Source organism: Allorhodopirellula solitaria (assembly GCF_007859855.1).
Classification (GTDB): Bacteria; Planctomycetota; Planctomycetia; order Pirellulales; family Pirellulaceae; genus Rhodopirellula; species Rhodopirellula solitaria.
In genome coordinates this window covers 57672-173014 of record NZ_SJPK01000001.1, presented here as the reverse complement: position 1 = coordinate 173014, position 115343 = coordinate 57672, and the positions used below count along the sequence as shown (strand labels likewise).

General features: G+C 57.9%; 106 protein-coding genes and 1 tRNA gene (2 of these 107 cut by a window edge). 48 read left to right on the top strand and 59 right to left on the bottom strand.

Going from position 1 to position 115343, the window contains the following annotated elements:
- The 4 genes from CA85_RS00730 to CA85_RS00715 form a co-directional block, all read left to right on the top strand.
- Window positions 1-989: the 3' portion of a hypothetical protein gene (locus CA85_RS00730; RefSeq protein ID WP_186774668.1), read on the top strand. 70 nt of this gene lie to the left of the window's left edge; only the last 989 of its 1059 coding nucleotides appear in the window; the start codon falls outside the window, past its left edge; the stop codon is at window positions 987-989.
- 146 nt (window positions 990-1135) lie between these two features.
- Window positions 1136-2038, top strand: a complete 903-nt coding sequence (locus CA85_RS00725) for a hypothetical protein (RefSeq protein WP_146389255.1) — start codon at window positions 1136-1138, stop codon at window positions 2036-2038.
- 61 nt (window positions 2039-2099) lie between these two features.
- On the top strand, window positions 2100-3173 hold the full coding sequence (locus tag CA85_RS00720; RefSeq protein WP_146389253.1) for a hypothetical protein: 1074 nt from the start codon (window positions 2100-2102) through the stop codon (window positions 3171-3173).
- A 55-nt stretch (window positions 3174-3228) separates the two neighbouring features.
- On the top strand, window positions 3229-3441 hold the full coding sequence (locus CA85_RS00715; RefSeq protein ID WP_146389251.1) for a hypothetical protein: 213 nt from the start codon (window positions 3229-3231) through the stop codon (window positions 3439-3441).
- A 1006-nt stretch (window positions 3442-4447) separates the two neighbouring features.
- Here the strand turns inward: CA85_RS00715 and CA85_RS00705 are convergent.
- From CA85_RS00705 to CA85_RS00660, 10 genes are read right to left on the bottom strand one after another with little or no spacing between them, the layout of a single operon-like run.
- The gene (locus CA85_RS00705; RefSeq protein WP_146389247.1) at window positions 4448-4921 is read right to left on the bottom strand and encodes a hypothetical protein; all 474 of its coding nucleotides are present in this window, start codon (window positions 4919-4921) and stop codon (window positions 4448-4450) included.
- Window positions 4921-5730: a radical SAM protein gene (locus CA85_RS00700; RefSeq protein ID WP_146389245.1), complete on the bottom strand. Its 810-nt coding sequence runs from the start codon at window positions 5728-5730 to the stop codon at window positions 4921-4923. The genes CA85_RS00705 and CA85_RS00700 overlap by 1 nt, the downstream gene beginning before the upstream one ends.
- Window positions 5702-6730 carry a hypothetical protein gene (locus CA85_RS00695; RefSeq protein WP_246112373.1) on the bottom strand — a complete coding sequence of 343 codons (1029 nt, stop codon included), beginning with the start codon at window positions 6728-6730 and terminating at the stop codon, window positions 5702-5704. Before CA85_RS00695 ends, CA85_RS00700 begins: the two co-directional genes overlap by 29 nt.
- On the bottom strand, window positions 6727-7440 hold the full coding sequence (locus tag CA85_RS00690; RefSeq protein WP_146389241.1) for a glycosyltransferase family 2 protein: 714 nt from the start codon (window positions 7438-7440) through the stop codon (window positions 6727-6729). The genes CA85_RS00695 and CA85_RS00690 overlap by 4 nt, the downstream gene beginning before the upstream one ends.
- Window positions 7433-8185, bottom strand: a complete 753-nt coding sequence (locus tag CA85_RS00685; protein WP_246112372.1) for a glycosyltransferase family 2 protein — start codon at window positions 8183-8185, stop codon at window positions 7433-7435. Before CA85_RS00685 ends, CA85_RS00690 begins: the two co-directional genes overlap by 8 nt.
- The gene (locus CA85_RS00680) at window positions 8182-8628 is read right to left on the bottom strand and encodes a hypothetical protein (RefSeq protein WP_146389237.1); all 447 of its coding nucleotides are present in this window, start codon (window positions 8626-8628) and stop codon (window positions 8182-8184) included. Before CA85_RS00680 ends, CA85_RS00685 begins: the two co-directional genes overlap by 4 nt.
- Complete coding sequence (locus tag CA85_RS00675; RefSeq protein WP_146389235.1) at window positions 8625-8945, bottom strand: hypothetical protein; 321 nt, start codon at window positions 8943-8945, stop codon at window positions 8625-8627. Before CA85_RS00675 ends, CA85_RS00680 begins: the two co-directional genes overlap by 4 nt.
- Window positions 8942-9334, bottom strand: a complete 393-nt coding sequence (locus tag CA85_RS00670; protein WP_146389233.1) for a hypothetical protein — start codon at window positions 9332-9334, stop codon at window positions 8942-8944. The genes CA85_RS00675 and CA85_RS00670 overlap by 4 nt, the downstream gene beginning before the upstream one ends.
- A complete protein-coding gene (locus CA85_RS00665; protein ID WP_246112371.1) occupies window positions 9327-10703 on the bottom strand; it encodes a glycosyltransferase family 25 protein in 1377 nt (458 codons plus the stop codon). The genes CA85_RS00670 and CA85_RS00665 overlap by 8 nt, the downstream gene beginning before the upstream one ends.
- Window positions 10687-11250: a hypothetical protein gene (locus tag CA85_RS00660; protein WP_146389231.1), complete on the bottom strand. Its 564-nt coding sequence runs from the start codon at window positions 11248-11250 to the stop codon at window positions 10687-10689. The genes CA85_RS00665 and CA85_RS00660 overlap by 17 nt, the downstream gene beginning before the upstream one ends.
- 540 nt (window positions 11251-11790) lie before the next feature.
- On the opposite strand from CA85_RS00660, the gene CA85_RS00650 reads away from it, so the two are divergent.
- The 6 genes from CA85_RS00650 (at window position 11791) to CA85_RS00630 (ending at window position 13688) form a co-directional block, all read left to right on the top strand.
- On the top strand, window positions 11791-12135 hold the full coding sequence (locus CA85_RS00650) for a hypothetical protein (protein WP_146389227.1): 345 nt from the start codon (window positions 11791-11793) through the stop codon (window positions 12133-12135).
- 3 nt (window positions 12136-12138) lie between these two features.
- Window positions 12139-12369 carry a hypothetical protein gene (locus tag CA85_RS00645; RefSeq protein ID WP_146389225.1) on the top strand — a complete coding sequence of 77 codons (231 nt, stop codon included), beginning with the start codon at window positions 12139-12141 and terminating at the stop codon, window positions 12367-12369.
- 42 nt (window positions 12370-12411) lie between these two features.
- A complete protein-coding gene (locus CA85_RS00640) occupies window positions 12412-12729 on the top strand; it encodes a hypothetical protein (protein WP_146389224.1) in 318 nt (105 codons plus the stop codon).
- A 4-nt stretch (window positions 12730-12733) separates the two neighbouring features.
- Window positions 12734-12892, top strand: coding sequence for a hypothetical protein (locus CA85_RS24660; protein WP_186774667.1), 159 nt, complete (start codon window positions 12734-12736; stop codon window positions 12890-12892).
- A 217-nt stretch (window positions 12893-13109) separates the two neighbouring features.
- Complete coding sequence (locus CA85_RS00635; protein WP_146389222.1) at window positions 13110-13307, top strand: hypothetical protein; 198 nt, start codon at window positions 13110-13112, stop codon at window positions 13305-13307.
- 177 nt (window positions 13308-13484) lie between these two features.
- Window positions 13485-13688, top strand: a complete 204-nt coding sequence (locus CA85_RS00630) for a hypothetical protein (protein ID WP_146389220.1) — start codon at window positions 13485-13487, stop codon at window positions 13686-13688.
- Window positions 13689-13892: 204 nt separating this feature from the next.
- Here the strand turns inward: CA85_RS00630 and CA85_RS00625 are convergent, their stop codons facing one another.
- Both CA85_RS00625 and CA85_RS00620 read right to left on the bottom strand, forming a co-directional pair.
- Entirely contained in the window at window positions 13893-14687 is a 795-nt protein-coding gene (locus tag CA85_RS00625) for a hypothetical protein (protein ID WP_146389218.1), read from the bottom strand.
- The gene (locus CA85_RS00620; protein ID WP_146389216.1) at window positions 14687-18652 is read right to left on the bottom strand and encodes a phage tail tape measure protein; all 3966 of its coding nucleotides are present in this window, start codon (window positions 18650-18652) and stop codon (window positions 14687-14689) included. Before CA85_RS00620 ends, CA85_RS00625 begins: the two co-directional genes overlap by 1 nt.
- Before the next feature lie 32 nt (window positions 18653-18684).
- Here CA85_RS00620 and CA85_RS00615 point away from each other — a divergent pair, with 32 nt between their 5' ends.
- Complete coding sequence (locus CA85_RS00615; protein ID WP_146389214.1) at window positions 18685-18906, top strand: hypothetical protein; 222 nt, start codon at window positions 18685-18687, stop codon at window positions 18904-18906.
- Here the strand turns inward: CA85_RS00615 and CA85_RS00610 are convergent.
- Window positions 18903-19403, bottom strand: coding sequence for a hypothetical protein (locus tag CA85_RS00610; protein WP_146389212.1), 501 nt, complete (start codon window positions 19401-19403; stop codon window positions 18903-18905). The two genes, CA85_RS00615 and CA85_RS00610, sit on opposite strands and share 4 nt — an antisense overlap.
- Window positions 19404-19502: 99 nt before the next feature.
- Between CA85_RS00610 and CA85_RS00605 the strand changes: the two genes are divergently transcribed.
- A complete protein-coding gene (locus CA85_RS00605; protein ID WP_146389210.1) occupies window positions 19503-19886 on the top strand; it encodes a nuclear transport factor 2 family protein in 384 nt (127 codons plus the stop codon).
- 9 nt (window positions 19887-19895) lie between these two features.
- Here CA85_RS00605 and CA85_RS00600 read toward each other — a convergent pair whose 3' ends face one another.
- The 12 genes from CA85_RS00600 to CA85_RS00545 all read right to left on the bottom strand — a co-directional run bounded on the left by CA85_RS00600 (window position 19896) and on the right by CA85_RS00545 (window position 28712).
- Window positions 19896-20309: a hypothetical protein gene (locus CA85_RS00600; RefSeq protein WP_146389209.1), complete on the bottom strand. Its 414-nt coding sequence runs from the start codon at window positions 20307-20309 to the stop codon at window positions 19896-19898.
- A 30-nt stretch (window positions 20310-20339) separates the two neighbouring features.
- Window positions 20340-20897, bottom strand: coding sequence for a hypothetical protein (locus tag CA85_RS00595; RefSeq protein WP_146389207.1), 558 nt, complete (start codon window positions 20895-20897; stop codon window positions 20340-20342).
- Entirely contained in the window at window positions 20894-21343 is a 450-nt protein-coding gene (locus tag CA85_RS00590) for a hypothetical protein (RefSeq protein WP_146389205.1), read from the bottom strand. Before CA85_RS00590 ends, CA85_RS00595 begins: the two co-directional genes overlap by 4 nt.
- Entirely contained in the window at window positions 21340-21720 is a 381-nt protein-coding gene (locus CA85_RS00585; protein WP_186774666.1) for a hypothetical protein, read from the bottom strand. The genes CA85_RS00590 and CA85_RS00585 overlap by 4 nt, the downstream gene beginning before the upstream one ends.
- A complete protein-coding gene (locus tag CA85_RS00580; protein ID WP_146389201.1) occupies window positions 21717-23297 on the bottom strand; it encodes a trypsin-like serine peptidase in 1581 nt (526 codons plus the stop codon). Before CA85_RS00580 ends, CA85_RS00585 begins: the two co-directional genes overlap by 4 nt.
- Window positions 23298-23308: 11 nt before the next feature.
- Window positions 23309-23659: a DUF2190 family protein gene (locus CA85_RS00575; protein ID WP_146389199.1), complete on the bottom strand. Its 351-nt coding sequence runs from the start codon at window positions 23657-23659 to the stop codon at window positions 23309-23311.
- A gap of 9 nt (window positions 23660-23668) precedes the next feature.
- On the bottom strand, window positions 23669-23998 hold the full coding sequence (locus tag CA85_RS00570) for a DUF2190 family protein (RefSeq protein WP_146389197.1): 330 nt from the start codon (window positions 23996-23998) through the stop codon (window positions 23669-23671).
- A 57-nt stretch (window positions 23999-24055) separates the two neighbouring features.
- Window positions 24056-26077 carry a phage major capsid protein gene (locus tag CA85_RS00565; protein WP_146389196.1) on the bottom strand — a complete coding sequence of 674 codons (2022 nt, stop codon included), beginning with the start codon at window positions 26075-26077 and terminating at the stop codon, window positions 24056-24058.
- Window positions 26046-27542: a phage portal protein gene (locus CA85_RS00560; protein WP_146389194.1), complete on the bottom strand. Its 1497-nt coding sequence runs from the start codon at window positions 27540-27542 to the stop codon at window positions 26046-26048. Before CA85_RS00560 ends, CA85_RS00565 begins: the two co-directional genes overlap by 32 nt.
- A gap of 57 nt (window positions 27543-27599) precedes the next feature.
- Complete coding sequence (locus tag CA85_RS00555; RefSeq protein WP_146389192.1) at window positions 27600-27797, bottom strand: hypothetical protein; 198 nt, start codon at window positions 27795-27797, stop codon at window positions 27600-27602.
- Between the two features lie 107 nt (window positions 27798-27904).
- On the bottom strand, window positions 27905-28228 hold the full coding sequence (locus tag CA85_RS00550) for an FKBP-type peptidyl-prolyl cis-trans isomerase (RefSeq protein WP_146389190.1): 324 nt from the start codon (window positions 28226-28228) through the stop codon (window positions 27905-27907).
- Entirely contained in the window at window positions 28206-28712 is a 507-nt protein-coding gene (locus tag CA85_RS00545) for a magnesium-dependent phosphatase-1 (protein ID WP_146389189.1), read from the bottom strand. The genes CA85_RS00550 and CA85_RS00545 overlap by 23 nt, the downstream gene beginning before the upstream one ends.
- A 115-nt stretch (window positions 28713-28827) precedes the next feature.
- On the opposite strand from CA85_RS00545, the gene CA85_RS00540 reads away from it, so the two are divergent.
- The 10 genes from CA85_RS00540 to CA85_RS00495 all read left to right on the top strand — a co-directional run bounded on the left by CA85_RS00540 (window position 28828) and on the right by CA85_RS00495 (window position 39745).
- Window positions 28828-29127, top strand: a complete 300-nt coding sequence (locus CA85_RS00540) for an MTH1187 family thiamine-binding protein (protein ID WP_146389187.1) — start codon at window positions 28828-28830, stop codon at window positions 29125-29127.
- A gap of 569 nt (window positions 29128-29696) precedes the next feature.
- Window positions 29697-30005 (top strand): hypothetical protein, encoded by a 309-nt coding sequence (locus CA85_RS00535; RefSeq protein WP_146389185.1) that lies wholly within the window; start codon window positions 29697-29699, stop codon window positions 30003-30005.
- 152 nt (window positions 30006-30157) lie between these two features.
- Window positions 30158-31435, top strand: coding sequence for a type I-G CRISPR-associated RAMP protein Csb1/Cas7g (gene cas7g, locus CA85_RS00530; RefSeq protein WP_146389183.1), 1278 nt, complete (start codon window positions 30158-30160; stop codon window positions 31433-31435).
- A 2-nt stretch (window positions 31436-31437) separates the two neighbouring features.
- Window positions 31438-33036 (top strand): type I-G CRISPR-associated protein Csb2, encoded by a 1599-nt coding sequence (gene csb2, locus CA85_RS00525; protein WP_146389181.1) that lies wholly within the window; start codon window positions 31438-31440, stop codon window positions 33034-33036.
- Window positions 33026-36202, top strand: coding sequence for a type I-G CRISPR-associated helicase/endonuclease Cas3g (gene cas3g, locus CA85_RS00520; RefSeq protein WP_146389180.1), 3177 nt, complete (start codon window positions 33026-33028; stop codon window positions 36200-36202). Before csb2 ends, cas3g begins: the two co-directional genes overlap by 11 nt.
- Window positions 36199-37224: a type I-G CRISPR-associated protein, Cas3-extension family gene (locus CA85_RS00515; protein ID WP_146389178.1), complete on the top strand. Its 1026-nt coding sequence runs from the start codon at window positions 36199-36201 to the stop codon at window positions 37222-37224. The genes cas3g and CA85_RS00515 overlap by 4 nt, the downstream gene beginning before the upstream one ends.
- Window positions 37217-37510, top strand: coding sequence for a hypothetical protein (locus CA85_RS00510; protein WP_146389176.1), 294 nt, complete (start codon window positions 37217-37219; stop codon window positions 37508-37510). The genes CA85_RS00515 and CA85_RS00510 overlap by 8 nt, the downstream gene beginning before the upstream one ends.
- A gap of 195 nt (window positions 37511-37705) precedes the next feature.
- The gene (locus CA85_RS00505; RefSeq protein ID WP_146389174.1) at window positions 37706-38830 is read left to right on the top strand and encodes a hypothetical protein; all 1125 of its coding nucleotides are present in this window, start codon (window positions 37706-37708) and stop codon (window positions 38828-38830) included.
- A 218-nt stretch (window positions 38831-39048) separates the two neighbouring features.
- Complete coding sequence (locus tag CA85_RS24655; protein WP_186774665.1) at window positions 39049-39396, top strand: hypothetical protein; 348 nt, start codon at window positions 39049-39051, stop codon at window positions 39394-39396.
- Window position 39397: 1 nt separating this feature from the next.
- Window positions 39398-39745, top strand: coding sequence for a hypothetical protein (locus CA85_RS00495; RefSeq protein ID WP_146389170.1), 348 nt, complete (start codon window positions 39398-39400; stop codon window positions 39743-39745).
- Here the strand turns inward: CA85_RS00495 and CA85_RS00490 are convergent.
- On the bottom strand, window positions 39719-39928 hold the full coding sequence (locus CA85_RS00490; RefSeq protein WP_146389168.1) for a hypothetical protein: 210 nt from the start codon (window positions 39926-39928) through the stop codon (window positions 39719-39721). The genes CA85_RS00495 and CA85_RS00490 overlap by 27 nt on opposite strands.
- 78 nt (window positions 39929-40006) lie before the next feature.
- Complete coding sequence (locus tag CA85_RS00485) at window positions 40007-40303, bottom strand: DEAD/DEAH box helicase (protein WP_146389166.1); 297 nt, start codon at window positions 40301-40303, stop codon at window positions 40007-40009.
- A 48-nt stretch (window positions 40304-40351) separates the two neighbouring features.
- On the opposite strand from CA85_RS00485, the gene CA85_RS00480 reads away from it, so the two are divergent.
- Entirely contained in the window at window positions 40352-40570 is a 219-nt protein-coding gene (locus tag CA85_RS00480) for an addiction module protein (protein WP_146389164.1), read from the top strand.
- A 135-nt stretch (window positions 40571-40705) separates the two neighbouring features.
- Here CA85_RS00480 and CA85_RS00475 read toward each other — a convergent pair whose 3' ends face one another.
- From CA85_RS00475 to CA85_RS00450, 6 genes are all read right to left on the bottom strand, one after another.
- Window positions 40706-41227: a RusA family crossover junction endodeoxyribonuclease gene (locus CA85_RS00475; protein WP_186774664.1), complete on the bottom strand. Its 522-nt coding sequence runs from the start codon at window positions 41225-41227 to the stop codon at window positions 40706-40708.
- A 90-nt stretch (window positions 41228-41317) separates the two neighbouring features.
- The gene (locus CA85_RS00470; RefSeq protein ID WP_146389162.1) at window positions 41318-41812 is read right to left on the bottom strand and encodes a DUF669 domain-containing protein; all 495 of its coding nucleotides are present in this window, start codon (window positions 41810-41812) and stop codon (window positions 41318-41320) included.
- 52 nt (window positions 41813-41864) lie between these two features.
- On the bottom strand, window positions 41865-42623 hold the full coding sequence (locus CA85_RS00465; protein WP_146389160.1) for an ATP-binding protein: 759 nt from the start codon (window positions 42621-42623) through the stop codon (window positions 41865-41867).
- 44 nt (window positions 42624-42667) lie between these two features.
- Window positions 42668-42901 carry a hypothetical protein gene (locus CA85_RS00460; RefSeq protein ID WP_146389158.1) on the bottom strand — a complete coding sequence of 78 codons (234 nt, stop codon included), beginning with the start codon at window positions 42899-42901 and terminating at the stop codon, window positions 42668-42670.
- 96 nt (window positions 42902-42997) lie between these two features.
- Window positions 42998-43588, bottom strand: a complete 591-nt coding sequence (locus CA85_RS00455) for a sigma-70 family RNA polymerase sigma factor (protein ID WP_146389156.1) — start codon at window positions 43586-43588, stop codon at window positions 42998-43000.
- Between the two features lie 193 nt (window positions 43589-43781).
- Window positions 43782-44408, bottom strand: coding sequence for a hypothetical protein (locus CA85_RS00450; protein WP_146389154.1), 627 nt, complete (start codon window positions 44406-44408; stop codon window positions 43782-43784).
- Between the two features lie 60 nt (window positions 44409-44468).
- Here CA85_RS00450 and CA85_RS00445 point away from each other — a divergent pair, with 60 nt between their 5' ends.
- A complete protein-coding gene (locus CA85_RS00445; RefSeq protein WP_146389152.1) occupies window positions 44469-44978 on the top strand; it encodes a hypothetical protein in 510 nt (169 codons plus the stop codon).
- Here CA85_RS00445 and CA85_RS00440 read toward each other — a convergent pair.
- The 7 genes from CA85_RS00440 to CA85_RS00415 all read right to left on the bottom strand — a co-directional run bounded on the left by CA85_RS00440 (window position 44950) and on the right by CA85_RS00415 (window position 49843).
- Window positions 44950-46152: a hypothetical protein gene (locus CA85_RS00440; protein WP_146389150.1), complete on the bottom strand. Its 1203-nt coding sequence runs from the start codon at window positions 46150-46152 to the stop codon at window positions 44950-44952. The genes CA85_RS00445 and CA85_RS00440 overlap by 29 nt on opposite strands.
- 265 nt (window positions 46153-46417) lie before the next feature.
- The gene (locus CA85_RS00435) at window positions 46418-46852 is read right to left on the bottom strand and encodes a hypothetical protein (RefSeq protein WP_146389148.1); all 435 of its coding nucleotides are present in this window, start codon (window positions 46850-46852) and stop codon (window positions 46418-46420) included.
- The gene (locus CA85_RS00430) at window positions 46849-48417 is read right to left on the bottom strand and encodes a recombinase family protein (protein ID WP_146389146.1); all 1569 of its coding nucleotides are present in this window, start codon (window positions 48415-48417) and stop codon (window positions 46849-46851) included. Before CA85_RS00430 ends, CA85_RS00435 begins: the two co-directional genes overlap by 4 nt.
- Window positions 48414-48896, bottom strand: a complete 483-nt coding sequence (locus CA85_RS00425) for a DUF2924 domain-containing protein (protein ID WP_146389144.1) — start codon at window positions 48894-48896, stop codon at window positions 48414-48416. Before CA85_RS00425 ends, CA85_RS00430 begins: the two co-directional genes overlap by 4 nt.
- Window positions 48893-49066 (bottom strand): hypothetical protein, encoded by a 174-nt coding sequence (locus tag CA85_RS24650; RefSeq protein WP_186774663.1) that lies wholly within the window; start codon window positions 49064-49066, stop codon window positions 48893-48895. Before CA85_RS24650 ends, CA85_RS00425 begins: the two co-directional genes overlap by 4 nt.
- Window positions 49056-49349 carry a hypothetical protein gene (locus tag CA85_RS00420; RefSeq protein ID WP_146389142.1) on the bottom strand — a complete coding sequence of 98 codons (294 nt, stop codon included), beginning with the start codon at window positions 49347-49349 and terminating at the stop codon, window positions 49056-49058. Before CA85_RS00420 ends, CA85_RS24650 begins: the two co-directional genes overlap by 11 nt.
- Before the next feature lie 420 nt (window positions 49350-49769).
- Window positions 49770-49843, bottom strand: a tRNA-Met gene (locus tag CA85_RS00415).
- A 326-nt stretch (window positions 49844-50169) separates the two neighbouring features.
- Here CA85_RS00415 and CA85_RS00410 point away from each other — a divergent pair.
- Window positions 50170-52188, top strand: coding sequence for a prenyltransferase/squalene oxidase repeat-containing protein (locus tag CA85_RS00410; RefSeq protein ID WP_246112370.1), 2019 nt, complete (start codon window positions 50170-50172; stop codon window positions 52186-52188).
- Window positions 52189-52201: 13 nt separating this feature from the next.
- On the opposite strand, the gene CA85_RS00405 is transcribed toward CA85_RS00410, so the two are convergent.
- From CA85_RS00405 to CA85_RS00385, 5 genes are all read right to left on the bottom strand, one after another.
- On the bottom strand, window positions 52202-53191 hold the full coding sequence (locus CA85_RS00405) for an alpha/beta hydrolase (RefSeq protein ID WP_146389140.1): 990 nt from the start codon (window positions 53189-53191) through the stop codon (window positions 52202-52204).
- Window positions 53192-53510: 319 nt separating this feature from the next.
- Complete coding sequence (locus CA85_RS00400; RefSeq protein WP_146389138.1) at window positions 53511-54440, bottom strand: dihydroorotate dehydrogenase; 930 nt, start codon at window positions 54438-54440, stop codon at window positions 53511-53513.
- Window positions 54431-55057 (bottom strand): phosphopantothenoylcysteine decarboxylase domain-containing protein, encoded by a 627-nt coding sequence (locus tag CA85_RS00395; protein WP_146389870.1) that lies wholly within the window; start codon window positions 55055-55057, stop codon window positions 54431-54433. The genes CA85_RS00400 and CA85_RS00395 overlap by 10 nt, the downstream gene beginning before the upstream one ends.
- A 29-nt stretch (window positions 55058-55086) precedes the next feature.
- Entirely contained in the window at window positions 55087-55482 is a 396-nt protein-coding gene (locus CA85_RS00390; RefSeq protein WP_146389136.1) for a tellurite resistance TerB family protein, read from the bottom strand.
- A gap of 644 nt (window positions 55483-56126) precedes the next feature.
- Window positions 56127-56954: a purine-nucleoside phosphorylase gene (locus CA85_RS00385; protein ID WP_146389134.1), complete on the bottom strand. Its 828-nt coding sequence runs from the start codon at window positions 56952-56954 to the stop codon at window positions 56127-56129.
- Window positions 56955-57087: 133 nt separating this feature from the next.
- Here CA85_RS00385 and CA85_RS00380 point away from each other — a divergent pair, with 133 nt between their 5' ends.
- Window positions 57088-59523, top strand: a complete 2436-nt coding sequence (locus tag CA85_RS00380; RefSeq protein WP_146389132.1) for an ATP-binding protein — start codon at window positions 57088-57090, stop codon at window positions 59521-59523.
- A gap of 372 nt (window positions 59524-59895) precedes the next feature.
- Here CA85_RS00380 and CA85_RS00375 read toward each other — a convergent pair whose 3' ends face one another.
- Complete coding sequence (locus CA85_RS00375; protein WP_186774662.1) at window positions 59896-60753, bottom strand: DUF1559 family PulG-like putative transporter; 858 nt, start codon at window positions 60751-60753, stop codon at window positions 59896-59898.
- Between the two features lie 147 nt (window positions 60754-60900).
- Between CA85_RS00375 and CA85_RS00370 the strand changes: the two genes are divergently transcribed.
- A complete protein-coding gene (locus tag CA85_RS00370; RefSeq protein WP_246112368.1) occupies window positions 60901-61914 on the top strand; it encodes an endonuclease/exonuclease/phosphatase family protein in 1014 nt (337 codons plus the stop codon).
- Window positions 61911-62123, top strand: a complete 213-nt coding sequence (locus CA85_RS00365; RefSeq protein ID WP_186774661.1) for an RNA-binding S4 domain-containing protein — start codon at window positions 61911-61913, stop codon at window positions 62121-62123. Before CA85_RS00370 ends, CA85_RS00365 begins: the two co-directional genes overlap by 4 nt.
- Here CA85_RS00365 and folP read toward each other — a convergent pair.
- Window positions 62107-62994 (bottom strand): dihydropteroate synthase, encoded by an 888-nt coding sequence (gene folP, locus CA85_RS00360; protein WP_246112367.1) that lies wholly within the window; start codon window positions 62992-62994, stop codon window positions 62107-62109. The two genes, CA85_RS00365 and folP, sit on opposite strands and share 17 nt — an antisense overlap.
- Window positions 62995-63586: 592 nt before the next feature.
- A complete protein-coding gene (locus tag CA85_RS00355; protein ID WP_146389866.1) occupies window positions 63587-66049 on the bottom strand; it encodes a TolC family protein in 2463 nt (820 codons plus the stop codon).
- Window positions 66050-66304: 255 nt separating this feature from the next.
- Here CA85_RS00355 and CA85_RS00350 point away from each other — a divergent pair, with 255 nt between their 5' ends.
- The 5 genes from CA85_RS00350 to CA85_RS00330 all read left to right on the top strand — a co-directional run bounded on the left by CA85_RS00350 (window position 66305) and on the right by CA85_RS00330 (window position 72730).
- Window positions 66305-68104 carry an AI-2E family transporter gene (locus CA85_RS00350; protein WP_246112366.1) on the top strand — a complete coding sequence of 600 codons (1800 nt, stop codon included), beginning with the start codon at window positions 66305-66307 and terminating at the stop codon, window positions 68102-68104.
- 398 nt (window positions 68105-68502) lie between these two features.
- Window positions 68503-69930: an adenylosuccinate lyase gene (gene purB, locus CA85_RS00345; protein WP_146389127.1), complete on the top strand. Its 1428-nt coding sequence runs from the start codon at window positions 68503-68505 to the stop codon at window positions 69928-69930.
- A 106-nt stretch (window positions 69931-70036) separates the two neighbouring features.
- The gene (locus CA85_RS00340; protein ID WP_146389125.1) at window positions 70037-71251 is read left to right on the top strand and encodes a RimK family alpha-L-glutamate ligase; all 1215 of its coding nucleotides are present in this window, start codon (window positions 70037-70039) and stop codon (window positions 71249-71251) included.
- A 358-nt stretch (window positions 71252-71609) separates the two neighbouring features.
- Window positions 71610-72032 carry a TraR/DksA family transcriptional regulator gene (locus CA85_RS00335; protein WP_146389123.1) on the top strand — a complete coding sequence of 141 codons (423 nt, stop codon included), beginning with the start codon at window positions 71610-71612 and terminating at the stop codon, window positions 72030-72032.
- Between the two features lie 122 nt (window positions 72033-72154).
- A complete protein-coding gene (locus tag CA85_RS00330) occupies window positions 72155-72730 on the top strand; it encodes an adenine phosphoribosyltransferase (RefSeq protein ID WP_146389121.1) in 576 nt (191 codons plus the stop codon).
- A 159-nt stretch (window positions 72731-72889) separates the two neighbouring features.
- On the opposite strand, the gene CA85_RS00325 is transcribed toward CA85_RS00330, so the two are convergent.
- Complete coding sequence (locus tag CA85_RS00325) at window positions 72890-73522, bottom strand: hypothetical protein (RefSeq protein ID WP_246112365.1); 633 nt, start codon at window positions 73520-73522, stop codon at window positions 72890-72892.
- 169 nt (window positions 73523-73691) lie between these two features.
- Here CA85_RS00325 and CA85_RS00320 point away from each other — a divergent pair, with 169 nt between their 5' ends.
- The 3 genes from CA85_RS00320 to CA85_RS00310 all read left to right on the top strand — a co-directional run bounded on the left by CA85_RS00320 (window position 73692) and on the right by CA85_RS00310 (window position 77110).
- Entirely contained in the window at window positions 73692-74330 is a 639-nt protein-coding gene (locus CA85_RS00320) for a DNA-3-methyladenine glycosylase (RefSeq protein ID WP_146389119.1), read from the top strand.
- 193 nt (window positions 74331-74523) lie between these two features.
- Window positions 74524-75750 (top strand): sialate O-acetylesterase, encoded by a 1227-nt coding sequence (locus tag CA85_RS00315; RefSeq protein WP_146389117.1) that lies wholly within the window; start codon window positions 74524-74526, stop codon window positions 75748-75750.
- A 130-nt stretch (window positions 75751-75880) separates the two neighbouring features.
- Window positions 75881-77110 carry a M14 family zinc carboxypeptidase gene (locus CA85_RS00310; RefSeq protein ID WP_146389115.1) on the top strand — a complete coding sequence of 410 codons (1230 nt, stop codon included), beginning with the start codon at window positions 75881-75883 and terminating at the stop codon, window positions 77108-77110.
- 20 nt (window positions 77111-77130) lie between these two features.
- Here the strand turns inward: CA85_RS00310 and CA85_RS00305 are convergent, their stop codons facing one another.
- The 4 genes from CA85_RS00305 to CA85_RS00290 form a co-directional block, all read right to left on the bottom strand.
- On the bottom strand, window positions 77131-78291 hold the full coding sequence (locus CA85_RS00305) for a glycoside hydrolase 5 family protein (RefSeq protein WP_146389113.1): 1161 nt from the start codon (window positions 78289-78291) through the stop codon (window positions 77131-77133).
- A gap of 255 nt (window positions 78292-78546) precedes the next feature.
- Window positions 78547-80172, bottom strand: coding sequence for a glucose-6-phosphate isomerase (pgi, locus tag CA85_RS00300; protein WP_146389111.1), 1626 nt, complete (start codon window positions 80170-80172; stop codon window positions 78547-78549).
- Window positions 80173-80235: 63 nt separating this feature from the next.
- Window positions 80236-82728: an O-antigen ligase family protein gene (locus CA85_RS00295; RefSeq protein WP_146389109.1), complete on the bottom strand. Its 2493-nt coding sequence runs from the start codon at window positions 82726-82728 to the stop codon at window positions 80236-80238.
- Window positions 82725-83897, bottom strand: a complete 1173-nt coding sequence (locus tag CA85_RS00290; protein ID WP_146389107.1) for an MraY family glycosyltransferase — start codon at window positions 83895-83897, stop codon at window positions 82725-82727. The genes CA85_RS00295 and CA85_RS00290 overlap by 4 nt, the downstream gene beginning before the upstream one ends.
- A gap of 508 nt (window positions 83898-84405) precedes the next feature.
- On the opposite strand from CA85_RS00290, the gene CA85_RS00285 reads away from it, so the two are divergent.
- From CA85_RS00285 to CA85_RS00275, 3 genes are all read left to right on the top strand, one after another.
- Window positions 84406-85644: a DUF1559 domain-containing protein gene (locus CA85_RS00285; RefSeq protein ID WP_146389105.1), complete on the top strand. Its 1239-nt coding sequence runs from the start codon at window positions 84406-84408 to the stop codon at window positions 85642-85644.
- 201 nt (window positions 85645-85845) lie between these two features.
- Window positions 85846-86076, top strand: coding sequence for a hypothetical protein (locus CA85_RS00280; protein WP_146389103.1), 231 nt, complete (start codon window positions 85846-85848; stop codon window positions 86074-86076).
- A gap of 323 nt (window positions 86077-86399) precedes the next feature.
- Complete coding sequence (locus tag CA85_RS00275) at window positions 86400-87107, top strand: hypothetical protein (protein ID WP_146389101.1); 708 nt, start codon at window positions 86400-86402, stop codon at window positions 87105-87107.
- Window positions 87108-87147: 40 nt separating this feature from the next.
- Here the strand turns inward: CA85_RS00275 and CA85_RS00270 are convergent, their stop codons facing one another.
- The 6 genes from CA85_RS00270 to CA85_RS00245 all read right to left on the bottom strand — a co-directional run bounded on the left by CA85_RS00270 (window position 87148) and on the right by CA85_RS00245 (window position 97943).
- Window positions 87148-89115 carry a glucuronate isomerase gene (locus CA85_RS00270; protein WP_246112364.1) on the bottom strand — a complete coding sequence of 656 codons (1968 nt, stop codon included), beginning with the start codon at window positions 89113-89115 and terminating at the stop codon, window positions 87148-87150.
- A 47-nt stretch (window positions 89116-89162) separates the two neighbouring features.
- Window positions 89163-90179, bottom strand: coding sequence for a putative 2-dehydropantoate 2-reductase (locus CA85_RS00265; RefSeq protein WP_146389099.1), 1017 nt, complete (start codon window positions 90177-90179; stop codon window positions 89163-89165).
- 437 nt (window positions 90180-90616) lie between these two features.
- A complete protein-coding gene (gene zwf, locus CA85_RS00260; RefSeq protein ID WP_146389097.1) occupies window positions 90617-92071 on the bottom strand; it encodes a glucose-6-phosphate dehydrogenase in 1455 nt (484 codons plus the stop codon).
- Between the two features lie 859 nt (window positions 92072-92930).
- Window positions 92931-94364, bottom strand: a complete 1434-nt coding sequence (locus tag CA85_RS00255; protein ID WP_246112363.1) for a DUF1552 domain-containing protein — start codon at window positions 94362-94364, stop codon at window positions 92931-92933.
- A gap of 17 nt (window positions 94365-94381) precedes the next feature.
- Window positions 94382-96874, bottom strand: a complete 2493-nt coding sequence (locus CA85_RS00250; protein ID WP_146389093.1) for a DUF1592 domain-containing protein — start codon at window positions 96872-96874, stop codon at window positions 94382-94384.
- Window positions 96875-97145: 271 nt separating this feature from the next.
- The gene (locus CA85_RS00245; RefSeq protein WP_146389091.1) at window positions 97146-97943 is read right to left on the bottom strand and encodes a methylamine utilization protein; all 798 of its coding nucleotides are present in this window, start codon (window positions 97941-97943) and stop codon (window positions 97146-97148) included.
- A 489-nt stretch (window positions 97944-98432) separates the two neighbouring features.
- On the opposite strand from CA85_RS00245, the gene CA85_RS00240 reads away from it, so the two are divergent.
- The 9 genes from CA85_RS00240 to CA85_RS00205 all read left to right on the top strand — a co-directional run.
- Window positions 98433-99683, top strand: a complete 1251-nt coding sequence (locus CA85_RS00240) for a hypothetical protein (protein ID WP_146389090.1) — start codon at window positions 98433-98435, stop codon at window positions 99681-99683.
- A 190-nt stretch (window positions 99684-99873) separates the two neighbouring features.
- Window positions 99874-102471, top strand: coding sequence for an ATP-dependent Clp protease ATP-binding subunit (locus CA85_RS00235; RefSeq protein ID WP_146389088.1), 2598 nt, complete (start codon window positions 99874-99876; stop codon window positions 102469-102471).
- Between the two features lie 175 nt (window positions 102472-102646).
- The gene (locus tag CA85_RS00230; RefSeq protein WP_146389086.1) at window positions 102647-104239 is read left to right on the top strand and encodes a methyltransferase regulatory domain-containing protein; all 1593 of its coding nucleotides are present in this window, start codon (window positions 102647-102649) and stop codon (window positions 104237-104239) included.
- 138 nt (window positions 104240-104377) lie between these two features.
- Window positions 104378-107191 carry a c-type cytochrome gene (locus tag CA85_RS00225; RefSeq protein WP_186774660.1) on the top strand — a complete coding sequence of 938 codons (2814 nt, stop codon included), beginning with the start codon at window positions 104378-104380 and terminating at the stop codon, window positions 107189-107191.
- A 98-nt stretch (window positions 107192-107289) separates the two neighbouring features.
- Complete coding sequence (locus CA85_RS00220) at window positions 107290-108798, top strand: hypothetical protein (protein ID WP_246112362.1); 1509 nt, start codon at window positions 107290-107292, stop codon at window positions 108796-108798.
- Between the two features lie 525 nt (window positions 108799-109323).
- Window positions 109324-109464, top strand: a complete 141-nt coding sequence (locus CA85_RS24645; protein WP_186774659.1) for a hypothetical protein — start codon at window positions 109324-109326, stop codon at window positions 109462-109464.
- Between the two features lie 625 nt (window positions 109465-110089).
- Window positions 110090-110629 carry a hypothetical protein gene (locus CA85_RS00215; protein WP_146389082.1) on the top strand — a complete coding sequence of 180 codons (540 nt, stop codon included), beginning with the start codon at window positions 110090-110092 and terminating at the stop codon, window positions 110627-110629.
- 380 nt (window positions 110630-111009) lie between these two features.
- A complete protein-coding gene (locus tag CA85_RS00210) occupies window positions 111010-111258 on the top strand; it encodes a hypothetical protein (protein ID WP_146389080.1) in 249 nt (82 codons plus the stop codon).
- Between the two features lie 62 nt (window positions 111259-111320).
- Window positions 111321-115343, top strand: partial view of a WD40 repeat domain-containing protein gene (locus tag CA85_RS00205; RefSeq protein WP_146389079.1) — the 5' portion only. It continues 525 nt past the right edge of the window; the window shows 4023 of its 4548 coding nt (coding positions 1-4023); it begins with the start codon at window positions 111321-111323; the stop codon falls past the right edge of the window.

Below are 115343 nucleotides of genomic sequence, written 5' to 3'. Positions count from 1 at the left end.
CAAAACGATGGGATGCCGAATTGATCTGGTTCACTCACTGCGAGACGGGGGGGCACTGCTTTTGGAAGAAGATGCAAGCGTTTAGCGCGGTGTTGGATCAACGCAGCGACGCGCATGTGCTACAGCTCGACAACGACATGTTGATTCGCGAAGACTGTCCAAGTCCGTTTGATCTCGCGAAACCCAACGAGTTCGCGATGGTCGCCGGTAGACAAAGACCCGATCGGCGAGTCGATGAAACGAGCTGGGGTGCCAAGGCGCACAACATTTGGGCAGGCCGGCTGAAGTCTGCGTCTTCGCCGCCGGCGCTCCATCCTAACGGTGGCCTTTATCTCTACGGGCTACCACACTTCACTTCGGTTTGGCATCGCATTGATCTCGCAGCCAAGCGGTGGCGAAACTATGGAGACATGGGGGCGGATGAAAGTATCATTAGCAATATACTTTGGACGTGGCATCGGGAGGCAATTCGATTTCTTCCACAAGAATTTAACACGATTCTGTGTCAAAACGCTGGGTTGCTCCGCGACAAATTCTCGCCAACCTACATCACTCACTACGCCATGGGGGCAAAGAACAAACTTGCTGGCGCTCGGTGGCAAACAACTGATTGGCCGTGGGCCAAGGACGATCCCATTCGTCGACTCAGTGACCAACTTCGCTGCCGGAAACACAACGTCGGGTGCGTTGAATCGCCCGACTCGGAAACGATTTGTAAGTTGCTGATTCTCTTTCCTGAAATGCGTCTGTACGGGCTGCATGCTCATAAGTCCATAGTTTGGCCCGACGACCTTGGATCGTTGTCTTCACAACTGAGCGCGTCGCACACCGACTATCTATTGCTGCGACAAGTGCTCGCAGATCTTGGCCCGCTGTCGCATCGATATCATTCGCTGCCATGCACGTTGGCCGAGGCCACTCGATGGATTGGTTCGTTTGATTTTGTTCTTGATGGCGACCAATTGCGAGATGCGAACAAGTTCGCGTGATCACGGTCTCTTCACCCGTGACTTTCGATTCTCGTAAGAATTCCCCCCTCGTTCAATCTCCTCCGAGCATAGAGGAGATGAGAGACACTCACGCGGCCACGCCAATGGTTCGGCCGCTCGCATTCTTGTGCCCCGAGGTTTGGCAGATGCAAAAGCTTAAAGACTTATTTCAGTCGCGACGTTTTTGGCTCGCGTTATCCGGTGTTCTGTTCGTCGCCACCGATCACTTCGGACTACCAGTTTCCGAAGATCAAGTCCAATCGGTCATCATGTTGGTGGCCGCATGGATCATCGGAGATTCACTTCGTGCAACGCAGGGCGTTAAAATCGGTCTCTTCGTTGGCATGGTCGCTTGCTCCTGCGTGGCTCCAGCAATTGCTCAACAAATTGACACGCCGAGCGAAATCGATGCTTATCGCTTAGTCCGCAGTGAAGCGGATTGCGAGCGGTCCGGCGGGTACGCCTGGATCGTACGCCGTTTGCCGGATGGGTTCCGGCCTGACTTGGTCCGGGTCGACGATGGCAAAGCGGCTATTTGGACTGGTCCGCCAGGCGTTTACGAAATCGATCTCATTTGTCAGGTCGATGGTGCACTGGCCCAAGCACACGCACGGGTCACGATCCGGGGCAACGGCCCGGATCCGACGCCACCGCCTGAACCGGATCCGCCGCCAGGGCCTGGCCCGCAACCCGTCCCCGACACGGTTCCCGACGACGAGTTCGACAACCTCGGCAAGCAAGTCTTCGCGTTGCTGCAATCGAACGCCGGTGATGGGTTCCCAACTGCGGAGTTGTCGCTGCTGTACTTCACGACGTCGAAACGGCTTGCGGGATCGCAAACACCAATCATTCCGACAGTTGCTACTGCAAGCGAGGTTCTGACCGAAGGACACGACAAAATCCTGCAAGGTGAAAACTCCGCTGTCTGGATGACATGCCGCGGTGAAATCGACCGAGTGTGGAAGAAGTTTGAATCAGACATGGATCGCTTCAAAGCGGCTCGCTTCATTACCGCCGTTGGAAATGGCTTGGCTGGATTCGGTAACTGACCAACACAGCCACACCATTCACCGAACTTCGCGAAACACCCTCCAATTTCAAAGTGCATCCATGCCATCACTTACCAAAATCGAACGCCAATACTCTCAACATGCCAATGAACTGGGTTGGGGCGATCCAACCGACTGGGCAAATCACCGCCTGATCAAAGAACGACGCCAACGGGTTGAAATGGAGGATCAACAATTTTTCTCAAATCTCGACGACCGACTGATGTTGGCCGACGCCGATACGGAGTCTCCCATGGAACAACTTTGCCGGTCGATGTTTCAGTTTGATCAAGGCTGGTCGTTCCATGCGAGCGAACAATTGCTGTACGGCGAACCGTTGGTTCACTCACAAGGCAGCGTTGGCAGTTGTGTTGGGGCTGGCGGTGGCCTGGCGATTGCCGCCAAGGCGAGCCAAGAAATCCTGAACGAAGGTGACTTGGAAGATCCGGTCGGATGGTCCCCGCAGGACGGAAACAATCTGCGAGATCATGCAATGCCGTTCACGGGATACCACTATGGCGCGGGTCGATGCAAAAACCTATGGGATGGAGAACGATTCGTCGGTTCTATCTCCCGAGGCGATGGGTCCTACTGCTCGGTTCAAATCTGGGCTTACAAGACGGTCGGCATCCTCCCTTGTGACCGCGTAAAAGACCGGTTTCGCGGCCCGTTTCCTCAATCGTCGGATGTTCGTAGTTGGGGCAACAACCGACGCGACGAGCTCAACGAGCATCTCGATATCGCAAGTGAATTCCGCATGTCGGAATCGGTCGTTGTGCGATCGGGTCAAGATTTGATGAATGTGATAACCGTTTTGAAACAACCTTGTCACATCTGTAGCGGATGGGGATTCGTTTCCGCAGGATTCGACCCGCGGTACGAGATGACGATCTATCGTCGATCTGGGACTTGGTACCACAACATGACCATCTATGGAGTCTTCGAGGTCAAAGGGACGTGGTTTGTCATTGTGAAGAATTCATGGGGTGCCGAAGCGCACCGTGAAATCGGTCGCGGATTCCCAGCGGGATGCTTTGTCATTCCATTGAGTCTCTTTGATTCCTGGATTCCTCAAGCTGAGTGCATGTCCATTGGTGAATTGACGCTACCAAAACCCTCGCCACTGTTCGGCTAGCGGTGAAATCGCGTCAAGAGTTCCCCCCCCCCCTTAAACTGGATTGGATACTGAAATGAATTTCCGAATCATCATCGAAATGTTGGTCAAATACTTGCCCGACTTGATTGAGTGCCTTTCGCGAATGCCGAACGAACGACGGACGAGACTGCTGTCGATGCTGGAGGACGATCGTGCGCGATCGTTGTTGCTTCGTCTTCTGGAGCGTGAAGCAAACTCCGAGGAACTGCAAAGTCTACTGGCCGAGCTGGCGAAGTCGGCGAAATGAATTACCCCTTCGCACGCGCCCAATCCCATCCACAGAGCGATCCAATGAAAAGTGCAATCTCCATCGTTGTGTTGACGACAATCTCGGTCATGATCAGCCCAACCGCAAACGCGACTTGGCCAGATGACTTAAAATCGATCTGGCCGGCAAGTGTTTGCAAGGCTGACGGCAACTGCAATCAGCCGCAGTCATCCTCGACGCAACCGCCACCTGCCATCATCGACCGCACGGACGTTGCCAGCGTCCATCGCGTTCGCTACGAATCGTCGGTGCATCAGCAAAGCTATGCGGTTCCATCGACGGAACTGCGACACGACGGCTACCCTGGAACATCTATGTCGGGACACACGCAAGTCATCGGGCGACCAGTCTCGATGGCATTCGTCCAGCCACTGGGGCAACCAATGCAAGTGCGCACCGCCTACTTTGTGCGTCAGCACGCATTGCCGGTGACGGAAAATCGCGTCCGTGTTTATCAGACGACGTCCGAGGCTTGCCTATCATCTGCGTCGTGGCTGGCGAGCAGCAGCATGGCCCACGGGCCGGTACAATTGCACGTACGCCAAGTGAGGTTGGTTCGACGAGCCATTCCGCTCCTTGGAATCCGGTCATGCGGAGGCGTCCGCTCACGTTGACGCACCGATTCTGGTGATGCTCATTCGGCGTTAATAGAAAACGCCTGCGACAACTACCTTCGCGGGCGTTCTGGCTCTGACGAACGTGGATTGGAGCTTGTTTTGTGGGGGAGGACTAGTATTGCAACGACTCGTTCTTATTCCCTCGATACTCGGTTTTTGGATATTGTGTATTAGTGACCAACAAAACGCACCGCGACTGCGGTTCCTATGCTTCGAGAGGTATTCGCGAAGGAATCATTCAGTCATTTTTCGATTGCGTTTGTTTCTAGACAAACGCAAAGAAGCCCACACCGGTCGTTCCGGTGCGGGCTTCTTTTGAGTTTGATGTGCGATTGGACCTCAGTCACCCCGTCTTTGTAGCTCGGCGGTCAGTCGTCCAGGATGCCGGGATAGCTGGGCCAGTCGTCGCCCCAATCGCCAGGATGCACGACAGGGTAGTCGGGCATTCCGGGGTAGGCTTCGCCGGGGTGACCGGGCGGTAGGTTGTCTGGGTACGAATTTCCGGGCGGTAAGTGGTATGGATGGTCGGGTGGCAAACGCGGCCAGATGTGCGGTGGCAATGGATTCTGGATCACCACCGGTTCTTCAGGCGGCGGCGGCCACGGGAAGTCCTCGGGATACCATGGCGGGCGCGGGCCTGGCTCGGGATAGCCGGGCGGATAGTCGTCGGGCCAGACCGGTGGCGGTGGTTCGGGCGGTGGCGTCAAGATGATCGGGCCGTCGTTGTCGTCTTCTTCCGGTTCATCATCATCCTCGGGTTCGTAAGGTGGTTCGCTGCCGGGAGGATCGAACGGGGGCACGAACGGATACGGTGGCATCTCGGGGTGGTATGGGTTCGGCATTATTCGGCAGTCCTTTGCAGCGGGTTGGGATGAACGAACTTGGTGCGATTGCTGGGGCACAGACCGCACTGCGGGATGGCTTTGGTTTCGATGAACGTGCGAAGTTCAACGTCGGTCGCGTCGAACGAGCAAGCTTTGTAGTCGCGGAAGAGTTGCCACTCGGGGATGGTTTGCAACTTCAACTTGGCTTCGAGTTTTGCGAAATACGCGAGGGCCGGGCATTTCCAAAGTCGAATCTGAAATAACTGAGTGCATGTTTTCTGCATGCAAACTTTGAACGCGGCGGTGGGCTTGGAATCGAACGGCATCGGTTTGCCGCTCTCGACGTTGTACTGCCGCATCCAACCTTGGTGCGATTGGCGGACGTTGATTTGTACACCGTGAAAATCTTGTCGCCACTTCCAAACGAGTTCGCGGACTCTGCGAAATCGCTTGGCGTAGGATTCGTGCGTTCCGTGTTCACTGACTTCGAGACGGCATCGGGTTTCGCGAAGCACGATCGGAAGATTCGGGAACCGATTCAGGAAGAAGCCGTTGGTCACGAGCATCAATTCGCTGTCGGGCCAGTGTTGCCGCGCAAGCTGAATGTGTTGCTCGATCGCGGGGTTGAGCAGCGGTTCACCACCCAGCAACGCGAACCGCTTCGGTTTTAGCCGATGCGACCACTTCGAGTACTCGGTGTCGGCCTCTTCAACGGTGGGCAGTTTTCCCGCGAGGTGATGGTTTGAGTAGTGACTGCACTGCTGACACGACAAATTGCATCCGTGCGCGATGTGGTACTCAAGTGCCGGCAGGTTGTGTCGTTGCATCGGCTTCCTCCGTAGCGCGAAGGTGGAAGCGGCGAGCGTTGATACCAAGCCGCAAAAGGAAACGGGTGAGCATCAGGTGCGACGAAAACGTGTCGTCCGATTCCGAGAGCTGCGACGCTCGAAGATCGGGATTGTTTGACCACGTCCCGGTGACGATTAGGTCAGGATAGGCAGCCAGCAAATTGGCGACGGGCTGGACGCGGAGGATTGGGCCGATGTCGTAGGTCGCCGGTGGCGTGCTCCCCCACTGGCTGATCAAGTCTCGCGATCGCTTGTTGCCGGGGAACGGAAGTTCAATCAGATCGTTTCTTTGCCAGCGGCAATCCGGCAGGTAATGTTTGCTGGATTGAATGAAGTGGTAGATCCAAGTTTGCATCACCGGGTTGGCGGCCCACTCGAGCATCTGCACCATGCTGGTGTTGAAATCAGGTGGCAGGAACTCGATGGCGGCGGGATGGTCTTTCCACAACTGGTTGATGATGAGCGATTCGTCGGTCGCTTGATCGTTCGCCCCGTGCGTGACGATCAGATATTGAGCGATTCGCTCAAACATTCGTGCGAACTTCTGCGTGCCGTACAGATACAAACCACCGTTGGGATGCATCCAAGTCGGCGCGGGCTTCATGTGACAACGTTTCGCCCAGATCTCATGAGCACGCTTTTGCCAACCACCGTTGTCAAGTCGATTGTGGGCACACTGGCGATCGGACACCATCGCGAATCGGTCAGGCGAAACAAGCTCAAACGGCGACGGGCAATCCGACCGAATCACCATGTCGTTGTCGAGTTGCAACACATGCGACGGTCCGAACAGTTTTCGCACATGACCGCAGACAAACATCTTCTGCCAGAACGGATGGCACGGTTGCAAGTCGCCGCGAATCCAATGCAGCTCCGCGTCCCAGCGGACGGCCGCAGCCTCGTAACTCTCGCGAACGTTCTTTGGTGCTCGCCGCGGCGGCAGGTCCAGCACTGCGATCACTCGTTGTGGTTTCGTCATTTCCATATCACTCGCTCCAATCCATGTTTGCGAAGGCTGGCTTTCAAGAATTCAGGTCGGCGACGAACGTAGCCCGGCGGATCGACGTGTTCGTGTTTGAACGAATGGTCGATGTCGCAGGCCACGTTGACACGAGCAATCTTGCATCGCCAAAAAAAATCCCAATGCTCTTCGACTTTCAACGATTCGTCCCAACGAATTGCTTGCAGGATGTCGCGGTAGGCCACAAAGCAGTTCCCGACGTAGTGACACCAACGAAGCGAACCATGCTTCTTGAAATGCCCACCGGGAATCCGCAGCGTCTTGCCCTCGACCTTGAGCAACTTGGGACGTTCTTGCTGGTTCGACAACGCGGCGAGCAAGTCGATGTCGTGATGTCGGTTCAGTTTGCGAACCAGTTCTGCCAACCGCGTCTGTGCCGTAACGAGGTGGTCGTCGTCGGTGAACACCACAGTCGGCGTGTCGCCGGCATCGAGCAATTGATTGCGGCCGGCGGATAACCCGATGTCGTATTCGGTCTCGATGATTTGGTCGACCATCGCGGCTTCGTCGGGACAGATCGTCGAGAAGCGAAGTTCCGGCTGGCCATCGTCGAGAACATGGATTGTCGGTCGGTCATCGCCGTAGTGTCGGTGAATACTGCGAACGAGTGCGGCGCAACACTGCGGCCGATGGATCGTCTTGATGCAGAAGGTGACTTGATCACGCACGAACAACACCTCCGCCGGGGTAACGCATTGAGTGAAAGCCGTGCTTCTGGAGTCCCATCGAGCGGTACGTCGATCGCTTTCGCAGAACGCGGTAGTCGGACGATTCGACGTGGGCGTGTTTGATGAAGCAATCGCCGGCGACCGCGACTTTCAGTTCGGCCAGCTTGGCTCGGTAGAAAAACTCCCAGTGCTCGAAAGTTTTGAGTTCCTCGTCCCAGCGGAGGTTGCGAATCGTTTCAGTGCGAGCGAGGAAAGCGTTGGAAGACATATCACACCACGCGACATAACCGTTGCGGTGTGTCTCACCACGGTGAATCCAGATTCGTTGTCCGTTCATCAGCTTGGACAGCATCGTCGGGCGACCGCCGCTGCCTTGGCGGACACCGAGGATGTCGACGTCTTCAGTTGTGAATCGTTTACAGAGTCGATCGAGGTTCAGGTTGGGCGTGACGACGTGATCGTCGTCGAGCAGGAACATGAACTCGGTTTGGACCGCATCAACAGCGAGGTTGCGGCCGATGCCCACGCCCACGTCGGGTGTCTCGGTGTGGATGACCTGGCAGCGTGCAGCGGACTCCGGGTATTTTTCAGCGAATCGTCGATCGGGCTGGCCGTCGTCCACCACGATGATGGTTGGGTTGTCGATGTGTTTGAGTAGCGATTCGACCAAGCGATGGCATGACCACGGTCGGTGAATCGTCTTGATGCAAAACGTAATGTCAGACAGGTTGACCAAGTGCTTCACCAGATATTGAGAATTTGCCGACCGACTCGCATGACGTGCCGATAGTCTTTCGGTCGGCCAGCGTGAAGCTTGCTGCGGAGCAAAACCCTTACCGGTGGGACGAGACCGTAGCGTGATCGCATCGAGATGTCGTAGAGCGGATCGAAGTCAGCGTCGGTGTGACCGCTCGGCCGGCTGATGATGTCCATGTGCGGCGTGCAATGAATACGTGCCGATTGGCAAGGTGGGACCGCGTCGGGATGATCGCGGAACAGAATCTCATGCGGACCAGCGATCTCGCGGACCGCGTCTTTCCAGCCTTCCATGCCAAGACTCGGATCGAGCCACAAGTCGGTGTCGGGTTTACCGAAACTGAATCCGTGAACCTGCAACGCGAAGGTGCCAAACAGCAAATAGCGTGACTTGATTCGACGCAGCACGTCATTAACATCGCGGTTGATCATTTGACAACCTCTCCCGTATTACGGGCGATTCCTGTCTCCCACCAATCTTTCAGCAACGCGTCCGGCACCGATCCGTTGGGTTGGACCAGTCGCAAAACGTGACGGTGGTGTGTGATGCGGATGGTGGAGTAGTGACGGACTTGGCTGCGATCGCGGCAGTTCCACTCGGCCGGCAAGATGAATGATGGCACTGCATGGAGGAGTAATGCCTTGGTCAACAAGACCTCGTCGTTGCCGCCGTGGTAGATGCGTCGCCAATGAGCGAGTGCGTCGAGAACACGCTGGCATTTCTTGAGCATCAGGACGCCGGAGTTCATCGACGGCACACCGCAGATGCGGACTTTGTCGCAGCGTCGTGAACGTAGATCGCCTCGTAGCCAAAGTCATCGTTGAGCAAACCGGTGGGCGTGATTGCGGTGGGACTCAGCACAACCGTGTCTGCATCGAGGTAGACCGTTCGATCGAACGGCAGCCATGGGATGAAGCGTGGTTTGACGTGGTAGCCGCCCGTCGCCGAGACCTCGAAGCGGTACTCGACCGACGGGCACGCTTCGGCCGGTTGGTTGGTGAACAACGCAACCGGTACGTCCGGGCAATGGAAACGCAGGGACGCGATCGACCGGCGAAGTTGCCACAGCGATTTACCACCGATGGCGATGTACATTACGCCGAGGTCTTCGGTTGGCTTGGGGAGTTTTTCAGCCATGCTTTCGCAGGTCAGGGTTCACATGGTCGATCGCGGATGAGATCTCCTCATCGGTGGGTTCGATGCCAAGGAACTCGATCAGGTTCTTGATGACTTCTTCGGGGTACGTCACCAGTTCGGCGAACTCGATGCGGAAGACCGGGACGTCGGGATGAGCCTTGATGAACGCGTCGCGGTGTTCGAGCAGGCTCTGCTGTAGCGTTTCGCATTGCTCGTCGGTGCCGGCGAACCATTGGCCTCGGTGCTTTTCGCTGCGCGATTGCAGCGATCGGATCGACGCTTCGATGTCCCGTTCGACGCTGATGATCCGTAACGAGTCGCCGAGACCCGCATGGAGATGTTCGACGAAGCGACACAGGTGCGGGTACTTGGCTCCAGCGACAGTCTTGTCGCGGTTCGCTTCGGCTTTGCGGGTGACGATCCAAGACTTCAGTTGCTGGGTGAGTTGGGTGTCGGACATCGTGGGATCGACGGCGGGGAATCGCATTGCCTTTTCACAAAGTTGTGCGAGTCCGACCGCTTCGCCTCCGCCGGTGGTTTCGTACCCGCCGAGTTGGTTGCCCATGTGGACACCGAGGTGGTGCATGACCATCGCGACGCAGGATGTGCCGGCACGGTGTGGACCGAGGACGGCGTAGAACGGGGCGTCAGAGTGGTCTGCGTTCTTGGCGTCGTTGAAAAACCGCGTTTGACTCCACTTGCGACCGCAGATATTGGACTTGGTCGGCAATTGGCCGACGAGCCAGCGGTCGGGCGTGTAGACGGCGATGGATTCTTTATCGACGTTCTTGCCTTGCACCAACGCTTGATACCGACGCTGGGCCAGGCGACCGAGGTGGTGGTCGATGTGGTGTTTGGTGTGCCAATCGTTCCAATGAAGGTGACGATACAGGGCCTTCATGTTGTCTCGTCCGCGAACCATGAACGCATGCGTGCGATTCACGTTGTACGGTCGGTAGACCCGTTCGGTGACCTTGTGTGGCGGATGCTTGCCGGCATAGAGGTGTTGGCCACCCAGATACGCCAGTCCCCAATCGGCCGGCAGTTCGCTGACGTATTCGACCAACCGTTCTTGGAAATCCTCGCCAAAGCCGGCGTCGTCTTCAAAGACAACGTACGAGTCGATGCCTTCGAGCAAGCACTTTTCGAGGATCAGGCAATGCGATCGGTAACAGCCCCACGCTCCGTTGCCGGCCCGCCATTGCGGAGGCGTTGCGATGTGACGACCATCGACGGCGGCGAACCGCTCGGGTTGCGGGAATGGCCATGGTTGCGGCAATTGCTTCATCCAATCACGCAAACGATCGCCACGGCGGTCGAGGTTCATCAAGAAGCATCGTTCGACGATCTTGTTATCGGTGGCGATCATCGTTGTCATCCGGCTCGGGTGCTCCGTCGGGGAACTTGCGTTGGAACTTTCGGATCGCTGTGTTGACGAGCGATTTCGCGATGACGCGGGTGAACCGTCCATGGGGCATGCCTCTCAGTTGGGCTTCTTCGAGTAACCATTCGGTGATTGTGTCGACGTTGCGAAGACACCCTTCGACGCCCCAATCGTTCATCGTGTCGACGCGAGTTTCGCAGTTGCACGTTTCGCTCGGCTTGGCAAACCAAGCCAGCATCTTTTTGAGTTCATTGCCGGGACCAGGCCGGTAATCCGCGATCTTCAGAGTTGCAGGTAACTCATCGCGGTCGGGCATGTAGTTCGCCAGCATCGCGGACAGTTCACCGACGTCACGTTTCCGCCGGCGTTTGTTGACCAACGCCATCCCGATCGTGACTACATTGATCGCTCTTGGGTTGGACTCGTTTTGGCAGGCGTTGCACGCGGCCGGCGAAGTGCGGACTTTGCAACCCGCCATGCCGGCGGCGACTTCGCACTGGTTGTCAGGCGTGAGGTGAGGGCAGTGGATCATGCGGACACCGTTACCACTTCGCCGTCATACGAACCGCTGCTCGACGGTGGGTCGCCGGCGTCCTCACAGTCGCTGCCTTGCAGTTCCCAGCCGCACGACCAGATCCAGGTGGATTCGCAAGCGTCGGATGAACCTTCGCTGGACTCGCCATCTTCGGATGGTTCGTCTTCGCTGCCGTCGGTCGATGGTTCGTCTTCCGATTCGTCAACTGATTCTTCGCTTTGCTCGGATGCGGAATCGCCGGAATTGTCGCTGGCGTCGGAGCCTGATCCGTCACTAACGCCGGATGATCCGCCGCCACCTGAATCGTTTTCGGATGTTTCGTCGGATCCGGAGTCGTTGTTCGATTCCGATTGGTCTCGTGAGTCTGAACCATCGGAGTTGGAAAGGTCAGAGTCGGATGCATCGGATGTTGAATCGTCCGAAACCGATTGATCGGATGTTGAATCGTTGGACGGCGACCCATCCGAGGTCGAATCGTGTGATGATCCTGAGCCGTCCCAGACCGAGTAGCTTGGGTCTTCGACAGAGCCACTTGGGTTGTCTGAAGTGCTTTGGTCCGATTCGTCGCTTTCGGACTCGCTTGCCGACGGCGTTGAATCGGATTGGGATGCCGATTCGGAAGGAGTTGATTCGCTCGATGGAGATCCGTCAGAAACTGAACTGTCACTGACGTCGGATGATTGGTGGCTGGATGAAGACCATGAGTCGTCAACCGTTGAGTATGATTCACTTTTGGATTCGGACGGCGTTGATTCGGAAGCGGAATCGGATTGTGAGTCGGACTCAGATTGTGATTCGCTGGATGGCGAACCGTCGGAGACTGAACTGTCGCTGCTATCCGACGGACTGCCAGAGGACGGCGTGCTGCTGGACGAACTGTAGTCCGTGACCGTTGAATACGAGCCCGAACTCTCGGGCATTGATGCTGAACTATCGGATGGCTCGCTCGCTGATGATTCCGAAACACTCGATGGGCTGTCAGACGATGGTTGCGATGAATCGGACGATGCCGATGAATCGCTGGATGATGAATCAACGACCGAGGACGAACTCGGACTATCCGATGATGATTCGTTGGATGAACTGCTGCTCGATGAATCTGTGACCGTTGAGTAGGAGCTTGAACTTGGTGGCGTCGACGATGATGAATCGGAAGGTGTGCTGCTGGACGAGTCCGAGACGCTGGATGATTCGCTCGACGAAGAATCCGAGACGCTCGATGACGAGGAGTCGCTTACTGAAGAAGAGCTTGGCGACGATGACTGGTTGCTAGAAGATGACGAGGGCGATGAAGACGAGTTGCTCGACGATGACGGGATCGACGATGAGCTTGAATGCGAACTGCTCGACGGCGATGATGAACTTGGTGATGACGAACTCGGTGACGATGAACTTGGGGAAGATGACGAGCTTGATGGCGAGCTACTCGAACTCGACGACATGCTGCTTGAGCTCGAACTGCTCATCGAAGAATGACTCGATGAACTGCTGCTCGGTGATGAACTACTGCTGCTCGATGGGCTGCTTGATTTGGACGAGCTACTCGACGATGACGATGAAACGCTGGATGATGAGCTACCGGATGAAGACGATGAGCTTGACGAACTGCTTCCGTCACAGCATCGGCAACCGATCGTGACGTAGCTGCCGGTGTCTTCGTGAAAGTGCCCGATGATTTGTTGGCTGGGCAACAACGCGTAGTCGCACACGTTGTAGACCGAGACTTTGACGCCGATGGGTTTCCACGCGTTGCCATCGAACCGTAGCTCGCGAGCCATTCCCCACGACTTGGCTTTCAGTCGCTTGGTTGGTTTGCAGAGCAGCGTTTGCTTGGGCGGGTCGACGACCCACGATCGGTGGCCATCAAAATTGACGACGAGGTACTGGTCTTCGCCGCTGCCTTCGATGGGGCCGCGAATGCGTTGGGCGGAGTGATTGCGAGCGGTGATGCGGACGGAATCGCCGGCTGGATCTTTGACCGCTTCGATCTCGCCTTCTTTGTCGAGCTCAAACAGATCGCAGTCTGCTGCGCCGGTTCGCATTCCCTTTCGTGATGCGATGCCGCCTTGGGGTACTTTGACGAGGTAGACCGGATCGGCAGGCCGGCCGACTCGCACGACCGCCCATTGCCGGCCAGTTTGATTGGGATCTTTTCGCCATAGGATCTGGGCCGATCCGTCTGGCTTGGATTGCAGTGTGTCGCCACCAGACTCGGCCACGTCGGCGAAACGGTGCCACGTTTTGGTGACATCGACTTGGGCCGCGACCACGCCATCGAAGACGACTCGGCCGACTTCGTTGTCACGGATGGGTTCAATCGCGACACCGACGCGGCCAGTGTGATCGTCTTCGGTCGGTTTGGCCGTTTCGATCGTAGCGTCGCGAACGAAGCGAGCCAGTTCGACTGGGCCGGCGTTGGGGTCGGTGAGTGGTGACTCGAAACCGACGATACCGCCGATCGGAACGACTGCACCGGATTTGTTGTGGACACGAACCGTGGAAGCGTTGCGTGAGTGTGTTCGCGGGCCAGCACCGCCGGGCAGTCCATTGCGATGAGACGCATCGGCCGCCGACAGCAGTCGGTTGTATTCGACCGCCGTGATGTTGAGACTGTCACCGGGTCGAACGCGTCTTGCCAACTATGAGATTCCAAGTGCGTTGAAGTTGCCTTCGGGATAAACCTGTTCGACGTAAGCTGCCGCGGGCGTTTGCAGCACACGGTCGCCGACGACTTCTTCGTCGTGTTTCACCCACAAGTAATCCCAACCACGCTTCGACACTGTGCCGATGTCGCCGAGTTGCAGAGCGGGCTGGTTGGGTCGAGCGGCGAAGTGGTAAGTGATGTCGACCCAGTTGTTGTCGTCCTCGCCGCCCTCGCCACCGAGGAACAACGCTTCGCCGGGGCCGAAGATCGACCACGGTGTGCCGTTGGTCATGCCGGTCATCGCGACGACGGCCAGAAGATATGAGGTCGAAACGAACTCGAACTTCTTGCGGACCGAGAACTCGAATGCCGGCACCGTCACGTCGACGCCGGCCACGCCTGAATCGCTGACGCCGATGGCACTGCGGTAGTTCGGTGCGATCTTGCCGGGAGCGGCGTAGATGCCACGCGTGCCGAGCGATTGATTCAGGTGCGTTGTCGCGCCCATTGTATTAAACGAAACCGGATCGAGTTTGGTTTCGGTCAAGTTCGCGGTGACGATCGCGTATTTTTCATTGATGTGTTCCGCGTCGATTCGCAGGAACGGGATCAACTCGGGCTGCGTTGTGCGGAAGTGTTGTAACAACGCACTGGCCGCCGCTGCAGGATCGACACCGCCACCTCCGGAACTGGCCACGTACGAAGTCGTGTCTGACGTTTGGGTGCCGCGGGTTGCCTTGGGCGACAACGCGGCGACTTCAAAGGTGTATCCGCCGGCGGAAATGCTCATCAGCTAAACACCAATCCGCCGCCGTTGGACCGTTCGGCCAACTTGCGAGTGTTCTGAGCGGTTTCCACGATGGCGCGTTGGACGTCCTCGCTTAAACCCAGGCCCGAGCGTTCGCCGGTTTGGTCGAGGTTCCCGCTTCCGGCCGCGAGTAAGACGTTCGACTTCATGAGGTGTTGTCCGATGGCGATGAGTCGTTCGTTGATTTGCTGCAAACCCGAGTCTTGGTTAATCGCCGATTCGGCTTGAATGACTGGTTCGGCTTCAGCATCCGGTTCTTCGGTTGCCAACTTGGGATCAGCGTCCGCGGCCGGTTCGTCGAGTAGCAGCATCGGTGCGGCGATGACTTCGGGTTCGACCGGATCGTCGATCGGATTCAGCTTTTCGGCCGGTTGCAACGCGATCGGTTCGAGCTTGCGGGCACCGCTGCCGAAGTTCAGTCCCTTGGCGTCGAACTTGCCGGTGACGGATTCGTTCGATGATTTGTCGCCGACGTCGGTTCCTGAAAAGTTGTCGATCGAGGCTTGGGCGTCGCGGTCGAGTTCCAGGGCGACCGCATCGTCTTCGAGCCTTGCCGGCGGGAGTTTGACTTTGCCGGCTTCGTTGCTTTGATTGGTGATGGCAGCGGCTTTGGCTTCCATCGCGGCGATGCCGGCTTTCAGCTTTTCGATCCGTTCGTCACCGGCAGCCTCTTCACCAGTCATACCGGCGTCGGCTTGGGCGGCCTCGAGAGACGCTTTGGCTTCGGCGATCGCGGCAGCCAAGTCATCGTTGATTCGTGGCGGATTGGTGTTGGTGTCAGCTGGTTGACCGTCTTCGGACGGTTTGAGTGCGTTTGCTTTGTCGATCGCGGCTTGGAAGTCAGCTTCGGCTTTGGCGACTTCGTTTTGACGGTCGGCTTCGGCTTGTGAACGCTCGGCTCGTTTGGCTGCGGCGTCGGCTTTGGCTTGCTCCCGCATTTGGTCGAGTGAATCACGCACGCCGGCGGTGAATTCTTCGGTGTCGGCGACGCGTTGGTCGTTCGTCTTCGCGTTGGCATCGAACTGGCGATCACGTTCGGCATCGACGGCGGCGTTCTGCTGGTCGGTTTCGGCGTCGATGGCAGCGAAATCGGCGTCGAGGTCTTGGCCTTCGCGAGACTTCTTTCTCTGATCGAGTTGGCGTTGCAGGTCTTCTTGCATCGCTTTGCGGTTCGCTTCGATCTCCGCTTTGCGTTTGCGTCGTTTCTCGGCGCGGCCGGCGATTGCCGTTTGGCGTTTGCGTTGCTCTTCGAGGTTGTTGGCGTTGGTTTCGTTGTCGATTTTGCGGACTTCGGCTTCGACGTTGATGTCGTCGTCGAACAGTGATTTCAGTTTCACCCATGCTTTGCGGAGGAAACCGACCGTGCTGTTCCACATCTTGCGGACTTCGCCCACGAACACCGACCATGAATCAGCCAAATAGTCGATCGTTTCCACCCAGGCACCCTCGACGCCGGCGAGAGCGTTGACGAGCACACCGCCGATTTGGATTGCTACGTCACCGGCAATGTCGACCAGTTCGTGGAGTTTCAGGAATCCCTTCTTGAGGAACCCGACTGTGTTGTTCCAACCTTTTTGAACGGCAGACGTGAGGATCGTCCAACCGTCGGCGAGGTAACTGACCGTGCTGTTCCAGATTGCTCGCAAGCCGCCGAAACCTTGAGCAAGTTGGTCGGCCAGTTTGTAGATCGCGTCTCCCCAGGCGTCAGACAGGTATGCGGTGAAACGTGACCACATGCCAGACAACCAGGTCGTGCCCTTGGTCCATTGCAATTTGATGTACGACCACAGAACGTCGACGGCCGCGTTGATGTCACCGGCGCGGAGAGCGTTGGCGATCGCACCAAACGCGGCCAGCGTGTTGGCTTTGAGAGTTTGGAAGGCTCCTTTGAGGAACTCGATCGAGCTGCCGATGACTCCCGATGTGTAGAGGAAATAAGCACCGAGCGCGACGACGCCGGCAACGACCAAACCGAGCGGTGAAAACAACAACGCCATCGCACCGGCCGCAGCACTGATTGCCCCGGTGAGTAGCCCAAACGCACCCGACAATCCCGCGGTGACCGCGGCATAGACTCCGGCGAGTGCGATGTTGATCTTCTTCACGGCGGCCAGTCCGATGAAGACGGCTTTGATGCCGGTCCCAACCGCTTTCAACACTGCCCACGTCGCTGCGAGTGTTTTCGATGCAACGGCGAGACCGAGCGTGATGCCTTTGAGGGCGATCATCGCGGCACCGACTCCGTAAGCGGCGACTTTGATTGCAGCGAACCCAGCAACGGCGGTTAGGATTGCCGCCCGGTTTTCGTTCGCCCACGCAAGCGTGCTGCGAAGGAGACTGCCCACAGCGGACAGCAATCCGCCGGCGAAACCATCGAGGCTGGCCGACAATTGATCCCATGCATCGGACAAGGCCGTGACGCCTTGTTTCCAGAGGCCTCGCAAGTAAGCCCACATGACCTTGGCCGCGCCGGTGATGTCACCTGACGCGAGTGATGCGGCGATAGCTTTGAAGGCGGCCTGTGAATCGACGGCAATTTGAGCGAACGCGGTTTTGAAGAACGCGGACACTCGGGCGAGCAGTCTAGAGGTTTTGGCGAGATAGACGCCCAGTCCCGCGACGCCGGCGACGACTAAGCCGATGGGTGACAGGAGTGCAGCGACGGCTGCGCCCGCCATCCCGACAACACCGCCGATCGCGGAGAAGATACCCAGTAAGCCGCCGACGGCAACGGATGCTGCGGCGGCGGCTGATCCGATTGCGAGCAACGCGGCACCGGCGGCGACGACACCAGCAGCAACCAACGCGGCGATTTGTACGGCACGTTTGTTTTCGCCGATCCAATCGGTGATGGCGGATGCGGCGAACGAGAGGTTTTCAGTTAGTCGTTGGATCGGCTTTTCGAGAGCTTCACCGATAGCGATGCGGACCGCCTCGAATGAACTGGCCAGAACACGGAACGCTCCGCCGAGTCCGGATTCCATCTTGTCGGCGGTTCGTTTTGCGATACCTCCGGCACCTTCGAGTTCGCCGAGCAACTCACGTGTGTCGGTGACTGTCTTACCGATCGCGGATGCGGCGGTGATGCCCAGCATCCCGAAGACTTCGTTGAACTTGGCTGCTCGGTCGGACGAGCCGAGGTCTTTGGTGGCTTCGGCGACTTCACCCAACACATCGACCAGCGGTCGAGCGTTGCCGGCTGCGTCTTTGGTGGCAACCCCGAACACCTTCTGAAATTTCTCGGACTCCGCAGCGGACAGGGTTAACAGACGCTTCAGTGCGTTACCGGCGGATGAACCCTGAATGCCGACGTTGCCAAGCGTTCCCAGGATCGCGAGCGTTTCTTCGAGGCTCATGTTCGCATCGGCCGCGACGGGGCCGGCGTATTTCAGTGCTTCGCCGAGCGACTCGACACTGTTGAACGATTTGTTGGCGGCGGCGGTGAGTGCGTCGGCGACTCGCGGGGCTTGGCCGGCTTCCATGTTGAATTGGCGAATCGCGGCGGCGAAGATTCCCGACGCGAGCGTGGCGTCGGTGCCGGTCGCTCGGGCGAGGTTCATGACGCTGCCGGTCATGTCTTCAATTTGCCGCGGATCGAACCCGGCACGGCCGAGTTCCGTCATCAGGCTCGCGACTTCAACGGCCGAGAAACTGGTGGTCGCTCCGAGTTGTTTCGCCTTGGCGTTCAAACGATCGAACGCTGCGCCAGTGGCTCCCGTGATCGCGGCGACTTGTCGGATCGCGTCGTCGTACTCGGCAAACTTTTGGATTCCGGCACCCAGCGGCGCGGCCATCGCGAGACCAAGGCCCGTCATCTTTGCACCCAGCAACGAGGTTGATGAGGCAAACGAGGACAATTGTTTCTGTGCAGAACGCAATCCTTTCACCAAAGCTGAGTTCTTCAGCGTCAGTTCGACGAAAGCGGCTCCGGCACGGACTTGGGACATGGGTCGGAAGTTTGAGGAGTGACGGGTGAAGGGTGAAAGGTCGCACCGAGCAACGACGCGACTTGTTCAACCGATGCCTTCGCTGGTCCGGGCCGCGTGGTGACGCACGGATTGAAATCGTCTGGTTTGAAGGGCTTGCGACGACGTTTGCGATCGCGATTGACTTCGGCGGTGATCCACACGAGCGTGCTGGCGAGTTGCCAATCGTGTTGACGGCGGGCGTCGGCCATCCAGCACATTTGCCGCAGCGTTAGCGGTCCGGGGTCGACGCAGAGGATGCCGGCGAGGCGGAAGATTTCGCGTTCAAGCCGGGTACCTCCAGGTTCGATTCCAGCTCCGCGACCATCCGGTCCGCCAACGTCGGGTCGTCCAGCTTCCGATGCAGCATTTCCATCCCGCGTGCCGTCACCTCGCGTTGATGCGACACCGCTTTGGTCAGCAGACGGCGTTGGTCCTCCGGGAGGAAGTCCAACAACGCTTCGACGAGGGCGTTGCGTGCTTCGGTCAGGCAATCGCCTGAGAGGCCAGACTCAAACGCTTCTTGGTCGACGGAGTCTTTGTCCGCTTGCGGTTTACAGACCGCGAACAGAACTTCACCAAGCAAGAGAAAGTCTTGCGTCATTTGCGGGATGAGGTCGCCATCGACCGCATCGAGCAATCGAACGCCGGCCAATGTTTTGACGCGGCGAAGCGTGGTGTTGTCAATGTCGACGATCCAAACGCGACCTTGGCGGTCAACGAACTTTTGCATGGGATTCCGTTCTGTGGTGGGATAGCGATAATTGCATATCGGTTGCATCGCGAATTGTTCGTGGTTGCCGTTCAATCAACCCCCAACAAGCGGCATGCGATGAGTCAGCATCAAGAACTTCTTCAAAACCTTTACGACGCGTTCAACGAACGCGAGATTGAGACCATCATTTCGACGATGCAGCCGGACGTGAAATGGGCCAATGGTCTTGACGGTGGCTTCGTTCATGGTCGCGATGAAGTGCGTCAGTACTGGACGAGCCAGTTCGAGAACATTCGATGCGAACTTGAAACGTTGAGTTTCGAGACGGATTCAGAGAATCGCGACGTCGTCACGGTTCACCAAGTCATCAAAGATTTGCAAGGCAATGTCTTGGTGGACACAACGATCCAGCAAATCTTTACGGTCAAAGAGGGTTTGATCAGCCTCTATGAAATTGGTGATACCGAAACGATCAAAGAGAAAATTGAAAAGGCGAAGTAAAAGGTTTGATCAGGGACCGCCGCTACCAACGTTCATTCCGCCACCAGACGACGATTGGGTCGGTTTCAGAGTCACGTCGGCCGATACCACTTCCTCCAGATTTTGGTTGACGTTGAAGTTCATCACTTCGCACGTCAGCGTCAGCGATCCGCCAGCGTCGGAAACCCCAACATCGGTTGGCGTGCCGGATGACCACAGACCTTGCAGCATGCCGAAGGCGGTGTCTCCGTTCTTGTTGAGCACGGTGAACTCGATCGACGCGTCTTTAAGCGTGCCAACGGTGGCTCGCCAGCCGTTGTTGTCGCGGGTGGATGCGTCGGCTTCGGCTTTTTCGAGACTGACCGTCAGGTCTTTGACGTTTTTGATCTCGGCACCGTCGATGGTCAGGACGGCGTCGAGACCGAGTTTTACTTCAGCGGACATAGGGTTTCGTTTCCATCCGTGGACAGGGATTTACTTGACGGAGTCCCGCCAGAACTTGGGGAGTTGAGATCGGTGCGTGTCGAGGGCCGGCTTCATGAATGGGCGTTTGGGGTATCGCCTTGGTTTGCTTGCCCCACGTCGCTGGTTCTCTTCGTCGATCAATCGGCGGGCTCGGTTGGCTTGGGCGGCGGTTCGCAGTTCGATGCGAGCAAACTTGCCGGGCCGGATCAGTCGTATTGGGCCGTGTTGGCCGACTCGGAAGCGATGCCGTTTGAGTTTGCGACGTTTCTTGGCAACGCCGCCGAACTCGTGGAGATTCCAGAGTTGGCCGGCGATCTCGTTGACTGGGCCGATGACAACGCCCGGAGTGCTTCGATCGATTTCGTAGCGGAACGATCGTCGCAACCGGCCGGTGGGCGAACTGGGGGCGGTTCCGGGCCGCGACGGGTTCTTGCGTTTGCGGATCGAGCGGTACGCAGTCTTGCGAATCGCACCGCCGGCATGACCGAGCGAATTGAACGACGCTTGGTCGGCCCTCTTCTTGACGCGGTTGGCGTTGAAGCGAACTCGCGTCCGAATGTGGATCACTTGGCGAGTTCAAACGTGAGCGTCAGCAGACTCGTGAACTGATTGAACTGCGTCCAATGCTCGGATGAGTATAGAACCGCGTTCTCGACCTTGATGCAGCGAGCAGCGACGTAGGAGTTGAGTCGCTTGAGACGGAAGTAGTCGGCCAGTTCTTCGACGAAGAAGATCAGCGGGTCGATCTCTTTGGCTTCGCCCTTGCTGAACTTCTTCTGGATGGCGACGTCGATCGTGGCGTGGAACTTGTTTGTGGCTCGATCGAGCGGGAGGTATTCGACCTCGCGAGGCACCACGGTGACTCGCAGTTCCTTCATGTCTTCGAGATCGAAGTCGGGAACGTAGAGTCGTTGTGCCGACAGGTTCTTCTTGGAGAAGTCGCCGGCGTTGATTTCGGAGACGACGCATTCAGCGATTTGAATGACGGTGGCGGGAGTGGCGGCGGCTGTCATGGGATGGTGTCGACCAATTTGGTGTGAATGCGAAGTTTGACGCGGAAGGGGTCGCTGTATCGCCACGGAGGCTCGTTGCCGATCGACATCAGTTCGTAAACGAACGTGGTGTCGCCGTCGGTTTCGAGGATGCGATCGCCTCGGCGGGGCCAGGTTCCGATGACGCTGCCGAGCAGGTCTTGGGTGTTGATCAGAAAGTCGCGGACTTGGGCGCGGGTGATGACGCCTTCGCCGTCGTCCTGTTCGTATTCGGACTTACCGATCGTGGCGGGCAGTTCGACGGAGAGTTCATCGCGTTGGTAGATGACGCGGCGCGACACGAACCGGGTCAGCTTGGCAGAGAGCCAAGACTGACCCTTGTGAAGCATGTCGCTCATTTGGCGGCGGTGCGTTTACGGGTTCGCGTTGCGGCTGGTTTCGCTCGTGATTTCGGAGCCGGTGGTTCAGGCTCATCCTCGACTTCGGTGTTTGCGAGGTTCGTTGCCAAGTCGCCGATGAAGCGTTTGACTCGGGCCTTGAAGAACTGACCGATGAAGTAGAAGACGAAGAAGCCGATGATGGACCAGGTCACGATGTCTTTCACGGAAGGGAACGGCCAAAGTTCTCGCAAGCGTTCGCCGGGACGACGGAGCAGATGGTTTTCAAGTTCACCTTGCTCACGGTTTCGTGGCAAGCTCGGGAACAGTCCACCGCCGCCACGGTCTTGGCCGTATTGCTGAGGTTGTTGTTGGCGTTGCGGCAACGGGCATTGACCGTTGGGGCAGTTGCCGGCGGTTGTGAGGTAGCAACCGCAGTTTTGGCAGCAGCTTCCTTGGTAGGCGAGTGCTGGTGGGCTGGATTGCGGGCCTTCGGTCACCGAGTCCTGGTAAAGCAACATGATGTCGCGATCGGATCCAGTGGCGGGGATGCCGCTTGGCAAGCGTTGGGCTCGGATGGATTCAACGTCGCGTTCGATCGCAAACGGATCGGAGTATTTGAGGATGACTTCGTCCGATTCCCCTTGGTTCTCTTCGCCGTCGGGAACTTCCGGCTTGGTTTCGACCTTGGCGTCGGGTTCGACTTCCGTTGCAAGAGGAACAGCGTTCGGTGGTGGCACCAGCAGCACGGACGATGTGGTTTGCTTGCCACTCAAGCCCGCCCAAACTTCTTGATGTGTCATCGCGATGCCATAACCGTGCGTTTCGCCTCGGCCATCGAGGCCGTGACCACCCGAGTCGGTGCTTCGCCACGCGATCAAGCCGATGATTTGGGCTTCGCCTCCGTTGACGTCGAAAATCGCACTGCCCGATCGTCCGCCCGCTGGCATCGGCACGAAGTGAATCGTGTCACCTCCGTTGGCTTGTCGGCGAAGGGCGAAACCTTCAAAGGCAGTCGGCCATCGCCCGCTTGGGCAACCGACCGAGAAGATGTTCTGGTAGTTGAACGAGTCCTGCGAGTCGGCGAGCGGGATCACCGGCGGGCGGTAGTTCCCCAGAGCCCGTCGGTCGACGCGAACGACCGCGATGTCTCGGTAAGCTCGTGGGATGTAAGCGACGGCGACCGTTTCAGCTTCGATCGGCCGCGACTGGTGACCTTCTTTCCAGAACTCGACTTGGACTCGATTGCCCAGCCCCGTGCCGGCAACGTGAGCGTTGGTGAGAACGTAGAGATGTTCTTCGCTTTCGCGGAACAACGTCCCGCTGCCCATCGAGTTGCCGTTGCGGATTCGCACGGTGGCTTCGCGGCAAGTGTCGTGCAAGTCGCCGGCGATCGCGAAACCGGGTGCAGCGATGGCAAGCGTCAACGCGAGCAAGATTGCCTTCGTCGATCGGATCGAATCACCGATGATCCAGGCGGCAAGGAGAAGTGTGACCAAAAGTTTGACCTCGAACGGCAGCAGAAACACGAGAACAACACCGCCGGCTGCCACCCAGAAGCGTCGCGATTGAAAGAGCGATTGCAGTTTGTCATCCATGGGATGCGTCCTTATTGTTTGAGTCGCACCAACACTCGCAGCGTGCTCGGCGGTGCATCTTCGACGGCGATGCCGATCATCGAATGTTGGTAAGCGTTCTTGATGACGTGGTGACTGATCTTGGACCAGTAAAGAATCGTGCCGGCGGGGATGTTGGTCGTCGGGTCTTTGACAAGGTTGAAGACGCCGGCGAGCGTGATGCTGCCGCGTGAGTTTTCGCAGATGCCGTACTTGGCGACGCCGACGAGTTTTTCAAGCACGACGACGTTGCCGGCTGGGATCTCAACGTCGGTGATGATCGGGACCGTCACGCCTTCGTGGACGTACGCCGCCCCGATGGGTGCGATGATTGAGTTGCTCACGTTGGCTCATCACTGGCTCAGGCGAACGCGGATAACGTTGTCGGTTGGTGCGGCGTCGGAGATAACTTTGCCGAGCAGCACCGAACCATCGGGCACGGCCGTGACGATGCCGTCAGTGGTCGCGTAGATCAGTTGGCCAGCGGTGTAGGTTTCGGCATCAGCGGAGTCTTTGGGCATGTCAAACACGCCTTCGACCGCGATCGAACCGAGCGTGTCGGCTTTCAGGTCGCGTTTGGTGATGCCGACCAAGTCACCTTGGATGACGAGCGAACCAACGGGTACGTCGACGTCGGGCGTGAAGTCGATCTGTTTGCCGTCGTGGATGTATTGAGCTTGCATGGGAGACCAGATGGGGAGTGGGGAGTGGGGGAGTCAGGGAGCGATTCGGCAAAGCGATCACTCGCCGGCGACTTTCACGGCGGCTCGGTGATCTTGCGAGTTCACACCGAAGTCGATGTAGGAACGGAAGCCCATGCCAAGCGTGTTCGGTGGCATTTCGACGCGTTCGATGATCGGCGTGCGACGACCGTTGAGGAACACGATCTCGAACGCCGGCAACACTTGCGGGTTGGCGAACAGGTACCACGCTGCCGCACTCGCACCGGGGTAGTAGCTGTCCGACAGGTGCGGAGTGCTGATGATCCGGTACTTGTTGCGGTGCGGGTTATCGACTGGGATCTTCGTGGGTGATCCCTGGGCGTCGATCATCAACTGGGATGAACCCATCAACAGTTCAGCTTCGGTTTCCAACTCGACTGGAACGACCAAGAACTCGGGCCGGATGTTGATCGGCTTTTGGTCCTTGGGTTTGCCGCCGGGTCCGGCTTTCTGCTTACGGAACGTGGTCTTGGCAACCGTCAGTGCGTCGGGACCAAACTTGGTGTCGGCACCTTGCAGCAAGTTGGCGTTGGACGACGAGAAGAAGCCGGCGTTCTTGAGCAATAACGTGAAGAACAAGTCGTCGATGGACTCGGCACCCGAGCGTCCCATTTGGCGCGGGATGTCCATGAAGGCTGACAGGTCATCGTTGATGATGTCGTGACGGGTCAGCGTCAGGATTTGACCGTAGGTGTCGGCTTTGTTGCTGTATTTCTGTTCCGACAGCTTTCCGTGTTTCAATTCGCCGTCGGGTGCGACTTGTTCAAAGCCGCCGGTTCCCAACAATCGGTATCGGGCCACTTCTTTAAAGTCGGTCACTGTACCGACGCTGCACAGATCGAAGGCGGCGATCGGCGTGTTTTGGTAGGCCGCCAGCAACGTCTTGTTCATTACGTTTTCCATGATGCTGGGCAGGCTCATGGAACTGAAACCGGCGCGGATGGTCGCCGTACCGTCGCCGAAGACCCGCGGAACGTCGATGCCTTCGCTGCGGGCGCACTCGGCGACGAGTTCTCGCAGTCCGATGTGACGCAACGGGTCGGCGGCGTTAAGTGTTTTCTCGCCGTAGCCGGCCAGCAACACCTTTTCTTCGATGCCGACTGAGAGACACGCGGCGGCTTCGAGGATTTCGCGGTTGTAACGCGGTGAGTTTTGCGTTTGATCCGGTGCCTTGGGGCGTTCGCTTCGCAGCACGGCGAGTTCCGTTTTGGTGATGGACCAGCCTTGCTCGATCGCGTCGGCTTCGATGTCGGGATGTTTTTCAGCACACAACTTGCGAATGCCAGAGATGCGTCGGGATTCCGCGGCGGCTTCGGCACGCATGTCGTCGACCGGAGATGTTTGTTTGGACGGCTTCGTTTCGGTCTTTGGCTTTGTGCTCATGTTCAAACTTGCGTTGACGGGTTCGAGGTCGTCCGTGGATTCGGTGTCCGGTTCTTCGGGTTCATCCGTTTCGGCCAGTCCGGCAGCGACGCGGGCTTCGGTGTTGTCGTCGGCACCGAGTGCGACGAAGGAGACTTCGCCGAGCGTTGACTTGCGGGCGATGTAGACCGGGCCTTTGTGATCGCGTCCGTTTGCTTTGGCTTCCTTGCCTTCGGGGATGAAGACGACCTTGTCGGCGCTGGCACCGAGCGAGGCTTGCCAGGGGAAACCGTTCTCGCTGGTTGCGATAACTTCTTGCGCGGTCGCTCCCACGCCACTAATGACGCCGGCAACAACGAGTGATTTGTCGTGGATCGCGATGTCGTCGGTGTGGCCAACGATGCTCCCGCGATCATGATCTTTGAGGATCGGACGCGACTTGCGGGTCACTCGCATGCCTGCGAGATCGACAACGACCGGGTAAGGCCAACCACCCAGCCGCATCGCTCCGCCGGTGTAAGCGGTCATCGAGAACTTGCGGAGTGCTGCCTTGCCTTCTTCGGGTACTTCGGCGGCGGCCAACGTGATCGTTGCTGCGTCATCGCAGACAATGCGAAGTGAACTCGGGACCGATTCGGCTTCGGCTTCAATTGGTTTGTTGTTGAGACTTTTCGGCATTGTCTTCCGTGACCTTGGTTTCGGGTGGTGAATCAGATTCGTCGGACTCGATCGTCAGACCGAGGTCACGCATCAGTGCGAGTTCTTTCGCACGTTGTTTAAGTTCCGTCTCCCAGTCACGCCCCTGCCGCGCGAATTCGATCGCCAGAGTTGTCGTGTGACTGGCGAGACGGATCTTTTGGGCGTTGGCCTCTTTGGCTGGATCGACATGTTCATGCCCATCCCAAAACCATTGATGCTCGAACGTCGAATCGAGCGTGCGAAGCGAGTTGGGCAGATAGCCCTCAATGAGAATGGCTTCGCGGAGCCAAGCGTTCAGAATGCGATCCAGTACAACGCGAGCAAGTTGGGTTTGCTCGACGCGGATCGACTTGAAGTAGGTTTGGTGGTCTAAACGGCCGCTCGCATAGTTGTAGCCCGAGGAGTTCCCGGCGGCGACGTTGAACGGCATGTTCAAACAACGAGCGATCTCGTTGAGGATTTCCTTCTTGAACTCGGCGTAGGTTGTCGAAGGTTGTTCCGACTTCATCTGAGACATTTTCCAGCCGCCCGGCATCGTGAGCAGCATTCGCTTCTCAAGTTCGATGGGCTCGAACGGTTCGGCCGAGTCGGCTTCGCCGTTGGCCGGTGCATCGGTGTAGAGAATTCCGGCGAAGTCTGCGGCGGTCTCGGCGGCAGCCAGCACGGCAAGCGTGAACCGCCGTAGTTGAGCGAACAACGGTAGCGCCGGCGTGATGTCGGGAACGCCGCGGATTTGTCCGGGCCGATCGCAGCAGAAGTAGTGCAGGACCGCGGCGGATGGGATCGTGTTGTACTCTTCCTCGTATGAGAAGAAGTCATCGCCAGGGTGATGACGGAGCACGTCGTAGCTGATTGGGTTCCCATCCGCGTCGAACCGGATGCCGTCGATGTATCGAGACGTGTCATTCACAAGGGTCGGCGATGCAACTTGATCGGCTTCGATCAATCGCAGGTCCAGTTTGCCCCTCGCGTCGACGCGTTCGTTGCTGGTCAGCAAACCAAACGATTTACCGTCCGAAACTCGAGCAAGCCGCATCGTTCGCAGCTTCTCCGCCAGACCAATCGCTTCGGCCCAAGCGAAGAACTCAGCCTCGACAAAACGATTCGCGGCATCGTCCGGCGTGAGCATTTGCAATCGCGGACCGGTGCCAACCACATCGTTGGCAAGTGTAAGCGTGATTCCTCGTGCGTAGCTGTTGTTGGCGACTTCGTATCGGGACCGATTGCGAAGCGTGCGACGAACTTCGGGACTGTTCGCGGACGCGGACGACAACCCGTCGGTCCGCGACCAGTGCTTCATATTGTCGAGCGTCGTGTTTGCCGCGTCGTACTTCGCTCGCAACCGTGAAAAGAAGGGCTGCCGGGGCGAGCGTCCAGAGGCGTCGGGGCGACGATCGCTCCCGCCGCGCAATTGCTCGATAAACCCTGACAAACGTTTCAGCATCCGTGCCGTTCCTATTGCCGTCCCCGGCAGCCCTTGTGCGTATGTATCTAAGAAAGATCAGCCAGCTGAAGGCGGCACGATCTTGTTGAAGCGAAGTCCGCGGTGAGGTTTCGCAACGGCTTTCTTGCCAGCGAGATGTTTGTCGGCCACGATCTGGTCGGTCAGCTTGTGCTGTTCGACGCTGCCGGCATCGCCCGATGCCTTCGCTGGCCCCGATGCGTTCTCGCGAATTTCATCTTCGAGGTTGTCTGGCAAAATTTGCAATCCTGGTGTGAAAGCGTTGTCTCTCTCAGGGTTACTTATGCAAACGGCTCGATCAAAATTGTGGAATCCGAAGAATTAGTTGAAAATAAGTTCGCAGATTAAATGCGTTCGCACTTCAACAAGCGGATGTCCAGGCAAAGAACTGCGTCGGCAGGAATCACGCCGGGGACTCCGTCGGAGCGATAGCAGAGATGCGGACCGGCGCGAAAGTTTCGGTGCCCGCCGACCCTCATTCCTTCGACACCGTATTCAACCGCTGCGATGACGTCACGTTTTCCAAGGACAAACGAATAGTCATCGAGAGATTGGACCAGCTCGCCGCGATTCAATCGAATCTCGAGACGAACGGTCACTCGATCGCCTTGCTCTGCGGTCGCTCCATCACCGACGGTCTCCTGATCAACCTTCAGCCCGGCTCGCATCGGAGCTCCCGGAATGTTGGGACAGACCTTTGCGGAAAAGCTCCATCGACATGCCCTCCTCGACAAGGACGCTTGTCACACCCAGTCGCGAGACTTCGGTGATGTTCCGCATTTCGTCGTCGAAAAAGAGCATCGACTCGTGTTCAAGTCCCGTGGCGTCCCGAAGAGCTGAGAAATGTTTCACCTTCGATGAGGGATAGATTTCTGCGAAAGCAAAGCGGTGAGTGGCCGCCAACAAATCGAGCAATTCTCTGGCCCACGCCGGTTGTTCGGTTCGCGAGGCCAATGCGATGGGCATACTTTGCGCGTCACAGAAATCTAGGACCGAAAGCACATCAGGATAAAACGTCACGTGCTGGTTTCGACGATCGAGAACGCGACCTCCGCTGGAACGAAACGGCGACGTCAGACAATCACACCAGGTTCCGCCACAATCCCAAAGTGTGAAGTCGAGGTCAAAGACGATCAGTTTGGGAGCGGCCACGGGTTCGTTATTGGATGGTAATTCGATTGAGCGAAGCCGCTGCACTTTCGGTCACAAAGCATTACGCTTTGGTGCAGCAAACTATCCCCGCCGAAAAGAGAGGAAAACAGCCCCGATGAAAGTCATTGTAGATTTGTGTGTCGTCCCGATGGGAGTGGGTGTCTCGGTGGGCAAGTACGTCGCCGAGTGTCAGAAAGTGTTAGACGAAGCTGGACTCAACCACCAAATTCACGCGTACGGCACGAACATCGAGGGCGAATGGGACGACGTGTTTGCCGCGGTCAAGCGATGCCACGAGCGTGTTCACGAAATGGGAGCGCCGCGAATCACGACCAGCATCAAAGTCGGAACCCGCACGGATCGCGGGCAGTCGATGCAGGACAAGATTGACAGCGTGGGTCGGAAGTGCGTTTGAGCCACCGACGTAGCACCGGGTTGCCATTGCTAATCGCGTTTTCTCCGCTGCATTTCTTTGAAACTGATTCTTTGCTGCTTCGGCGTCGCCTCCATGTCCGTGCCGAAGAGCAACGCACCCAACATCGGAACACCAACGGCGCAACCGACCAAGCAATCGAGCCGGTAGTCGGAGCGCAGGAGCACCGTGGCCGAAGGTGGAGACCACCTCGGAAAGTCTTGTCGGTTCCGTGACCCCGTCGTCCAGCAGCCGGCTTCAACGAAGCCGCGTTCGATCAAACGCGGAAAGTGTTTAGTCGGTTACGGCTGCTGGAAGCAGGCGTAACCCTTTGTTGGGGAAATAGTGCGACTAGCTTGAACGTGCGGGAGGGAACGGATATACTCGCTCGATGAGCTCGCAAATGTGCGGGCGTTAAACGACGCAAGCACGCACAGTAACAACCTTGCAGGGGAGTGTCTGGGCGCGCTTGCGGGTGGCGGAGTGGAGCCATAATCGGCCTCACCCCTAGGCTTATTATGGCTCCGCCGCCCCTTTTTTTCAAGCCGTAAAGGGGAAGAGGAGAGAGTCTCATGGCTCTTGAAATTTCAGGTTTCTCGTTCGAGGGGCCGTTCGCTTCGACCGACGACCTGATGGATCGCTCGGGCGTTTATGTCATCGTTGGCTCCACAGCGTCCGGCTATTCGCCGGTCGATTGTGGTGAATCAGCAGCGGTTAAGTCGCGGGTTTCGGCTCATGAACGCGCGACTTGCTGGCAGCGCCGGCATTCCGGCACGCTGATGGTTGCGGTGCTTTACACACCGGGCCAGCAGAAAGCGGCACGCGTGGCGATCGAGGCTCGGATTCGCCGCGACTTCGGCTTCCCTTGTGGGAAAATTTAACGAACGGCTGATCCGCTAGCGTGAACGTTTGGTCAATCGGCAAGAAAAATTCTCGCTTGATTGACCAAACGTGTCACGACACTCCGATACGCTCGGCCTGATTCAATCACTCGCGTAGCTTCTCCGGCAACTCAATTTAGGAATTCCAACAAATGAAAACGCTCACTCTTACTGATCTGCAAAACGCCGTCGCCGGTGGTGTCGCCGCTTTTCGCGCCAACATTCGTCTGCAACCGGCCGGTGGCGAAGGCACGAAGGTCTTTCCGCCAACTTATAGCGGTGGCGTGTACGCTACCGAACGACGGCGCATCAATGGCATTGAACTTAATTCGGTTCTGTTGAATTCGGTTCAAGCCGAAGCGAATCAGCTCGAAGCCTGCTTGCGAGAAGCATGGGACGGCGGGGTGCTGAAACTGCCGATTGTCTATTCAAATTTTAGTGGCGTTGAGTTCGAGGGTGCCAGCGAACATGTATTGGCAAGCGTTAGGGAACTTGATCGGCTGACGACACTGGATGCACCGCACCGGATTGCCGATGCGATCTTTCGTGATAGCAATACGAAGGACGGTACTGGATTTCGTGAGGCATACGCACGCGCGTTTGAGGCGAACATCAAGAACGCGACGGCGTTGTTTGAACTTTGTCCGACGGCGTTGTTGTTCGGAACGTGGGACTCGACAGGCAGTCGCGGAGGGCTAGGAAACAAGTTCGCTCGCGCACTGGTTTGCGAAGTTGTCGGCATCGGTGCAACAACCGGCGTGCGCACGAGCAGCCGACTAGATCCGCTGGCGATCAGTAGTAAAGTTCCGATTTACGCTCGAACGGGCGGAGGTTGGACTGCGTTGGAATCAGAAGCAGAGCATAACGAGGACGGAGAACTGAAGAAGTTTGAATCAAAGAATGGAAAGGGGAATCCATCGGCAGTGAACCACAGCAATGTGACACCCGACATTGTGACGGCGGAGCGGTCGAGCGAGCCGATCTCGGGTGGAGTCACGGTGGACTTTGCTCTTCGTAGTGCCGTCCTTTCATTGCCCGCACTTCGGCGGCTTAAATTTCCCGTGGATGGGCAATCGTCGGCAGAAAGTAATCGAGCCGCTCAGACGGTATTGGCAGCGTTGGGATTGTTTGCGATCACTCGCCAATTTGAGCAAGGTACGTTCTTGCGATCACGCTGTGATTTGGTTCCCGAGTCGACGATTTTGACGATCGAACGAGTGCGTTCCGCTACCGTTGCCGACGACGACAAGCTGACGCTCACCTCCGAACAGGCACTCGCGATTTACGACGACGCTGTCACCGCCGCCAAGGCGACCGGTTTGCCATGGCAGGAGCAGCCCATTGAGCTAACGCCCAGCGAAGACCTCATCGGATTGGTTGTCGAGAGCCGACGATTCGAGTTTCAAGAACTCCGCGTCGGGGAGGCTTGAGAATGCTGATTATCGAAGTGGATTATCTCACGGGGCGTGCGGTTGCCAGTGATCGGCAGTCTCGTACCCAAGCGGAATGGCCGCCGCATCCCCAGCGGTTGTTTTCAGCAATGGTTGCAGCGATGTATGAATGTGATCTGGGCGACGAGGCTCGCGATGCATTGCTGTGGTTGGAACAATTGCAGCCGCCGGAGTTATTGCTCTCGGAATACGCAGAACGTGCCTGTTTAGAAACCTATGTTCCCGTCAACGATAACAACTCACAAATTGTTCTGAATCGAAAAAAACGCACGTTGAAGTTCATGTCTTCAATTGATTCTGGAATCGCTCTGGGGCGTGATCGAAAGGAACGTTTTTTTCCGACCATCATCCCGTTCGATCCGATCGTTCAGTTTGTTTGGAAAGATGTTGCGGAAGCTGACTTAGAGCAACACCAAGAGGCATTGCAAACATTGTGTGAGTCGGTTGCGTATTTGGGGCACTCGTCGTCCCTAGTGCGTGTGTCGCTCGCAGATAAGAAGGCTGCATTGCCACAATGGAGGCTTCGGAGAAAATCGGATCCAAAGGGAATGGCTGGTGCGACTTTGCGTGGGGTGGCGACAGGTCGGCTTCAACAACTGGACGCTGCATTCCAATTGAGCGAGAAAACCGTACGGCGTCGCGAAGCTTCCGACGCGCCATGGCATCGCTATGTGAAGACATGTGAGGGTTTGCCAACGACGGAAAAACGAATCAACGCATTTGGCGATCAACGCAACTGGTTTGTTTTCAAACGAACTTCTGGAAAGCCGCTTCCCCTGCAAGCATGCTTGGCGTTGACGCAAAGTGTTCGCAAGGCAGTCTGCAGCCTTGGTGACGATGATGCACCAGCAATACTGATCGGACATGAGTCGGATAGTTCGCCATTGCAACGGAATCATGTCGCGTTCTTGCCGCTTGCCAACACAGGCTATCAGCACTCACGCGGCGAGATTCACGGTTTCGCAATCGTTCTTCCAGCAGCGACGTCGCCGCAAGAACGCCAGCAAATCGCGATCAGACTGGGGGATCTGCTGAAGGTATGGATGAATCACAACGGAGAGCGAACCGAAGCTGATCTTAGTTTTGATTGGTCCGTCAGCATCGCGTCACCAGCGGATTCGCTGCAATCGCTGAGACCTTCACGTTACACGGGCACGTCGAAGTTCTGGGCAACCACGACTCCGATGGTTTTTGGTCACTTCTTGCGCAAGCTGGACGAGCCTCGAACTGCGAAGATTGTCGGTAGAGCTTGTCAGGCGATTGGGCTTCCTTTGCCGAAGTACGTTCATGTGTCGCCGGTCTCCATGGTTCAAGGCGTGCCGCCGAGTTTTCGCTTTCCTTCGCTTTCATCGGAAGGGAAGCCGGTTTGGGTTCGCTATCGCAACGGGAAATTTACTTTGCCAAAGCGGCTACCCGGCGGCCAAGCGGTCAGGATGCGGTATCACGTTGCGGTCGAGTTTGAAGAACCGGTGGAAGGTCCGGTCATCCTGGGAGCCGGACGTCATTACGGAATGGGACTGTGTGTTCCTATGCGTGGGCTCAAGGTGACGAAGCCGAAGGAGAAGCAGCATGACGTTTGAGGCGTTTTTCAAAGCGATCCACGACTATGATCCGTTTCCCTGGCAATCACGCTTGGCGAAGCAGGTCAATGGTGAAGGATGGCCCGACGTGCTGGACTTGCCGACCGGCGTTGGCAAGACGAACGCATTGGATATTGCTGTCTACCATTTGATCGAGCAAGTACGGCTGATTCAGGTGGGAAAACTCGAGCGTCGTGATGCGGCACTGCGGATTTTTTTCATCGTTGATCGTCGAATCGTTGTCGATGGAGCTTACCAACACGCGAGAAGTCTGGCGAAAAAGTTGCGAGAAAGTAACGAGCCGGTTTTGGTGGATGCACGCGAATTATTGCGACAGCACTTCCAGGTCGATAGCGAAGATGAGCCAATCGAACCGCTAACCGTGTCACTGATGCGGGGCGGAATGTATCGCGACGATGGTTGGTCGCTCAGCCCAGCCACACCGACCATTTGCGTGTCGACCGTCGATCAGGTTGGCTCTCGGCTGTTGTTTCGTGGCTACGGTGTTTCGCCGTCCATACGCCCTGTTCATGCGGGCTTAGTTGGCAACGACAGTTTGCTTTTGCTTGATGAAGCACACTTGTCGAACCCGTTTGTCGAGACTTTGAAGTCCGTTCAGCTCTATATGAACCCTCGATTCAGTGAGCAGCCAGTCGGGCGTCCGCCAAGAGTGGTGCAGATGTCGGCGACTGTTGATTCGCAGTCGTCGATGAGTCCGCCGTTTCAACTTGAAGTTGACGATCGAGAGCATGATGTTATCAACGAGCGCTTGTCTGCAAACAAAGTCGCTCGGCTGGAGAAGGTGCCGGTTAACAAAGACGATCCACTTGAAGCTGACAATGAGTTTGCAGCGACAGCAGTTGCCCGAGCGGTCTCGCTGTCGACGATTGCCAAGGCTGACGATGCCCGCAAGAAACGAAAGTCCAAAGCGGATTCGCAAGAGGCGAGCAAGGGCAGCGTAATCGGGATCGTGGTGAACCGCGTGCGAACGGCTCGCCGGATTTTCGAGTTATTGTGCCAGCGAGCCGACATTCGTGACCCAGCAAAGGAAGTCGACCTGGCTCTTGAAACAACGAAGGCTGATGTCGTTCTACTGACGGGGCGGATTCGTCCTGCGGATCGTGACGAACTACTATTCCGAAAAGAGATTCGCGGAAAACAAGGTTGGATGGGATGGATCGAAGCGGGTCGCGACGAGGAACCGAATCGCCCCGTATTCGTTGTCGCAACGCAAACGATCGAGGTGGGTGCTGATCTCGATTTTGATGCAATCGTCACCGAAGCCGCTCCGCTGGATTGCCTCCGGCAACGTTTTGGCAGGCTTGATCGACGCGGTAAGCGAAAGCTAACGGCAGCGTTTGTGTTAGGTCGCAGCACAGATGTTGCCAAGACAGCGAAGGATCGAGTGTATGGCGATCGTTTGACGAAGACGTGGGACTGGCTGCAGAAGAACGCGAGCGGCAAAGGCAAGAACAAGACGATTGACTTTGGCGTTGATTCGCTTGAAACACTACTGGCGTCTGCAAATGTCGATTCACTTTGTGCCGAGAAAACCCGCGCGCCGGTACTGCTTCCGACATACTTGAATCTCTGGGCACGGACCAACCCCGCTCCTGTTGCTGATCCCGACGTAAGCCTGTTCTTGCACGGTCCTCAGTCTCGACCAGCGGATGTGCAAGTTGTCTGGCGTGCGGACCTCTGGGATATCGAGGATGACATTCGGGAACCTGAAAGCCAAAAGCAAGCTATCAACACGCTCGCCTTGTTGCCTCCGACGAGCGTGGAAGCGTGCTCGATTCCGATTTACGAGGTGCAGCGATGGCTTGGCGTTGATCGCGAGTCCAAGAAGCAAGAGCGTTTTATCGGAGACGTTTCGGACGTCGAAGGGGATGCTTCGCCCAATGCTTCATCCAGACGCCAACAGAAGAGTGGGAAGCTGATCTTACGTTGGAAGGGTGAAGACGAATCGCGAATCGACGCCGCCAGCGAGATTTGCCCCGGCGACACGATTGTGGTTCCAAGTTCCTACGGCGGGCATGACGATTTCGGCTGGAATCCCGATTCGCGTTCAGTGACAGACATAGGTGAATGTGGATCACGCTGGGGAAGAGCCAAACCTGTCGTTCGTTTTCATCCAAGCCTACTAGCGATTGGTCAGTGGGGCGTTGCCAGCCCGGAAGCCATTCGTCGGTTTGACGATCTCGACGAAGATGCATACCTACTCATGCGTGAGTTTTTAATGGAGCTATGCGACGAGCCTTTACTGCCCGAAGCTGTACGACTTTCTTGTCTGTCGTTGCTCGTGGAATCAGGTCGAATCCGATTTACTAAGTATGTCGAGTCCGGCGACTTGAGACACGGATGGATCGCAACTGCTCGCAAACGTCTTCCAACACAGCAGGTGCTGAACGAATCAAGTGGGCAATGGGAGCCCGATTCTGAAAACACGCTTCCTGATGCCAGCGATCAATCGTCATTCTTGGAGGACTCCGAGCCTGTCACGCTGATCGACCATTCGTTGGGAGTCCAACGGCATGCCGTACGATTCGCTCAACTTGCCCATTTGCAAAAAGAACTGATTAACGACATTGGGTTAATTGCTCAGTGGCACGATGTCGGAAAGCTAGAAGAATCGTTTCAGACGCTGTTGCATGACGGTAATGCTGCGCAGGCGGCAATTGCCGTGGCTGGCGGGAATGCCCTTGCCAAATCAGGTCAAGGCTACCGGCATCCGACGATCCGCAGGCAAGCGAGGAAGCAAGCGGGAGTTCCAGATGGCTTTCGACATGAAGGGTTGTCTGTCATCTTGCTTCGCGAAACCGATCTCCGCGAAGTTCTCGCCGAAGCGCACGATACCGAATTGGTGCAATACGTTATCGGAACGCATCACGGTGATGGTCGCGCATCGCATCGCGTTGTCGACGATTCGCCGCTCCCCCTAAACGCAAACTGGCAACGATTTGAAATCTCTCTCGACGTTGACGCCCATCGCTCCGCAGCACTCTATCGACTGGCGAACGATTGGGAGTGTTTGTTCGCGCGGATGAACGAGCGTTACGGCATTTGGGGTCTGGCATGGATCGAAGCGATGTTCCGTCTCGCCGATCACCGCCAGTCCGAAAAGGAATCTCGCGCGACGAAGACAAAAATGGAGGTAACGAAATGAAGACGCTGCGTTTGAATGGCTTGTCCGGCAGTCATCCGCTCGGCGCGATGGCGGCATTCGGGCTGCTAAGAATTTTATCGCTTGAGAAACCGTTTGGAATCGCGAAGCTCGCTTGGGTGTTCGATGGTGACTGGCGAGCCGAGCTGCACTGTGCGAACGAGTTCGGTGAGCAACAACTGGTTGCATACCTTATCCAGCGTCAACCGCGTCGAGTCACAGCACCTTGGCTAGATTGGCACGACGACATAAAATCAAGTGTTCCCATGTTTCGTGGCGAGTGGCTGAAAGTGGTCGCGGGATATGGTGAACAGATCACCGACCACGATGAAAACACATTGTTTGAATTGAACGAACACGCAGCGTTTCTAACGGGGTTCGGATCGGAAGTTGTTTTGGCGAAGTCGAAGCCTGAAGTGAAGCCTACGGGTTTCCACATGACCGCTGGACAGCAGCGTTTCTTGAAGAATGTAAAAGAGCTTGCCAGTTCGCTCGATCCGAATCAACGATCAAGCAAGCGTCAGAAGGAGTCTGAACGACTTGAAGAGCTCCAGGATGCGTATCTAACCGCAATTCGTGGGCCGTGGACATACAAAGATTCGTTTCATTCACTCGGTTGGGATCCAGCAACAGAGGGACTGTATGCGCTCAGTGATCGTTCTCCTTCAGATGCGGGACCAACCAGCGTACGTGCAGCAGTTTGGCTGGCGTTCGAGTCGCTACCTCTATTCCCAGCCATTCCGGTTTCCAACGTGTTGCACACTACCGGGTTCGATCGCAGTGGACAGCATCTACGTTGGCCAATTTGGGATGACGCCATCAGTGTTGAGACGTTGCGATGTCTGCTCAGCCATCCAGAGCTTCACCAACAACCGCCCGAATCGAACCAACTCGGAAATCGCGGGGTTCGCGTTGTGATGACCTGTCCTTGTGTCCGTGATGCCAACGGGCGAGGAACGCTGCGGAATGCCATCGGCGTTTCGTGTGAAGAAAATACTCTTGAAAAGGAAAACCGTAATGGCTGAACCAAAGAAACTGACGTTGGGCGTCCACTGCAAATCGCCGGGCATGCGTGAGGAGGAAACCCGCGTCGCCGTTTTGGAAGCGACGATCGAGCATTACCTTCCTGGCTTCGTAAAGGCAGTTAAAAAGTTGAAGCCTGCTGCGCGAGACAAGGAAGGTGACATCCTCTGGATTGAGCTGGCTACTCGCCAGAATCATCTTTGGCTGATGAACGGTTGGAAGAGAAGGGCCGCGAAGATTTGGCGGAGATGCGACAAGACCTGGATGAGCGACATCGCGACGCAGTGAAGATTGCTCGCGCTGGTCCGCCGCCGTGGGTCGTAAGCGCCTGTCAAAGCGTTTACGGAAAATGGCCTCATGGATGGCCACCGGAAACGTACGAGTGAACCAAACCTGACAGCACCGAGAGTCCTTGTCGGGAGATTGGAATCGGAGAGAATCCCGCGTCCAGTATCCTGACGCAAACTGAGGGAGTGCAACGGCATGAGTGAGTTCCAAACCATCCACTTTGCGGCGATCGACAAGCCGCTTGATGGCAAGCAGCTTGCCTACATGGAACAGCAGTCTTCGCGGGCTGATGTGTCGCGATGGCAGTATGATGTCGAGTATCACTACAGCGACTTTCGCGGTAACGCTGTCGAGATGATGCGGCGTGGCTATGACGTGCATTTGCATTACGCGAATTTTGGCATTCGCAAATTAATGTTTCGTTTGCCGCTGGGACTGCCGGTCGATGCGAAAACGTTGAAACGATATTCGTTGGAGTATTGTCTGGAATGGAAGAAGAATCCGCGAGGCAAAGGCGGCGTGTTGTCGATTCAGCCGGAGTCCGACGGGGGAAGCTACTGCGAAGACTATTTTGAGTTCGACCGAATGAGGGCGATGCTGCCGAAAATCCGTGATACGTTGATCGGTGGTGACACTCGGTTGCTTTATCTCGGCTGGCTCGTCTGCAATTGGGATGAAGAAGTGATCGAGCCGCCGGTGCCAGCGGGGCTGAAGAAGCTGACGCCAGAATTGCAGGAGTTTGTTCTCTTTCATGAACTCGATGTGGATTTGCTTGCCGCAGCAGCATCCGCATCGCCGGCCATATCAAAGCAAGCTGATCCGTCGACGGATTTCGATGGCTGGCTGAAAAAGCAAACCGCTGCAACGCTTCGCGGGCTGATGCGACGTGTGCTTGATGGCGATGCAGCCGCAGTGCGTGCCGAATCACTCGCCGGTATTCGCGAAATGTTTGGGGCGTCGACATGGCCGGTTGTCGAGGGGACGCGAACGCTTGCGGAGCTGCGAGAATTAGCCACCGGCAAAGCCAACACTCGGCAACAACGAGAGGCGACCGCCGAGCAAAATCGACTTGAGAAGCGTCTTGCGAAACTTCGTAGCGATCCGGAGTCAGCGATCAAAGAAGCGGAGAAGATGGTTGAAACCCGATCGACTGCCAATTACGTCGAGGCCGCAAAACTGCTCGCCGAATTACGCGATGCATTGCCGGGAGAAAACGGGACACGGCTTGCCGATCGAGCCGCCATGCGTCTTGCAAAGAAGTACCCAACATTAAGCTACCTGAAGCGAGCTTTCAAAACCGAAGGGCTGAATTACAAATGAAACGGCAGGCATCCAGATCGAGCAAACGCCCGAGTCAACACAAAATCTCACCCGGTGAGCTGATACGAACCGCCCTGACCAAATGCAAAAAGGCGGAACTGATCGACTTGCTTGTGGAGTATGCCGATGAGCACATCGACATCGGGCGTGACCTTGAAAGCCGGTTTGAGATCGAGAAGCCGACAAATTTTGTTTTGACGGACGTTGAAATCGCGATCATGCAGGCGACGCAGGTTGATGAACGACGCCTGAACCACAATTTCGACTACGACTACGGCGCGTACGAGGCCGCTCAAGCCGGACTGAAACGGCTTGTCGAAACCGGAGAACACGAAGAAGCCAAACGGCTATCAATTGAACTGATGAAGAGGGGAAGTTATCAGGTCGCTCGTAGCGACGAAGGATTGATGACCGAGGAAATCGAAGACTGCTTGAAGCCGGTGATCAAGGCAATTGCCAAAACAGGAGGCGTGGAGGCGAAAGAATGGGCCACCGCGATGATTGCTGCCGATGAAGTTGGTTTCATCTGTGAAGCTGAACTGAAGAAAATTACCAAAGGCAAGTGACATGAAGGTCATTCGACCCACATGGTTAACCCGTTGCGACTCGGCTGAGATCGAGGGAGCTTTCCTAGAATCCATTGTCGATCGTTACGGCGATGACGAGCAGGCATCTGCGCTGATCGACATGACGATTCAGGAACTCGTGTTTCCGTTTCCGGCCAAGGTGTTGGGAGAGAAAGTCGATGTCGTGGACGCAAGTCCTTCCAAATACCAAGCTTTCGGACTCGATTTCATCGTGCAACACAAAAACAAGCGATTTGCTGTCTCTGGCTCCTCGGTCGAGCTTTGCGAGCCTGTTCCCGAAGGCCACCTCTATCTCGCCGCTTTATTCGATTGGCACTCGAGATTCTGACCGTCTGTCGGTTAGATGCTCGCCGGGGATCCAAATATCGCCGGGCTGCGTGATTGCATCGTCAGGCGGTTCGGGGACTTCGTCGGGATCGGTCAACCCTTGGTCAACGCCTGGGTTGAGCAGTTTGGCGAGTTCGTCGCTGTCGAAACCAAGCAGTTCACAATCGAAACCGCTGTCCTGCAACGCTCCGATTTCCAGCGGCAGTAAGTCGTAGTCCCACTCCGCGTTCTCGCCGGTGCGGTTGTCGGCGATCCGATAGGCCTACACCGCTTCGGGTTCCATGTCGATGGCGACGTGAACCGGTACCTCGGCAAGGTTCAAGACCTTGTCGGGACACAAACGACGAACCTTATCAGCGTTCTGTTCAAGAAGCTCTTTGACATGAGCCAAGATCAGCACGCGACCATTCCATTGCCCCACGGCATCAGATGCGATCTTCGCGAGCACGAGACTTTTGCCGGCACCGGTGGGTAAGACAGCAACGGGATTGTCGTCGCGATTGCGAAGGTGATCGTAGACCGCGTCAACGGCGGCTTGTTGGTAATTGCGAAGCTTCACGAGACCGTGGCGATTGAGTATGATGTAGAAAACACATAGGAGGGACCAATGACCAATCAAGAACTGCTGGCGACAATCGAATCGCTTCCCAAAGACGTGCAATTCGCGCTGGCGAACTCAGTGCTTGATCGTTTGGCGAGCGAAGGGCCGCCACCAATCTCTGAAGAGCTGAAAGCGATCTTCATGCAGCGTGAAGAAGCTTTCTTTGCTGAACCCAATCGCGGCGAATCATGGGACGACGTCAGAGCTGAGTTGTTCGGACGATGACTTCCGTACGAGTCGGCAATTCCCGTATGTCATTGGATACATCTTTCACGCCAACACCATTCATATCACTGGCGTAAGGCATGGTGGCTTGGGGTGGGACGCTTTTGAATTGCGTCAGTTCTGAACGAAGGCGTTTCACAGCAGCGGCTCTCCGTTGCGAAACTTTCGCCCACGCTCTTCTGGTGTCACTGCTGGCAGGCTGTTGTTAACCAACGTGCAGGTCGGACAGATTCGATTGCCAGGGCCGCCGGATTCAAACGCAGCGTCACAGCGCAGACAGACGCGAAATCCAGGTTTGCCAATCGACGCTGGCACATGCTGGACAACCACGTCGGCACGCGGCGAGTCCGGGTCGGCAGCTACCTTTTCGACAGTCAAACGAACAATTTGGCTGTCGTCGTGATAGACGCCGCCGAATTGCATCGAGTCGAGAAGTGCTTTAAGTGAATTGTCGACGTCGCGTCGTCGTCGGTCCGGTGGTGTTAATCGAATGTCGACGATCAAGTCGCCTTCAAGCGTTTTGATTTGCTTGCGGTGAAGCAGTGAAGAAACGTCGGCGCGGTATTGCCGACCTTTCTTGCTGACCAACACCCGCGGGCCAACGTGACGCCAGTAATGATTGACCGACGGTGGGAAGGGAAGTTTGAGGCGAATCATGATGTCGAATTCCGAAAAAAGAAAACGCCCGGCCGGCAATCCATTGCCAGCCGAGCGTCAGTCCGTGGAAACAGAGTCAGAGGGCAAGCCTCAACGTTTCCACGGAGGGGATCCCGCTGCCGGCGCGTCCTTCCCCGACTTTGCGATACCAGACGGCGTGTCGCTCGCCGCGGTGTGCGCGGTCTTGGCCTCGCATGCGGAATACCCTTTGACTTCGTTTTGAAGTTCGCCGGTGTCGTTGCGACGCTTCAACTTCACCGCGAGGACACACGGCAAGTTGTGCAGGTCCGATGAGTCGGTGGGCACCAAGACGCCGACCGACCGACAGATCGCAGACAACTCCCGCCGGGCGATGTCCACCGCGGTCGCATTGGGGTTGTCGAGGTTGAGTCGCACCCAGAGAAGACGGTTTGCGTACTCTCCCTCCACGATCTGAAAAACAAGCTGCAAGTAGTTTCCGGCACCCGATTTGGTCGGCTTCATTTCGCTGTCGGTGATAACCGCGACGTAGCTGCCGTCGGGGATCGGTTCCATGTTGTTGGATGGTTCGACGGTGTTGGCATCAAAGCCTTGGAGGTTGGCCATGGTTGGTTCCTTGGTTGGATGAAAAGAGAAGGTTCAGTGATTCGTTGAAAGGTCAGTTGGCGGTCATCGCACCGACGAAGGCGGACCAGGACAGCGGCAATTCTTCGGCGATGCCGTAGCGGTTCTTCGCCACGCACGTCGGCGAACCGTAAGCACGAATGACACGCTCGCCTCCCTCTTTGCCAATGGCGTGAGCGACCGTGCGTTTGCGATTGAACCCTCCGTCTTCCGTGGCCGTTCTCATTTTCCGGGTGGCAAACAAAACGGCGTCGCACCACTCTTTCACGAGCGCCGCGGCGTGTTTGTGAAGCCGTGGCGAATAACGGTCGTAAGGCGAAGACTCGGGATCTTCAAAGCGTTCGACCTTGGAATGTGCGATCATCACGATCACCATCCCGCGGGAACGCAACGCCCCGAGCAGATCGAGCACGTCACGCCACAAAGAGAGGGCGTGCATGTAACCGCGAGCGTACCCGCCGTCGACCTTTTCGATCGACTCGACGGCATACTGCTGACAGAGCTTGTCCCAGACGAGACGCTCCAGCCAATCGAGCGAGTCGATCACGACGGACTCGTAATCGTGCTTCTCATTGACGAGCGTCTTCAACGCCCCGACAACGTCATCAAACGTCGTCGCGAGCGGAAAGCGGTCACAGTCGATCTCATCGAGACCGTCTTCGGTTTGAATGAAGATCGGCTTCGGTGCTTCGCTGCCAAAGGTCGACTTGCCGATGCCTTCGACCCCGTAGAGCAAGACACGGGGCGGCTTCGACTGCCGGCCGGATTGGATGGTTTCAAGTAAGTTGCTCACTATTTGGATCGTTCCTTGTGTGAATGGTTGATTGAGTAAATGAATCAGAGCGACGCGATCGGTTCGACGTCGAAATTGCCATCGCGATCACTGGTCACGAGGTAGTGCTTGAAATCAACTTGGACGACGAAGCGTTGTTCGCTTCCGAGTTGCTTGCGGAGCGATCGACACGCTCCGGTGAAGTCACGCGAGGCGTCGTTGAACCGATCGGCCGATCGCAAATAGCGACCGACGGCGAGCGAAATCCCGACGCGTTTTTCAATGTCCAGCGATTGCACAAACGTCCTCCGAGGTGGAAACAGATGGCGTGACAAAAAACGCTTGCCCGCCCCGGTACTATCTATGCCGATCGCTTAGCGCACGGTCCGAAGAAGTTATTTCTCGTTCCAGTCGATCTCGCCAAAGTGCTCGCGAATCTTCGCCATTGCGGAGTCCATCTTGCGACGTGAAAGCCCCAATCTTTCCGCCGTTTCCTTCTGGTTGGACGTCATCAATTCACGGGCGATCGGCCGCAGATCTTTGGGCAAGGTCGCGATGCGTTCCTCGATGGCGTCCGACAACTCGATGTCCGTGATTGGATCGCGAGCCTCGGTTTGACGAAGCCGGTCACCATCGTCGGTAGACATGCCCACGATCCGTTCCTCGGATTTGAGGTCGGGACCGTCGACGTAGTCCGAGAGCGACGTGATCTCCATCCCCTCGCCTGGATTCGATCGTTGGCGGGTGACCTTCCGCAGCAACATGCCGACACCGTTGACGACCACTTGGGTCACGAACGCTTTCACGCTGCCGAGTTCGGGGTTGTAGTTCGGTGCCCGCTCGCAAACGTGTAGCAGCAAGTCTTGCTCGATGTCTTCGACGTCCATGTCGCGAAGTTCGGGACGCGTCTTGATCTTGTGAGCGGTTCGCTCCACCAACGGCATCGCGAATTCGATCAATTCCGGGGCAATTTCTTTCTTGTTCAAAACAGAATCTCCCGGCCGGGGAGTTCGCAAAGCGTCGCCACATTCACCACCGCAAGAAGACCGCGTCGCGAATCAAAGTCGCGAAATAGCACGGGCGGCGGCGAGGCGATCGTTTGCGTCCCTCAGCCGGGGATGGGGCAAGACAACTTTTGTCCGCGACAGACAAAGTTTGTCCGCCAGAGGTTTTTTTGACTCAAAACTCCCAGTCCACCGGTTGCTTGGGCGAATACATACAGTCAATGCCCACAGTCACATCCGATCGAAGATGGTCTGCTAGCTCGGGTACCTTCTTCTCGATTTCTTTGATCGCCCGCCGGATCGCACGGGCGACACTATCGCCTGCACGCTTCGCGTCCGAGTCATCGTGAATCGCTCCACTCAGTCCGGTGTCCTTGCGCACCTGGGCGAGGATTTCATCACGCTCGGTTTCCAACCGCGTCATCGCAGAGAAATCCTGGTCGTCTTTCGCCGCATCCAATCCACTGGCAATCTGTTTCAAACGTGAGTGCGATTCGCGTAGCGATTGATCGTCGACCTTTTTGCCACGTCCGCCCGTTCTTACCGCTTCGTGGATACCCGAAACCACTGATTCCAACTGCATCGCAGTCATTCCGACGCTCGGACGCGACAACAGGCTTGCGATGTACGGCATGCCGCTGCTGTCCTTCACCGGTCGCGGCGTACCACCGAACGCGACCCACCAGAAGTCGTCGTCTTTCCGAAAGCGATAGACTGGCAAGTTAGTGTTCTGGATGCCCAGGGTTTGCCTGATCAAGTGATCAAAACGCGGTGCGGCAAGAAGCTCACCATCGCCAGTCACGTGGATAAGCTGATCCAGCGCGATGACGTGTGCGTCAGCTTTCGATAGCCATGATCGGACATGCGAATCAATTGCTCGGCCGGTTGGATGAAGCAGCACAAACGGCCCAGACGCGTGGCGACCTATTTGATCGAGTGCCGCGACCAAATCCGCTGTCCAGGTGTGCGTGCACAGATAAACTGGTCGCGAGCCAAGACTGGCCGGCAAAACGCCGACCCGAACGACGTGATGCGTCAACCCGAGAACCTCGACGGAATCACCAACCGACAGAACCGCAGCAAGCTCCCGCGTAAGAAGATGCACGTCGAACTTCAGGCTGGTGACCTGGGAACGCGGTATTTCACGATTTTCAAGCGTTTGTTCATTCCGAGCGAAACATCGCCCGTCGAACACTTCCACCCGCCAAGACGCACCACCGTCATCGCCCTGAAACCTCGCAACAATTCTATCTGTGGGATTCAGGAATCGGCGAAACGACTCGAACTCCGTCCCGAGCCGTCGTCGCCAATCGCCCTCCGCCCCGTGCAAAGTGACCGACTCTTCAATGCAGCGCCAGAGTCTCGTCATTGACTTCGACATCGCTTTCGGCGTTTGCGTTGGTTACTTGGATGAAGTTGCGAAGACGCATCCATTGCTCGGCGTGCCTGGCGTTGGCGTCTCGGGTGTAGCACGTTGCATTGCCGTCGTACAGCTTCAACGTCCGCCAATAACGACTGCCTCGATACCGGATCCGAAAGGTGGCACTAATTAACCGACCCTCGAAATCCAATTTTCGATTTCGCTGTTTCATATCAGTAATGATGTCGTTCGCTTTGTAAGTCACCGTCGCGTCCTGGTCGCCGCCCAGATCAACGAGGTACTCCACGAACAAAACCTCATCAATGCCGTCGACGTCGCGGCATGACAACGCTCCTTCACCGAGTTCCTCCAATGCACGCGTCGAAATGATATTTGAGTCGGTAAAGAACTCGGGATCGCCGTACAGTAGATTTCCGAACACACGCTGATAGACGGCGATCGCCCGACGGATCGGCGTGTTGATCATGACCATGACGTCTTCCAACTTGAAGATCACTTTGTCCTTGCCAGCCGGACGGAAGTGAACATTGCCAATTGAGTTTCGTTCGATCGTGGACTTCCGTGTGAACGGATCACCGCGTTGGATTGAGAACTCAAACCCATCATCGGTCTCTCGGTAAGCCAGATTGCAGAACGGCGTGCGGTTGTTTTCGCTCAGCCAACTACCAATGTCTTCCGCCGCTTGTTGACATCGCTCGTGGGTGATCTCCAGCAGCTTGCCGTGCTTCTTCTCGCCGACGCGAAAACAATCCATTCGTCTTGGTGGCTTCCATGTGAACCAAATGTGTTCACGTTCCACGATCATTGGATCGAACAACCACACCTGCACCGCGATGTCGGCTGGTGAGTGATCCTTGTTCGGATCAAGCGGCATCTTTGCTTCGATTGCTTTGGGCAGCAGCGAATCCATGCCTCGCTCTGTTGCCATTTCGTCGATGTAGCCGATGGCGTTGAGCAATTCTTGCGGGATCGCATCATCAGGCGATTCAAGCAAATGTGCCAGTCGGTCGACGTCGAGTGTTGCCGCTTGCCGGGCCGACGGAAGCGACAACCCTCGATCGCCGAAGTAGGTGGCGTGGGGTTCGATCAGTTTGCAAAGGTGTTCCGGATGAATGGTGCGGAGGACGTCCGCGTCGGTGAAGTGTTTCGGATTGAAGGTTGCCATTCGAGATCAAAAATTCCGCTCTGAAGAGTTCGCTTCCCTGGAGATTGTCAAAGGTGAAGCCAGCCATTCCGGTTGCTAGCAAATGCGACAGGTGCACTGGGATATAGATAGATAGAGAGGGTGGTGGACACGTTTGGTCACTGCACGGGCCGGATTTTCGGAACAATCGTCAAATTCACCGTAAAAACCGGTGCAAAAAAAATTACAGACAGAATCGGGAAAACCGGTTGACGGAGCGGTAGCGAGGCCAAATTCCCAGCTTCCGTCACTCGTCGACGGCTTCGGCCTCGCCGATCTCGACCAGCATTTCGCTCCAGGCCGAACGCTGCTGCTCCCAGCGAAGCATCGCTGTCAGGGGGCGTAATCGCTTCTCGTGGATTTGGCATTTGCCGGGCTGTGGCGGCAGGTTCAACAACGCTTCCTGGATGTCCGGGGCGAGCAGATTCAGTCCCATGATCTGAGTCATGCGTGGTTGCGAGACATGTGCGATGCGGGCCAATTCGATCATGTCTGCCACCTCGTCGTTCTGAAGCATGGACTGATACCGAATCGCCAAAGCCATCAGTCGAGCGATCCGCGGGATGCGACCGGCGGGCTTGGCTGGTGATTCAACGTTGTCTTCATCACCGGTGAATCGCCGGATCGTCTTCCGTCCGCGAGCATTGATTTGGACGTTCAGTTTGGTTTTGACTTTGATCACGCGGTGACCTCCTCTTGTTGCAGGGCTTCCAGCGACGCGATGCCGCTGGAATGGAATGAAATTTCAATCGTACTTTCGGTTTGATCGAACTCGACCTTCGCCACCAACAACCCGAGCAGTTGGGCTTTCTCCCGCATGTTGAGCGCATCCCACACACGGTCAAAGTCGGAGAAGGCTTCGGTGATGAAGTCGGCCGACATGTCTTGCTTCTCGGCTTCGGCAATCTGTCGATGGACGCCGGCAAGACTTCGCTCCGCCGACTCGATGCGTTGCTGCAAGTCGGCGATTCGCGCCGTGGTTGAGCTGTTGCCATGTTCGAGCAGAACCAGATTCCGAACCTCGCCGTGGTCGCGGGCCAGTTGCCGTGTCAGTTGCATCCGCTGCGTCTCGAATTCTTCCTTGCGTCGACGCGATGCCTCGTCAGCTTGGCGGATGATCTCATCTCGCAACCCATCATCGCCGGCGATCGCACGCACTTGGTCCACCACCGCCTCTTCGATTTCACCCGCCGGCAGCGATGGATGTTCGCACGAGTTTCGACCGCGTTTGATCGCTCGAACGCAGGTGTAGTAGCGATACGCGATGGACTTCTTCTTGGTCGACGTGTGAACCATCGCGACGTTGCATTGCGGGCATCGAATCAGCCCTTTCAAAAGGCCGCCATACTTGCTCGGTAACCGGCTGCCGCGGGTCAGGTTGTTCGCCCGCAACTGCATCTGAACCTGGTCAAAGATGGCTTCATCGACGATCGCTTCGTGCCGCCCGTTGAACAATTGCTCTTTGTGTTTGATCTTGCCGATGTAAATCGGGTTGGTCAGCAAAGCGTGGATGCTGCACTTGTCGAACGGTCGGCCACCTTTGGCGAGTCCTTTCTTCGTCGTCCAAAGTTTGTTCATCCATTTCCGCTCGGCCACCGCATCGCTAACCGGCGTTAGCGATTGCAGTTCCAAGTACAACAGAAAGATCCGCCGCACCTTGGTCGCTTCTTCCGCGTTGACCACCAACTTCGGCGTCCGTTCGCTTCGATCGACGTCGTAGCCCAACACCGGATAACCGCCGCACCATTGCCCACGCCGCCGTTGACCGGCGATCTTGTCGCGGATGCGTTCGCCAATGATTTCCCGCTCGAACTGAGCAAACGACAGCAGGATATTCAGCGTCAACCGGCCCATCGAATGCGTGGTGTTGAATTGCTGAGTCACCGAAACGAACGACACGCCATACTTGTCGAACGTCTCCATGACTTTGGTGAAGTCCAACAGTGATCGGCTCAGCCGGTCGACCTTGTAAACCACCACGCAGTCGATCTTTCCCGCTTCGATGTCTTCCATCAGTCGTTTGAGTGCTGGCCGCTCAATGTTCCCACCAGAAAAACCGCCGTCGTCGTACATCTCCGGATTGATGACCCAGCCTTCGTGTTGTTGGCTAGCGATGAACGCTTCGGCGGATTGGCGTTGTGCGTCGAGTGAATTGAATTCCTGATCGAGCCCTTCTTCGGTCGACTTCCGTGTGTAGATTGCACAACGGATCGTTTGCACCGTCGTGGCTATTTCGCGTTTGTTCATGGTCGCCTCCCAAGTTTGAAGAACAGGAATCCATTCGTGTGCGTGCCTGTGACTTTCTTGGCAATCGCCGTCAGCGAACGAAATCGTTCGCCTTCGTATTCAAAGCCTTCTTGCAGCACCACGACGCGGATCATCTCGCCTTTGTATTGACGCTCGATGACGTTGTTGGGCGGCGGCAGTCGCGGATCCCAATCCACGAACGCAGCAGGCTTCGGTTTGGCGACCTGGGTGTTGGCGTGTTCCCGAGGCGCAGTCACACGCGATTCGGCATCAACGGCCAACTCGCCCGCTTTCATCAACGCCTCTCGTGACAGCCCACCCTCATCGTTGGCCTGTAACCGCCAGGCGATGCGGCGGACCAAGTACTGCTTGTTGCGACTTCGACATTCTTCGCCGAAGACTTGTTCGTATCGTTTTTGCAAATCGGCGACCTTCATCTCTGGCAGCCGAGCAATCTCGGCGGTGACCTTCGGACTCATCGTTCACCTCCTTCGGTCGCGACCAGTTCGTCATCGTGCGAACCAACATCGACGTTCGGTTCCGTCGGCACGGTTTGCTCGCAGGTCCGTGCGGCGCGGGACAAGCCGCGGGCCAGCAAAACTGCGATTTCTCGCTGTCGCTGCTCGTTGGCATGGTTTTCATCTGGCATGCTTCATCTCCATCTCGGGGGACTCTCGATCGGTCTCGAAACCCGTTGTTTCGGAGACGTCGGTGACAGAGAGGCCTCCGGGGCCAACGTCATCAAGCCGCTCGGGTAAAGAGTCCGCGAGATTTCCCGAAACAGGTTCGGAAGTCGCGTCGCGGTCGTCAGACTCGACCGCCGCCAGATGCAGTCGCCTGATGCCGACTGCCAGAATCGCCGCGACTGATCGCAGGCGAATGTCCGCCGGGGTCGCGGACGATTGAGAGAGATTCAAAGAAATAGCGGGCACCTCGTTCGCAAAGAAAGATCCAGAGCGACCAACCACTGGCCCCTCCCGGAACTATCTATGCCGCCTCGCCGACGCGCGCCCCATCACCCAGAACGTCAAAATTCTGCCGCAGCCATTTTCGCCCGAGTCCAACCAGGATTGAATCGAGCAACCCGAGCGAGGCCAACGTGCGATAACCCAGCCCCTCTTCACCCAGCTCTCTCCAATCACCCAGAGAGTCGCGAGAGATTCCCGGCCCGCTGAACCGCCACCCCCCCCGGAAAATCACTCGATCCGGCTCTCCAAACGTCTCTGACCAGAGAGTCCGAGAGAGCATCAAAACGCAGGAAAACCACGAAAAAAGCCGGCGTTCTGCGAGATGCAAAACGTCGGCTTTCGAAGTTTACCCCTGCCGGTCAGTTTCCTAACCAAACAGAGAAGTTGCGGGAGCCGGATTCGAACCGACGACCTCGAGGTTATGAGCCTCGCGAGCTACCGGGCTGCTCCATCCCGCGGTATGATTGAGACATCCCGTTGTTGTTCTGGGTTCACTGGAAATTCGATCTTTCTGGAGGAAAGTTTCGTAGTGTTCCGCAGGCGGTTTGTCTGGGCCAGAAGATGGCGGATTGAGCTCGGATTGTCAACGGCGGTTGAGGGCTTGTCGCGAAAGTTTTTTGTTTCCTCGCCCCGCCGTCCATTTTGCTGGGGTAAACTTGACGAAACGGCCTGCGAATGTTTCTGTTGGTACGTACGGACTCCAGTGAGACGATCGCTCACTTTTCTGCTTCTCGAACTCGAAACGGTGTGCTCCCCGCTGGTGGCGGGCTTGCAGGCTTCCTTCATGTCCCATTCGGATCCTCTATCGACCGCAGATTCAGGCGACATGCCACCGGTCCCTCCTCAGGCAAGTGCGCCGGAGGGGCCCCAACAGCCGCCTCCTCCGCCGCCACTTCCGCCTCAATCGAATGCGTCTGAGCCGGCTCGGCAGCAGCCGCCGCCGCCTCCTCCACGTGCGACGCTGCCACCGGTTGCTGCGCCTGGTGATGGGGGTGGAGGTAGCTCGCGACGGGCGGAGCCGTCGGTCGACAATGTGGCGGCTGGGGGCTCACGACGGGCGGAGCGGTTGGATGGTAGTGTTGGTGGGGGTGGCTCGCGACGGGCGGAGCCGTCGGTCGACAATGTGGCGGCTGGTGGCTTGCGACGGGCGGAGCGGTTGGATGGTAGTGTTGGTGGGGGTAGCTCGCGACGGGCGGAGCCGTCGGTCGACAATGTGGCGGCTGGGGGCTTGCGACGGGCGGAGCGGTTGGAGGGTAGTGCTGGTGAGGGTAGCTCGCGACGGGCGGAGCCGTCGGTCGACTATGGGCGGAGGTCGCGGTGGCGGGGGGAGGTGCCGGGTGAGCAGCCTGTGAAGACGGCGGCGACGGCGGCGACGTTCGCGGCGGGGCGGGAGGCGAGGCCGGCTGAGGACGAGGAGGATGACGAACTGCTCCTGCCGGTGCGGAAGTCGATCCCCGCTTGGCTGGTGAGCATGATCGTTCACATTATCTTGTTGCTGGCACTGGCCCTGTGGACGTTGCCGGTGACCAGCGGTCTGCGCACGATGGTGCTGGAGCTCGGCGAAGCGACGGAAAGTGAGTCCGTTGATCTCAAGGAATACACGCTCGAAAGCTCTGACTCGGATGTACAGCAGGAGGATGCGGATCAGGTGACCGAGGATCCAGTCGAGATGGATGTTGAGTCTCTGATTGAATCGATCGACATTGCCGAACCGACTGAGATGGTGCCGGTGGAGCTGGGGGAGACCTCGTCGGAGATGGTGGTCAAGCCGATGTTTGGCGGGCGCCGCGGCGCGATGAAAGCGGCGTTGTTGGCGATGGATGGTAGTCCGCAAACCTCGCAAGCTGTCGAGTTGGGGTTGAAGTGGTTGGCCCGACAACAACGCAAAGACGGCGCATGGAGCTTGCGGGGGCCCTACGACGACGGCTCGTACCAAGAAAACACGACAGCGGCAACCGCGATGGCGATGCTGGCTTTCCAGGGTGATGGCAACACGCACATCGATGGTCCCTATGCGAAAAACGTCGAACGGGGATTGCGGTATCTGATGAACAAGCAATCGAAGCGAAACGGATTCTTCGCTGGCAATGAGCCCGACCGTCAGCAGTCGTACGCGCATGCTCAAGCGACGATCGCGATTTGCGAACTATACGGTATGACGCAAGACTCGTTGTTGCGGCAATCAGCTGAAGCCGCCGTGCAGTTCTCGGTGCGAGCTCAATCGCAGGAGGGTGGTTGGAGATATCAACCCCGTAGCGGTTCGGACTTGTCGGTGACCGGGTGGTACGTGATGGCGTTGATCAGTGCCAAGTCAGCGGGCATCCATGTCGAGCATTCCACTTTGGCGGCCGTGCAGGGTTATTTGGACCGGGTGTCGGTCGAAGGGGGCGCCGGGTACTGCTATCAAGAGGGTCGGCCGGCGAGTCAGACCATGACAGCCGAAGGGCTGCTCTGCCGCCAATACCTGGGCTGGCCTCGTGAGCGGGAAGCGATGGCGATCGGACTCAATACGCTGGTCCAAGATTGGCCGATCGAACGCGAGGCTATGAACGTTTATTACTGGTACTACGCAACCCAGGCCCTGCACCATTTCGGTGGATCGGCATGGCGGATTTGGAACGACAACATGAAACAGGTGTTGCCCGCGATGCAGGTCAAGCGGGGCAGTGAAGCGGGCAGCTGGTCGCCGCAAGCGGACCAGTACGGCAACGCATCGGGTCGGTTGTATACGACGTGCTTCAGTATCTATTGCCTGGAAGTCTATTACCGCCATCTCCCGCTGTATAAGCTCGGCAAAGAGTGAGGCTGGCTTCTAGCTAATGGCTAGTGGCGGCTTCCATGAGCCAACTGAGTGCGGCTTGGATGTCGGGGTAGTGTTGTTCTTCGATGAGGCCGCCGTGGCCGAGGTCGGTGAGAGTGACGACACTGTGCTCGCCCGCGTAGGCGTCGTGAATTTTTTGCTGGATCGAGGGAGGTACTAGTTCATCGAACTCAGACATCAGGAATACAGCGGGCAGGTGGCAATGGGCGGCATTGTCGATCGAGCTGAGGTCAGCGGGTAGGTGGGCGACCAGACGTCTCATCCAGGGACGGGACGCGTAGCGGTCGGCGACGCGGAGAATCGTGTTGGCGAGATCGGGTGGGTTTCGCAGCCAGAGCACGCAGCGATCGGCAGTGGACTCGGGTGGCAACCAATCGGCTGGGCGGGCCGCGAGTGAGAGAGCGGACAGGCAGCCGAGGCTGTTGCCGCAAAGCCAGATTTGCGTGTCGGGCCCGCAGCGAGATCGCACGACTGCGGTTGCGAAAGCTTCTGCGGCCGGTACGAGATCCACGAGACTGGCGCGACCCGTGCTCTGCCCGTACCCCGGTGGATTCCACGTCCAGGCTTCATAGTGCCCAGCAGGGTTGCCGGGGGACTCTGCTCGGCTCGGGTCGGTTTGCCCATCTTGGTCAGCAACAAGGTTGAGCGGAAAGGGCGATGAGCGTTCGGCGCGCCCGGCGGTTCCTGGGAACTTGATCAGGAGTGTCTTGGGAGCGGGGGCGTCGTCCCAGTCAGCGAGCGTGGTGGCGCCCTGCAGCGGCGATTCCTGTGGCAGCTCGTTCGCGGCCGGATCGGTTGCCATCTTTGTTGCCAAGTCTGTTGCCACGTAGCATTCGATGGTTCTCGCGGGGCCTGTAGCGGAGGGGGCGAGCGATAGCTCGCAGCGTCTCAGGTCGCCTGGATCGATCGCTTGACGCGTGGGGCGCAGGACGCATCGATCGAGAAAGAGGTTTCGTAGGGACGCCAGTGAGCGGAGGATAGGCATGGTCGATTGGCTTGAAGGGACTCGTCGCCTCCTTGTCTTTAACCATAAAACCGGATCTCCTGTCAGCTTGTCTGACAGGAATCTCCGTTTTGTGATTAGATAACGATGGAGCATTCACCCCGCTCCCATGCGGGCTTGCCCCGCATGACAGCAAAGTTGATCGACTTGGTTTCCTGTCAGACAAGCTGACAGGGGAACGTGTATCGATACCGCGGTTTTCTAATTTAAAAACGCTGCTTCCCGTGTGACAAGCACACGGGGGAGCAAACTTGTGGGTAACTGACAGCTCGTCGCCTCGTCCACTACGGAAAAACTTTTGTTACTCGAGCGTGCCGACGATTTCGGCTACCGATCCGGCTCCGAGTTCGCCGAGGGCAGCGGGAAGCTGGTCGATCAGACGCATCGAGAGTGTGGGATCGTAGTAGTTCGCGGTTCCGATTTGGACAGCCGAAGCGCCCGTGACGAGGAACTGCATCACATCATCGAGGCTGGCGATGCCACCGATCCCGATGATGGGGATTTCGACAGCGCGGCGGACTTGGTGGACGCAGCGGAGGGCGATGGGTTTGATTGCTGGGCCGCTCAAGCCGCCCATGCCATTGCCCAGAATCGCACGTCGTTTGCGCCAATCGACGGCGATGCCGAGTACGGTGTTGGTGAGGCAGACCGCGTCAGCGCCCCCGTCGGCGGCACCGCGTGCAATGTCCGCGATGCTGGTGACGTTCGGAGTGAGTTTGGCCAGGATGGGAACGCTGGTAGCGTTGCGGGCGGAGGCGACGACGCTGCGGCAGGATTCCGCGTTGGTCCCAAAGTCGACTCCGCCGCTGACATTGGGGCAGGACAGGTTCAGTTCGATGGCGGCAACACCCGGGCACGCCCCGACGCGCGCGGCGAGTTCAGTGAAGTCCTCCACGGTGCGGCCGGCAACGCTGACGACGATCGGTGCGGTGAGCGAGGTGAGATAGGGCAGGTGATGTTCGATAAACGCATCCACACCGTCATTATCGAGGCCGATTGCATTGAGCAGTCCGGCCGAGGTTTCCACGGTTCGCCAGGGGGCGTTGCCGATGCGGGGTTCCGCCGTGATGGTCTTGGGCAGGATTCCGCCGAGGCGGTTCAGATCAACAATGGACTGCATCTCCCGGGCATAGCCAAAGGTGCCCGACGCGACCATGATCGGATTGGGCAGCGTGAGTCTGCCGAGGGTTGTTTGCAGCGTGGGGGCGGTCACGTCGGGGATTACGGGCATGGCAGGATAAGGCGGTGGTGGATTTGGTGGATGAGTCGATCGGCGACGTGTTGTTTGCTACCCGAGATCGTTTCGATGATGCTGCCGTCGCGGTCGAGCAGTTCCACATTGTTATCAGCAGCATCGATCGCTTCGGGGCCGTTGCTAACCATCAGGTCACAGCATTTTTTTTGCTGTTTAACGGTGGCTCGAAAGTGGCGATCGTCGGTCTCCAGTGCGAAGCCGACGACCCATTGGTCGCTGCGTTTGCTCTGGCCGAGGACCGCAATGACATCGGGCGTTTCGATCAGCTCCAAGACGAGAGGTTGGCCGGTTTTGGAGAGTTTTTGATCGGAGACTTGGAGCGGTTTGTAGTCACAGGGAGCCGCCGCCCCGATGGCGCCATCGCACTCGGGGAAGAGTTCACCGGCGGCATGGAGCATCTCGTCGGTGGTGAGGACGTCGATGACGTGTGCGCCGGGCGGGTAGTCAACGGTGACCGGGCCCGACACGATCACAGCGTCGTGGCCGCGTTGCAGAACGGCGGCGGCGAGGGCAGCGCCCATCCGGCCGCTCGACGCGTTGGTGAGATAGCGGACGGGATCGAGGTATTGCCGAGTGGGGCCGGAGGTGATCAGGATTTTGGCACGGCGATGGGGGGCGTCGCTCACTCTGAGTCGTCTTTGGATCCGGGGGAATCACTTTCGCTGATGACCGAGGTGATGATTTGATCGAGTCGTTCGCCGACGATATTCATGCGGGCGGCAGCGAGGGCAAAGAGGCGTTTTTCGGATTCCGCCAGGTGTCCGTCGGCGGCCATCATCGAGATTAAATCGGCGAGCAGGGCTTCCCGAGAGATATCGTCAGGCGGCAATTCGAGGGCGGCGTCGTCAGCGAGTCCATAAGCCAGTGCGTCTTGCAGGTCGTCTTGGCCGAGACCCAGTTCCACGCAACGATCGGCTACCCATTCGACTTCCCGTTGGCCGATCGATCCATCGGCCAATGCCATGACGACGATATTGCGAAGATGACGCTGACGATCGGTGTAGTCTGGGTCGCTCATGGGAGCAGGGTACTTCGAGAATCGAGGAAGCGTGGCAGATCGGGAACAAGGGACTGCCTCAGAACGAGGCCCGTAGTTTAGCAGAATGAGTGCGGGGGTGAATCGGACTGGGCGCGTTCCATCTCGGCAAAACAGAAAGGCCGCGAGGCTCGGGGACGGCGGGCACGCTGGTTCAGGACGTTCCGTTGCGCTGTCGGCCCTCCCCGGAAGACTCGCGAAAGGCTCGTCTTCCGACCCTCCCGACTTCGCTGGGCGGGTGATGATGGATCCGGGGGTGTTCGCTTTGCTCAAACCACCGGCTATTTTCTTACACGCCTCCAGCGTACGAAGACTTGCGGGTGGAGGACTCGTGGCCTGCTGTTGATTACCCACAAAACCGGATCCCCTGTCAGCTTGTCTGACAGGAATCTCCGTTTTGTGATTAGATCAAGATGGAGCATTCACCCCGCTCCCATGCGGGCTTGCCCCGCATGACAGCAAAGTTGATCGACTTGGTTTCCTGTCAGACAAGCTGACAGGGGAACTTGTGTCGATACCGTGGTTTTCTAATTTGAAAACGTCGCTTCGGCGTGTGACAAGCACACGGGGGAGCAAACTTGCGGGTAATCAACAGCTCGTCGCCTCGTCCACTACCAATTCGGGGCTTAGCTGCTCAGTTCGCTGACGACGCCGCGGACGATGGCGCGGAGGCGGGGTTCGGCGGCGTTGGCGGTGGCGATGATTTCGGCGACGTTGGCGGGCTCGATTGCATCGGGCAAGCACATGTCGGTGATCACACTCAGGCCGACGACTTTCAACCCGCAGTGGATTGCGACGATTGTTTCGGGAACGGTGCTCATGCCCACGACATCGGCACCGGCGCTGCGTAGGAAGCGGTACTCGGCGCGTGTTTCGAGGCAGGGGCCGGCGACGGCGACGAACACGCCTTTGTGAGGATAGAGCCCTTCGCGATGGGCGACGTTCATCGTCCGCTCGATCCACTCGTGGCTGTAGGGTTCGCACATATCGGGGAAGCGTGGTCCGAGCCGGTCGTCGTTGATTCCGATCAACGGATTGCCCCCCATCAGGTTCATTTGGTCCTCGATGACCATGATGTCGCCATTTTGATAGTACGGATTGAGACCACCGCAGGCGTTACTGACGATCAAGAGTTCTGCGCCGAGTTCTTTGAAGACACGCACGGGCAACGTGATGTCTTGCAGCGAGTAGCCTTCGTAGAAATGGAAGCGACCTTCCATCGCCATGATCGGGACGCCGGCGAGGGTTCCGATCACGAGCCGGCCGGCGTGGCCGGTCGCCGTGGAGCTGAGGAAGTTGGGGATGTCGGCATACTCCAGGGTGGCTTCGACGTCGATGTCGTCGACGAGTCCGCCGAGTCCTGTGCCGAGGATGATGCCGACACGTGGCGTTTGCTTGGTGTGTTGTCGGATGAAGGCACAGGTTTCTTGGATCTTGTCGTGGAGATGAAGCATGAAAGCAGTGCGGAGTCGTGGAGGCGGATAGTGAATGGGCTGAAACCCGGGGCGAGTTTCGCGGCGGACGTGCGATGGGGTATGTTATCAGCCAAGCTGAATATTTGCATTGCCTCTGAAGAATGATTCTGCCATGGCCGTTCCATCGCCTGACGTATTTGAGAAGCTCGCCACGTTCTATTTGGGGCGTCATTACGACCTCGCCGATGCCAAGCTGCTCGATGATCTGATGCTCTACGACGCCAAGGATCTCTGCACGCATGCGATGTGCGTGGGGATGACCGGCAGCGGGAAGACGGGGCTGTGCATCTCGCTGTTGGAGGAGGCGGCGATGGATGGGATTCCCGCGATCTGTATCGACCCGAAAGGCGATCTGGCCAACTTGATGTTGGCGTTTCCGGACATGCGGGCTGACGATTTCCGGCCGTGGCTGGAAGCGGGCGACGCCAGTCGCAAGGGGCTTACGCTCGATGAGTTGGCGGCGTCGACAGCCAAGGACTGGAAAGAGGGGCTCGAGTCATGGGGTGAGTCGGCCGAGCGGGTGGGCAAGTACAAGGCGGCGGCGGATGTTGCGATCTACACGCCCGGTAGTAACATTGGGTTGCCGCTGACTGTTTTGAAAAGTTTTGATTGCCCGCCTTCCGAAGTGCTCGAGGACGCCGACGCGATGCGGGAACGCGTCACCGGCGCGGCGTCGGGACTGTTGACGCTTCTCGGCATCGATGCCGATCCGCTGTTATCGCGCGAACATATTCTGATCAGCTCGATACTCGATCACTGTTGGCGTGAGAAACGCAACGTTTCGGTGGGCGATTTGATTGGCCTGGTCAACGCGCCGCCGATCACCCGCGTGGGTGTGTTGGATCTGGAATCGTTCATGCCGGCGAGCGAGCGGGGCAAGCTGGCCATGATGCTCAACAACGTGTTGGCGTCACCGGCATTTTCCTCTTGGCTCGAAGGCGAGCCATTGTCGATCAAAAAGCTGCTGCACACCGATGAGGGCAAGCCGCGGATCTCCATCCTCTCGATCGCACACTTGAGCGAGAAGGAACGGATGTTTTTTGTGACGATCCTGCTCAACGAGGTCGTGGCATGGATGCGGACGCAGAGCGGCACGAGCTCGCTCCGCGCGATTCTCTACATGGATGAGGTGGCGGGGTACTTCCCTCCGGTTGCCAATCCGCCTTCGAAACCGCCCATGCTGACTTTGCTCAAACAGGCCCGAGCCTATGGGCTGGGCGTGACACTGGCGACGCAGAACCCAGTCGATCTCGATTACAAGGGGCTGTCTAACATCGGGACCTGGTTCCTGGGGCGATTGCAGACCGAACGCGACAAGGCTCGCGTGCTTGAGGGTCTCGAGGGTGCGGCGGCCCAGTCGGGGAAACCGTTCGACCGCGGCGAGATGGAACAACTGCTCGCGTCTTTGGGGAAACGCGTTTTCCTGATGAATAATGTTCACGACGACGCACCGACAGTGTTTCAAACACGCTGGGCGATGTCGTTTCTGGCCGGACCGTTGGCGCGCGACCAGATCCAGACCTTGATGGCAGACCGCAAGGCGCAGCTCGCCAAGTTAAGCAAAGCCAAAAACGTTCCCGTCGCGAAACGCACCATCACACCAACGCGGCCGGTGTTGCCAGCGGGAATTGACGAATCCTTCCTGTTGCCCCATCAGTTTGTGCGTGGAGAGGGCGAGCGGCTCTACCGGGCCGCCCTGTTGGGTGAAGGGACGCTGCATTTCGTTCGCAGTTCCGCGGGAGTCGATTCGTGGGTCGACGTGCAACAGATACTCCTCTGTGGCAAGGGCGTGCTCCAGGACGGTTGGGAGTCGAGTGAACCGCTCGCTCCTGATGCGGAGTTGGAGGCGAAACCAGATTCCAGTTTTTCGTTCTCGCCCCTGCCCGATGAGCTGCGTGGCAAGGCCTCGGTGAAGTCCATCTTCAAGGATCTCAAGGACTATCTCTATCGTCATCAGCCGATGGAGCTCTACAAGAGTGAGGTTTTGGATGAGTATGCACCGGCAGGTCTCTCAGAGAGCGAATCGCGACTGCATTTCCAACAGGCTGCGCGCGAGCAACGGGATTTGGAGACGGACAAGTTACGGCAGAAATACTTGAAGAAAATGGAGTCGATCAAGAGTAAGATTCGCACCGCCGAGGACCGAGTGTCGCGTGAATCGGCGCAGTACGACAACGCCAAAGTAGGCTCGCTGGTATCGCTTGGAACATCCGTGCTCAGTGCGTTCATGGGCCGGAAGATCTTTAGTAAGACGAACGTTTCGAAGGTCTCTACGGCGGCTCGTAGCGCCAGTCGCACGGCACAGCAGCATGGCGATGTGGAACGGGCAGAGCGGCAGCTCGAAGAGTACCGGATGGACATGGACGACATGAGTGCGAGATTGGAGGCCGAGCTCAGCGATCTCACCGAATCGTTTGCGATTGAGAATCTCGAACTGGAAACGATCGTGATCCGACCGCGCAAAGGTGATATGAAAGTCAGCGATCCAAGGATCGTGTGGACGCCATGGCAGATGACCCCCGAGGGCGACGCGGTGCCGTTGTTTTAAGGGGAGCGTATCCGGTGGTGTTCGCTGCGCTCGACCACCGGCTATTTTCTTCAACGCCTCCGGCGTAGGAAACTTGTGGGTAACTGGCAGGAGGCAACGAGTTTTTTTGCACTGCATGATCGACTGTGTTCGCCGCAATCCTGCCGTTCGGATGGTATGTGCAAATAGAGCCGCCCCGTTGGGGCTAACGCGAGGTGGTGGCGTCTGAAACCCCAGGCGTTGCCTGGGGCTTTCATAGAACTGCCCCGTTGGGGCGTTGTCATGAGCTTTCTTCAGCAATCGATAGAATGCTGCACTTGTGGGTAATCAACAGCTCGTCGCCTCGTCCACTACAGACAAAATTCGCTACTGATTGATCGCGCGATGCTGGATCTAATTGTCTTCGCGGTTGACCATGGCTTGGAAAACGGCCGGGTCGATCGAGTCTTGCAGGAATTTCACGGCGCCATCGGCCATCCCGACGGAGGCACCGCCGGCATGCAGGCTACCGAGGCCACCCACGTAATGCGGGTCCTCGAAGACGTCGGATGATACGCTTTCATTGATCGCGGTGCCCGCGTTGCGGAGGCTGCTGCGGGTGCCGCTCATCCAGCCCAAGTCGTGTTCGGGCGGCGATAGTTTTTCGCCCAATAAAATCGTGTAGGCGGTGCCGTCGGCAATGTCGCTGAGGGCGATCCAGCGATTGAGCATCAACAGTCCATCGTTGTTGACACCGATAGGCTCCGCTTGGCTCGCGTGCATTCCCGCGTAGCTCGTCGTGTTGGGGATCTGTTCGCCGATGGAAGCGGGGCAGCGCAGGAACGCGAGGCTTGTCTCCCGCACAGCGTCGTTCGCCGGTGCGGAAACGCCCACCTCGAAATCGATCGAATCGTAGAGAGCCTCGCGGTCGAGGTAGCGCAGTAGCGACGAGATCCAGTTGTGGTGATAGCCTTCGGGCAAGCTCAGGATGCTGAGTGTCTCTGCAGGGCTGGTGTCAGCGAGGTTGCCGTTTTGAAAAACCTGCGCGGACGTCGTCAACGTGCCGCTGGGCAAGTGCTTGAAGTTATCCGCATAGGCCTGGCACGCCATTACCAAGCGGCTCAAGTTCTGGTCACAGTTGCTGCGCCGAGAAAGCGAACGCATGTCGCGAACGACGGGAATCGAAATCGCCAGCAGGATGGCCACGATGGTGATGATGACGATCAGCTCGAGCAGCGAGAATGCGTTCCTGGGGACCGGTCGCGGATTCATGAAATACTCTATGGTGGTAATCGGATGGCTGGCTACGTGAGAACGCATGCTATCGCATCTCGGTTGGGAAGGGATGGGCGTAGGCAACTGTGTCTTTCTCTACGGCTGTTTTCGAAATGGGTTGGATTGGATTGGGGAGCTTTCCGGATGAGAACTTGCTGGCTGTTGGTGGTGATTGCGATCGCAGGGTGGAGGCCCCCGGTGGTTTCGGCAGCGGAGCCCGGGTTTTCAGTGATGTGCTGGAATCTCGAGTGGTTTTTTGACGACTCCAAGCAGGGGAATTATAGCGCTCTCGCCCGGGAAAAATCGGCCCCGACTCGCGGCTTGTGGAATTGGCGACGGGATGCGGTCGCAGCGTCCATCGCCGAGGTTCAGCCGTCGATTGTTGCATTGCAAGAAGTGGAGGGGCCGCGCGTGTTGTGGTACCTGGCGCGAGCACTCGATCGCGAGCATGGTCTGAAGTACCAGGATAATGCCATCGAGGGTGAAGATCATGCCACCGAACAGGACGTTGGCATTCTGACGACCCGGCCCACCGAAGTGTTGACGTTGATGCGTGGTGAGGTGACCGGGTCGATGCAGCGGCAGGAGACCTATGCCGGTGTCACGAAACATCTCGCGGCGTTGATCGAAATTCCCGTCGCTGGGCAAATCGAAACGATTCTCGTCGTCAATGTGCATTTGAGGAGTGGTGTGGCAGCCGAGCGTTTGCGGCAGAAACAGGCGGCGAGTTTGCTGCGTTGGATGCAGGTTTGGCAGCGGAGCTCCACGCACGTGATGGTCGTCGGAGATTTCAATACGCAAGAATTGGCGGGCGAGGTTGCCGGCGGCAGCGAGATGGCGATATTGATGGGACGTCGCACCGCCGACCCCCAAGACGATCTCGTGGATCTGATCGAGCAGGTGCCTGTCGCTCGGCGGCAGACACACCTATTATCTGGCAAACAGTTTGATCGGATAATCGTCAGCCGATCGCTCATCGGAGACGAACCGGGCCGCCCGGACCTCTGTTTACGGAGCGTCGACGTCCGCCCTGATCTGTCGATTCGCGGCGGCGCTGATCTTCTCGATGAGCACTGGAACCACTACTGGGAGATCGATGCGGCGAACCGTGACCTCAGTGATCATTATCCTTTGGTAGCGGAGTTTGAGATTCGATGAGTGAAACACAACCCATGATCCGCTTGGATGATTTCCTCAAAGCGGCAGGTATCGTCGGTACCGGTGGTGAAGCGAAGGTCCGCATTCAAGCCGGCGAGGTGTTGGTCAACGACGAGGTGGAGACGCGTCGTCGGCGGCAACTTCGGACTGGCGATGAGGTCAATTGGAACAGCGAGGTGTGGGTGGTCGAGGTCACCGACGATGATTGATTCCGCCACAGGCTTCGAATAGCGTCAGGGCCTGGACCGTTTCGGCGACGTCGTGGACGCGGAGGATGTGAGCGCCCGCCGCGGCTGCGGCCAGCGAGACGCCCAGGGTACCAGCCATCGGATCGAGCTCTCGGCCCGAGGCGGACACGATCGACTGCAGCCGTTTACGAATGAACCCTTTGCGAGAATGCCCGATCAGGCAAACGCAGCCGAGGTCGGTAAACTGATCGATCCCGCGGACCAGATCGATGTTGTGTCGGTGCGTTTTGCCAAACCCGATACCGGGATCGAGACAGATTCGCGACTGTTCGATGCCGGCGGCCAAGCAAGCGTCACGGCGGGCGATGAGATAGCGACGGATGTCGGCGACCACGTCCTCATATTGCGGGGCATCTTGCATGGTTTGCGGTGTGCCTTGCATGTGCATCACACAAACACCCACCTCGCGTTTGCGGACGAGATCGGCCATGGCCGGGTCGCTTTCGAGCCCCGTGACGTCGTTAACGATCTCTGCCCCTGCATCGATCGCCGCCTCCGCCACGCTGGATTTACTCGTGTCGATGCTGATCGGGATGTCGACGCGTGGTGCCAGTCGTTCGATCAGAGGGACGACGCGATCCCGTTCGACGGACGCGTCGACCGGTTCGCTGTAAGGACGTGTGCTCTCACCGCCGATATCGATCATGTCCGCGCCGTCGGCCGCCATCTGGAGTCCGGCGGCAAGGGCGGCGTCGAGCTGGAGTGAGGACGCTTTGTCATACAAACGCCCGCCGTCGGAGAAACTGTCCGGCGTGAGATTGAGAATCCCCATCACAAGGGGGCGGTGTCCGATGGTGATCGTTCGACCCGATGTTTGCCAAATCAGTGACATGGTTACCGATCTCTAGAGGATTGTTGGTTTAGCGGCGCAGAAATAGGGCCGCCCCGTTGGGGCTTTGGGTTGTGTTGGCGTTGGGATCCCCAGGCGTTGCCTGGGGCTGTCATAGGGTTGCCCCGTTGGGGCTTTGGGATGTTTTGGCGTTGGGATCCCCAGGCGTTGCCTGGGGCTGTCATAGGGATGCCCCGTTGGGGCTTTGGGATGTGTTGGCGTTTGGGATCCCCAGGCGTTGCCGCGGCTGTCGTAGGGATGCCCCGTTGGGGCTTTGGGTTGTGTTGGCGTTTGGGTCCCCAGGCGTTGCCTGGGGCTGTCATAGGGTTGCCCCGTTGGGGCTTTGGGATGTTTTGGCGTTGGGATCCCCAGGCGTTGCCTGGGGCTGTCATCGGGTTGCCTCGCTGGGGCTTTGGGATGTGGTGGTGTAACGACGAAAAGCCCGAAGGGCCTGCCGAAGCGGGCCGATCGAGCTAGTCGTGGGAGTGTTGCCGTCAGTCCGGGCGCGTACCCGGCGACAACGACTCAAGCCTCCGCCCCTACACGGAAAATCAATTGTATGGTTTGTTTTGGCTCAGGGAGGCCAGCGGAAAACTCAGCGGGGGATCGCCATTCTGCGGACAGGTTGCGGTGCGTTCTGGTCGCTGGCCGATCCTTGATAGGAAGCTGGGACGACCGCGTTGGCAGCCCCTGAGTCGGTGACGTGCTGAGCCGACTGCCACGCTTGGGTCGGCCGTGCCGATGATGTCGTGTCGAGCACGCTCGGTGGGGTGGTCGCACGAACCGGTTGGTTCAAAGTTGGTGCTGGCGTGGGGATGCCTGTCGGTGCTTCGGGGGCGAGCAATTCGCCAGGGGTATCGCCCATTTCGGACAGCGGTTGATCGTTGACGTCAACGGGATTGCGATAGGGGTTCAGGTTGATTCCCAATGGGTCGGTGTTACCGCTGTTGCCGTTGAGGCCAGGTTCGCTGAGCATCATGGATTCCGGGGTCATGGTTTGACCGGGAGTCATCGTGCCGCTGCCAATGATCTGTGAAGCGGATTCGGCATCACGCAGTGGTCCGGTGCGGACGACGTTCGGGCGACTGACGCCGTAGACCAGTTCACGTCCGGCACTGCGTTCGCGAGCCCGTTCGAGGGCATCCCAGTAGGCCTTTTTGTTCCAGGCACCTTCTCGCAAGACGATATTGTTGTTGGCCAACAGGGTGCCTTTGAGAAAGTCGACGTAGTTGAGTGATTTGTTGTATTCGCCCAGTGCCCGGTAGTACTCGATTTGGGCTTGAGCTTTTCGTTGTTGGCTCTGCAGGACCACGTTGACGGGGCTGCGTCCGTTTTTGAACTCGGCCAAGCGAGCTTCCACTTCTTGCTCGGCGGCTTGCCACCGCTGGGCATTGGTTTGAATGAGTTGGTAGTGGGTAGCGGCTTTCGCTTCGGCGTCGGACAATCGGCTGACGAGCAATCGTTCCTTCTCTTGCAAGTTAGCCTTCTCGCGGACGAGTCGCAGTTTGCTGCCACGGATCCGGGTCAGTTCTCGGCGGGCACCGATGGCGGGCGGTGTGATTTCCAAACGCACGGCACCTTCTTGGTAGTTGCCGCCGGTCAAGCTACCCAGGGCACTGCTGCCGGCAGCGGGGAAGTCGACATCGGACCCCGATGGTGGGCCGAGCGTGTCGCCCACGCCGACATAGCGATAGAGCAGGGACAGGTTCACGTCGGGCAGGATTTGGTTCTTGGCCGAGACGAGTTCGAGTTCTTGTTGTTTGATGCGAGTCTTGGTTTGACGCAGTTCCGGCGACAGGTAGAGTGCCTGGGCAACGGATTCGTTCCAGTCAAACTCAACCCGGGCGATCGTGGGTTCATCGATGGGCCGCACCAAGCGACCGTCGGTCGGTGAAATGCCGAGCAGTTCACGCAGGCGGCGTTCAGCACCGTAGACGCCTTGGCGGTCCGAGCCGGGCAGGTTTGATCCAGCGATCGCGGATTCGAGCAGGCCACGGAATTGGTAGTACTGTTCCACAGCCTGGGCGAGTTCTTGCCGCGTACCGGTACCGTTTTCGAGAGCCAAGCGGGCGAACTGAGCCGTTGCGATGGCACTGTTACGTCCGATGATTGCCGTCGAGACGTTGCGGTAGGCGACGTACAGGTCCCAGTAAGCGACTTCGACGTCGCGGACGAGGTTACGCACTTGGACTTCGTACTGGGCGATGGAAATGTCTTCGTTCAAACTCGCCAGCACGACAGGGATGCGGTTGATCAGCGTGCCTCGGTTTCGCATCAGGGGTTGTTGCACCTGAGCTTCCATGGTGGCGGTGTAGTCGCTGTGGACTTGGCGTGAGGCCGAGTTGATCGGACCCAATGGCAGGTTGTTATTGCCGTAGACGAGCTGGTTGCGGATGGTGGCCACGCCGCCGGTGGCCAGGCGTTTGCTGATGGCGCCTTGTGCGGTGACGTCGTCGGATTGGAAGTCGGATCGCGACACGATGCTGTCGCCGGAGTTTCGCGGGCGGTCGGTATTGCTGTAGCTCAAAAATCCGCTGGCTTGAGCATCGAACTCGGCCAGGGCGTCTTCCACACCACCGACCTGGTTTGCTCGCAGGACGCCTCGTGGCAGCACACGGTTGCCATTGCCGTCGATGGTCAGCGGTACGGATTGGGTCGTCGATTGGCTGATGGCGACGTCGTAGATGCTGCCGAACTGGTCTGCGGTGCCGCTGATGAATTGGTCAGCCACATTTTGACGGTTCTCCAGGATCCCACCGGTCGTGATGAAGAACTTGGCATTGCCCAACGCGATCGAGACGGCTTCTTCGAGTGGCAGGTTCCAGAACTGATAATCGTGATTGCCGATCGTTAGCGGCCGCAACGTTTGCGTCGTATCAGGTAGACTCTCCACATCCACATCGGGATATTCGATCTGCGTCGCCGCTTGAAGGTAGTACTTCAAGTCCGGCGATTCATTCAGAAAGAATGGCTGAGTGGGTGCACAACCGCAGGCAATCAAGAGCGAGAGCCCGAGTTGCAGGTAGGCAGTGTAGCGGTATAGCAGCGAGCGATTCATGCCCTGGACTTCCCTGGATCGGCGGTCACCGGTAAACCCATGATTGCGGCCGCCACAAAGCGGCCGTGTCATGGGCTCCCGTAAACCGTTGAATTGGAAAGCCCCCCTACAAAGGTCTCACGCCGTACGCTCCACCGGGCGACGTGAGACCTCTGTCCGAAAGTGCTATCGACCATCGAGATAGATAACCTTTGACGATTCTGCAGATTTTGACGAAAAAGTAGAAAACACCGACGAACTCAACCCGAGCGATTGATGAGCAAGCGACGAAGACGAGGAAAAACCAATCCGCAGCGTGAAACAATGGGGCGTGAAACCGAGCCCGGCGCCGGTGGCAGCGGTCCGTCGGCAGACACCAACGAAGCAGGCGGTGCTGGCAAGGCCGCCGAGTCGGTTCGCCCTGTGAGCCTTGAGTCCTCGGGTGCTGATAAACCCCCGGGAGGCGATGACTCCGTGCGTGATTCCGGTGCGGATGGCCAGGCGACGCAGGGAGGGGCAGTCGAAGGGCGCCCCGTCGGAGCGAAAGCGACGGCAGGGAAATGGGGAGGCGAGAACTTCGTCGAGAATTTCGTTGGGGGCAAACCGAATCTCCTCCCTCAACTGCCCTCGCTGGCGCGGGTGATGTCCGTCGTGATGCTGGTCGTGGGGATTCTGGGCATCGGTGTGCTGTTTTATCAGGTGATGGCTGGGTTCTTTGTGCCGTTGTTCCTGGCGGCACTGTTGGTCGTCATCTTTCGCCCGGTATATCTGTCTCTCTTAGCGCGAACGCACCAGCGGCGGCGGCTCTCGGCAGGGCTGACGACGGCACTGATCCTGTTCATTGTCTTATTGCCGTTGGGGGTGGTGATTTCGGTAGCGACTAGCCAGTTCACTGTGTTGCTGTCGCGGATGAATGGCAGTGCATCGGTTGCCTTGGACCGCATTCGCGATCAGGTTGGCCTTAGCCTGCCGCATGCCGAGTACTTCCGCGAGCTCGATCAGATTACCAATTCGATGGGAGTCAAGGGGCTGCCGCAGGCCACTGCAGACAGCGAAAGTGTGGCGAATCATCCAGGCGGATTGGTGGTCAAAGCCAAGCAGTTGGACAAAGCTGCTGCGATTGTGAAGTTCCTCCAGGCCAACGTGGAGGGGCCGGAATCTTCCGTCGAAGCAGCAGAGCAGGCGGTGGAAACGCTCAATGACTATTCGGATTCCCTCCGTGAGGCTGCTGAGCAGGAACTCGCGGCGAATTCGGCGGGCGAGATCAACCCGCTGTTGAGGTTGAACGTCTCGGAAGAATTCGAGCAGGTGTCCGTGCACGCCGCGGCCTCGGTTCGAACTTGGATGCACCTCAAGCTCGGCGGTGCACTGCAGAGCCAGATGAAACTGTTGGCGAATCCAGACGAAGCGGATTTCTCCCGGTTGATTCGGGGAGCTCGTGAATCGCTGCAGCCGCGGTTCGTCAAATTGACGAGTGCCACGGGCAGCATGCTGGCCAAGGTCCTGTTCGGCTTGATGATCCTCGTTATCTCGATTTACTTCTTTTTGATCGACGGTCCCAAGATGACCAGCACGTTGATGCGTCTTTCACCGCTGGACGATTCCTACGAGCGCCAGTTATTGACGCAGTTTGATCAGACCAGTCGCGCGGTGGTGATAGCGAGCGTGGCCAGTGCGGTGGTGCAGGGGATTTTAGCGACGATCGGGTTTTGGTTGACCGGGTTCGATCAGATTGTCCTGTTCCTGTTCCTGACGAGTCTGATGGCCTTGGTGCCGTTTCTCGGTGCCGCCTCGGTTTGGGTGCCCTGTGCTCTGTGGCTTGGATTCGTCGAACAACGCTGGATCGCCGCTGGATTGCTGGCGTTGTGGGGCGCTGCGGTGGTTTCCTCGATTGACAACGTGATCAAGGTTTACGTTCTGCAAGGCCGTAGCCAATTGCACCCGCTCTTTGCTCTGCTGAGCGTGATCGGGGGCGTTTCCGTCTTCGGGCCGATCGGAATCCTGGTCGGGCCCATGGTGGTGGTGTTTTTGCAAACGCTGTTGGAGATACTCAACCATGAGATCCAAGACGCGTGAGCGATCGGTAAGAAACGCGGAAAGAATAAGTGACGCATTCTAATTCACCCTCCCTGTGGGAGGGTCGAGCGAAGCGAGGGGAGGGTTATGCTGGATTTCCGTGCTCGCCCTCCCCGGCCCGCAGCGGGCCGACCCTCCCGAAGGGAGGGTGAAGTTCTCGACACTTATTGCTCCCACGTTCCCAAGCGGCCGGGTGGGCGGCGTTACTCTGTGCCTGACGGCCCTCGGCTCATTATTGCGGGACCAACGTCGATTGAATCGACAGTTCGGAAAGACCGTCGGGCCCCAGCGTGAGAGACAAGTTTGAGAGAGTCGCACGCCACCCTTGGACAACCGCGGCGAGCGGTTATGATCATGCCCCACGTATAGACAATACAGTCCTTCCCTCGGAGATTTCCGTGTCTCAATCCCTCCCCAATGTCCTTGCATCTCGATACGCCAGCGAGGCCATGGTGGCGATTTGGTCACCGGAGTCAAAAGTCGTCCAGGAACGTCGGTTGTGGATCGCGGTCATGGAAACGCAGTCCGACTTGGGGGTGCCGATTCCCGAGGGCGTGGTCGAGGCTTACGAGAAGGTGATCGATCAGGTCGATTTGCAGTCGATTGACGATCGCGAACGCGTCACACGCCACGATGTCAAAGCCCGGATCGAAGAGTTCAATGAGTTGGCCGGTCACGAGCACATCCACAAAGGGATGACGAGTCGGGATTTGACCGAGAACGTCGAGCAGTTGCAAATTCGCTCCGCGCTGTTGCTCGTTCGCGACCGGATCGTCACATCGCTCTCGATGTTGGCTGAACGTTCGGCGGAGTACGCGGAACTGGCGATCGCGGGCCGCAGTCACAACGTGCCCGCTCAGGTCACGACGGTGGGCAAGCGTTTTGCCAACGTGGCCGAAGAGATGTTGACGGCTTATCAAAGAGTCGACGAACTGATCGCCCGCTATCCGCTGCGAGGGATCAAGGGGCCTGTCGGCACTCAGCAGGATATGCTCGATCTGTTCCAAAACGATGCTGAGAAGCTCGACCAGCTGGACGTGCGAATTGCTGAACGGCTTGGTTTCACGTCGGTGTTTGACAGCGTCGGGCAGGTGTATGCACGCTCACTGGATTTTGACGTCGTCTCGGCGCTCACTCAGGTCTCATCGGCCCCGGCGAACTTTGCCCGGACGCTGCGGCTGATGGCGGGCGCGGAACTTGCTACGGAAGGTTTTCGGCCGGGCCAGGTCGGTTCTTCGGCGATGCCGCACAAGATGAACGCGCGATCGGCTGAGCGGATTGACGGGTTCTGCGTTCTGTTGCGTGGATATTTGGCGATGGTCGGCGGCTTACTTGGTGACCAATGGAATGAAGGAGACGTCAGTTGCAGTGTGGTGCGGCGGGTGGCCATGCCCGACTCATTTTTAGCAATCGACGGGCAGATGGAAACGTTTCTCACTGTCTTGAGTGATTACGGAGCCTACCCGGCGGTGATCGATCGTGAGCTCCGCCGCTACCTGCCGTTCCTGGCGACGACAAAAATCTTGGTCGCTGCCGTCAAAGCTGGCGTGGGCCGTGAAACGGCGCACGAAGCGATCAAGGAACACGCCGTGGCGGCGGCTCTGGCGATGCGGGAGTCGGGCCGTGATGACAACGATCTGATCGATCGACTCGCAGGCGATGATCGGATACCGTTCAGCCGTGAAGAGTTACACGCAGCGATCGGGGCACCGATCGAGTTTGTTGGCAACGCGGCGGCTCAAATCAATAAAGTCAACGCGCGAATCGAGCAGTTGGTCAATAAGAATCCGGAGGCAGCGGCCTATCGTCCCGGTGACATCCTGTAATATGAATCGCATCGGATCACTCAGGAGATGAATGTCGGGTTGCCAAGCCCATGGCAGTTCTTTCCTGTTTCAACCCCATCCATCCACGCTCTCAAAGAGTAATCGCATGAAGTTAGCCATCCTCTCCTGCAGCCCGAAGTGCTACTCGACTCGGCGGCTGCTGGAAGCGGCCCGGCACCGTGGAGCGACCGCCAAGGTGCTCAACACTCTGAAGTTTGCGATTGATTTGGAGCAGGGCGAGCCCGATCTGTATTATCGCAGCAAGCGATTGAGTGATTACGACGCGATCCTGCCACGGATCGGAGCGTCGATCACGTACTTTGGGACAGCCGTGGTACGTCAGTTCGAACAGATGGACGTGTTCAGTGCATGTTCGTCGGCTGGTATCACCAACTCTCGCGACAAGCTCCGCAGTCTACAGATTCTCAGCAGCCATCAGATCGGCATCCCGCAAACGACTTTCGTTCGCGACCGCAAGGATATCTTGCCTGCAATTGAGCGCGTCGGTGGGGCCCCCGTGATCATTAAATTGCTAGAGGGTACCCAGGGTGTGGGAGTGATTTTGGCCGAGTCGGTCAAGGTTGCCGAAGCGATCATTGAGACTTTGCAGAGCACCCGGCAGAACGTTCTGGTGCAGCGATTTGTCGCTGAGAGCAAGGGCCGCGACATCCGCGCCTTCGTTGTCGGTGACCGGATAGTCGCAGCGATGCGGCGAGTGGCCGTGGGGACCGAGTTCCGCAGCAACGTGCATCGAGGCGGGCAAACCGAAGCGGTGGATCTGGACCCCGTGTACGCCGAGACGGCCGTCCGCGCCGCTCAGATCATGGGATTGCGGGTCGCCGGTGTCGACATGCTCGAGGGCAAGGACGGGCCGCAGGTCATGGAGGTCAATTCCTCGCCGGGACTCGAAGGCATCGAAAGCTGCACGAACCTCGATATTGCTGGCGCGATCATTGACTACATGGCGGCTCAGGTTGACTTCCCCGAAGTCGACGTGCGGCAGCGGTTGACGGTCAGTCGCGGGTACGGTGTGACCGAACTGCACGTCCGCGACGGCTCCGAATTTGTCGGCAAGACGATCGACGAATCCGGATTGGCCGAACGAGATATCAACGTCTTGACGCTGTACCGCGGCACGACCGTGATCCCCAATCCGCGTCTGAAGCGGACGCTCGAGCCCAATGATCGCCTGCTGTGCTTTGGAAAACTCGAGGCAATGCGGGGGATGGTGCCTGATAAAGCTCGCAAAAAGCGTCGTCCCAAGATCAAGGCGCTGCCTGCATCGGCTCAGCAGATCCAGCAAGAGATCTCCAGCAACTGACTCTGGCAAGATCATGGAACTGTCGCGGTCAGCGACGGGATTTCACAAAACTTTCTTTTGTCTACCGAAGTAGCGTTTTCGGCATGATCGTTGCTTGGTGGAGGAATACTGATCCGGCCAAAGCGTTTTTAGGGTTGCATTTCCGTCCCAACGGATATTGTTGACGACGTGAGGCAATCACGTCGCGTGAGCGTGTCATGCAGCTTTGAGTCCTGATCGCAGACCTGCGAGGGAGCCTTAGCGGCGAGTTGAAACGGGTTTGGCGAACTTTCCGACGTCGACAAACGTCTGAATGGTTGCCGCGACCTCGATTGATTCGGTTCGCGAGGACGTCCTCGTCTGAAAGAAAGGTTTTCCCATGTCCAGAAAAGAATCTCTGCAGAAATTGCGAGTTACGTTAATTCGTCGTCGTGATGCCTTGAGAAAGGCGTTAGCGGGAGACCTGAGTTTACTGAGCGAGCTCCACCAGCAAAGAACCGGCGATGCGCTCGATGCCGCCGCTGATACTGTCCAAGATGAGCTCAATAGCCAATTGGTCGAGGTTGAGAGCCAAGAATTGGTGGAGATTGAAGAGGCGATTGCCAAGTTCCAGCAAGGGAATTTTGGTGATTGTGAGGACTGTGGAAAACCCATTCCACTTAACCGGCTGCGCGCGATCCCTTACGCGAGCGACTGCATCGAGTGTCGCCGGAAGGCGGAAAGTGACAGCGACGGATCCGCCGCTGCGGTGCCGTGGAACCGGATCTTTGATATGGCTGACGCGGATAAGGTGGAGGGGTAATCCCTCGCTTCTCGACACACTGAATTCTGGCGGGTTGGTGCTTTCGGTGACGCCCCGTCAGCGGTTATGGTCATGGGGCATGGAGTTAAAGTCCCTTTCCCGAGCATCCCCGAGATCACAACATGGCAAACCTCCGCTCGCTGATTCGAGATATTCCCGACTATCCCAAACCAGGGATCCTATATCGGGACATCACCCCGCTGTTGGCCGATGCCGACGCGTTGCACGAAGCCGTTGATCAGATGGCAGCTCCGTTCCTCGATGCAGGGGTAGACGTGGTGGCAGCCGCTGAAGCACGCGGATTTATCTTTGGCACGCCGCTGGCCATGCGGCTTGGGGCTGGATTTGTGCCAATTCGTAAACCTGGCAAGTTGCCGTTCGATCTGCACTCGTTTGCTTACCAGCTCGAGTACGGCACCGATGAGCTGCAGATTCACGTCGACGGGATTCAGCCCGGCCAACGTGTGTTAGTCGTCGACGACCTGCTCGCTACCGGCGGGACAGTGGAAGCCTGTCTACGTTTGCTAGAGAAATGTGACGCCGACGTCGTGGGCTGCTCGTTCCTGCTACACCTCGAGGCGTTCGGTGGCGAAGCGAGACTAGAGCCCTATCACGTTCACAGCGTGTTGAAATACAGCGGCGACGATGGTGAGGCCGAGTTAAGTATTCAAAATCGCGAGCCCGGGCCGAGCATCTAGCCAGTTTACTCGGATCGGTTGCTTACCAACACAGGGTGAGCCATGAATATGTATCGGTTTTAGTAGTGGACGAGACGACGAGTCCTGCGGCTTTGGACTCGTCGCCTCGTCCACTACGACAGAACTCGTCCACTACGACAGAAATTGATCGTGCGTTGCTTAGTACGCCAGTGGTCGTGGTTGGTTGACCTGTCGGGGGCGGAAGATTTGGCTGGTGGTGCCGCCTTGCTGTGTCACGTGAGTCGGGTAGCTATTTCCCATGCTACTTGAGTGCGTTGGCATCGGATCACCCGACATGTGCGAGCCCACGATGGTTTCACCTTCCTGCAGTGCCAGCGTCGGTTGGCCGTTCGCATAGCCGCCCATGAATTCGCCTTCCCCGTGGTGGGATCCACATCCACAATCGCCGCCACAGCTGCCGGTATCGCAACCGCTATCGCACGCACCTCCGCAGCCGCCACCACAGGCTCCGCCGCACCCATCATCGCAGCGATATCCCCAGAGACTCTTGACGCCTGCAAAGACCGGGCGGCATTTTCCGCAGGACTGGCCGTTATAATTGCCGCACGAATCGCATGGGTCGCAGCGATCCGCGGGGTGGTTGATCCAGGGATCGACATAGAGTTCGCCGCAACCGTCACAGGCTCCACAGCCGTCGCTGCAGCCTCCCACGCCACCTCCCGCACAGGAGCCGTGTTGCCACATCGGACCACAACAGCCTACTGTCAGGGTCAAGCAAACTGCGAGCAAAAGAGTTTGAGCGGCATGAATCATCACAGACGTCCGTGTCACGTGGGCGGTTTTTGAGGTAGCGCAAGGTTGCGTCGGGAAACCTTGGTTGACGCAATCCTCCACCGAATCTCAGGGTCGAGAATCCGGCGTCACAATCGTTATCGTCCGCACAGCCGGTAAACTTTACCCAAATCCCATTCTCAACATCCCTGCGGTCGGATCGATTTCCATGAGCTCCCTGCCCGACGCAGACCGTCTGACGCGTGGATTCTTTCAGCGGGATCCCCTGCTCGTCGCCCGCGACCTGCTCGGCTGTACGTTGGCGCACCGGGTCGGCGGTGTCTGGCGAGGCGGATGGATCGTTGAAACGGAAGCGTATTTATCACAGGGTGACCCTGCCAGCCACAGTGCTCGAGGCCGCACGCCTGGTAATGCGTCGATGTTTGCTGAGCCGGGGAGACTCTACGTTTATCCGATTCATGCCAAGCACTGCTTGAATTTCGTTACCGAGAGCGAGGCGATCGGATCGGCAGTGTTGATCCGCGCGGTCGAGCCGGTGTGGGGCCTCCGGCAAATGCAGCGCGTTCGCGGTACGGTCGATGACCGGCGAATCACGTCGGGGCCAGGCATGCTCTGTCAAGCGATGGGCGTCCAACGCGACTGCGATGGAGTCGATGCACTTTCTTCACGCCAATGGCGGGTGATGGCGGGGCAGGATGTGCGGGAGAGGATTCGATCGTCACCACGGATTGGTATCCGTCAGGCCGCCGAGCTACCGTTGCGGTTCTTCGTCGACGGGAATCGCTACGTCAGTGGATTGGCACGCTTACACAGCCGTCCCCGCCGCGAGACACTGCTGCCGCGATAGCGGCGCCGCCGCGACTCGGCACCGTCGCGTGTTTACTGAAGTGGCGAAAAATGGCTCAATCGAAAGGCAGCCGAGCAATTAGCGCGAGATGGGAGCCGGCACATCTCCGGTATACCAACTGCTAAGGTAAGCGGCATGATGCAGTGGAGTGTCGTGCTCCCTGATCGTCGTTGTCTCCGCTGGAACCTTAAGAATGCCTCAACGCCGCGTTATCACCTTTGCTCTCATCGGACTACTCACAACCGCGTTGTCGACGCCCGCGTCCGTGGCTGCCGAGCCGCAGCCGATCCAGGTGTTTATCTTGGCGGGGCAGTCCAATATGGAAGGGCATGCGAAGGTCTCCACCATCGAATACATCGCCGATGACCCCGAGACCAAGGAACTCTATCATCAGATGATTGATTCCGATGGCTCCCCCAGGGTCGCTGAGGATGCATGGATCTCGTACTTCACCGGACGGGGCGATGAGAATGGCGAAGGGCATGGCAAGCTCACTGCAGGCTACGGTTCCCGCCGGAACCCGGCCGTCGATGGTGGCAAGATTGGACCAGAGTTTACCTTTGGCCTCGCGATGGACGCGGCATTGGAAGCCCCTGTCTTGATCATCAAGACAGCATGGGGGGGCAAGTCACTTTTCTATGACTTCCGTTCACCCAGTTCGGGAGTTTACGTGCGATCCCAACGCGATCTGGAGCGGGATCGAAACCCCGTCGAGGGCAGCGGGCACTACTATCGATTGATGATCCAGCACGTCGAGAACGTGCTCGGCGATATCGAGCGCGTTGTCACCGGCTACGATCCCCAGCAAGGCTATGAGATATCGGGATTCGTGTGGTTCCAGGGATTCAACGATATGGTCAACCGTGATGTCTACCCAGTGCCGCGGCGCGACAGCGATGTCAATCGTTTCGACAAATACAGTGAGTGGTTGGCCAACTTGATCCGAGATGTTCGCAAGGATCTCGATGCGCCGGAGTTGCCGTTTGTGATTGGGGTGATGGGCGTGGATGGAATGAAAGTGGAGAAGCTCAACGACGGAAACCGGCAGTTTCGAGCGGCGATGGCGGCACCGGCGTCCTATTCGGAATTCCGAGCGAACGTCACGGCGATACAAACCGGTGAGTTTTGGGACGAACCTCTAGCGGCCATTCAAGAGAAGGTGCAACAGGTTGCGCAGAAACGCTATCAGCTAAATAGAAACGAGGTCGCTCGAGGCGAGATGACCGAAGCAGAGATGCAGGCAGAAGTGGCAGCCTTCGAGGCGGAGTTGATCTCTCCGGAAGAGGCCGCCTTGCGAGCACGGGGGGCTTCCAATGCGGGCTATCATTATCTCGGCTGCGCCAAAACGTTTGGGCTGATGGGAAACGCGTTCGCCGAGGCGATGTTGGAGCTGATGCCGGCAACCTCGCTACGGGAATAGATTGCGAATCGGAGATGCTGTTGAGAACCACGCCGTTCCTGTGCAGTGGAACGTCTATACTTGGTATTGCGGTGGCAGGGCAGCCTCGTGTCGGCGCGCAATCTTCTCTCTCATTTCCCTCGAGGGGCCCATGCGAGTTCCTACTCTCATTTTCGCCACAGCCATTGTTTGTGTGAATTGTCTTGGGCAGACGAAGCAGCCCAACGATGCTCAGTCGAAACAGGATTTGTCTGAGCCCGCGAGGATCGTCGACATTCAGGCTGACTATCCCGGAGGCAATATCAACGTCGAGAGCAACGACGGGAAAACGGTTGATTTGTCACCTCGGCTCGATGGCGGAAGAAATTGGTTCTACTGGAATTTCGAAGCGATCGCGGAGCGAGCCGGAGAAGTTGCCTTTGTCTTTCCCGAAAAAGTAGCTGGGTTTGAAAACGGAGCCGTCGGTTTTCAAGGTCCCGCGATCAGCACCGACCAAGGCGTGAGCTGGCGTTGGATGGGCAATAATACCGCGCTCGTCCGAGGCCGTTCTTTTACCTACACATTCAGCGATCCTGGAGAGCGAGTCCGATTCGCTGTAACACTCCCCTACACCGAATCAAATTGGCAAGCGTTCCTTCAAGATCACCAGGCCAATCGGCATCTTCAAACCCGTGTATTGACCCAGAGCCGGCAGGGCCGGGACGTTGAATTGGTGCAGATCGGTAGAGCTGGCCCCGGGAAAATCGCGATGCTGGTCACGGCACGACATCATGCCACGGAGACCATTGCCAGCTTTGTGCTCGAGGGTATGCTGGCGGCGGCGATGTCGGACGATCCGGTCGGTGTTGAATTCCGCCAGCGATTTGTTCTGTACGCTGTGCCGTTCGTCGACAAAGACGGCGTCGAACGAGGCGACCAGGGCAAAGGTCGGACGCCGCACGATCACAATCGCGACTATGGCGAGAAATCCATCTATCCGGAAGTGCAAGCAATCATGGAGCTGGGTGAAGAGCAGCAGATTGGCGCATCGTTGGACCTGCACTGCCCGACGCTCGTCATGGATGATCATCAATTGATGTATTTCGTCGGGCCATCGGATGTCCCAACGAACAACGCCGCCATCGTGGATCGATTTGCCAAGGCGATCAAAGAAGAACTACCCGACGGGGCTCCGTTCGGACCCCTGGTATGGCTCAAGCCGATCGACGATGAGAAGCGGACGATGAACAGCGGCTACTTTGCCAGCCGCCCGGGTTGCTTGACCGCATCAACATTGGAAATCCCCTTCGCACCGAGCAAGGCGAGCATGGACCAGCCCTCCCTGGACGCATACGGCTGGGCCGTACTGCGTGCGTGGAATCAGCTCGACCTACAGAATTGACGCGGCCGACCAGGCTGTGACTACTCGGTTTTGGCTTCCGTCACGCTGCGAATGTAATCGACCTCTGCTTGCCGATACGGCGTGCCATCTTCTCGGAAGATATCGTGGAACCAAACGGGAGGTTCCTCCGCATAGGGTTTCTGCCATGAATCCCAGGGGTAGATGGTGTTTGATTTGCCGGCGACAAATCCCCAGTTGTAGGCACCAATTTGCTGGTCGGCGAAGTAGCCGAGGATCGGGTCGAACTCGCTGCCGTTGGGGCGTGCCATGTATTCGGTGCAGATCAACGGCCGGTTGAGCGGACGCAGGTTTTCTACCCACGTCTTGAGTTGCTTGAGGCCACCGTAGCAGTGAAAGCTGATCACATCGGACTCTTCGAGCTGGACTTTCTCGATGTCATTGAGCCGATTGGGATCCGCTTTGTGGCCACCCAGCCAAACGCCTGCGGTCAGCGGCTGGGTGGCACCGGCTTCGCGGGCCCACGCGAACGTTTGGGGGAGCAGTTCGAGAACGAAAGCTAGTTTGTCTTCGGGTTCCTGTTTCAGGTGGTTCTCGCCGTAGCTGTTACCGTTGGTGTTATCGGGTTCGTTCCAGACGTCCCAAACCTGCACGCGGGGGTCGTCTTTGAAGGCACCCACGACGCCTTTGACATAGTCTTCTAGCAAGCCGTGTCGCGATCGGTCACGCAGATCTTTCGCTCCCGGACTCTGGACCCAGCCCGAGTTGTGTAGGCCTTGCTGCGGTTTACGCTGCTTACCGAGTTCAGGATTCGGATCCCAGACGCTATCGAACAGAACCAACATGACTCCGATATCGTGTTTCTCAGCGATGGTGAGCAACTGATCGATTCGCTTGACAAACCCCTCGGCGTCTTGCTCCCAGAGCAAGTGGTGCAAGTAGACGCGGATGCTGGTGAAGCCGAGGTCTTCTGCCCACGCCAATTCCCGATCGATGGCTTCGACGTCGAACGTGTCGGCCTGAAACATTTCGAGTTGGTTGATGGCATAGGCGGGCGTGAAGTTCGCCCCGACCAGCCACGGTGTTTCTTCATGCCAGGAATTCGCCTTCTCAACTGACCAGCGACCGGTGGCCTCTTGCGCACTGAGTGGATTGGCAGCCGTGATCGGGCCAAGGAAAAAAAGGAACACGGCGATTCGCAAAACAAGCGGCTTGGTCAACATAGTCGTCCTAGGGGGCAGACGGTTAGGTAGCGGCATCTGAAATCTGAAAATCCCAGATTGCTAATGGGGGAAGGTGGCGTCCGAGTCCCAATGAGGGGTTCTGATCAGAAGCCAGAAATCTCACTTGGAACGGACGATGTAAATCAATCTACCAGATCTTGCGGTCCGTTGAAGACACGCAGGGTAAGTTCATGGCAGCGTTGCCCCCCACCCGGCACCCGCACAATTGTTGTCCTCGAACGGGGGCAGCTCGCCTTACTTCATCTTGCGATATCGCTCGATCAGGGCGTTGGTCGAACTGTCGTGATCGAGCACCGAGTCGGCGTCGGCAGCGAGTTCGGGAATGATCGCTTTGGCGAGTACCTTGCCGAGTTCGACGCCCCACTGGTCAAAGGCGTCGATGTTCCAGATCACACTTTGCACGTAGACGCTGTGTTCGTAAAGGGCGACGAGCTTTCCGAGCATTGCGGGTGACATCCGCTCGCCAATGAGTGTGTTCGAGGGACGATTGCCTTCAAACACGCGGTGCGGCACCAGCCAGTCCTGGGTGCCTTCGCTGCGGACTTCAGCATCGGTCTTTCCGAACGCGAGCGCCTCGCTCTGAGCCAAAACGTTGGCGATCAAAATATCGTGATGATCATCGATCGGGTTGAGCGATTTGGCAAAGGCGATGAAGTCGCACGGGATCAACCGCGTGCCCTGGTGGATCAGTTGATAGAACGAATGTTGGCCGTTGGTGCCGGGCTCGCCCCAGTAGATCAATCCGGTTTCGTAGTCAACGCGTTCGCCATCGACTGTCGTGGACTTCCCGTTGCTCTCCATCGTGAGTTGTTGCAGGTAGGCGGGGAAGCGTTTGAGGTATTGTTCATAGGGCAGCACGGCGGTGGTTTCGACACCGAAGAAGTTGGAGTACCACACGGCGAGCATACCCATCAACACGGGCAGGTTTTTCTCCAGCGGCGCGTTGCGGAAATGCTCGTCCATCTCGTGGAACCCAGCGAGCATCTCGCGGAATCCAGCCGGGCCGACCGCCAACATCGTCGACAGCCCGATCGCAGAGTCCATGGAATAGCGACCACCTACCCAGTCCCAGAACTCAAACATGTTGGCGGTATCGATACCGAACTCGCTGACTTTTTCGGCATTGGTCGATAACGCCACAAAGTGTTTGGCGACGGCGGATTCATCGCCACCGACGTGGTGCAAGAGCCATTGGCGAGCCGTGTTCGCATTGGTCATCGTCTCGATCGTCGTGAATGTTTTCGAGGCGACGATGAACATGGTCTCCGTGGGATCAAGATCGGCAACCGCTTCAGCAAAATCCGTTGCGTCGACATTGCTGACGAAGCGGAAGGTCAGCTCGCGGGCGCTGAAGTACTTGAGTGCTTCGTAGGCCATCACGGGACCGAGATCGGAACCACCGATACCGATGTTGACGATGTTGCGAATCGGCAATCCCGAGTGACCCACCCACTCGCCGCCGCGGACGGCATCGCAGAAGGCGGACATCTTGTCGAGCACCGCTTGGACATCCGGGACGACGTCTTCACCATCGACGACGACGGAGGTTCCTGCTGGGGCGCGGAGAGCGGTATGGAGTACCGCGCGACCCTCGGTCAAGTTAATTTTGTCTCCCGAAAACATCGCCTCGATCGCTTCGGGCAGTTCACAGCCACGGGCCAAATCGAGCAGCAGTTCCATCGTCTCGCCCGTGATGCGGTTTTTGGAGTAGTCCAAATACAACCCAACCGCTTCCATGGCAAGTTGTTTCCCACGTTCGGTCTCATCGGCGAACAGGTCACGCAGATGCTTGTCTTTGATCGCCTCGTAGTGCTCTTCGAGGGCCTTGTACTGAGGCAGATTTTTGAGGGTATCCGTCATGGTTGGCTTCAATGCGAGAGGAGGCGAGTAGGAAGTAGGCTGCCGCCGCCATTCTGCGCGATTTTACTGCGTGAGACTATCCGGCTGCCCTCGCAGCAGCTCCTCGGCTGACTCTTGGACGGGCGAATGCAAGGCGATCGGTCCGATCTTTCGAGCGGGCAGGATCGGCTGCAATTCCAGCTTGCGGGTGACCATGTCGCCCGAGTCCCCCAATGTTTCTGCTCGCGTGGCGAGTTGCTCCGCGGAGTCACCGCTCGGTGTGAGGCCGCGGCGGGTGAGCTCGCGGACAATCTCGGATACTTGGGCAACGATCGCTTCTTGGGTCGGGGACAGCTCCATGGCCTTGCCATAAATCTGCTCGGCCTGGACGAGATCATCGATTCGCCCGGCTACCTGGTAACGCTGCAGCAACAGATCGCCAATCGCTCGCAACACAGCGGGATCGTTGCCAGCTCGCGCGACCGCGATCTCCATCGCTGTTGCCGCGTCCTGCTGGTGGCGAGCGGAAGTCGCTGGTGATTCGATGAGCGATTGCATCAGCTTGCGGTTCTCGATGCTCGCCAACCAAACGGGTGCGTCCTGAGCGAGCGGGTCGTTCTGGATCGCAGAGCGAAGTGTTGACTCGGCTTGGTTGATTCGATTCGTGCGGAATTGCTCGGTGGCCACTGCCATCGCAGCGCGAGTCTGCAGGATGGGGCGAAGGGAGAAGAACAGGAACCCGAGAAACAACACGCCTCCGACGACGCCAACGCTCCAGCTCGGCAACTGCCTCTGCGCTGCAGCGTGAGACGCTGTGGTCGTGCTCCCGGGACTGACGCGAGCGGTGGGCACACTCGTCGCGATCCCGGCGAACCAGATCCCAATCAGAATCACGCCTGGAACCGTCCAGCCGCCTGAGAAGCAGAGGTGAACCAAGCCACACGCGGTCGCCGCCGCAGCCACTTTCACGCACTGGCTCGGACCGAGAGCCGCTGCCAAGATTGGGGTGATCATCCACCATGCTCCCATCACGATCATCGCGGCGGGAATCGCGTATTGGTGGGCCTCGAAATCGGGTAGTGCGTCATGGGAGATCCCGTAATACCAGACCACGACCAAGCCGAAAAACGCACCAGAGGCGATAGCGGCAGCTAACAAAGTCTCGGTGCGATGTTCAGGGAATGAATTGTCCGCCGTGCAGCCGCCGTTCTGAGCAAGCGACGGAGAAACGTCCTCACCTGGAACCGCGTAAGAGAGAATCTTGCGGCAGCAAAACCACAGGCCCGCGGCCAGGCTAGCCGTCACCAGCAGACCTGCGATCCAACCTCCGCACGCCAAAGTCTCGACGATGAAGTTGTGTGGTTCGGCGATCATTTCGTGGGCTGCCACGTCACGATACTTTTGGTAGACGAGTTGAAAGTTGCCGGGCCCGGCCCCGAACCAGGGATGGTCGCTCAGCAACACGAGCGTCGATAGCCAGTACTGCAGCCGCAGTTCGATGGTCTCTCGAGCTCCCGCAGCAAATTGTCCCAACCTCGAATCGGCTCCTGCGAACCACCACACCATCACGACAATCACACCCAATCCGACTGAACTGGCGAGGATGATGCGGACGGATCGTCGACTCCGCGGCCAAACCGATAGTACGGTGGCCGCCACCGCGACGACGATCACCGACAGCGCGCCACTGCGACTGCCCGTGGCGAACAATGCCACCATCGTCAGGATGAACACAGCCGTGAGGACTGCCACCGCCGCGATCGCGGCCGGCAGGGTCCGCTGTGGTTGCGTGACAGTTATTTCGTCATCGTGGCGGCGAAAGGAAGCCAGGATTGATACCAAGCACCCGCCGCCGAGGGTCGCGATCATCGCCAATGGTCCTGCCAACGAATTGGCCAATGCAAACGTTGCCGTGGGGCCGCCGTCTCGCATTCGATTTTCATAGACCATTCGGGCCGCCGATCCTGGGGGCGCGTTCAATCCCAGGCTCGCGAACGCTGCGTCTGGATCGGCAAGGTATTCCCGCAACGTCTCGGGGAGAGAAATATAGTGTTGGTGCAGGGTATGGACCGCCAGGAGAGTCCCCAGGCCAAGTAACAACCCGAACACCGCGCGAATTCGCACCACATTCGTCGTCACTCGGCGAATCGTCACCAAGAAACCCGCTGCGGCAATCCACCACCATGCTTCATTCGTCCCGGCACGCAGGTCGCCACCGAGAGTCGGCACCGACGAAGAAAAGACGCCGCCGGTGACCCACGCGGCGAGAAGGATCCAGCCGGCCAGCAGCAACACTGAACTGTCGAGCCACCACGACGCCCGCCTCGCGTCGAGTCGGGGACGGAGGTGCATGGCCATGGCCGCGACCAACCCCCACGCCATCAACATGCACGTCGCTCCCATGGCATGTCCCTGCTCGAGGGCAGTGGAATCGGCGGGATAGTACACCGTCCAAACCGTGATCGCTGCGGCGGCGCCCAAGCCTACGATGGCGTAGGCGTTGCGTCGTGTTCCCGCGTTGTCCCGGTCGTCATCCCGTCTGTTTTCCGGAGTCTTGAGAGGACTTTTGCGACTCACGATTTCGGCCGCCGGCTGCGTGTCGATTCGAGAATCGCCAGGAGGGTCAACATGCAACACACAATTCCCAACACCATGATCGCTTGCAGTGTGTCGACATGCGTCATCAGGACCGCCGACAATCCACAGGTGGCTGTGATCAGATGGATCGTCGCGACAGCTGCGGTGCGCGAAAGGCCTAGTTCGACGAGTCGGTGCGACAGGTGACTGTGATCGCCTTGAAACGGGCTGCGACCCTCGCGTATTCGAATCCACAATACCGTTGTCATGTCGTAGAGCGGTACCGCCATCGCACATAAGGGGGCAAGCACGGCGTGCGGTCGCAACGTGCCATCGGCCGACTGCCCACCGACAAACGTGGCCATCAACATCGAGACCGCGATCAAGAATCCGACGAAGTAGCTGCCCCCATCGCCCATGAAAATCTTAGCCGGCGGCCGGTTGTGAAAGAGGAAGCCGACCAGAGACCCCGCGACGACCGCGAGCAATGCCGCGACAAGCAATTGCGGGTGGTCGGTATCCGGGTCGGGCGTCGTCAACATCACGACCGCCATCGCGCCCGCAATGATCGCGGCAATGCCGCCGGACAACGCGTCCATATTGTCGAGCATGTTGAACGAATTAATCACCGCCACGATCCACAGCACCGACAGCAGCTTGGTCATCCAGCCCGGCTGAAAGAACGCCGTCAGCTCAATCCCCAAACCGAATACCACCGCTGCCGCGATTCCAAACTGTACCCCCAGCCGCACGACGACCGAGAGTCCATGCCGATCGTCCCACAGTCCTAGCAGTAGTAAGATCGTACCTCCAACGAGCAGCCAGATTACGTCGGCCGCGCGTGACCAGACCCCCGAGGCGTGCGTGTCGGCGGCCGACCACAACCTCGCCAATAGTGAATCGGTCTCGCCCGGCACTCCGCCAGCCACGTGCGACGGATCCTGCAGCCACCACGCCGCCAGGATGGCCAGCCCGACGGTCCCCGCGACTCCGCAGTAGATGCCAATCCCGCCGCCCAGCGGTGTTGGCACGGTATGGCTGCTGTGTCCACCGGGCCGGTCAAGCAGCCCCAGTTCCTCGGCAAATCGCCGCACGGGGAACAGAGCCAGCCCGCTGATGATGCCCGCCACTCCTGCGACCGCCAATACGAGCACGACGGTATCAGACATAAGGAATTGGCAGCGAGTGAGAGGAGACGAAGAGGGGCAAGCCGATGCCGGTACGTATGGCTGGACATTTTGTTCTCTCGCCCGGGTTAAGTCCACCTCCCCCCGGCCCCTGGACGTGCCGTCGACTTATTTGTTGCCAGCGAAATAGCCTGGAAATCGTCTCCCGACGCCTGAGCAAGGGATCGCATCGAGTCCCTCGCGGACGCGTTGGGTGATTAAATCGACAAAACGAGGATATTCGCGACCCAGTCGCGAGAACGTGAGTTCGCGTAAGGGTGGTCGGTTTCCCGCTGCGGCCAGAAAGTGTTGCGGAGAGGTTCGTACTCGATCGCGACAGCAATTTCTTAGGATCCAGGACAAAATTATATGCGTACATCTTCCCGTATCGATCGTTTAGGGTGTCGAAGAGAGGCGGCTCCTCGGCAGCGTTGTGTAGCGATCGAGGTGTAGACCGTATGTGGGTCTGCCGCCGTTTTAATACTTTTGGCTATTTTCAAGATTGAAGGTTATGAAGATATTTCAAGATCGACGTCCGCGTCGCGCCGGTTTTACGCTTGTTGAGCTGTTGGTGGTTATCGCCATCATCGGTGTGTTGGTGGGCTTGCTACTGCCCGCCGTGCAGGCCGCCCGGGAAGCCGCTCGGCGAATGAGCTGCGGAAACAACGTCAAACAACTCGGACTCGGTTATCACAACTACCACTCGGCGTATAACCAGTTGCCGAGCTATCGCGGCGGCAGCAACGACCCCAGTACGAACTGGCCCCCCGGTTATTCTGACAACAGTAACATCTACAACCTCAGTCCTTTGGTGGGGATTCTGCCTTTTATTGAGCAGCAGGCGTTGTGGCAGCAGATCTCCAATCCCAGTATTCAGAATGCGGACGGATCGACCCGGGCGGTATCCGATCCGTGGCCTGCGATGGGACCGACGGTCGACGGCAACGACCGATACATTCCATGGACAACGGAAGTCAAAACGTATCGCTGCCCCAGCGACCCCGGTAGCGGGGCACCGGCCTACGGGCGGACGAACTACGCCGCGTGTTTGGGTGATAGCTACGCCCAACCCAATGGATCGTGGGTCTGGTGGGATAACACGCAGCGTGTCGGCCAGGTATGGGCTGGGACGAGCGAAACGGCTGCTGATCGTGGTCTCTTTTTCGCCCGCCGGGCAACGAAATTTCGCGATTGCCTCGATGGTTTGTCCAACACCATCATGGGCGGCGAAATCGCCACTGATCTTGGCGACAATGACGTCCGCACGCGGGCTGCCGTACACGCGATCGATGGGGCAGGCAATCTGGACAACAATCCATTGTCCTGTCGCAGCGGTCTCGACCCGCTCCGGCCGCAGTTCTGGAAAGCAGGCACGACGTTCTGTACCTGGCAAGGCGACCCGAGAATTCGTCGCGGTTTCCAATGGGCCAGCGCGTTCGATATCATGGGCGGCTTCCACACCGTCCTGCCGCCCAACAAAGAAATCTGTGCCGACACCACCGCCGGCCAGTGGGCTGGGATTCTCGATGGTCGTGGGAATTACACCGCCTCCAGCCGCCACCAAGGCGGCGTGCACGTGCTGATGGGTGACGGTGCCGTTAAGTTCATCACGGATTCCATCGAGTCAGGCAACAGTGCTCACGGGAATGTCAATCCATGGTGGGGATCCGGACGAGCGAGCCCCTATGGAATTTGGGGCGCGATGGGCACCCGGGCCAGTCGAGAAACGCCTGATATGACTGGCATCTAAACGGCCACGCGATCCATCGAACAGATCGAGTTCTTGCTAGCGACTCGGTCTGTTCTTTAGCACTCTTTTTCGAAGAGCCTCACTTAAACGGGGTCTGACCCTGGGGAGGCGAGTCATTTCAAATAATTTCTTAGCGGCCTCGCCGGCAAGGGTCAGACACCTTTTCGGATGGGCGGCTAGTTATGTGACGAGATTTTGCTGATGAAATTTGCAACCTTTGTTCTATCGATTTGTTTGGTTTCCGCCTCCGTTGGCTGTGACAACGGCGGGACGGAAAGTGTGTTTAATGAAGATGAAATGGCTCAGTACCGCCAGACGCCTGAGGAAATGCGGGCGGCAATGAAGGAGGCGCAGGCCTCCAGCCGTGCTGGCAAGAAGCAGATCGCGGAGTCCGCGAAGACTGCTGGCCAGGAACCGGCAGCGGCCGAGTAGCCGCGTCGGATACTAGTTTTCGGTGCAATGCCGAGGGCCCTCATCGGGTTGATTGCCCACGAGTGTCCCGACAGGGGAGTCAGGAAATAGACGTAGGTCGGCCCGGCGCCACCTACGGTGGTTCCAACCGACCTGGGCTTTCTAGGTGGATTTTGGTAGCTAGTTGTTTGGCAGCTATCAAAGCCGCCTGGCGGTAGTGGAGCTTGCAAGAACCAGTGAGTTCCCTCCTCCGTTCGCTTGCTGGTGTGCTCGGCACACGAGAAGCAACATTTGGAGGTTCGAGACCGCCGGTGGTCCCCCCCGCTCACCGACTCGATCTGGCCGTGGAAACCTCGCTCCATCATCAGTTGAAATCGCACTACGCCGCGTCGCCCGATCAAATCGAGGTGGCCGTCGGCGCCTACCGAATCGACGTGGTGCGCGGTGAGGAGCTGATCGAGATCCAATGCGCATCGCTGTCGGCGATTCGCCGGAAAACACTCGATCTGCTGCAGCGACACGACGTCAGGATTGTCAAACCGTCGATCCATCGCACGCGGATCTGTCGCCGCGATGTCACCGGCGGGCCGACGCTCTCGCGACGTCTCAGCCCGCGGCGAGGTCAACCTCACGAGCTCTTCGAAGAGTTAATTTATCTGCGAGATGTCTTCCCGCATCCTCGTTTGACGCTCGAGATACCTATCGTTGATGTCGATCAGCATCGCTGGGTGCGAAAAGGCAAAACGCGGCGTCGCCGTGATCCCGGCTACGTGGTTGAAGACACTGAGTTGAGCCAGGTACACGAATCGATCGAGCTTCGTGACGCGGCAGATCTCTGGCGGTTGCTCCCCGGCGGCGCCGGGCCTGACCCCGACCGCGGTCCCGAACGCGACCGACAACTCGGCGGAGACGAGTTCAACACGCAAGACCTGGCCGCCTCGATCGGCTGTCCACGCTGGATCGCCCAGCGGATTGCTTACGTGATGCGGCACGCTGGAGCGATCGAGTCGACGTCCCGTGACAAGTTGGGGGTCCGTTATCGGGCTGCTTGAGCAGTTTCGGTGCACGTCAGGTCGCCGTGCTACCGCTCACTCACTTCTTCTCGCTATCGTTATCCTCTTCGAGCCAATCCAGCGAGAAGTCCGCCGCCTCAGCATCCTCCGGCTGAGATTTGTCCGAGTCACTGCTTTTTCCCGTCGTCTCAATCTTCTCGTCGCTGGAGTCCTCGCCGGAATCGAAGCGGAACTCGCCCGTCAATGGATCCGATTTCAATTGCAGTGAGTCATCGTCGGGTGAGAAAGAGGTTTCACCGCGGAGCTGCTCGATATGCGGGGTCTGCTGATCTGACGGGAGGTTTTCGTCGCCATCGCCCTCGAGGGTGAGATCACCGACATCGAGGATTTCTTCGTCGAGCCCGAGTGCGATCGAGTCTGAATCGAGTGTCGGCTCCTTTGTCGGGTCCACAAGCTCCACGTCATCGAGTCCGAGCTCTTCAATCTCGTCGTCGACCGGCAGCGGATCCACAGCAGTCGCGGTCGGCGCCGCGTCGCCTTCCACATCGTCGGAAAAGCCACGTGACTCATTCTCGAGTTCCGAGATCTGTTCGTCTCCCACGGCTTCGTCGTAGCGTTCTTGGGAAACATTCTCGTCTGCGAGCGAGATCGTTTCAACGGGCGTGTCGACGGGGTGAGTCTGTACTGCCGATGCGGAGGAATCGGCAGGTTGCGGCGCCGCGGCGGTGCGTTTCGGGAAGATCGCGTCGGTGTTGCTCTGCAGCACCGTGCGGCCGAGATCCACAGCCCGCTGGATACTCCAGCCCCGGTCACCGACGAACTGATCGGCGAGCACACCGGCGAGTACCTTGCGATACATATTGAACTTCGGCCAAACGAATTCCAATTTGTAGGCGTCGCTGTAGTAGCCGATCATTTTCGTTTGCGGGACGGCCTCGAGTCGAGCTGCCAGGTCATGAGAAATTGTCGAAGGCGTGTTGCTGTACCACCAGTGCCCGTTGGGAATCACGTTGGGGAAGATCCACGCGTAGCTGACGAGTTCCTGGTTCGTGACACTTGCGAGTACCGAGACGGGGAACGTCACATCGGGAAACGTATTGAATAGATCTCGGTACTGGATCAGGGAAACCCGTGAATCGAATAGATCCTGGCCCTGAAAGACTCCGGCCGGGTAGACTTTCCGGTTCACCCCAATCATCAGATCGAAGGGGAGTTGAAACTCGTCGCACAATTCCGCGAGCGTCCAGAAAACGCGTCGTGACAAAGCGTCCCGATGGCTTTCGTCGGACGTCAAGCCGCCCCGCAGGACTGCGTCAAGGGCCGTCTGGGCTCGCCCGTCTGGAACGGAGGTCGGTGTGAAAGAAGGCGGCAGTGAAATGGCGCAGGCCCGCGCCCCACGACTGACAAAGTGTTCGAACAATGCCCGCAGACTCGCTCGCAGGCTTTGCAGAGATCCATCGAGTTCGATGCCCGTGCATGCGGCGAGGCGCTCGCGGACATTTTTATCAGCGAGATGGAATACGAGGTCGTCGGTGCGCAGGCAGGGGATGTAACGGTCGCTGTCGAATCCCGCGAGATCGTCATCGAAATCGTTCGTCAAGAACACGGCTTCGACGTTCGATTGGTCGAGCACCATGTCCGGCCACTGCGCCGACGACATGACCGACTCGCTGTGATCGTAGAGCCGTTCCCAATTCCCCGCATGCAGCCGGTCGTCTTCAAAACCGAAGAACATTTGACAGATTTCGATCAGCCAGCTGTATTGGACGGTGTTCTCGAGCGGGCTGAGACGTCCGACGAGTCGCTCGACGAGCTCTTTCGGGGCGATCGACCCCCCTTCAATCTGCGCCTTGGGCATCCCTGCTGAGTGCGCCAGTTCGGTGTAGTAGTGATATCCGAGCAGGTCGGCGAGTGTGGTCGACGCCGGGGCATGCGGGTTGATGTGTGTGTGGGGGTCGGTCAACCGCAACGATGCCAGTTCTTGATAGATGTCCGTTCGTGCAGATCCGGGTTGGCTGAAGGCGTCAGGCATGTCAGTTTCAATCATGCGGGAGGTGTTTTTAGCAGTGGTGCGACCTTCCCTAACATAGTCATTCAGTGGGTCGGATTCGACGCTTTGCCAGACCGGGAGTCCAAAAATTGCAACTGTTGATGCAGCATCGCGACCGAAGGCATGGGATGCGACGAATTTTCAACCGTTTCGCCCCTCGCCGCTCTGGCCCGCTCAACCGCCCGCAGTGGACTGCCGAAGATGGCGTCGACCTCCATCGCCCGCCCATGAAGGAAATCGAGCCTCATGCTGCTGTCGTAGGGGACCATCGTCTCGGTGTGCTGCATCGTCGCTTCGATCGCTGCAGCATCGATCGAAACCCCGCAGCAAGCGGCCCCGCGATGGACCTCGTCAATGAGTGTGCCGGCGAGAGACTTGGCAGCCGCGGAGGCCATGATCTCATCAGTCGCCGCGTCGAGAGCAACCGACAATCCATTGAAGGGGATGTTCCACATCAATTTCCGCCATCGGGCGGCGGCGAGATCATCGGTCCACTGGGCGTCAATTCCCGAGCCGGTCATGTCGGCCAGGATGCGCTGGCCGAGTTCGTAGGCCGACCGGGTCACCGCAGAGTCTTCGCCGGACTGACCGCCGGAGCTCTCGCCGCTGCGTTGGTAAACACCAAAGACGATCCGGCCATAATCCAAGTGCCGGATGTGTCCGGGGCCGACTTTGTTGCTGCACAGAAAGCAGCAGCCGCCGAGAACACCACGGCCGGGCACGGCGTCCGCCGAAGCCGACTCCACGTCGAGCCCATTCTGTAGCGAGAGCACAGCTCCTCGATCGGACACGACATGCGGAAGCATGCGGGCGAGAAGCTGATTGTTTGTTGATTTCAAGGCCACGATGGCCACATCACAGGGTGGCATGTCGCTGGCATCTCGATAGATATTCGGGCTCGGGACAACGAAATCGCCGAGCACGGAGTCCACGCGGATGCCGTGTTTCGCCACATGTTCCAAGTCGGAGTGCAGCAGGAAATGCACCTCGTGTCCGGCCCGGGCCAGCATGCTTCCATACAAACCGCCGACCGCACCGCTGCCTAGAATCGCGTAACGCATCGCTGCTCCTCAAAGCCTGTCCGAAAGGGGCTTACCCTTTCCGGTGAGGCCGTTAAAAAAGGGTTCATCCGACGGAAGCGTGCGCAGAGCACCGCGGAAGGTTTTTTGAGGCATGGCTCTCGTATCCAATGATTGTTCAAAAATGCGTCCCTGACGAACAAACGCTCGCCAGGGACCGACAACGCCATTGGCGTACCGCTTTTGCAGGGAAACGCTGGCGACCGAGATATCCCTTGCCAAGCCAGCAGCTCTGCAGAGCTCGGCTCCGTTTCTCCCGGCAGTGCCAGTCTAACATTGATAATCACATCCCACAAATAAATCCTTCGATACGGGAGCCATGCCTTGAAAACCTCGGGCCCACGCTTCCGTCGGATGAGCCAACAAAAGATGTCAAATGACTCGCCTCCGAAGGGGCAGCCCCCTTTTCGGATAGGCTCTTATTTTAATACCGGGCAGACATCGAACCATTCGCGTTTCTGATTCAGCATCCACTCGTTCGCTTCGGGTGGCCCCCACAAGCCCGTTTGGTATTGTAGCAACGGCGGGGCGGCGGGGCTCCGCCAAGCTTCCAGGATAGGATCGATGATCCCCCAGGCCAACTCGACTTCGTCACCACGTGAGAACAGACTCGCGTCCCCTTGCACTGCATCGAGCAGCAACCGTTGGTAGGCGTCCGGCATCGCACCGCCGCCCACGGTATCTTGAAAGTTGAAATCCAAATGACTCGTTCGCGTCTTCATCCCTGCGTCGGGGACCTTCGTTTCAAAGTGCATTTGGATCCCTTCGGCCGGTTGCACCTGGATCACTAGACGATTGCCAATGGAGGTGTGGTTCTTGTCGCCGAATAGCATATGCGGCACATCTTTGAACTGGATCACGATCTGCGTCGTCCGGCACGACATGCCTTTGCCCGAACGCAAGTAGAAGGGGACGCCCTGCCAACGCCAATTGTCACAGTACAGCTTCAACGCCGCGAACGTCGCTGTTTGACTGCCAGGGGGAACTCCCTCTTCCTGGAGATAGCCGGCATACTGTCCGCGGACGGTTTGGGTAGCAAAATCGCCTCCCGACATCTTGCGAACCGCGTGCAAAACCTTGACCTTTTCGCCACGGACCATGTTGGCATCGAAGCGAGCGGGCGGCTCCATCGCCGTGATCATCATCAATTGCAGGAGGTGGTTTTGGAACATGTCCCGCAAAATACCACTCGTGTCGTAGTATCCTGCCCGCCGACCGATGACGACCTCTTCGGCAACGGTGATTTGGATGTGGTCCACAAAATTGCGATTCCACAAGGGTTCGAAGATGCTATTGGCGAACCGCAGGGCAAAAATATTCTGGACCGTTTCCTTGCCGAGGTAGTGATCAATCCGGTAGATCTGGTCCTCGTCAAAGACGTGGTGGATGGAGCGATTGAGTTCCTTGGCGGTCTTCAAATCGGTTCCGAACGGTTTCTCGATGATGACTCGCCGCGTGCCGTTGTCCTCGCACGCCAAACCGGCGGCGCCGAGTTGTTCAATCGCGGTCTGGTAGAGCTGGGGCATGGTCGAGAGATAGTACACGCGCCCCGTCGATTGCCCTTCTTCGATCTCACTGAGAAAGGATGCGAGGCTCTGGAACGATGCCGCGTCTTTGATATCACCGGGTTGGTAATAGATGTTCGGCGCAAAAGAGTCCCACTTCTTGCTGTCAAACACCTTGCCTGCGAACTTGGCCGTGGTTTCCCGCAGGCTCTTTCGCCACTCGTCGTGCTCAAACTCACTGCGCGAAACCCCCACGATCCGAGTCTGTTTCGGCAACCGGCCTTTGGCATGGAGCTGGTAGAGAGCGGGGATAAGCTTGCGGCTGGTTAGATCACCGCTCGCGCCAAAGATGACGATCGTGTTGGACATAGAAACCGAGCTATCAAATGCAGGAGAAACGAGTAAATGCATGTGGGGAGCACTGGATACTCTACGGATCATTGCCGTCCCTTGCGAGGCCCCCAATCGTTGACCGATAGCTCTGCCTGTAGCGCATCGACGGGGCGCGTGTCAGCTCAGACGGGCGGAGCCGTCTGGCTACAATGTCGACCGACGGCTCCGCCCGTCGGGAGTGGGGAGGTGCTCGAGCCGATGGCGAGCTGTGCGTGGTGGGGGGGCGAAGTCTGCATTCTGTGATTGGGCTGAGCTTGAGTCAGTCGAGAGTGACGCGTTGGTTTGGTGAATTTGTCGACCGATGCCTTTGCCGGATTAGCGCGTGTCAGCTCAGACGGGCGGAGCCGTCTGGCTACAATGTCGACCGACGGCTCCGCCCGTCGGGAGTGGGGAGAGGTGCTCAAGCCGACGGCGTGCTGTGCGTGTTGTGCGTGGTGGGCGGGGGGCGAAGTCTGCTTGCTGTGATTGGGCTGAGCTTGAGTCAGCCGGGAGTGACGCGTTGGTTTGGTGAGTTTGTCGACCGATGCCTTTGCCGGATTAGCGCGTGTCAGCTCAGACGGGCGGAGCCGTCTGGCTACAATGTCGACCGACGGCTCCGCCCGTCGGGAGTGGAGAGGTGCTCGAGCCGACGACGTGCTGCGCGTGGTGGGGGGCGAAATCTGCTTGCTGTGATTGGGCTGAGCTTGAGTCAGCCGGGAGTGACGTATTGGTTTGGTGATTTTGTCGACCGACGGCTCCGCCCGTCGGGAGTGGGGAGGTGCTCAAGCCGACGACGTGCTGTGCGTGGTGGGCGGGGGGATTCCCGCCGCTGATTGCGATTGCTTGAACCGTGGTATTAGCTCACCAAGCCATCGAGCATTCCGGTGCTGTCGCCGACCGATTCCGCAGGAGTGCCCATGCAATCGAGCATCGAGAGGAAGAGGTTGGCCATCGGCTGCTCATTTTCATACCGCATCACCCGACCGGTCTCGATTTTGCCACCGGCACCGCCTGCGAGCACGAGTGGGAGGTCGTGGTGGGTATGGCGGTTTCCATCACCGAGTCCGCTGCCGTAGAGCACCATCGATTGATCCAACAGGGTGCCGTGAGCGTCACTGGCCGCGTCGAGCTTCTCGAGGAAGTAGCCGAACTGCTCGATCAAGTAGTGATCGATCTTCGCCAGTTTCGCGACACTGTCTTCCTTGTTGCGGTGGTGGCTGAGCCCATGGTGGGCATCGTTGACGCCAATTTCACCGTAGGTGCGGTTGCCGCCCGCACTGTCGAGCATCAGCGTCGCGACTCGGGTGGTGTCGGTTTGAAAACCCACGACCATCAGATCGAACATCAGCCGGGCGTGCTCGCGGAATGCGGAGATGCGACCGTAGGGCACTTCCAGGTCCGGCAACGATGCCCGGTCTTCCTCTTCGGTGCGTTCGATGCGCTGTTCAATTTCGCGGATGCTCGTGAAGTACTCGTCAAGTTTTCGTTTGTCCGTTTCGCCAACCTGCCGAATCAGCTTCTCAGCGTCACCGCGGACAATGTCGAGAATGCTGCTACGCGTCTCGCGACGTTCGCGTTGGACTGCCGCATCGCCGGCTCCAAACATTCGCTCAAAAGCGAGCCTGGGGATGGTTTCCTTCGGCATCGGTTGGGTTTCGTTTCTCCATGAAATATTCGACGAATAGGCGCAGCTGTAGCCCGAATCGCAACTGCCTGCGTTCCGGCTGCCCTTGAGTCCGAGTTCGAGCGAGGGAAGTGTCGTCTGCCCGGCGAGAGCAGTGGCGGCGACCTGGTCGACGGAAATGCCTAGCCGAATGGCGCTGCTGGTTTTCACAGGCCGTGCGGCCGTCAAGAACGTGGACCCGCCGCGAGCGTGGTCGCCCGCACCGTCTTTCTTGGCTCGTCCGGTATCCAAGGCCAAGTTCTCGATCAGGTTGATCTTCGACTTCATCGCCGCGAGCGGATCGAGTGTGGCGCCGAGTTGCCAATCGCGTGAGACCACGTTGCCGGTTTGGCCTTCGGACTCGAGTTCGCCGTGGCTACCGCGAGTGTATCCATCGACGGTGGGCCGCCATTCGGGCTGGATCACGCCGTTGGGAACAAAGACGCAGGCCATTCGTACCGGCGAGGCCACACCATCTTGCTTGGCCGCCGAGAAGGCGCTGCGGGCGGCGGGCGTCATCGACTCAAGCAACGGCAGGCCGAGCGACATGCCGGCAGCGCGCAACAGGGTCCGCCGGGGCAATCGCTGACCGCCTCGAGGGCACGATGGGATGTGTTTGGATGACATCTTCGAATCGTTCGTTGTCATGGCGATGGTAACTCCGCTTGATGGTTCAAAAACGGTGGGCTGAGAATGACTTGTTCGAGCAAGTCACGCACCCGGTAATTTTGATCCTCTGTCTTCGCCAAAATGGCGTCGACAAAGCATCGGTCGCTTGGTCGCAACTCACGACCAATCGCAAAGGTCAACATGCGGCGAACCGTCGTTTCGGCTAAACGTTGCCGTTCGGTATCGGCTAGCAACATGGTCAGCTCGGCAGCACCCTCGAAGGAGTGGCCGCCCGGCAGTTCGCCCGTCGCATCTCGGCGAGCAGGATCGTCGGCCGCTCGCATGCGGCCGAGATGGTCAAAGTCTTCCAGACCGAACCCGAGCTGGTCCATCACGCGGTGGCATGAGGCGCAACCGGGATCGGCGCGGTGCAGTTCGAGTTGTTCTCGCAAGGAGGCATTGGCGGAAGCCGTCTCTGTCTCTTCGAGGGTTGGGACTCCCGGTGGAGGATCCGGCGGCGGGGTGCCCATGATGTTCTCAAGGATCCACTTGCCACGCAGGACAGGCGAATTTCGCGTTGGATAACTCGTGATCATCAGCACGCCTGCATGCCCCAAGACACCCTTGCGGCCGCGGTCACCGACATGAATCGCTGCGAATTCTTTGTCGCCTTGGTCCGAGGGGTATTCAACCCCGTACCACGCGGCGAGTTCCGGTCCGATGTACGTTGTTTCCGACGTCAGCAGCTCCTCGATGGGGCGATTCTCTCGCAACAGATGCAAAAACAACTGTTCCGTTTCCGAAGAGAGCATCTCTGCGGTGAGCGTTCCTGCAGCCTTTTTCTCGCCGTCACTGGCGGCGAGATCGCTGAGGTCGCGACCGTCCAGGTTTCCCAACGCAAACCACTGGCGGGCGAACTGGGCCCCCAGCGAATCGGATTTGGGGTCGGCGAGCATGCGTCTCACCTGCTCGGCTCGTTTGTCTGGCTTGACGAGTTCGTTTCGCTTGGCAGCGTCGAGAAGCTCGTTGTCCGGCAGGCTGCTCCAGAGGAAAAAGGACAGTCGAGAGGCAAGCTGCGTTGAGGAGAGCGGGGCGGGCTCTCCTGCTTCGGCGAGCTGGCGGGATGCTTCCGACTCGGGGACTTCGACTCGGAACAAGAACCGTGGCGAAACCAGGGCTGCCGAGATGGCAACTTGCATGGCCTCGTAGTACGAGTCCCCGCGGTCGCACATCCGCTCGACAAGGTTCACGTAGGGGGCAAGGTCTTCGTCACCGATTTCGCAGCGGAAGGCTTGCCGCAGCAGCGGCTTCAAGCTCTCCTTCGCTGCTGGTTTGACGTTCCGGTACTGCTCCCCGCGGCGCTCCGGAATTTTCTTCAGTAGTTGCCGCTGGCCCGGTGGCAGGTCCTCACGTGTCGAGGTGCTCGGCCCTTTGACCAGGAACCGGTTGAACCGCATTGGGAACTTGTCGGTGTCGATATCGCGGTCGTGGTTCAGCGTCGTGCCCTTGGCGAGCCGTGTTTCCTCGAGCTTCTCGTCGTCGATCTTGCCAATGGGCTCGAATACCGACTCACCGATCTGCCAGTCAGGGTCGTCCTTGTGCTGTTCACGCTCGCTCGCAGCCAGTCCCGACATTCGGAAGAAAAACCGGTGGGTGCCGGGATCGAGCTTCATGCGGATGGACTCGTTATCATCACTGCCGCCATCGCGGTGTTCATGTTCGAAGATCCCCAGCAACGTGCCGTCCACCGCGTGCATCGTCGAGACCACGCGGCCGAGCGACTCGCGTTGCGGCGAAGCGACGATATCAATCGTGTATTCTCCCCCAACGGGGATGTCGAGTTCAAACCACGCCATCCCATCTTCGGTGATGTATCGCTGACCAAAGGATCCGGTTTTCGACTCACCGAGAATGTACAAAGTGTCGCCAGCGAAGGTCTCGTTGAGTTGGGGCAGTTCCGCTGGATCCGCGATGATTTTAGACGTGACGTCCTCCGCCGCAGTCAGGTATTTGTCCATCAACATGGTCGACAGCGACAACACGTCGGCATTGTTGTCGAATCCACCGCCCACTTCGTCTGAGGGAAACGAATCAGCCGGCTGGAAATCGATCGAGAAGAGATCACGGATCGCGTTGTTGTATTCGGCGCGATTGAGCCGGCGAGCAGTCGTGTGTCCAGGCCGAGGGCGCAGGTCGCAGGCCGCGTGATAAACCAAGGCGTCGAGTTGGTCGCCGAGTTGGCGGCGTTCTTCCAGGCTCGGCAGCTCCGCGTCTTCCGGCGGCATCGCCGAAAACTCGATCATTTTGATCGCGTGGGCAGCCAGTTCGCTGTTGGCCTGCACCCCTTGGAGTGTTTCCAGTAGCGAGAGATCCACCTCAGCTTCAGGATAGTCTGTGTTGTGGCAATCGACGCAGTACGCTTGCAGGAGCGGCCACCCTGTCGTCGCCCAGTTCTCCTCGGCAATCTCAGTAGGGGTTTTGCTGTCGGCCGATTTCACGTCCGATGCCCCCGCGGTCGCGAGCGGCATGAGGCAAAAAGCGGTGACGGACAGCGCCCGAAGACGCGTTACCCAAGTGGGTAGGGCGAACCGATGAGCGTCACGACGTGGAGGCTCGAATTCGATCATGGTGGGGGGGGAGGTGGGAGGCGGGAGTCAACCTGAACGCGAATGCACGCGAGGTTGAGGGGGTGGCGGGGCACCGTGATTGTCGTCGCCTATCAGTTCTCGGCGACGACATTACTATTGTCTATCGTAGCGGCGGCAGCGCCGCTATGGGTGGAGCGAGTCCGCAGTCTGATCAGTCAGCCGACAGGGCTGCGGCAGGGACGAGGATATCGCCCATGTCGTTGTCGCCTGCTTTCAGGTCAACCTCGAAACGCTGGCGTCTCCAATCGGTATCCTTGCCGTCGACCTTGACTTCGTCCAATTTGCCACCCTCGTACCGAACAGCAAACTCGATCTCTTTGCCAGCTGGCAAGCCTTCGATCACGATTTCGCCATTGTCGTTGCTGACGTCGGCAAACGGGTTGTCCAGGACGACGACGTAGGCACGCATCCAAGGGTGAATGTTGCAGTCGACTGGAATGGGAGCGGGCTCTTCATCGGTCAGCTCAATCTCTTTGGATTGGCCCGATGGAATCATCAGGTTCTGCGCCGTGTTACGGATGAAGTTCAAGTTCGCGTTGTGGCCGACCGCGTCGGGGTTGGTGATTTCGAGTGTGTCACCGGTGTGTGCCAAAACAATGTGCGGATCGAAGCGGCACTGGTCGTTGGCCAACACGTGTTTTTTCGGCGAATGCGTCGTCTCTGGCAGATCTTTGCCGCTCGAGCGACTGTACACGTGCACAATGACGTTCTTGATCCCTTTGTTCTCTGGATTGACGATCAATTTTTCATTCGGGATTGTGTGCGCACCGCAGAATTGTTCGTCCTTGTTGGGTGTAATGTTACCAACTTGGGGCGGCGTGCCGTCGTAGACGAAACGCAGCTTGAGAGTCGCGTCCTGGGCCACAGCAACGCTCGTCAGTGCAATCGATGCGACACCGCCAGCGACTGCGGCACAAAGGGCCCGTCGTAGAGTGGATTGAATTTTCATCTTGTTGGGAATCTCCAGTTGCAAGTTTGAGGCTAGGGAACCGTTGCGAACTGCCAGGCGGCCCAGATCAGTCAGAGGCCGAACAAGCGTTCAACGCGGTTTACCAAGGCTAATAGTGAAGGTGCGAAAGAAAATCGGCGGACTTGGTCGCGATAACCGATTCGAATCTCCTCCGCCTATTCGGCCGGAGGGGAGTGATGGGGTGGGACAGGCGATTTGCTGTCCGTGTCCACCGCAGGCGGCTGGATCAGCAATGTCGACTGGGTGGGTGGGGTGTTTCGTGCCCGTTTCGGCACGCCAACGGCCTTGATTGTATACGTTGGGGGGCGATCTGTCCAATGCATTTGTAGGGAGTTGGCATCGTCAAAGACGAACCCACCAGCCATTTCGTTCGACAGGCAGGGCATTCTCCTTCGGTTAAAATGCCGATTTGTGTAGGATGGAGGCAACTCCCGCTCCGTCTCCCCCCTGTTCCATGTGCCGCACTCCATGACCGCTGCTTCCCCCGCCGTCACCCCTGCTGAGCCCGCCCTTGAGCCTGAATTGCTCGCTCGATTGTCTCGCGATCCCGCTGCTCGCATCGACGAAGTCATCGCCTTCTACCGACGCCAACGCCGTCCGGTGGAGTTATTTGAATCGCTTAAAATGAAGAGCCGGTTGCAGTATGGGCTGCCAATGATCGCGCCACCTGATGAGTCGATCTCGATGTCGTCGGAGGACGATTCCGCGGTCCAGCGGGGTCTTGAGAACGGGCTGCTCGATGCCTGCCGCCAGGCCGGAGCGATGCTGATCGAGAGCGGCAAGATCGGTGAGGGGTGGATGTATCTGCGGCCGCTCGGTGACCCCTCGTTGGCGCGGCGACTGCTCTCGAAGGTCGAAATCAATGACGACAACTATGACGAGATGTTGCACGTGCTGCTCCACGAGGGCGTGGATTTGCAGCGTGGTTTCGACGCCGCCCTCGAGCGACAGGGCACCTGCAATTCGATCACGCTCTTTGACAGTGTGATCGCAGATCGCTCGCGGTCGGATCGAAAGATCGCGGCGGCCTGCTTGCTCGGGCACCTCTACGAAGAACTCGACACCCGAGTCCGAGAGGACTTTGAACAACGCAGCAGCGAAAATGGCGTGGCCAAAGAGAAAGCGGAGTCGGATCTCGAAAAACTGCCCTTCGGCGAGCTGGTCGCCACTCACAAATGGATTCTAGGCGGAGGCGGGTACCACCTCGATACCACGCATTTATCATCGGTGGTCCGATTCGCTGTCGTTCTCGATGATCCGGAGCTGATCGCCAAGGCATTGGAGTTGTGTCAGTATGGCCGGCGACTGCCGGCCGACTTCCAGTATCCTGGTCAGGAGCCGTTTGTGGACTTTTACCCTGCCCACATCGCCTTCTTCTCCGCGTTGCTCGGTAAGGACGTTGACGCGGCTCTGCGTCTTTTCGAGCAGAAAGCTCGCACGGTCGACGCGGGACTCCATGGCAGTGGCGCGGTGGAGACGTATATCGACTTGCTCGATCGGATCGGCCGGCCCAGCGAGGCATTGCGGGCCGCGATGGAATTATTTCCTGCCGAAGTCCCAATCGGCCGCGTTTTGCCCGAGATGATCGAGATGGCGGGCCGAGCCGCAGCGGCCGGAGACGCGAAAATTGCGGGGGAATTGGAACAATTCTGCTTCGATCACGGCGATTTGCTCGGTGTTGCCGCTGTATCCGAACTCCTATCCCCCAAACCTGCGTAAAGCGGTAGGATGGACGCGGATTCGACGGTAGAGTGTGCGTTGTGGCGTACGGTTTGCGTTAAAACTAACCGTGCAGCGAAAGATTCGCCAATTTGACAGTCAGCGGTATTTACCGAAGCAGGCGACTCTGTCTGCTGCCGTGAGGGGTTCGGAACCAATATTTGAAGTTTTTGATTTAAGGACGAAAAACATGTACGAACGGTTTACAGACCGAGCCCGGAAAGTCATGCAGTTGGCTAACCAAGAGGCTCAGCGTTTCAACCACGAATATATTGGCACTGAGCATATTTTGCTGGGGTTGGTCAAAGAGGGCAGTGGTGTTGCCGCCAATGTGCTGAAAAATCTCGACGTCGATCTCCGGAAAATCCGGCTCGAGGTTGAAAAACTCGTGCAAAGCGGTCCCGAAATGGTGACCGTCGGCAAGTTGCCGCAAACACCGCGAGCCAAGAAGGTCATCGAATATTCGATGGAGGAAGCTCGCAATTTGAATCATAGCTACGTCGGTACCGAGCACATCCTGCTGGGGTTGCTGCGTGAGCAGGAAGGCGTCGCCGCTCAGGTGCTGATGAACTTGGGGCTGAAGCTCGAAGACGTCCGCGAGGAAGTATTGAACCTGCTCGGCCATGGTCTCGAGGGCGCTGAAGTCGGTGAGCGAGGCGGCCGGTCGGGCGAAGGTAGCGAAGGCGGTTCGAGCGGCAGCGGCAAGAGCGGTAAAAGCAAAACGCCTGCCTTGGATAGCTTCGGCCGCGACCTGACCGAATTGGCTCGCAAGGGTGAGCTCGATCCGGTGATCGGTCGCGAGCGAGAAATCGAGCGTGCGATCCAGATCCTCTGCCGGCGAACGAAGAACAACCCGGTCCTGCTCGGTGAGGCTGGCGTCGGCAAAACCGCCATCATCGAAGGCTTCGCGCAGCGTGTGATTGGTGGTGAAGTCCCCGAGATCCTCAGCGAAAAACGTATCGTCGTGCTCGACCTCGCCATGATGGTCGCTGGGACGAAGTACCGCGGCCAGTTCGAAGAACGCATCAAAGCCGTGATGACGGAAGTCCGCCGGGTCAAGAATACGATCCTGTTTATCGACGAACTGCACACGCTCGTCGGAGCCGGTGGCGCCGAAGGCGCGATCGATGCCGCCAACGTGCTCAAGCCCGCACTCGCTCGCGGTGAGATCCAGTGCATCGGTGCGACCACGCTCGACGAGTACCGCAAGTACATCGAGAAAGACAATGCACTGGCACGTCGTTTCCAAGAGATCATGGTCGAACCGACCGGCAAAGTCGAGACGATCGAAATTCTCAAGGGACTCCGCGAACGCTACGAAGAACACCACCGCGTGCAGTTCACCGACGATGCGGTTGTGGCCGCTGTGGAAATGAGCGAACGCTACATCACCGCTCGCTGCCTGCCGGACAAGGCCATCGATGTGATCGACGAAGCCGGCGCGCGGGTCCGATTGCGGTCGATGACTCGTCCACCAGATTTGAAGGAAATCGACGAGCAAGTCGAAACGCTCAACAAGGACAAAGAGGACGCGGTCGCGAACCAGGACTTCGAGAAAGCCGCCAATCTGCGTGATCAAGCCGAAAAGCTTCGCAAGAAGAAGGACAAGATCACTCAGGAGTGGCGTGAGAAGAGCCAGCAGACCGATGGTGTCGTCGACGAGGAAGTGATTGCCGAAGTCGTCAGCAAGATGACGGGCATTCCGTTGACGCGTCTGTCCACCGAGGATTCGCTGCGGCTGCTCAAGATGGAGGAAGAACTCCACGAGCGGGTCGTCAGCCAGGAACAGGCAGTCACGGCGATCGCCAAAGCGGTACGTCGCAGTCGCAGTGGATTGAAGGATCCCAAGCGACCGACCGGTTCGTTCATCTTCGCTGGCCCGACCGGTGTCGGTAAAACGTTGCTCGCCAAGGCTCTCGCCGAGTACATGTTCGGCGATCCAGATGCACTCGTGCATATCGACATGTCCGAGTACATGGAGAAGCACAACGTCAGTCGATTGATCGGGGCACCTCCCGGATTCGTGGGCTACGAAGAGGGCGGGCAGCTGACCGAGAAAATTCGCCGACGCCCGTACGCGGTTGTGCTGTTCGATGAGATCGAGAAAGCGCACCCGGACGTCTTCAACATGTTGTTGCAAGTGATGGAAGAAGGTCGGTTGACCGATTCGTTCGGCCGCAACGTCGACTTCCGCAACACGATCTTGATCATGACCACCAATGCGGGGGCCGAGGCGATCAAGAACGAAGCGGCATTCGGTTTTGCCAAGCCTGATGGTGATGCGAGCTATGAGTCGATGAAGGCGCGGGTGATGGATTCCATTGAACGAGTCTTCCGTCCCGAGTTCCTCAACCGTCTCGATGACACGATCATCTTCCGTCACCTGACGACCGCTGACCTCAAGGGCATCATTGACTTCGAACTGCAGAAGGTTCGCGAACGACTGCTCGAACGTGGTCTGACGCTCGACCTGACTGACGACGCCAAGGAGTTCTTGATCAAGAAGGGCAGCAATCTCGATTACGGGGCACGTCCCCTGCGTCGGGCTCTCGAACAGCGGATCGAAGATCCACTGGGCGAAGAGTTGCTGCGTGGCACGTTCGTGGGCAATGACACGATCGTGATCAGCGTCCATCGTGACGAGTCCGGCAAGGTCACGCGGCTGAACTTCGACGGAGAGACCCGTGGTCTGCCTCCGGAGGAGGATGCTGAAGAGGCCGTCGGCGCAGCCGCTGCCACTGGCGAAGCTGAGAAGGACGCTGATGCCTCGACGGATGATCCGTCCTAGGTAGCCCCTCGGGGTCCGATTGATATGCGAAAAGCGTCTGAGCGATCAGACGCTTTTTTTGTTACCGGCGGCAGCGACGTCTTGGCCGAGATCGTCCACTTTCCGCTTCGGTTGCACCGCCGGATCCCCCCTACCCAACTCATTCCGCACTTTCCGTTTTCATGCCACCGCTCCGATGACCGCCCTCCCATCATCCTACGAAGCCGTCCCTTATCCCGACTTTGTTCATCCACGCACGAATCCCGAAAGTATTGCGGCGATGGTGCGATTGTTTGGCGTTTCGGCCGCCTGCCCGCTCGGGGAGCCCTGCCGCGTGTTGGAGCTGGGGTGCGGTCAGGCGGGGAATCTCATTTCACTAGCGTCGCTCTTTCCCGAGTCCCAGTTCTTGGGGGTCGATTTGAGCCCGGGGCATATCGCCGCAGGCCAGCTTGCGATTGACGAGCTCGGGATGACGAACATTGAACTGCGACAGGGCGACCTTGCCGATTTTCCCACGCCGGGGCCCGGCGATGATGAGCGAGCGAAGTTTGACTACGTGCTCGTCCATGGCGTTTATTCCTGGGTTCCCGAAGAGGCTCGCCAGCACATCTTGCGGATTTGCCGCGACCATCTGTCGCGGCGTGGCGTGGCATTGATCAGCTACAACACCCTGCCGGGATGGCAGGCCAAGGGATTGGTCCGTGAAATCATCCAGTACCATGGTTCGGTTCATCCCGGCGAGCCGCTGCAAACAGTTCGTGAGGCCAAGCGGTTTCTCGCCGATCTCGCCGAATCGGTTCCTGACTCGACGGGATACGGCAAGATGCTACGAGAGCAGTTCCAGGCTCTTTGTCAGTCTGATGAGGCATATCTCTTTCACGAGCAGTTCGAAGCGGTTAACGAGCCACGCTATTTCCACCAGTTCATCTCGGAGATCGAAGCGGTGGATTTGCAGTTCGTTTGCGAATCAAGTTTCGCATTCGTGCCTTCCCAAAGCGCCGGAATTCAGCGCCGAATGCAGTCCGCGCCGCTGCTCGAACGCGAGCAGACGATCGATTTCCTGTGCAACCGAACGTTCCGTCAATCGCTGATCGTCCGATCGGATTCCGGTGCCCAACGGGGCCGGGAGGCTGACTCCGATGCCATCAGTGAACTCTTTCTGTCGAGTGAGGTGAGTTGTTTTGATGTCGACGACGTGCCGCTTGTCGACTCACTCCCCGAGGGTGAGATGCGGATTGCCAATCCTGACGGAGCCTCCGCCACGCTCCGCGGTCGATCGACGATGGCTGTAATGTTGCGGCTGTCTCAGATTCGTCCAGCCGCGGAATCATTCGAGCAGCTTTGGCAGCATGTGCTCGCAACGGTTGCTGGCTGCGAGGACTCCAATGCCGTTCGCACGGTGCTGCGTGAAGATCTGTTGCAACTCGCCCAGGTCAGCATGGTGCGGTTTCACACAGGGCCGCTGCCGCTCACTCACGCCGTCTCGGCGAAGCCTCAGGCGAGCCAATTGGCTCAGTGGCAGGCTGCCCGCGACAACGTCGTTACCTCACGACTCCATCAAGCGATCCGGTTGGATGAAGCCACGCGGACAATGATCGGGCTCTGCAACGGGGAGAACGGTCTCGAGGAGATCATCACCGGCATGATGCAATTTGTCTCCCGTGAGGGGGTCTCGCTGCAGCATGAAGGGCAGCCTGTGACCGATCCCAACTTGTTGCGGACACTCGTCGCCGAAAAGGTGCCAGCCAACCTGAAGAACCTCGCCGAGATGGGATTCCTGGAACGGTGAGCTGCGCGACGATGGGGGGGCCGTTTTGCCAATAGCTACCGAATTGGATAAACTTGCCCAACCATCTGAATTAGCATGGTGTCAGGCGGCGGTGATGATCGAGCTTTTGAGAACTGTAGACAAATGAGTGTCGATAGAATGTTGACGAATCGTTGCAGCTGCCATTTCGTAGTCTTGATCATCTTGCTGTTGGCGGTGCGGCCCACCTCGGCGCAATCGCTCAGCCAGGAACTGCTCAACGAAGACCCTGCCAAAATCACCAAGGACGCGCTCAGTCAGGGCGACGTGGTGCGGGGCGCGATTTTGTTTCACCAGGGGAATATCGCTTGTGCGAAATGCCACCGCCAGAGCGATGAGGATGGCAGTATCGGCCCCGACCTCAGCCGGCTCGGCGATGAGGTGACCAATGAATCGATCGTTGAGTCGATTCTCGACCCGTCCAAGGTCATTGCAGAGAAGTTCCAAACGACAACGATCGTAGACATCGACGGACTTGTCTTCAGCGGTGTGGTAGCGCGGCAGGATGAGGACGCGATCGTGTTGCGAGACGCCAAGGACGTGTTGCAACTGATTACGATTGAACGAGATCGCATCGAGGAGGCTGTGCAGGGGACGACGTCGATCATGCCAGCTTCATTGGCCGATGAGTTAACCGGCCGCCAGCAGTTTTTGGATCTGCTGCGCTACGTCATCGACATGAAAGAGCGAGGCCCCGTCGCCGGGAACGAGGTGGCGGACCGTGTCGCTCAACGAGAACTCAGCCCCGAGATCGCCGGTTTGGCGTTGCTGCGAGAGCACAACTGTGCAGCCTGCCACCAACCCCGCGACCTCGACGCGGACCTGCTGCGCAGCTCAGCCCCGGATTTGCTTTGGTCGGCAAAACGCTTGAATCCGGCCTACCTCGCGGACTTCATTGCCGACCCCCACGAGATGAAACCGGGGACGGCGATGCCGCAGTTGATGCCGCAACTCGACGAGGCAGCCCGGTCGGAAGCTGCCGCAGCGATCGTGTCGTATCTCGTTTCACTCGGCGGCAACGACTTCAACGAGTCGGTCCTACCAGCGGACGATCCTGCCGCGATCCAAAGTGGATTCGCACTCTTTCATTCGGTCGGTTGTGTTGCCTGCCATTCGCCCCGAAGCGACGCGGCGGTTGAACAACCGCTTCCTGATTCCGTCCCCTTGGGCGACCTTCGCGGGAAATATTCGCTGTCAGCACTCGTTGACTTTCTCGAGCACCCGCACCTCGTCCGGCCCGAGGGCCGGATGCCGGACATGCAATTGACCCATCACGAAGCGGTCGACGTGGCGGGCTATCTGTTGCAGGCCAACGAGAACACGAAAACGCATCAGCCCGGTGCGGAAGGACCCGATGCTGAGTTGATTCAAATGGGCAAGTCGCTGTTCGCGTCGATGAATTGTGCAGCGTGCCACACGGGGTTAGAGGGTGTGGAGCCACCGGAGCCCGCATCGATGGCAATGGCGAACTGGGACGCTGAAGATGGCTGCCTTTCGGGAGCGGAGAGCGAGGAATGGCCGCTGTTCGACTTGACCGACGCGGAGCGTATGCAGATACAAGCTGCAATCGCGAAACCGGAGCAAGGATTGACCGATAACCAGCGAATTGATTTCGATCTGACCTATTTCAACTGTACCGCCTGTCACCATCGCGATGATCTCGGGGGTGTCCCGGAGGATCGCAACTTCCACTTCCAGACCACGAATCTGAACCTCGGCGATCAAGGCAGGATCCCGCCGACGCTGAGCGGGGTTGGTGCCAAGTTGAATGAGAACTGGATGCGGGATGTGCTCGTCCACGGCCGTTCAACGCGTCCCTATATGAAGACGCGGATGCCAAAGTTCGGCGAGCAGAACATCGGTCATCTCATCGACTTGTTCCAAGCGACCGATCATCTCGAGGAGACCGAGTTTGCTGAGCTGCATGATTTAAAAGAGTTGCGAGCCCAGGGGTTGAAGTTGGCCGGAAATCAAGGTCTCAACTGCGTGGCCTGCCATACCTATCAATACAAGACGTCCGATACGATGCCCGCGGTCGATCTGACCGAGATGGCGGCTCGGTTGAAGAAGGATTGGTTCTATCAATACATGCTGGCCCCTCAAGCGTTCAGCCCTCACACGGTGATGCCTTCGTTTTGGCCCAATGGAAAGTCGATTCGCACCGATATCGAGGGGTCACCCCAGGACCAAGTCGAGGCGTTGTGGCAGTACCTCAAGGATGGCCGCCAGGCCAGGCCGCCGCGTGGAGTCATCCGCGAACCGTTGGAAATTGTTGTCGATGGTCAGGCTCGATTGCTACGGCGTAGCTATCCCGAGATCGGCAAACGGGGCATCGGCGTGGGCTATGCTGGAGGCATCAATTTGGCCTACGACGCTGAGCAAGCTCGGTTGGCGCTTCTCTGGAAGGGACGCTTTATCGACCCCAGCGGCGTTTGGTACGGACAGGGGCATGGCAACGTGCGTCCGATGGGAAGCACCATCGTGCTACCGAAAGGTCCGGAGCTGGATAGTCTCGAGTCGCCATGGACTGTCGATGAGGGACGCCCGCCACAGCATCAATTCAAAGGCTATGTATTCGATGATGAGGAGCGTCCGACGTTTCTCTATTCGTTTGGAAACGTGGATGTAGAAGACTATTTCACTCAGTCCCGCGATAATCCAACGGAGCCGTTGAGCTTGCTTCGGCAGGTCAAATTGACATCGTCCGGGACGGCCCAGCCACTGAGATTTCGTTTGGCAGCGGGTGAGTCCGCAGCGATTCATGCCGATGGCAAGGAAGTTGTTGATGGGCGATTGCGAATTCGGATCGCATCGGAACACACCGCCGAGCTGGTCGATCACTCAACCGGCGTGCAGGTCATTGTGCCGATCTCGCTCGATCAAGGTGATACCACTGAACTGATCCTGGAATACCAATGGGATGCAGAGCCCTGAGCGACTCGCCCGCTGGCCCCTTGGCTGCTGCCCCAGTAGGGGAGCATGCAGCCCGTTTTCCTATCCGTCGATACCACTTCACTAGCAGTTGATTCCGTATGTTCGCCTCGCTCCTTCAAGCCTTTGCAACCGTTGTGATGCTCTGTGCCCCACCGCAGGATCCCTTGGGAGGATCGTGGGGTACGGCCGAAGAGGAATCGAAGTATTACCAACTCGTCGACGTGCCCCTGCCTGATGCGATGGCGGTGGAAGCCTGCAGTTTTGAAGTGATGCCGGATCAGAAAAGGTTGGCCATCGGAACTCGTCGCGGTGATATCCTGATCGCCGAGGACATCTTTCAGAAGTATCCGAATCCGAAGTTCACCAAATATGCCTCAGGGCTCGACGAGATCTTCGGCCTGGCTTATCGCGACGGCTCGTTCCTGGTCAATCAGCAAACCGAGTTGACTCGCATCACGGACGACGATGACGATGGGCGGGCCGACCGATTCGAAACGATCAGCGATGTGTGGGGATTTCGCAACTATCACGAATTCGCGTTCGCATCCAAACCCGACCCGGAAGGCAATATCTGGATCGCATTGTGTCTATCGGAATCGTACAATTCGAAAGTCCCCTTTCGCGGTTGGTGTTTGAAGATCACGCCGAGCGGAGAAGCGATCCCGATTTGTAGCGGCATCCGCAGTCCAGGCGGCGTCGGCCCCAACGAACATGGCGTCATGTTTTACGCCGAGAGCCAGGGGCCGTGGAACGGATCGTGCAGTCTGAAGGTGCTCCAGCCGGGAGGTTTCATGGGGCACCCTGCGAGTTTCAATTGGTACGAACTCGCGCCGGAGATGGGTGACCCTCCGGTGCAACCGAATACTCCTTCGCGACTCGAGATCGAACGAAAACGCGTCGAAGAATTGGTCCCCTACGCGGTCGTTTTTCCATACATCCGCATGGGACGTTCGATCTCGGGGTTCGTCGTCGATCGTACCGGCGGCAAGTTCGGTCCCTTCGAAAACCAGATTTTTATCGGTGATTTCAGTCTTGGCGTGATGATGCGAGCGACCACGGAACAGGTCAACGGAGTCTGGCAAGGCGCCTGCTACCCGTTCCGCGAAGGCTTTGGCACCGGCCTGATGGCGTGCCAATTCACGCCTGATGGAAACCTGATCGCCGGTGGGACCAACCGAGGTTGGCCGGTGCGTGGCCCACAGGCCTATTCCATCGAGCGGCTGGATTGGACCGGTCTGGTGCCTTTTGAGATCAAAGAAATCACCGCCCGTCCCAACGGGTTCGAATTGAGCTTCACGAAGCCGGTCGATCCTGATCTCGCGAGTCAGCCCCGTGTTTATCAACTCGATACGTTCACGCACCTTTATCGTCAGGGCTATGGGAGCCCGGAAGTCGATCAAACGACCCCTGCGGTTACCAATGCAGTGGTCGCGCCCGACGGACTGAGCGTCGCGATCGAGGTGGACGGCCTTGTGCAGGGTCACGTTCACAGCTTCCATTTGCCGGAAATGGAATCGGCAGAGGGCGAGAGCTTGCTGCATTCCGATGCCCACTACACGCTCAATGAAATCCCAAAAGCGGACGAAGCGGATGCTCCACGTTCCTGAACGGGATGTCGATTGAATCGACAATAAATGCCGTATTGGACGAGGCGACGAGTCCTTCCAATAAAAGTCGTAGTGAACGGGGCGACGAGCTGGTCATTACCCACAAAACCAGATCTCCTGTCAGCTTGTCTGACAGGAATCTCCGTTTTGTGATTAGATCAAGATGGAGCAATCACCCCGCATGACAGCAAAGTTGATCGACTTGGTTTCCTGTCAGACAAGCTGACAGGGGAACGCGTGTCGATGGCGAGGTTTTCTAAATTCAAAACGTCGCTTCCCGTGTGACAAGCACACGGGGGAGCCAACTTGTGGGTAATCAACTGGTATCCCGAAGGGGAAATAGAAAACAGTCGTAGGTCAGCGCCGCGCCACCTCATAGGCATCAAGTTAAGGATTGATCTATAAAAAAAGCGGAAAACCGTTCATAAAGTGACTTGAATTACAACCTCGTCACCTCGGAGAACGGAGTTTCCGCATGGACAGAGTAACAGCGCTGGCCGAAGCGAACGGATGAAGCTGTCGGGGATGCGTTGGAAGAAGGAAGGCGGTCAACAAACGATGACACTTCGTTGTCTGCTGCTCAGTGGAGTGTGGGATGCTGTCTATGAGAACTGGCTCCAGTCAAAACCGACCGTCGGCGACCTTATCAATTTGGAAACAGCGTGATGCAGGACTCGTCGAGCGCACCAAGCGGATCGCACCCAGTCCATCCCATTAGCAACAGATTGATAATAAACAAACGGCTGCGTTGGAGGAGCGTTTGACTTCCACTGCGTTGGTGGGCATGGCCGTCTTTCCACCTCCGCGGCTGTACTACGTTGCCCCGTGGTCTCTGCGTTCTGGGAGCGGAACACACTGTTCTGATCGTTGCACACTTTCGTCGTCCCTCGACTCACGGTGTTGATGGCCGGCTCACCGGAGGAAGTAGACGCAGAGACGCGAAGAGCCTGGAGATGCATTGCGACTTTGCGGATTGGCGTCCTTGCGTTTTAATCGGCACTGCATGCATGCCAGTCAGTCGCTCGATCCAAACCGCTCAAACGCGATGTTCGGCCGGCGCGGGGCCGATGGTGCGTTCGTGGTGGGGGTGCGCTCGGCACGCCCGAAATGAAATCGCAGGTGCGAAGCATCTGGTATGATAGGGCGGATCAACCGCATCGCGTTGTCCAATCTGTGGCCGGATCGATGCTCCAGAGCAATGCGATCCAACAGAGAACCGCCATCCCGTCTCGTCGCAATGGACAATCGTCTCCCTGTTCCCTCTAATCGCTGGCGTTCGTCGACAAAAGAAATGAACCCGTACCACCCGACGCGTTTTGATGACGACACGATTGCATGGCCTGCGTGCAGGACATCTCGCACATTCGTAGAAGCGGCTCTCGTCGGTGCGGGCATGTCCTTGATCGCGCCATTGTGCAATGCAACGTACTGTGATTTGATCCTGAAGATCCCTTTTACCACGACGATTTGGGAAATGCTGACGCGAATGGTACCGCTCGCGTTGCTTTGCGTGATTCTGGCGATCGGCTGCTCGATCCTTCTGCCGCAACCTTTGGTGCGCATTCTCTCGCGTCACCAGAGGACAATTCCAGTCGTGACGATTTTATTGCTCTACTCAATCTACTTCAGCATGCTCGGATTTGGGTTCATGCGCGGCGGCATTGTCATTGCCGGGTACTATGCAACTTACTACGCACTCTCACCGGCATTGATTGCTGGGTTTGGAGCATTGATCTACATCATCGTGCGCCCACGCCAATCCGGTGCCCAACAGAAGACGGGAACGAAACTATCTGCTGCACCCGAACCGCTGAGCCGGGTGTTCTGGTGATGAAAGAGCTCTCGCGGAGACCGGTTGACCGGTAGGGTTGGCCGTCAGATCCACGCGACAAAACCCGGCGTCTCCAACCCAGCGGGCGGCACATGAACTGCCGGTGGTGTCAGCCACCGTGTTCGGTGGACAGACTTTGCTGTCATGCGGAGCAAGCCCACATGGGAGCGAGGTGAATGCACCATTGTTCTAATCGCAAAACGGGGATTCCTGTCAGGCAAGTGGAATCGCCTCCGGGGATTGGCATCCCCGGCATGGGGCTATCGTCCCTGACGGGACTGTCGTTGGTAACGGTGTCCCGAATGGGCCGGTCGCGTTTTGCTCATTCAACCCCAACCCCTTTTCTTCATCGTTAGCAAAGCAATCGAGGAATCTAGGTCATGAAAAAAGCTGCAAGATACGTTAAGCTTGTCGAATGGTCCGACGAAGATAACTGCTTCGTCGGTAGCTGCCCCAATCTGTTTTACGGTGGGTGCCACGGTAGTGATGAGAAGTTAGTCTTTGCGGAACTCTGCCGAATCGTCGAAGAAATATTGGAACTTTACGAAGCGGAGAACAAACCCTTGCCACCGATAACATCGGGTTACGATTGGGCAAATACGATTACGGATACAACTGCAACGAGTTGAGACAGCGGTGTAGGGTCTAGCTGTCTATTCGATCGATCCATTCTTGATTCTGGTGACTGGTAATGAAGACAATATCTCTTGTCCAACGCTTGGTGTTGATGTCGGTTTGTCTTCTGTGTTTTGCCTTGCCCGCACAGGGGCAACTACCCAGCGGCCTGAAACCATCTGCGATTGCCGATGGTGCCAAAGTCGTTTTGAACGTCCGGGCTGAAGACGCTCCAAAAGTGACCGAACTTCGCGACTGGCAATTGGAGGGTCGTGGGCCGGTTCAGGGGCGATTGGTTCAGTGGATCGGTCCTGACAACTGGATCCATCTCGAAGACCAATTCCAGAGAATCCAGTCGTATCCGCTGAGGCAGTTCAGTGAATCGGATCGCGACTTGATCGAGGAGACACTCGGACCGTGGCGTCAGTTGGTCGATCAGCTTCGCCAGGATTTTTCCATTCGCGCTGCAACTGACAAGCCTTGGGCACAAGGTGATCGGGTGCTGAGTAACGCGAGTTTGTTGTCGGTTGACGAGGACATGACGTTTTGGAACGTTCAGCGAGAGTTGATCGCCATTCCGTTGACATCGTTCAGGGGTGAGCAGCGTGATTTGATTCAAGAACGACTTCGGGTTCTCGGTAAGCTTTCTGTTTGGCAGACCCAGGATCCCGGTGTGGCTTTTCGAGCGGCGCTGCTGGGTGAGGTCGACGATGCGTATGTCTTTGGGCGCATTTGGAAACCTCATGCTCTGTATCCCGTGATGGTTCGCTTTCGCGTCCGCAAAGACATGCTCGCCGATGCGGATCGCGAACGCGCCGGCAGTTGGTTGAAGACCGGAAAGGTGAAGCGGGTTCCCGGTCTGGAACAAACGGAACTGTGGTGTTGGCCAGGCAGGTTGGGCATGCTCGGCCCAGGCCAACCTCTGGAGATTGTAGAAGACGAAGCGGATTCTCAGGGCAAGGTTTCATGGTTGGTTCCCGATCACCGCCCCAAACGGGCTCGCTTTCGAAATTTTCGGATCAAGCGTTGGGAATCGATCGGTTCGTTCAACGGACCCTCTGAACTGGATCTGCGACGGCAGCTTTTCGAACGAAAGTTGCAAGAAGCCGAGCCCGAGGTTTCCTCTGAGCGGATAGCGGAGGCCTGGAGCGAGCAACGCCAGTCGCTGGTGCAGCGGGATCCATTTCGGTATCTCAATACAACGTTGACCTGGCGACTCAAAGACACTGCTCCCAACTCACGTGTGACTGCGACTCTGATCGGTGAGCGACACCCGTTCTATGTCTATCGGTTCGGGGCAGAGGACTTAACGGCAGCGGTTTTGAAATCGGAGTTGGCCGAGCCTTGGCGAGAGGTCGCCGAACAAACCGTCCAAAGATTGAACGAGTACTTCGAGGCTCATCCGAAGGAAAAACGCCCTTCCCTGCATTCCGAGTATTTCATCGTCCGACGTTCGCACGCGGCCCTGCTTTTGATCAAACCGTTGGAAGTCGCGAGCGAGGCAAACTGGAAGGTCAAAATGGCTGGCCGCGACACACCGGTGGTTTTGCCAGCGGATCAACTGCATTACATCGATGCGATGGAGATGAACTTGATGATGCTGGAATCCGAGCCCGGATCATCAGCGGAGGAAATGCCGCAACGCGCCAAGGCCTCTCGTGAGGATCGTATCCAGTGGAGCAAGCTGCAGGAACATTTTGAGAAGAAAACAGTTTTTGGATTGCAGCTGCCATCTGCGAAATCGATGGAAGACTGGTCCGTGAGCTGGCATCAACCGCTATACGAGACGCAAGTTGGTTTCGACGGTGTTGTCGTCGGCAAGCATCTTGATAGTTGGATCGTGCGCGATGGGACAGTTGATTTTCTGATTGACACGGAGCTAATGACGGACCACAGCAACGAACAAGCTTCCCAGCAATGGCAGGCACTGAAAGAGCAGTTTCCCAACCAGGCCATCCCGATCGGTGTTCCTACCCTGCGGATCTACGGGTTGGCCGGGAAGACGCCGTTGCCGCCGGCCGAGGATCCGAGCTGGAGCGATGACGAGGGATGGCAGTACACGGACCGGGAAGGGAATCGCCAGTCGATCCCAAAAGCAGCTTTTTCACATTTGGAACAGCTCGAACTCGAGGTGCAATTGCGTTCGGAGTCCGAGGTGCGACGAACGGTCTCGACGGAGGACGAGTACGCCGCCACACAACAAGTCGACGAGTTCCAGGAGAACCTCCGGCGAGAACTCGAGGAGGAACTACGCAGTTTGCCAAGGTCGCCAAGTTTTCAGGCCTGGCATTTGGCGGACTCAAAGGAGCTTCGGGCCGCACATTTTGAACGTTTCGATGGCGAGGACGTGATCATGCTCAGCTCGTTAGGCGTCCATTTTCGCATCGCACGCTCGTTGTTCCAGGAACAGGCCTTGAAGAGGATGGAGGAGCTCACTGCTGAGTTTCGCCAGCAGGGGAAAGCGGGTAGGACGGCGGGACTGGATCCGTCCACCGTCACCCATCGATCGATTCGACGAGCGGACGGGCGGACGACTCGGCCGGGCACGCCAATCCGCGCGAATCGTTACTACATCGATGTCGAAAACGAGGAAGGGCTGCTGACCCAATTGTCCGTGGACGAACTTCATCCGGTCGATGGATCGGAGCTTCGGGCGGAGTTGTACCGACGCGAACATGGAATCGAATGGGATGATCAGGTGGATGAGCGGTTGGCTATGCCGGTCACCGACGATGAAATCATCGCGCGTCCAGCCACTCTCGAAGCCCAATACCGGAGGCGTCTCGAGACGCTGCTTGGTGGTTTCTCACGCAAGTGGAAAGAAACGCAGTTGGAACTGAGTCCAGACCAGACAGTGCAGCAGATTTCAGTGGATGGATCGTTCTTGTTGATTTCGGGAAACAATCCTTCAGTGGTGGACCCAGCCGGGAAAACCGTCCATCGAATCCCACGCCAATGGGATGAACAGCACCCGGTGTATCTGTCTCCCGACAGCAATCAATTGATTGGTTTTGAAAGCGGTGTTCTGACGGTTTGGGATCTGCAGCAGCAAACCAAATTGGCGAGTTTCCAGGCCGTGACGCAACCCTTGGCTTCGACGCAGTGTGCGGACGGCGACCAATTCGCTTTCACAGCCCGCGATGGATCGATCTACTTCTTGGATTTGGCGTCGATGGAAGTCAAGCGTTCTCGCATCGAGTTGCGCGGCGACGAACGCATGACCGAGCAGTTATGGTGCTCGAGCGACGGGCAAAACGTCATCGCGACGAGTAACCAGAACACGTACCTGTTGAAGCTGGACGAGGCCACGGGAAAGATCGCGAATCAGGATCGGCTGAAGAAGATTCTAAGTATCCGTGCAATGGCGGTCTTGGATCAAAGAGCTTGGGTCAGCACGGTGGAGCAACCCTGGGCCATCGACTTCGGCGTCGAGGAAGGAAAGTTGGTGCACGCCACACGCCAATTGGGCGTGATTCCTCACTGGATGAAGAGTGTCGATGCCGACGAAGGGATTCCATTGGTTGAGGTCATCGGGATGCTTCGTGGATTGGCGGGTTCGGAAGATCCTTACGCGTTTGTGTCGTACTTTGATTTCAACGCTCACCCCATGGGCGTCGTGCAATACGTGAATTGTGATCTGACTCAACCGGTGATGATCGCGGGGCGTGGCAAGGCGATGGTATTTCGTCGAGGCGACCAATGGATTCATGCCGTGGCTCCGGAGCAGATCAACGCGGATCGCATCCTTCGGGTCTTGGCGGAGGATTTGATTGACAGCGATCGGATCGATCAATTGGATGCCGCCTTCGCATATCTACGAACACCAGCGATCGCGGAGCTCAGTGAATATCCCGATGAGTTGAGTGAGGAGTTTCTCAATGCGCTCGACATCGTGTGCCAAGAATATGGCTGGGTGCACGGCGGCGATCCTCGGATCCGGAAAGAATTGTGGCTGAAGCGAGCCGGCGAACGCATGCCGCGGTCCATCGTGATCCCAATGCTGCGTGCTCAGTACCATAGTGACTTGGCTTGGGAAGCCCGTGGCAGCGGATTCGTGAACACGGTCTCCAATGAAGGGATGCAAACCTTTCACGAGCAG

Bases quoted from the DNA above. Each gene is read 5' to 3' on its own strand.
- CA85_RS00475 (WP_186774664.1), bottom strand. From the start codon at position 41,227: ATGATTCGCCTCAAACTTCCCTTCCCACCGTCGGTCAATCATTACTGG.
- CA85_RS00390 (WP_146389136.1), bottom strand. From the start codon at position 55,482: ATGAGCGACCCAGACTACACCGATCGTCAGCGTCATCTTCGCAATATC.
- CA85_RS00215 (WP_146389082.1), top strand. From the start codon at position 110,090: ATGAACCCGTACCACCCGACGCGTTTTGATGACGACACGATTGCATGG.
- CA85_RS00565 (WP_146389196.1), bottom strand. From the start codon at position 26,077: ATGCCGAAAAGTCTCAACAACAAACCAATTGAAGCCGAAGCCGAATCG.
- CA85_RS00425 (WP_146389144.1), bottom strand. From the start codon at position 48,896: ATGAGTCCGAAGGTCACCGCCGAGATTGCTCGGCTGCCAGAGATGAAG.
- CA85_RS00255 (WP_246112363.1), bottom strand. From the start codon at position 94,364: ATGTCATCCAAACACATCCCATCGTGCCCTCGAGGCGGTCAGCGATTG.
- folP (WP_246112367.1), bottom strand. From the start codon at position 62,994: ATGTCACTGATTTGGCAAACATCGGGTCGAACGATCACCATCGGACAC.
- CA85_RS00535 (WP_146389185.1), top strand. From the start codon at position 29,697: ATGGCTCTTGAAATTTCAGGTTTCTCGTTCGAGGGGCCGTTCGCTTCG.
- CA85_RS00410 (WP_246112370.1), top strand. From the start codon at position 50,170: ATGTCCCATTCGGATCCTCTATCGACCGCAGATTCAGGCGACATGCCA.
- CA85_RS00445 (WP_146389152.1), top strand. From the start codon at position 44,469: ATGCGAATCAATTGCTCGGCCGGTTGGATGAAGCAGCACAAACGGCCC.
- CA85_RS00665 (WP_246112371.1), bottom strand. From the start codon at position 10,703: ATGATCGCCACCGATAACAAGATCGTCGAACGATGCTTCTTGATGAAC.
- CA85_RS00220 (WP_246112362.1), top strand. From the start codon at position 107,290: ATGTTCGCCTCGCTCCTTCAAGCCTTTGCAACCGTTGTGATGCTCTGT.
- CA85_RS00265 (WP_146389099.1), bottom strand. From the start codon at position 90,179: ATGCGTTACGCGATTCTAGGCAGCGGTGCGGTCGGCGGTTTGTATGGA.
- CA85_RS00700 (WP_146389245.1), bottom strand. From the start codon at position 5,730: ATGCAACGACACAACCTGCCGGCACTTGAGTACCACATCGCGCACGGA.
- CA85_RS00305 (WP_146389113.1), bottom strand. From the start codon at position 78,291: ATGTTGACCAAGCCGCTTGTTTTGCGAATCGCCGTGTTCCTTTTTTTC.
- CA85_RS00540 (WP_146389187.1), top strand. From the start codon at position 28,828: ATGAAAGTCATTGTAGATTTGTGTGTCGTCCCGATGGGAGTGGGTGTC.
- pgi (WP_146389111.1), bottom strand. From the start codon at position 80,172: ATGACGGATACCCTCAAAAATCTGCCTCAGTACAAGGCCCTCGAAGAG.
- CA85_RS00680 (WP_146389237.1), bottom strand. From the start codon at position 8,628: ATGATCAACCGCGATGTTAATGACGTGCTGCGTCGAATCAAGTCACGC.
- CA85_RS00430 (WP_146389146.1), bottom strand. From the start codon at position 48,417: ATGAACAAACGCGAAATAGCCACGACGGTGCAAACGATCCGTTGTGCA.
- CA85_RS00315 (WP_146389117.1), top strand. From the start codon at position 74,524: ATGCCTCAACGCCGCGTTATCACCTTTGCTCTCATCGGACTACTCACA.
- CA85_RS00330 (WP_146389121.1), top strand. From the start codon at position 72,155: ATGGCAAACCTCCGCTCGCTGATTCGAGATATTCCCGACTATCCCAAA.
- CA85_RS00720 (WP_146389253.1), top strand. From the start codon at position 2,100: ATGCCATCACTTACCAAAATCGAACGCCAATACTCTCAACATGCCAAT.
- CA85_RS00370 (WP_246112368.1), top strand. From the start codon at position 60,901: ATGAGAACTTGCTGGCTGTTGGTGGTGATTGCGATCGCAGGGTGGAGG.
- CA85_RS00695 (WP_246112373.1), bottom strand. From the start codon at position 6,730: ATGACGAAACCACAACGAGTGATCGCAGTGCTGGACCTGCCGCCGCGG.
- CA85_RS00340 (WP_146389125.1), top strand. From the start codon at position 70,037: ATGAAGTTAGCCATCCTCTCCTGCAGCCCGAAGTGCTACTCGACTCGG.
- CA85_RS00225 (WP_186774660.1), top strand. From the start codon at position 104,378: ATGTTGACGAATCGTTGCAGCTGCCATTTCGTAGTCTTGATCATCTTG.
- CA85_RS00495 (WP_146389170.1), top strand. From the start codon at position 39,398: ATGAAGGTCATTCGACCCACATGGTTAACCCGTTGCGACTCGGCTGAG.
- CA85_RS00570 (WP_146389197.1), bottom strand. From the start codon at position 23,998: ATGCAAGCTCAATACATCCACGACGGCAAACAGATCGACTTCACGCCC.
- CA85_RS00280 (WP_146389103.1), top strand. From the start codon at position 85,846: ATGAAATTTGCAACCTTTGTTCTATCGATTTGTTTGGTTTCCGCCTCC.
- CA85_RS00480 (WP_146389164.1), top strand. From the start codon at position 40,352: ATGACCAATCAAGAACTGCTGGCGACAATCGAATCGCTTCCCAAAGAC.
- CA85_RS00725 (WP_146389255.1), top strand. From the start codon at position 1,136: ATGCAAAAGCTTAAAGACTTATTTCAGTCGCGACGTTTTTGGCTCGCG.
- CA85_RS00620 (WP_146389216.1), bottom strand. From the start codon at position 18,652: ATGTCCCAAGTCCGTGCCGGAGCCGCTTTCGTCGAACTGACGCTGAAG.
- CA85_RS00705 (WP_146389247.1), bottom strand. From the start codon at position 4,921: ATGCCGAACCCATACCACCCCGAGATGCCACCGTATCCGTTCGTGCCC.
- CA85_RS00380 (WP_146389132.1), top strand. From the start codon at position 57,088: ATGGCCGTTCCATCGCCTGACGTATTTGAGAAGCTCGCCACGTTCTAT.
- CA85_RS24655 (WP_186774665.1), top strand. From the start codon at position 39,049: ATGCAGGCGACGCAGGTTGATGAACGACGCCTGAACCACAATTTCGAC.
- CA85_RS00505 (WP_146389174.1), top strand. From the start codon at position 37,706: ATGAGTGAGTTCCAAACCATCCACTTTGCGGCGATCGACAAGCCGCTT.
- CA85_RS24660 (WP_186774667.1), top strand. From the start codon at position 12,734: ATGAACTGCTGCTCGGTGATGAACTACTGCTGCTCGATGGGCTGCTTG.
- cas3g (WP_146389180.1), top strand. From the start codon at position 33,026: ATGACGTTTGAGGCGTTTTTCAAAGCGATCCACGACTATGATCCGTTT.
- CA85_RS00355 (WP_146389866.1), bottom strand. From the start codon at position 66,049: ATGAATCGCTCGCTGCTATACCGCTACACTGCCTACCTGCAACTCGGG.
- CA85_RS00210 (WP_146389080.1), top strand. From the start codon at position 111,010: ATGAAAAAAGCTGCAAGATACGTTAAGCTTGTCGAATGGTCCGACGAA.
- cas7g (WP_146389183.1), top strand. From the start codon at position 30,158: ATGAAAACGCTCACTCTTACTGATCTGCAAAACGCCGTCGCCGGTGGT.
- zwf (WP_146389097.1), bottom strand. From the start codon at position 92,071: ATGTCCAACACGATCGTCATCTTTGGCGCGAGCGGTGATCTAACCAGC.
- CA85_RS00365 (WP_186774661.1), top strand. From the start codon at position 61,911: ATGAGTGAAACACAACCCATGATCCGCTTGGATGATTTCCTCAAAGCG.
- CA85_RS00285 (WP_146389105.1), top strand. From the start codon at position 84,406: ATGAAGATATTTCAAGATCGACGTCCGCGTCGCGCCGGTTTTACGCTT.
- CA85_RS00670 (WP_146389233.1), bottom strand. From the start codon at position 9,334: ATGGCTGAAAAACTCCCCAAGCCAACCGAAGACCTCGGCGTAATGTAC.
- CA85_RS00240 (WP_146389090.1), top strand. From the start codon at position 98,433: ATGACCGCTGCTTCCCCCGCCGTCACCCCTGCTGAGCCCGCCCTTGAG.
- CA85_RS00560 (WP_146389194.1), bottom strand. From the start codon at position 27,542: ATGCTGAAACGTTTGTCAGGGTTTATCGAGCAATTGCGCGGCGGGAGC.
- CA85_RS00290 (WP_146389107.1), bottom strand. From the start codon at position 83,897: ATGTCTGATACCGTCGTGCTCGTATTGGCGGTCGCAGGAGTGGCGGGC.
- CA85_RS00600 (WP_146389209.1), bottom strand. From the start codon at position 20,309: ATGTCCGCTGAAGTAAAACTCGGTCTCGACGCCGTCCTGACCATCGAC.
- CA85_RS00250 (WP_146389093.1), bottom strand. From the start codon at position 96,874: ATGCCGCTCGCGACCGCGGGGGCATCGGACGTGAAATCGGCCGACAGC.
- CA85_RS00625 (WP_146389218.1), bottom strand. From the start codon at position 14,687: ATGAGCATTTCCGCCGGCGGATACACCTTTGAAGTCGCCGCGTTGTCG.
- CA85_RS00405 (WP_146389140.1), bottom strand. From the start codon at position 53,191: ATGCCTATCCTCCGCTCACTGGCGTCCCTACGAAACCTCTTTCTCGAT.
- CA85_RS00590 (WP_146389205.1), bottom strand. From the start codon at position 21,343: ATGACAGCCGCCGCCACTCCCGCCACCGTCATTCAAATCGCTGAATGC.
- CA85_RS00470 (WP_146389162.1), bottom strand. From the start codon at position 41,812: ATGGCCAACCTCCAAGGCTTTGATGCCAACACCGTCGAACCATCCAAC.
- CA85_RS00400 (WP_146389138.1), bottom strand. From the start codon at position 54,440: ATGCCCGTAATCCCCGACGTGACCGCCCCCACGCTGCAAACAACCCTC.
- CA85_RS00270 (WP_246112364.1), bottom strand. From the start codon at position 89,115: ATGATTGAAACTGACATGCCTGACGCCTTCAGCCAACCCGGATCTGCA.
- CA85_RS00585 (WP_186774666.1), bottom strand. From the start codon at position 21,720: ATGAGCGACATGCTTCACAAGGGTCAGTCTTGGCTCTCTGCCAAGCTG.
- CA85_RS00580 (WP_146389201.1), bottom strand. From the start codon at position 23,297: ATGGATGACAAACTGCAATCGCTCTTTCAATCGCGACGCTTCTGGGTG.
- CA85_RS00230 (WP_146389086.1), top strand. From the start codon at position 102,647: ATGACCGCCCTCCCATCATCCTACGAAGCCGTCCCTTATCCCGACTTT.
- CA85_RS00660 (WP_146389231.1), bottom strand. From the start codon at position 11,250: ATGATCCACTGCCCTCACCTCACGCCTGACAACCAGTGCGAAGTCGCC.
- CA85_RS00440 (WP_146389150.1), bottom strand. From the start codon at position 46,152: ATGGCAACCTTCAATCCGAAACACTTCACCGACGCGGACGTCCTCCGC.
- CA85_RS00675 (WP_146389235.1), bottom strand. From the start codon at position 8,945: ATGAACTCCGGCGTCCTGATGCTCAAGAAATGCCAGCGTGTTCTCGAC.
- CA85_RS24650 (WP_186774663.1), bottom strand. From the start codon at position 49,066: ATGCCAGATGAAAACCATGCCAACGAGCAGCGACAGCGAGAAATCGCA.
- CA85_RS00310 (WP_146389115.1), top strand. From the start codon at position 75,881: ATGCGAGTTCCTACTCTCATTTTCGCCACAGCCATTGTTTGTGTGAAT.
- CA85_RS24645 (WP_186774659.1), top strand. From the start codon at position 109,324: ATGCGTTGGAAGAAGGAAGGCGGTCAACAAACGATGACACTTCGTTGT.
- CA85_RS00610 (WP_146389212.1), bottom strand. From the start codon at position 19,403: ATGCAAAAGTTCGTTGACCGCCAAGGTCGCGTTTGGATCGTCGACATT.
- CA85_RS00235 (WP_146389088.1), top strand. From the start codon at position 99,874: ATGTACGAACGGTTTACAGACCGAGCCCGGAAAGTCATGCAGTTGGCT.
- CA85_RS00350 (WP_246112366.1), top strand. From the start codon at position 66,305: ATGAGCAAGCGACGAAGACGAGGAAAAACCAATCCGCAGCGTGAAACA.
- CA85_RS00385 (WP_146389134.1), bottom strand. From the start codon at position 56,954: ATGCTTCATCTCCACGACAAGATCCAAGAAACCTGTGCCTTCATCCGA.
- CA85_RS00335 (WP_146389123.1), top strand. From the start codon at position 71,610: ATGTCCAGAAAAGAATCTCTGCAGAAATTGCGAGTTACGTTAATTCGT.
- CA85_RS00510 (WP_146389176.1), top strand. From the start codon at position 37,217: ATGGCTGAACCAAAGAAACTGACGTTGGGCGTCCACTGCAAATCGCCG.
- csb2 (WP_146389181.1), top strand. From the start codon at position 31,438: ATGCTGATTATCGAAGTGGATTATCTCACGGGGCGTGCGGTTGCCAGT.
- CA85_RS00245 (WP_146389091.1), bottom strand. From the start codon at position 97,943: ATGAAAATTCAATCCACTCTACGACGGGCCCTTTGTGCCGCAGTCGCT.
- CA85_RS00715 (WP_146389251.1), top strand. From the start codon at position 3,229: ATGAATTTCCGAATCATCATCGAAATGTTGGTCAAATACTTGCCCGAC.
- CA85_RS00550 (WP_146389190.1), bottom strand. From the start codon at position 28,228: ATGCGAGCCGGGCTGAAGGTTGATCAGGAGACCGTCGGTGATGGAGCG.
- CA85_RS00605 (WP_146389210.1), top strand. From the start codon at position 19,503: ATGAGTCAGCATCAAGAACTTCTTCAAAACCTTTACGACGCGTTCAAC.
- CA85_RS00375 (WP_186774662.1), bottom strand. From the start codon at position 60,753: ATGAATCCGCGACCGGTCCCCAGGAACGCATTCTCGCTGCTCGAGCTG.
- CA85_RS00515 (WP_146389178.1), top strand. From the start codon at position 36,199: ATGAAGACGCTGCGTTTGAATGGCTTGTCCGGCAGTCATCCGCTCGGC.
- CA85_RS00320 (WP_146389119.1), top strand. From the start codon at position 73,692: ATGAGCTCCCTGCCCGACGCAGACCGTCTGACGCGTGGATTCTTTCAG.